74 protein-coding genes, 2 rRNA genes, 1 pseudogene and 1 riboswitch (1 of these 78 only partly in view) are annotated in these 95933 nt (G+C 51.2%); of the genes and pseudogenes, 65 read left to right on the top strand and 12 right to left on the bottom strand.

The window, feature by feature from the left end; translation table 11 throughout:
• From J2X61_RS30445 to chrA, 4 genes are all read left to right on the top strand, one after another.
• Nucleotides 1–94: ribosomal RNA gene (locus J2X61_RS30445) — 23S ribosomal RNA — on the top strand; the annotation flags it as partial.
• A gap of 135 nt (nt 95–229) precedes the next feature.
• Nucleotides 230–346: ribosomal RNA gene (gene rrf / locus J2X61_RS30440) — 5S ribosomal RNA — on the top strand.
• Between the two features lie 258 nt (nt 347–604).
• Nucleotides 605–1174 (top strand): chromate efflux transporter ChrB, encoded by a 570-nt coding sequence (chrB, locus tag J2X61_RS30435; protein WP_274472678.1) that lies wholly within the window; start codon nt 605–607, stop codon nt 1172–1174.
• Nucleotides 1171–1704, top strand: coding sequence for a chromate efflux transporter ChrA (gene chrA / locus J2X61_RS30430; protein WP_274472535.1), 534 nt, complete (start codon nt 1171–1173; stop codon nt 1702–1704). The genes chrB and chrA overlap by 4 nt, the downstream gene beginning before the upstream one ends.
• 508 nt (nt 1705–2212) lie before the next feature.
• On the opposite strand, the gene J2X61_RS30425 is transcribed toward chrA, so the two are convergent.
• Nucleotides 2213–2626, bottom strand: coding sequence for a hypothetical protein (locus J2X61_RS30425; protein WP_310193526.1), 414 nt, complete (start codon nt 2624–2626; stop codon nt 2213–2215).
• A 538-nt stretch (nt 2627–3164) separates the two neighbouring features.
• On the opposite strand from J2X61_RS30425, the gene pucL reads away from it, so the two are divergent.
• The 12 genes from pucL to J2X61_RS30365 all read left to right on the top strand — a co-directional run bounded on the left by pucL (nt 3165) and on the right by J2X61_RS30365 (nt 16330).
• Complete coding sequence (gene pucL / locus J2X61_RS30420; protein ID WP_310193550.1) at nt 3165–4619, top strand: factor-independent urate hydroxylase; 1455 nt, start codon at nt 3165–3167, stop codon at nt 4617–4619.
• Nucleotides 4616–4972, top strand: coding sequence for a hydroxyisourate hydrolase (gene uraH / locus J2X61_RS30415; RefSeq protein WP_274472537.1), 357 nt, complete (start codon nt 4616–4618; stop codon nt 4970–4972). The genes pucL and uraH overlap by 4 nt, the downstream gene beginning before the upstream one ends.
• A 49-nt stretch (nt 4973–5021) precedes the next feature.
• On the top strand, nt 5022–6407 hold the full coding sequence (locus tag J2X61_RS30410) for an allantoinase (protein WP_310193523.1): 1386 nt from the start codon (nt 5022–5024) through the stop codon (nt 6405–6407).
• Nucleotides 6408–6413: 6 nt separating this feature from the next.
• Nucleotides 6414–7697 (top strand): M20 family metallo-hydrolase, encoded by a 1284-nt coding sequence (locus J2X61_RS30405; RefSeq protein WP_310193521.1) that lies wholly within the window; start codon nt 6414–6416, stop codon nt 7695–7697.
• On the top strand, nt 7684–8931 hold the full coding sequence (locus J2X61_RS30400; protein WP_310193519.1) for a pyridoxal-phosphate-dependent aminotransferase family protein: 1248 nt from the start codon (nt 7684–7686) through the stop codon (nt 8929–8931). The genes J2X61_RS30405 and J2X61_RS30400 overlap by 14 nt, the downstream gene beginning before the upstream one ends.
• Entirely contained in the window at nt 8925–10520 is a 1596-nt protein-coding gene (ggt, locus tag J2X61_RS30395; RefSeq protein WP_310193518.1) for a gamma-glutamyltransferase, read from the top strand. The genes J2X61_RS30400 and ggt overlap by 7 nt, the downstream gene beginning before the upstream one ends.
• Nucleotides 10521–10563: 43 nt before the next feature.
• Complete coding sequence (locus J2X61_RS30390) at nt 10564–11568, top strand: XdhC family protein (protein ID WP_310193517.1); 1005 nt, start codon at nt 10564–10566, stop codon at nt 11566–11568.
• On the top strand, nt 11562–12212 hold the full coding sequence (locus J2X61_RS30385) for a nucleotidyltransferase family protein (protein WP_310193515.1): 651 nt from the start codon (nt 11562–11564) through the stop codon (nt 12210–12212). The genes J2X61_RS30390 and J2X61_RS30385 overlap by 7 nt, the downstream gene beginning before the upstream one ends.
• A 192-nt stretch (nt 12213–12404) precedes the next feature.
• Nucleotides 12405–13325 carry an FAD binding domain-containing protein gene (locus J2X61_RS30380; RefSeq protein ID WP_274472544.1) on the top strand — a complete coding sequence of 307 codons (921 nt, stop codon included), beginning with the start codon at nt 12405–12407 and terminating at the stop codon, nt 13323–13325.
• Nucleotides 13309–15645: a xanthine dehydrogenase subunit D gene (gene pucD / locus J2X61_RS30375; RefSeq protein ID WP_310193513.1), complete on the top strand. Its 2337-nt coding sequence runs from the start codon at nt 13309–13311 to the stop codon at nt 15643–15645. Before J2X61_RS30380 ends, pucD begins: the two co-directional genes overlap by 17 nt.
• Complete coding sequence (locus J2X61_RS30370) at nt 15638–16123, top strand: (2Fe-2S)-binding protein (RefSeq protein WP_274472546.1); 486 nt, start codon at nt 15638–15640, stop codon at nt 16121–16123. Before pucD ends, J2X61_RS30370 begins: the two co-directional genes overlap by 8 nt.
• Nucleotides 16124–16330 (top strand): hypothetical protein, encoded by a 207-nt coding sequence (locus J2X61_RS30365; protein WP_310193510.1) that lies wholly within the window; start codon nt 16124–16126, stop codon nt 16328–16330.
• 309 nt (nt 16331–16639) lie between these two features.
• Here the strand turns inward: J2X61_RS30365 and sda are convergent, their stop codons facing one another.
• From sda to J2X61_RS30350, 3 genes are all read right to left on the bottom strand, one after another.
• Nucleotides 16640–16792, bottom strand: a complete 153-nt coding sequence (sda, locus tag J2X61_RS30360; RefSeq protein ID WP_274472547.1) for a sporulation histidine kinase inhibitor Sda — start codon at nt 16790–16792, stop codon at nt 16640–16642.
• 21 nt (nt 16793–16813) lie between these two features.
• The gene (locus J2X61_RS30355) at nt 16814–17251 is read right to left on the bottom strand and encodes a hypothetical protein (RefSeq protein WP_310193505.1); all 438 of its coding nucleotides are present in this window, start codon (nt 17249–17251) and stop codon (nt 16814–16816) included.
• Between the two features lie 252 nt (nt 17252–17503).
• Nucleotides 17504–17695: a hypothetical protein gene (locus tag J2X61_RS30350; protein ID WP_274472549.1), complete on the bottom strand. Its 192-nt coding sequence runs from the start codon at nt 17693–17695 to the stop codon at nt 17504–17506.
• A gap of 67 nt (nt 17696–17762) precedes the next feature.
• Here J2X61_RS30350 and J2X61_RS30345 point away from each other — a divergent pair, with 67 nt between their 5' ends.
• The 11 genes from J2X61_RS30345 to J2X61_RS30295 all read left to right on the top strand — a co-directional run bounded on the left by J2X61_RS30345 (nt 17763) and on the right by J2X61_RS30295 (nt 34383).
• The gene (locus J2X61_RS30345; protein ID WP_310193492.1) at nt 17763–20087 is read left to right on the top strand and encodes a sensor histidine kinase; all 2325 of its coding nucleotides are present in this window, start codon (nt 17763–17765) and stop codon (nt 20085–20087) included.
• Between the two features lie 106 nt (nt 20088–20193).
• On the top strand, nt 20194–21099 hold the full coding sequence (locus J2X61_RS30340; protein WP_310193491.1) for a polyprenyl synthetase family protein: 906 nt from the start codon (nt 20194–20196) through the stop codon (nt 21097–21099).
• Nucleotides 21100–21189: 90 nt separating this feature from the next.
• Nucleotides 21190–22689, top strand: a complete 1500-nt coding sequence (locus J2X61_RS30335; RefSeq protein ID WP_274472552.1) for a response regulator transcription factor — start codon at nt 21190–21192, stop codon at nt 22687–22689.
• A gap of 1 nt (nt 22690) precedes the next feature.
• Entirely contained in the window at nt 22691–24421 is a 1731-nt protein-coding gene (locus J2X61_RS30330; protein WP_310193484.1) for a sensor histidine kinase, read from the top strand.
• A gap of 173 nt (nt 24422–24594) precedes the next feature.
• Entirely contained in the window at nt 24595–25512 is a 918-nt protein-coding gene (locus J2X61_RS30325) for an ABC transporter permease (protein WP_274472554.1), read from the top strand.
• 33 nt (nt 25513–25545) lie between these two features.
• Complete coding sequence (locus J2X61_RS30320; RefSeq protein ID WP_274472555.1) at nt 25546–26427, top strand: carbohydrate ABC transporter permease; 882 nt, start codon at nt 25546–25548, stop codon at nt 26425–26427.
• A 35-nt stretch (nt 26428–26462) separates the two neighbouring features.
• Nucleotides 26463–28091: an extracellular solute-binding protein gene (locus J2X61_RS30315; RefSeq protein ID WP_310193480.1), complete on the top strand. Its 1629-nt coding sequence runs from the start codon at nt 26463–26465 to the stop codon at nt 28089–28091.
• Nucleotides 28092–28233: 142 nt separating this feature from the next.
• Complete coding sequence (locus J2X61_RS30310; protein WP_310193478.1) at nt 28234–29769, top strand: ABC transporter substrate-binding protein; 1536 nt, start codon at nt 28234–28236, stop codon at nt 29767–29769.
• Nucleotides 29766–31646: a pectinesterase family protein gene (locus J2X61_RS30305; RefSeq protein WP_310193475.1), complete on the top strand. Its 1881-nt coding sequence runs from the start codon at nt 29766–29768 to the stop codon at nt 31644–31646. The genes J2X61_RS30310 and J2X61_RS30305 overlap by 4 nt, the downstream gene beginning before the upstream one ends.
• Before the next feature lie 939 nt (nt 31647–32585).
• Nucleotides 32586–34064: a catalase gene (locus J2X61_RS30300; RefSeq protein ID WP_310193472.1), complete on the top strand. Its 1479-nt coding sequence runs from the start codon at nt 32586–32588 to the stop codon at nt 34062–34064.
• A gap of 46 nt (nt 34065–34110) precedes the next feature.
• Nucleotides 34111–34383, top strand: coding sequence for a Fur family transcriptional regulator (locus J2X61_RS30295; protein WP_274472560.1), 273 nt, complete (start codon nt 34111–34113; stop codon nt 34381–34383).
• 73 nt (nt 34384–34456) lie between these two features.
• On the opposite strand, the gene J2X61_RS30290 is transcribed toward J2X61_RS30295, so the two are convergent.
• A complete protein-coding gene (locus tag J2X61_RS30290) occupies nt 34457–35542 on the bottom strand; it encodes a stalk domain-containing protein (RefSeq protein ID WP_274472561.1) in 1086 nt (361 codons plus the stop codon).
• 308 nt (nt 35543–35850) lie between these two features.
• Nucleotides 35851–35952, top strand: a riboswitch (purine riboswitch).
• Between the two features lie 138 nt (nt 35953–36090).
• On the opposite strand from J2X61_RS30290, the gene purE reads away from it, so the two are divergent.
• From purE to purD, 12 genes are all read left to right on the top strand, one after another.
• Complete coding sequence (gene purE / locus J2X61_RS30285; protein WP_274472680.1) at nt 36091–36576, top strand: 5-(carboxyamino)imidazole ribonucleotide mutase; 486 nt, start codon at nt 36091–36093, stop codon at nt 36574–36576.
• On the top strand, nt 36573–37748 hold the full coding sequence (gene purK, locus J2X61_RS30280) for a 5-(carboxyamino)imidazole ribonucleotide synthase (RefSeq protein ID WP_274472562.1): 1176 nt from the start codon (nt 36573–36575) through the stop codon (nt 37746–37748). Before purE ends, purK begins: the two co-directional genes overlap by 4 nt.
• 26 nt (nt 37749–37774) lie before the next feature.
• On the top strand, nt 37775–39070 hold the full coding sequence (purB, locus tag J2X61_RS30275; protein ID WP_274472563.1) for an adenylosuccinate lyase: 1296 nt from the start codon (nt 37775–37777) through the stop codon (nt 39068–39070).
• Between the two features lie 26 nt (nt 39071–39096).
• A complete protein-coding gene (locus J2X61_RS30270; protein WP_310193468.1) occupies nt 39097–39993 on the top strand; it encodes a phosphoribosylaminoimidazolesuccinocarboxamide synthase in 897 nt (298 codons plus the stop codon).
• A gap of 43 nt (nt 39994–40036) precedes the next feature.
• Nucleotides 40037–40276, top strand: coding sequence for a phosphoribosylformylglycinamidine synthase subunit PurS (purS, locus tag J2X61_RS30265; protein ID WP_079414612.1), 240 nt, complete (start codon nt 40037–40039; stop codon nt 40274–40276).
• A gap of 69 nt (nt 40277–40345) precedes the next feature.
• A complete protein-coding gene (gene purQ, locus J2X61_RS30260) occupies nt 40346–41041 on the top strand; it encodes a phosphoribosylformylglycinamidine synthase subunit PurQ (protein ID WP_310193463.1) in 696 nt (231 codons plus the stop codon).
• The gene (gene purL, locus J2X61_RS30255; protein ID WP_310193462.1) at nt 41019–43262 is read left to right on the top strand and encodes a phosphoribosylformylglycinamidine synthase subunit PurL; all 2244 of its coding nucleotides are present in this window, start codon (nt 41019–41021) and stop codon (nt 43260–43262) included. Before purQ ends, purL begins: the two co-directional genes overlap by 23 nt.
• 14 nt (nt 43263–43276) lie before the next feature.
• On the top strand, nt 43277–44779 hold the full coding sequence (gene purF, locus J2X61_RS30250) for an amidophosphoribosyltransferase (protein ID WP_310193546.1): 1503 nt from the start codon (nt 43277–43279) through the stop codon (nt 44777–44779).
• Between the two features lie 61 nt (nt 44780–44840).
• On the top strand, nt 44841–45881 hold the full coding sequence (gene purM / locus J2X61_RS30245) for a phosphoribosylformylglycinamidine cyclo-ligase (RefSeq protein ID WP_274472568.1): 1041 nt from the start codon (nt 44841–44843) through the stop codon (nt 45879–45881).
• The gene (gene purN, locus J2X61_RS30240; RefSeq protein ID WP_310193460.1) at nt 45881–46492 is read left to right on the top strand and encodes a phosphoribosylglycinamide formyltransferase; all 612 of its coding nucleotides are present in this window, start codon (nt 45881–45883) and stop codon (nt 46490–46492) included. Before purM ends, purN begins: the two co-directional genes overlap by 1 nt.
• Nucleotides 46493–46555: 63 nt before the next feature.
• A complete protein-coding gene (purH, locus tag J2X61_RS30235) occupies nt 46556–48103 on the top strand; it encodes a bifunctional phosphoribosylaminoimidazolecarboxamide formyltransferase/IMP cyclohydrolase (RefSeq protein WP_274472570.1) in 1548 nt (515 codons plus the stop codon).
• A gap of 69 nt (nt 48104–48172) precedes the next feature.
• Nucleotides 48173–49432 (top strand): phosphoribosylamine--glycine ligase, encoded by a 1260-nt coding sequence (purD, locus tag J2X61_RS30230; protein WP_310193457.1) that lies wholly within the window; start codon nt 48173–48175, stop codon nt 49430–49432.
• Nucleotides 49433–49523: 91 nt separating this feature from the next.
• On the opposite strand, the gene J2X61_RS30225 is transcribed toward purD, so the two are convergent.
• The gene (locus tag J2X61_RS30225; protein ID WP_274472572.1) at nt 49524–49652 is read right to left on the bottom strand and encodes a hypothetical protein; all 129 of its coding nucleotides are present in this window, start codon (nt 49650–49652) and stop codon (nt 49524–49526) included.
• A 56-nt stretch (nt 49653–49708) separates the two neighbouring features.
• On the opposite strand from J2X61_RS30225, the gene J2X61_RS30220 reads away from it, so the two are divergent.
• Complete coding sequence (locus tag J2X61_RS30220) at nt 49709–49837, top strand: hypothetical protein (protein WP_310193454.1); 129 nt, start codon at nt 49709–49711, stop codon at nt 49835–49837.
• 45 nt (nt 49838–49882) lie between these two features.
• Nucleotides 49883–50677: a DODA-type extradiol aromatic ring-opening family dioxygenase gene (locus tag J2X61_RS30215; RefSeq protein ID WP_310193451.1), complete on the top strand. Its 795-nt coding sequence runs from the start codon at nt 49883–49885 to the stop codon at nt 50675–50677.
• Between the two features lie 50 nt (nt 50678–50727).
• On the opposite strand, the gene J2X61_RS30210 is transcribed toward J2X61_RS30215, so the two are convergent.
• Entirely contained in the window at nt 50728–51144 is a 417-nt protein-coding gene (locus J2X61_RS30210) for a thiol-disulfide oxidoreductase DCC family protein (protein WP_310193447.1), read from the bottom strand.
• Between the two features lie 486 nt (nt 51145–51630).
• Between J2X61_RS30210 and J2X61_RS30205 the strand changes: the two genes are divergently transcribed.
• From J2X61_RS30205 to J2X61_RS36595, 5 genes and pseudogenes are all read left to right on the top strand, one after another.
• Nucleotides 51631–52713 (top strand): DUF3048 domain-containing protein, encoded by a 1083-nt coding sequence (locus J2X61_RS30205; RefSeq protein ID WP_274472575.1) that lies wholly within the window; start codon nt 51631–51633, stop codon nt 52711–52713.
• Nucleotides 52714–53066: 353 nt separating this feature from the next.
• A complete protein-coding gene (locus tag J2X61_RS30200; RefSeq protein WP_310193444.1) occupies nt 53067–56156 on the top strand; it encodes an S-layer homology domain-containing protein in 3090 nt (1029 codons plus the stop codon).
• Nucleotides 56157–56486: 330 nt separating this feature from the next.
• On the top strand, nt 56487–57215 hold the full coding sequence (locus J2X61_RS30195) for an AraC family transcriptional regulator (RefSeq protein WP_310193543.1): 729 nt from the start codon (nt 56487–56489) through the stop codon (nt 57213–57215).
• A gap of 91 nt (nt 57216–57306) precedes the next feature.
• Nucleotides 57307–58692 carry an ABC transporter substrate-binding protein gene (locus J2X61_RS30190; RefSeq protein WP_310193440.1) on the top strand — a complete coding sequence of 462 codons (1386 nt, stop codon included), beginning with the start codon at nt 57307–57309 and terminating at the stop codon, nt 58690–58692.
• A 55-nt stretch (nt 58693–58747) separates the two neighbouring features.
• Nucleotides 58748–59015: pseudogene (locus tag J2X61_RS36595) on the top strand (hypothetical protein); the annotation flags it as partial.
• Nucleotides 59016–59543: 528 nt separating this feature from the next.
• Here J2X61_RS36595 and J2X61_RS30185 read toward each other — a convergent pair.
• A complete protein-coding gene (locus J2X61_RS30185; protein WP_310193437.1) occupies nt 59544–61724 on the bottom strand; it encodes a helix-turn-helix domain-containing protein in 2181 nt (726 codons plus the stop codon).
• A 320-nt stretch (nt 61725–62044) separates the two neighbouring features.
• Here J2X61_RS30185 and J2X61_RS30180 point away from each other — a divergent pair, with 320 nt between their 5' ends.
• On the top strand, nt 62045–63241 hold the full coding sequence (locus J2X61_RS30180) for a HupE/UreJ family protein (RefSeq protein WP_310193540.1): 1197 nt from the start codon (nt 62045–62047) through the stop codon (nt 63239–63241).
• A gap of 39 nt (nt 63242–63280) precedes the next feature.
• Entirely contained in the window at nt 63281–68716 is a 5436-nt protein-coding gene (locus J2X61_RS30175; RefSeq protein ID WP_310193538.1) for an S-layer homology domain-containing protein, read from the top strand.
• 54 nt (nt 68717–68770) lie between these two features.
• On the opposite strand, the gene J2X61_RS30170 is transcribed toward J2X61_RS30175, so the two are convergent.
• Nucleotides 68771–69418: an aminotransferase gene (locus J2X61_RS30170; protein WP_310193434.1), complete on the bottom strand. Its 648-nt coding sequence runs from the start codon at nt 69416–69418 to the stop codon at nt 68771–68773.
• Nucleotides 69419–69655: 237 nt separating this feature from the next.
• Here J2X61_RS30170 and J2X61_RS30165 point away from each other — a divergent pair, with 237 nt between their 5' ends.
• The 9 genes from J2X61_RS30165 (at nt 69656) to J2X61_RS30125 (ending at nt 83714) form a co-directional block, all read left to right on the top strand.
• Entirely contained in the window at nt 69656–69946 is a 291-nt protein-coding gene (locus tag J2X61_RS30165) for a YerC/YecD family TrpR-related protein (protein WP_079414635.1), read from the top strand.
• Nucleotides 69947–70097: 151 nt separating this feature from the next.
• Nucleotides 70098–70883 (top strand): sirohydrochlorin chelatase, encoded by a 786-nt coding sequence (locus tag J2X61_RS30160; RefSeq protein ID WP_310193430.1) that lies wholly within the window; start codon nt 70098–70100, stop codon nt 70881–70883.
• A 2-nt stretch (nt 70884–70885) separates the two neighbouring features.
• Nucleotides 70886–71881, top strand: coding sequence for a diacylglycerol kinase (locus J2X61_RS30155; RefSeq protein ID WP_274472683.1), 996 nt, complete (start codon nt 70886–70888; stop codon nt 71879–71881).
• A gap of 76 nt (nt 71882–71957) precedes the next feature.
• Complete coding sequence (gene rlmD, locus J2X61_RS30150) at nt 71958–73547, top strand: 23S rRNA (uracil(1939)-C(5))-methyltransferase RlmD (RefSeq protein ID WP_396135525.1); 1590 nt, start codon at nt 71958–71960, stop codon at nt 73545–73547.
• A 1504-nt stretch (nt 73548–75051) separates the two neighbouring features.
• Nucleotides 75052–79959: an S-layer homology domain-containing protein gene (locus J2X61_RS30145; RefSeq protein WP_310193427.1), complete on the top strand. Its 4908-nt coding sequence runs from the start codon at nt 75052–75054 to the stop codon at nt 79957–79959.
• A gap of 76 nt (nt 79960–80035) precedes the next feature.
• A complete protein-coding gene (locus tag J2X61_RS30140; protein WP_310193424.1) occupies nt 80036–80482 on the top strand; it encodes a hypothetical protein in 447 nt (148 codons plus the stop codon).
• A 207-nt stretch (nt 80483–80689) separates the two neighbouring features.
• On the top strand, nt 80690–81004 hold the full coding sequence (locus J2X61_RS30135; RefSeq protein ID WP_310193421.1) for a hypothetical protein: 315 nt from the start codon (nt 80690–80692) through the stop codon (nt 81002–81004).
• A 562-nt stretch (nt 81005–81566) separates the two neighbouring features.
• Nucleotides 81567–81758 (top strand): hypothetical protein, encoded by a 192-nt coding sequence (locus tag J2X61_RS30130; RefSeq protein ID WP_310193418.1) that lies wholly within the window; start codon nt 81567–81569, stop codon nt 81756–81758.
• A 1014-nt stretch (nt 81759–82772) separates the two neighbouring features.
• Complete coding sequence (locus J2X61_RS30125; protein ID WP_310193416.1) at nt 82773–83714, top strand: tyrosine-type recombinase/integrase; 942 nt, start codon at nt 82773–82775, stop codon at nt 83712–83714.
• A 517-nt stretch (nt 83715–84231) separates the two neighbouring features.
• Here the strand turns inward: J2X61_RS30125 and J2X61_RS30120 are convergent.
• The 3 genes from J2X61_RS30120 to J2X61_RS30110 form a co-directional block, all read right to left on the bottom strand.
• A complete protein-coding gene (locus J2X61_RS30120; RefSeq protein ID WP_310193413.1) occupies nt 84232–84471 on the bottom strand; it encodes a hypothetical protein in 240 nt (79 codons plus the stop codon).
• Between the two features lie 734 nt (nt 84472–85205).
• A complete protein-coding gene (locus J2X61_RS30115) occupies nt 85206–86426 on the bottom strand; it encodes a site-specific integrase (protein WP_310193410.1) in 1221 nt (406 codons plus the stop codon).
• A 134-nt stretch (nt 86427–86560) separates the two neighbouring features.
• Complete coding sequence (locus J2X61_RS30110; RefSeq protein WP_310193407.1) at nt 86561–86767, bottom strand: helix-turn-helix domain-containing protein; 207 nt, start codon at nt 86765–86767, stop codon at nt 86561–86563.
• A gap of 776 nt (nt 86768–87543) precedes the next feature.
• Here J2X61_RS30110 and J2X61_RS30105 point away from each other — a divergent pair.
• From J2X61_RS30105 to J2X61_RS30070, 8 genes are all read left to right on the top strand, one after another.
• On the top strand, nt 87544–88098 hold the full coding sequence (locus J2X61_RS30105; protein WP_310193405.1) for a hypothetical protein: 555 nt from the start codon (nt 87544–87546) through the stop codon (nt 88096–88098).
• Nucleotides 88099–88348: 250 nt separating this feature from the next.
• Complete coding sequence (locus J2X61_RS30100; RefSeq protein WP_310193402.1) at nt 88349–88600, top strand: hypothetical protein; 252 nt, start codon at nt 88349–88351, stop codon at nt 88598–88600.
• Nucleotides 88587–88841: a hypothetical protein gene (locus J2X61_RS30095; RefSeq protein WP_310193400.1), complete on the top strand. Its 255-nt coding sequence runs from the start codon at nt 88587–88589 to the stop codon at nt 88839–88841. Before J2X61_RS30100 ends, J2X61_RS30095 begins: the two co-directional genes overlap by 14 nt.
• 484 nt (nt 88842–89325) lie before the next feature.
• A complete protein-coding gene (locus J2X61_RS30090; RefSeq protein WP_310193397.1) occupies nt 89326–89724 on the top strand; it encodes a hypothetical protein in 399 nt (132 codons plus the stop codon).
• 497 nt (nt 89725–90221) lie between these two features.
• Nucleotides 90222–91355 (top strand): DNA cytosine methyltransferase, encoded by a 1134-nt coding sequence (locus tag J2X61_RS30085; RefSeq protein WP_310193394.1) that lies wholly within the window; start codon nt 90222–90224, stop codon nt 91353–91355.
• A gap of 179 nt (nt 91356–91534) precedes the next feature.
• Nucleotides 91535–92476, top strand: coding sequence for a Cfr10I/Bse634I family restriction endonuclease (locus tag J2X61_RS30080; protein WP_310193391.1), 942 nt, complete (start codon nt 91535–91537; stop codon nt 92474–92476).
• Between the two features lie 259 nt (nt 92477–92735).
• Nucleotides 92736–93875 (top strand): DNA cytosine methyltransferase, encoded by a 1140-nt coding sequence (locus J2X61_RS30075; protein ID WP_310193387.1) that lies wholly within the window; start codon nt 92736–92738, stop codon nt 93873–93875.
• Nucleotides 93872–95933: the 5' portion of an ATP-binding protein gene (locus J2X61_RS30070; RefSeq protein WP_310193385.1), read on the top strand. 473 nt of this gene lie beyond the right edge of the window; 2062 of the gene's 2535 nt are visible here — the first part of the coding sequence; the start codon lies at nt 93872–93874; its stop codon lies off the right edge, out of view. Before J2X61_RS30075 ends, J2X61_RS30070 begins: the two co-directional genes overlap by 4 nt.

Genomic DNA, 95933 nt, shown 5'->3' with positions numbered 1-95933 from the left:
AGACCCCTTGTAGACGACGAGGTTGATAGGTTCGAGGTGGAAGTGCAGCAATGCATGCAGCTGACGAATACTAATCGGTCGAGGGCTTATCCTAAGCTAACCCAAGAAAGTGAAGAAAAGCTTCGTAGCTTATTCCGATTACTTTCTCGGGGCCCAAAGAACATACCTAAGTGTTCAACTTTACATAAGTTTCGTATCTAGTTTTCAGGGCGCAAACACGCTTTGACTGTTTGGTGATGATGGCGGAGGGGACCCACGCGTTCCCATCTCGAACACGACCGTTAAGCCCTCCAGCGTCGATGGTACTTGAACCGCAGGGTTCTGGGAGAGTAGAACGTTGCCAAGCACGAGAGAAAGCCTTTCTGAGAGAAATCTCAGGAAGGTTTTTTTGTTTTAACACGCAGGGGAAGGGATATTAAGAACCGGACGTCTGCTACCCCTGTGTGACGGTGTCAGCGGTTCAGACAATACCGGCGAAGTCGTTCCAAAGTGGCATAAGCAGTATTGTCATTTTTCACAAAGATAGGGATAGAATCAATAAAAACATTTAAACTTATATTACAATAAGTGCGGGATAGGAGTGATACGCGTGGGGAATACCTATATGCAGATTGGCATGGCTATGCTGAGGACGGGGATTTTGGGGTATGGCGGCGGTCCGTCGATCGTGCCGTTGATTCGTTACGAAGCGGTGACACGCTTTCAGTGGATGAAGGATGAAGAATTCATGGAGGTGCTGGCAATCGCCAATACACTGCCGGGACCGATCGCCACGAAGCTGGCTGGGTACTTAGGTTATCGGCTCAAAGGCGTTGGAGGCGCGGCGGTAGGCGTACTGGCACATATTGTGCCAACTTGTGTGGCGATGGTCGGCTTGTACGCGTTCATTCAATTTTTCAGCACGTCTCCGGTAATCAAAGGGATGATCGCGGCTGTTGTGCCCATTGTGGCCGTCATGCTGGGCGTAATGGCTTACGAGTTCGGAGAGAAGGCGATCAAAGGGTTAGGTTGGGCGGCCGGGATTACCTTTTTCGTGATTTCCTTCTTACTGCTGCAAACCTTCTCCGTGCATCCGGCGATTGTTATTTTTCTTTTCCTCCTATACGGCGCATTTCATCATAAGCTCAAGGAGAAGTGGAAGAAGAAGCAGTTGGGGACAGGTGAGGGCGCATGATGGACTGGTGGCATTTACTTGTTAGCTTTTTTCTCTCCAACGTGTTCGGATATGGGGGAGGGCCTTCCTCTATCCCGCTGATGTATCAAGAAATCGTGTCGAATCACGGCTGGATGAACAGCTCGGAATTCTCCAATATGCTGGCTCTGGGGAATGCGCTGCCTGGACCGATCGCGACGAAAATCGCTGCCTACGTCGGATTCCAAATCGGCGGATGGATCGGCGTGTTGGCCGCAGTGGCGGCAACGGCAGTACCATCGATTATTGCTCTCATCATTTTATTGAATATTCTGCAGAAATATAAGCAATCCCCGGTGATTAAAGGAATGACGCTGCTCGTTCAGCCGGTTATCGCGATCATGATGGTGCTGGTAACCTGGAGCAGTTTGGTAGAGTCTACGAAGGCGATCGGGTACTGGCAGTTTTTTGGTATAGCGGCAGTCGCTTTCTATCTGATTCAAAGGGTAAAAATTCATCCTGCGCTTGTCATCGTAGTCGGGTTTGTGTATGGAGCTATCTTCTTATCCTGATAAAGCTGTTCCGGATCGTCTGTTATGACGTTTCTGGGACAGCTTTTTTGATATCAGAGTGGAGCGGCGAGGGTACCAGTCTGGCGGCATCGGGAGAAGACGTTATGAGGGGCTTATGCCGGGGAGGATGTAAGGGTGCGGAAGGTCATGCCGGCACCTAATCTAACGGACACCACGGCCGTTATCGCCGCGAAAACAGCCTCGTATCGCATCTAACGGAAACGGGGGACGCTATTTGCGGATTTCCAGGCGGAAATCATACTAAAATGGGCAAATAACGTCATGTGTGTCCGTTAGATTTATCTAGCGCCCACAGCGATCCAATAAGCGCAGCTGTGTCCATTAGCCGGGCTGGCTGCACTTTTCTATCTGTTAGGCGTTTCGTACGTGCAACTCATCATGGCCGATCATGGGGCCGTACATAAGAGAGCGCACCTTAAGGCGAAGGAGCTGGACAATGTCATAGACGACAAACAAGGTACCACCGTCACGGCGATACCTTGTCGTTTTATTTTTTCTTATGTGCACGACGCACGACGCTTTTTTTCATAGATCTTATTTTTTTGATGATCATGCCGTTCAGTTTTCTCATCATGCTCAGATTGTTTTTGATTATTTTCCCCCGCGCGTTGGACGCGTTTTGGAGGACGATTTTGCTATTTCGGGCGGTAGTGCACTGCGAAGCGAAGATGAACGGATCCCTGTTTGGGATGGTTGGGAACATCAGGTTCTGAGGATTATAGCTGTGGTCGTTGCCTGGATTGGATGGATCGTTAATCGAAAAGCTGTTCGGGTTGCTGTTGTTTAAGAACCGGCCGAACAAACAGTGACCGGCCTCATGCGCAAGCGCGTACGTATCTAGCGCCTGGTCGCTCATAACGATATGCCCGTACAGCCCATAGTCGGTGGTGCTGTTGATCATAGTTGGTGTGTTAAAACGGCCTGCCGCAGTAAACGTCATACCGCACCTTACACCGCCGGGGGAGAAACCGCTGCCCCACGCTTCGTTCGAGCGCGCAATATCTCATCCGGGCTTGCCGCTGCTGGGAGTTACCACCGGAAGCCGCCCCGCCCGTGAAGATTGCAACTACAGGAACTGTAAAGGCCATCTTTCATATGAATCTTCTATATGAAATGAGATACGGGTGAGTTTGGTATGGACGAATCAAGCGGGACAAGATCACTAATTATACCCGAGGAGAATGCAGAATGAGTGTACATGGAGAAGCAGTTGCCTTTAGAGGATCGGAATGTTTCAGGGATGACCGAGTGGTCAGCTTTTTTGTGACTGTTTGATGCGATTTTGCTTATTTCACAAAAAAAGTTACGTGTGTTATGAAAGTTTACAAACTTCTTTCATATAAATTGACCCATAGGGATGCCGCATTTACAATGAAACAAATCTTGAACGAGAATGGATAACATTTACATCGACAATGAGGTGATGGGTCGTGCCGCTAATGCTGCAGCAAGTGAATGAATTGAATGAGGAGAAGTTTGTCGAAGCTTTCGGTCCATTGTTTGAGCACTCGCCATGGGTGGCTGAACGCGCCTATCGTTCACGGCCTTTCGCCGCACGGCAGGACCTCATCAGCGCATTGGAAGGGGCCGTATGGCAGGCGGACCCGGCTGAACAGCTGGCGCTCCTTAGGGCACATCCGGACTTGGGAACGAGAGTTCGTATGACGGACCAATCCGTACAAGAGCAGGCTGGGGCCGGTCTTAATCAGCTAACGCCGGATGAATATGAGCAGTTTCTTCAACTGAACAAGCAATATACAGAGGCCTTCCGCTTTCCGTTCATTATGGCCGTTAAGGGGCAGACGAAAGAGACGATTCGCGAAGCGCTGAAGCTTCGAATCCGTCGGGAAGCGAAGGAGGAGAGAAGCAAGGCGCTGCAGGAGGTTTGCAAAATCGGGCGTCTGCGTCTGGATGACATACTGGCGAAGGAAGGGGAGGGAAATGCAATGACGAATAGGACCGAGAGAATGATGTACTACGGAAAAGGCGACGTATGGGTGTATCGCTCTTATGCCAAGCCGCTGACGAATCTGACGCTAATTCCAGAATCGGGTTTTACGGGGCGGGACAATGTGCTCTTCGGGATGAATATCAAGGTTGCAGTTAGCGGCGAGTCGTTTATCACCTCATTCGCCGCGGGAGACAACACGTTGGTCGTCGCAACCGACTCTATGAAAAATTTCATTCTGCGCAAAGCCGGAGAATATGACGGAGCTACGGCGGAGGGGTTCCTCGCATTCGCGTGCCGCAAGCTGCTGGAGACGTACCCGCAGATGACGGGCGTGAAGATGACCGCCGATCAAGTCTCGTTCGATGTGCTTCCGGTGCCGGGGGAGGGCGGCTTCGAAAGCGGCAATCTCGTCTACCGCTATGGCCAGAACGAGCATCCGAAGGCCATGGTCGAGCTGACGCGAGCCGATGATGGAATCGCCGTAACGGACCATGAAGGCGGCGTTGCCGATCTGAAGCTGATTAAGGTCAAAGGAAGCTCCTTCGCGGGATTCGTCCGAGATGAGTATACGACGCTCCCGGAGTCCTATGATCGTCCTCTGTTTATTTTCCTCGATATCGCCTGGAGCTACGAAGAGATAGAGAATGCGCTGGACTCCGATCTGGGACGCTACGTTGCCGCCGAGCAAATCCGGGACATTGCGCATACCGTATTCCATGAACAGCATTCGCCGTCGATTCAAAATCTCATCTACCGCATCGGACAACGCGCTCTGCTCAGGTTCCCCCAATTGAAAGAAGTCCGTTTCGAGTCCAACAACCGGACGTGGGAGACGGTTCTGGAGCAAGCGTCGGCAGGGGAAGGCAAAGTGTTCACGGAGCCTAGACCGCCTTACGGTTTCCAAGGCTTCTCCATGACCAGACAGGATCTGGAGAGCCTATGAGCGCAGGACTGACAACGCATGTACTGGACATCAGCCAAGGCCGCCCCGCTCAGAATGTGCGCATAGACTTATACCGGCTGCATGATGGAGCGGCCGAACTGCTTCGCACGGAGCATACCAACGCTGACGGACGGCTGCCGGGACCGATGCTGGGCGGGGAAGCTTTCCAGCCGGGGACGTATGAGCTGCTCTTCCATGTCGGCGACTATTATCGGCAAGCCGGTGTTGAAATGGCGGATCCGCCTTTCCTGGATCGGGTGCCGATCAGGTTCGGTGTAGCTTCTGCGGATACGCACTATCATGTGCCGATTCTGATTGCGCCGTGGGGATACAACACATACCGGGGCAGCTAGCAGACCTCGTATATAGGTCAACACCATTCCGTATCGAGGAGGAGCTCGCATGGATCTACATTACGACCTCGTTATTCGCAAGGGGACTCTCGTCCTTGCAGACGAAGTGCGGCAGGCGGATATCGGTATTCGCGGAGGCCTTATTGCCGCTCTGGGCGACAACCTGGTGTGCTCGGAGCATACGCCGGTGTTTGATGCGGAGAACCTGCACATCCTGCCCGGCATGATCGATGTCCATGTCCACCTCAATGAACCTGCTCTCGGCCATTGGGAAGGGTTCGTCACCGGCTCGGCTGCGCTGGCTGCAGGCGGGTGCACCACTTATTTCGACATGCCGCTCAACGGGGTCCCTCCCACGGTTCGGCTCAGCGCGCTGAAGCTCAAGCGGGAAGCGGCGGAAGGGCAGTCTCTGATCGATTATGCGCTGTGGGGCGGACTTGTTCCCGGGAATATCGGTCACCTGCAGGAGCTGGCGGAGGCGGGCGTCATCGGGTTCAAAGCGTTCATGTCCTGCCCGGGGGGAGAGGGAGAAGATATTTTCGCTGAGGTTGACGACCCAACGCTGTATCAGGGGATGCAGGAAATCAGCCGCCTGGGACTCGTGCTCGCCCTCCATGCGGAGAGCGAGGAGATCACCTCTCAGCGAGCAGCCATAGCGCTGGAGGAAGGCAGGCGCGGTGCGCTCGATTACGTGGCGACGCGCCCGATTGCAGCCGAGCTTGAAGCGGTGAACCGGGCGCTCGGTTATGCAGAGAAGACCGGCTGCAAGCTGCACTTCGTGCACATCAGCAGCGCGGAGGCGGTGGAGGCCATCACGCAGGCGAAGGCCAGAGGCATGGACGTCACGGTGGAGACATGCCCGCATTATTTGACCCTGACGTCCGCGGATCTGGAGCGGCTGGGCCCTGTGGCGAAGTGCGCGCCTCCGCTGCGCACGGCGGAGGATCAAGCCCGGCTGTGGGCGGAGCTGACCGCCGGCAAGCTGGACATTCTCGCTTCGGATCACTCCCCGTGCCCATCGCCCATGAAGGAAGGGGATTTCTTCGAAGCGTGGGGCGGCATCTCCGGGGCGCAAAGCTCCCTGGAATTGATGCTGGATGAAGGACATCTTCGCCGGGGGATGACGCTGCCCGCGCTTTCGCGGATGCTGTCGTTGGAGCCGGCCAAGCGGTTCGGCCTCTATCCGCGCAAAGGAGCGATCGCAATCGGTGCGGATGCGGACTTCGCGGTCGTCGATTTGAACCTGAGCTATACGCTGCAGGAGAAGGATCTGTTGTACCGCCACCGGCATAGTCCCTATGCAGGGCGGACGTTCGGCTGCCGGGTGACAGCGACGTTCTGTCGCGGCATCCGGGTGTATGGGCTTGGCGAAGGGACGATAGGGCAGCCGCAAGGAGCATGGCTGCGTCCGGCGCCCTTCGCCGGCGGGAGGTGAAGCAGGATGCCGGATTCACAGGAACAGGAGCTGCTGGATCGCTTCGGAGAGCGCATGCTCGCTATGCTGATAGAGCTCTCCGCCTACGGAGCTGACGCCGAAGGCGGGGTGACCCGGCTGCTCTACACGGAGCCGTGGTTGGAAGCACAGCGCGCGGTTGCCGCCGGGATGGAGCAGTTAGGGCTGGAAGCAAGTCTAGATGCTGTGGGCAACTTGTTCGGGAAACTGCCGGGCACGAAGGCCGGCTTGAAGCCCGTTCTGACCGGGTCGCATATCGATACGGTCAAAAACGGCGGGAAGTATGACGGCGCTTACGGCGTGGTCGCCTCGATGATGGCGCTCGGGTACCTGCACGCGGCATACGGGCCGCCGAAGCGGACACTGCTCGCCGTTTCGTTCTGCGAAGAAGAGGGGAGCCGCTTCCCGCTGGCCTATTGGGGCTCGGGTCACGTGACCGGGGCAAGGTCGATGCGGCTGGCCGGCGAGCTGACCGACACCGGCGGCGTCACGCTGCTGGAGGCTATGCAGCAAGCGGGCTTCCCAGCAGCGGATGCCGGGGCTTATCCGGCCAAGCGCGATGATTTGGGCGCTTATCTCGAAGTTCATATTGAGCAGGGCGCCGTACTGACCTATAAAAAGAAACAAATCGGCGTCGTCACCGCCATCGTGGGACAAATTCGCATGACCGCCGTCGTTGCAGGCAGCGCGAATCACGCAGGCACGACGCCGATGACGATGCGCAGGGATGCATTGGCCGGAGCAGCCGAAATGGTGGCGCTAACAGAGCGGCTGGCGCTGGAGGCCGGCGAACCGCTTGTGGCTACCGTAGGACGCTTGGAAGTGAAGCGGGGGTCCTCGAATGTGGTTCCGGGCGAAGTGGAATTCACGCTCGATATTCGTCATACCGACGAGCCTTCGATGCGCAGGTTCTGCCTGACATTGCTAACCAAGCTGGAGGAGGTTGCCAAGCGGCGTGGGCTTACCATCGATACGGTTCAGCATGTTTTTGCACCGCCTGTCGCTATGCATGCCGGTATGATGGCCGAGATCGAATCCGCCTGCGAAGCCGAAGGATTTCCGCATATGCGGCTGCCGAGCGGGGCGGGTCACGATGCTCAGATGTTCGGGCCGGTATGTCCGTCGGCGATGATTTTCGTGCCGAGTGCGGACGGCATCAGTCACAATCCTGCGGAGTATACGGCAGCCGAGGATTTGATCGCGGGTTTCCGGACGCTGGTACTTGTGTTATACCAATACGGCTATGGGGGTAAAGCAGATGAAAACATATAAAGACTTATCTCCCTCGCTTCGCACGATCATGACTCCCGGACCCGTCGAGGTTGACCCCAGGGTACTTCGTGCCATGTCCTATCCGATTCTGGGACAATTCGATCCGGAGTTTACGGCCTTAATGAATGAAACGATGGAAATGCTGCGCGATGTTTTCCGAACGAGCAATCAGTGGGCCTATCCGGTCGACGGTACCTCCCGTTCAGGTATCGAGGCTATACTGGTGAGTGTCATTGAACCGGGGGACAAGGTGCTTGTCCCGATCTACGGACGGTTCGGCAACCTGCTAGTCGAAATCTCCGAACGGTGCGGCGCCGATGTTGTCATCATGGAGCGGGAGTGGGGAACGGTATTCGATCCGCAGGAGATCACCGCCGCTATTCGCCGGGAACGGCCGAACATCGTGGCGATGGTTCACGGCGAAACATCGACGGGCTGTATGCAGCCGTTCGACGGCATCGGAGCGGCCTGCCGTGAAGTGGACGCGCTGCTCGTTGTGGATGCAGTCGCCACGATCGGCGGCGTCCCGGTAGAAACCGATGCCTGGCAGCTTGACGCCGTCATCGGCGGGACGCAGAAATGCTTGTCCATTCCTTCGGGCATGTCGCCGATCACCTATAACAGCCGGGTCGAGGCGAAGGTGCTGCACCGCAAGACGATCGAACGCGGCCTGCGGGAGCAAGATTCGGTTGCATCCGGCACGAAGCCCGTTGCGAGCAACTACTTCGATCTCGGCATGCTGCAGGATTACTGGAGCCCGAAGCGGCTCAATCATCATACGGAAGCAACTTCGATGCTGTACGCCTTGCGGGAAGGGCTGCGCTTGGTCCTTGAGGAAGGATTGGAGGTGCGCTTCAAACGACACCGCCTTCATGAAGCTGCGCTAGTCGCCGGCCTGCAGGCCATGGGGCTGACGCTATACGGGAACCCGGACTGCAAGCTGCCGGTCGTTACCTGTATTCGTATTCCGGATGGGATCGACGGAGAATCCGTGCGCGCGATGCTGCTGAACACCTTCGGTATCGAAATCGCTTCCTCCTTCGGACCGCTGAAAGGCCGCATATGGCGGATAGGAACGATGGGGTTCAGCTGCAATCAGAAAAATGTCCTCCACGTGCTAGGCGCTCTGGAAGCGGTTCTGCTCTGGCACCGCGCCCCCGATGTGAACGTCGGGAAAGCGCTGCAGGCAGCGCTGCGCAGCTATGCTTCCGCAGAGGAGGGAACGACATGCTAAACATCATGCCGCGAGCGGAACGTGCCATGATCGCCACGCCTCACTATTTGGCCAGCAGTGTGGGAAGCGCAATCTTGCAGCAGGGAGGCAATGCATTCGATAGCGCAATCGCGATTAGCGCAGCGCTCGGTGTCGTTTACCCGCATATGACGGGAGTCGGTGGAGATGCCTTTTTCCTGATGTACGATGGATCCACGGGCATATATTCGGGCTTCAATGGCAGTGGCAAATCCGCACAGCTGGCGACGCCGGATGCTTATAAAGCCCAAGGCTTGCAGGAGATTCCGCAAAGAGGCGTTCTCAGCGCGATTACGGTGCCGGGCATGGTTGACGCCTGGTGGCAGGTATGGGAGAAATACGGCAAGCTGCCCTGGGAGCAGCTGCTGGAGCCGGCCATTGCCTATGCGGAGAACGGATTTCCGGTTTCGCGCAATCTGCTGCACTGGATGAAGAAGGACGAAGCCCTCATTCGGGCGTCGGAGCAGCTTAGCGCGCTGTATATCGCCGATGGCCAGCTGCTGAAGGAAGGGGACCGCCTCGTTCAGAGAGAGCTTGCAGAGACGCTTCGCCTTATTCAGCAGGATGGCCGGCGCGCTTTCTACGAAGGGGAGATCATGCGCTCCGTTACGGAGGCTGTTCAACGGGACGGCGGGCTGCTGCGTGAGGAAGACTTCCTGCAATATGCCGGAGAATGGGTGGAACCGCTCACTGCGATATACCGGGGGTACGAAATTTATCAGATGCCTCCGAACTCGCAAGGGTTCACTGCGCTAATGATGATGAATATGCTGGAAAACATAGAGGTCAGTGCGATTCCCAGAGCTTCGGCGAATTTTTATCATATCATGACGGAAGTGATTAAGAAGGCGTTCAAAGATCGCGATCAGTTTCTGACAGACCCCCGGTTCCGAGAAATACCTCTGGATAGGCTGCTGTCCAAGGAGTACGCCAGAGAGCTGTGGGAGGCGATACAGGCGGAGCCGCCCGTGGCTAGCGCACATTCGTCGCCGGCGATGGGGCAGGATACGGCATATGCGGCCGTGGTCGATGGAGAGGGGAACGCGGTCTCTTTCATTCAAAGCTTGTATTTCGACTTCGGCGCTGCCTACGTGCCCGGCTGCACGGGGATTATCCTGCAGAACCGTGGCACTTTCTTCTCGCTCGACCCGTCCTGCGCCAACGTGCTGGAGCCGATAAAAAGGTCGTTTCATACGCTGATGCCGGCGATCGTGAGCAGAGCGGGTAAGCCGCATATGCTGTTCGGCACGCAGGGCGGGGAAGGCCAGCCGCAGACGCAGCTGTCCATTCTGACAGGGGTGCTCGATTACGGCTTATCGATTCAGGAGGCGATATCGCTCCCCCGGTGGGTATACGGACGGACGTGGGGCGAAGACGGAGATGCGTTGAAGGTGGAGCAGCGCTTGGACGGCGAAGTCTATGCCCGCCTTAAGCAGTGGGGGCACCGGGTGGAGCTCGTGAGCCCTTGGGATGGCATGATGGGGCAGGCGCAGGGCATTGTCATCGATGAGAGCGGTTTGATGAGCGGCGCTGCTGATCCTCGGGGCGACGGGTCGGCGATAGGCTGGTAACGGGAAGGCGGAACGCGAGACGAGAAGTGAGGTGCGGTGCAGGATGGAAGCCTATGACATTTTACGAGAAATGGAGCGTCACAAGCAGGCGGTCGTGCTGGCGACCGTCATTCATGTAGAAGGCCACGCTTACCGCAAACAAGGAGCCATGATGCTGCTGATGACGGATGGAAGCATGTTCGGCAGCATATCGCCCGGCTGCTTGGAAGCCGATCTATCCGGGTACGCGCCTCTCGTGTGGGAGTCGAGCAAGCCGCAAATGGTGGAGTACGATATGCGGCCTGCGGACGATTTCGGCTGGGGAGAGACGATCGGTTGCGGCGGGCTCATTCGCATTCTGCTGGAGCCTGTGACCGGTGAGCTCCTGGTGCAGCTGCTTGCGATCAGAGCCGGTTTGGAGCGCGGGGAGGCTGTGCGCTTGAAGCGGGTATTCCGGAAGGGGTACTCCGATATTGTTTATAAGCTGTCCGGCGCCTATGAAGCAGCGGAAGAGGAGAGCGGACGGAAAATGCCGATTCCGGCGTACAGCCATCTCTTCTTGCCGAAGCCGAGACTGATCATCTTCGGTGCGAACCCGGACGCCGTGCCGCTTGCGGAGTTGGCTGCCGGCAGCGGATTTCGCGTGGTCGTGACGGATTGGCGGGATGCCTACTGTACGCCCGAACGATTCCCCGGGGCCGAGACGATCGCGGCTTTCCCGCAGGCATTGGTGCAGCAGCTGGCGCTGCGTCCCGACGATTATGTCGTTGTCATGAGTCATCAGTTCGATAAGGATGCGGATTTCGTCCGTGGAGTTCTGAATGGGCAGTTGCAGTATCTCGGCATTATGGGCTCGAGAGTACGTACCGAGAAGCTGCTGGATGGAGCGGAGCGCCCCCCTTGGCTCCATTATCCGGTCGGACTGAACATTGGCTCCGAGGGACCGGAGGAGAATGCTGTCAGCATCGTGGCGGAATTGATCCGCACGAAGCGCGGCATACGCACGGACGGAGCTTGGAACTCGCCGGTCGACCCTATGCGTGACGGTCCCAGCTGCCGGCCATGGTAGTAACGCTCACGAAGAGGAAGATCGTCGGCGTCTACTTGGCGGCCGGCTGCTCCCGCCGGATGGGGACGGCGAAGCAGTCGCTGGAGCTGGCCCCGGGCGTGCGGCTTGGCGGCGCCGCCCTCCTGCAGGCGCTCCATTCCGAGCTGTACGCCGTGATTGTGGTCGTGCGCGGGGACGACCCGCTAGATTGGCTGCCCGGGGCTGCCGAGACGCACGGGATGCTGGGGCGCTGCCGGCTCGTCGTTTGCCCGGATGCGGAGCAGGGGATGGCCCATTCGCTGCGCACAGGGATTAGGGAGGCTGCCGCGATGGGCGCTGAGGGCATCATGGTGCTGCTGGCCGATCAGCCGTTCATCGACGGTCCCATGCTGCTTGGGCTTACGCAAGCCTTCAGCCGATACGCGGAGCTTGACTATGTAGCCAGCGGGGACCGGGGTTTGCCGAAGCCACCGCTCATTATGGGACCCCGGATGTGGCCTGCTGCCGCAGCCTTGGAGGGTGATGTCGGAGCGCGAGCGCTCTTGCGTTCCTCGGAGTACTGCGGGCAGATCATTGAGGAGAAACAGCAACTGAAATTCATGGACGTAGACACCGTAGAACGGTATGAAGAGGCGAAGCGCATATATACGCACCTTTCCATGTAAATTTCAATAACATAAAGGAAACGAAAAGTGCATTATTACTAATGGTGCGCTATTTTTTTATACAAAAACACAAAGTAGTGTCAACTTAGTTGACTTAAAATTTGGAGATTGTTTATAGTTGATCTAATTTAATGGCGGATCATAATAGCAGCGCGCGTGAACATATTGTCTAAAGCTAAGGGGGTTCGGTTCATGTCAATTCCTTTGCACCAGCTGCCGGAGCAGCAGCCAGCCGTGTGGCAGCCGGTAAGCGTAGAGGAGGCCATGCAGTTGAAGCGCCAATGGGGGGATGCCTCCGTTCTGATCTCAGGCGGAACCTGGCTCCGCACGCGATGGGAGAGCGGTCTTGCCATGCTGCCGAAGCACTTGATCAGCTTGAGCCGTATTCCTGCGCTATCCGGATTAACGATTGACGCTTCAGGTCAACTTCATATAGGGCCGGCCCTTTGCTTGGCGGACTTGATGGAACATCCGCTGATAAGTCAGCGATGCGGAGTGCTTGTGCAAGCTTGTGCCGAGATCGCAGCTCCTTCGGTTCGCAATTTAGCCACCATTGGGGGCAATGTGATGACCCGGACAGGAGATCTGATTCCTGTTCTGCTCATTATGAATGCAGGGCTGGTCTGGTCGGATGGGTACAATGAACGCATGCTGCCGCTGAGGGAGTGGCTCGAAGTTCAGCAAGCTGCGAACAACGAGGTGCTAACGAAGATTGTTGTGCCGTCAGAGGAGGCGGATGATGTTCTTGACTCGGGGAGCTATGCGTTTTATTCCAAAGTGGGGCGTCGGGAGGCGTTCACTCCTTCTGTTGTCACGGTTGCCGGGAAGCTGCAGCTGGAGGGGGACGGTACGGTTACCGCTATAGCTCTAAGCGCAGGCGGAGGCAATGCGGTGCCGGCGAGATTCTTCGAGCTGGAGGAGGATATCGTCGGGAAGAGGCTAAGCAAAGCGGTTCTGAAGACGCTGCACAAAGGCGTGTCGGAGAGCTTCCAGGCGGTTGCCGACGACTATGCCGGCGCAGCCTACCGCAAGTTGACGGCGGCGAATCTCATCGTATCCGAATGCTATAAAGCTTGGCGAAAAGGGGGCGGAGCCGATGCTCCTCAATCGTGAGACGCATGCCGGCAAGTGGATCATCCGGCCTGACGGTGAAGATAAGGTAACCGGCAAGCTGCAATATTTGACGGATATGACGGCGCCGGGCATGCTGTACGGCAAAGTGCTGCGAAGCCGGCACGCCCATGCTTGGATTCTATCCATCGATGCGAGCAAGGCGAGACAGACTCCCGGCGTACGTGCTGTCATCACGGCGGAGGATGTGCCCGGCCTGAATCTGTTCGGGATTGCCTTCCCGCATCAGCCCGTGTTGTGTCAAGACCGGGTGCGGTATGTCGGGGATGCCGTGGCGGCTGTCGCCGCCGATACGAAAGACATTGCGGAATATGCGCTGAGCCTGATCGAGGTCGTCTATGAGCCGCTTCCCGTCGTCGATAATCCGGAGACGGCATTGGACGAAGGGACGGTGCTTCTTCACCCGGAGGGCAATCTGCTGCATCGAACTTCGCTGCAGCATGGCGAGGCTGAGCTCGCCTTCGCTGCATGTGCGCACATCGTGGAGGAGACGTACTATACGCCTAGACAAATGCACACGTACATGGAAACGGAAGGCGGCTTATTCATTCCGGAGAAGGACGGCAGACTGACGGTCTATTCGCCGACACAGCACGGCTATAAGGACCGGATGCAGCTTGCTCGCATTCTCGCTATGGAGGAGGAGCGGATTCGGGTGGTGTCCAGTCCGATCGGAGGATCTTTCGGCGGGAAGGATGAGCTGAATCTGCAGCCCTTCGGGGCTATCCTGGCGCTTCGGACCGGACTTCCGGTCCACATGCACAATTCCCGCGCCGAATCCGTCATCGCCGGCATCAAACGGCATCCGATGCGGATACGCATGAAGACAGGGACGGATGCGGATGGCCGGCTTGTCGCTCACCAGGTCAGCATCCTGGCGGATACGGGCGCTTATGCGACATTGGGCTGCGAGGTGTTGAATTTTGCTACGGAACATGCCATCGGTCCTTACCGAATTCCCCATGTGGATGTGCAGGGGACCAGTGTTTATACGAATAACGGCGTATCCGGGGAGTTCCGGGGCTTTGGCGGCAATCAGGTGATATTCGCTGTGGAGAGCCAAATCGAACGGCTGGCCGAGAAGCTCGGCATGGACGCTTGGGAGCTGCGCAGGCTGAACTTAAGGGCTCCTGACGATCCGGGACCGATGGGCCAGCAGATCGTCCAGACCGAAGGCGCCGCCCAAGTCTGGAGCAAGGTGCAGGAGTCGCCGTTATGGGCGAAGCGTGGCGCAGCGGGAGCGGGAGCAAGAGCAGGAGCAGGGGCGGCAGCGGATGCAGCGGATGCAGCAGCGGGCCCATGGATTCGGCGGGGCGTCGGCGCTTCGATGGTGATGCACGGCGCCGGGCTCGGGCTCGGCATCCCGGATCATTCGGGCGGGCGTCTCGAGCTGACGCCGGAGGGCAAGCTGCAGGCCTCCTTCGGCTTCGAGGAGTTCGGGCAAGGGCTATATGCAGCGCTGACGCTTATGCTGCAGGATTGCTTTGGCTGCGCCAAGGACGATATCTCCATCGTCATCGGCGATACCGACCGCGTGCCGAGCAGCGGTTCGAGCACGGCGTCGCGCGCCACCACCATGATGTGGCGCGCGCTGCAGCGGCTGAAGCCGCCGCTTATGCAGGCGCTGCTGACGCAGGCGGCTGCGCTTGCGGGCGTCGCCGCCGACGAGCTGACAACCGGCGCAGGCGGCATTCATCGCAAGGGCGATGAAGCGGGCGGACCGGTTGTGACGTACGCGCAGGTGGCGGCGGCAGCCGAAGCGGCAGCCACGCCGATCGCCGTGCAGACGGCGTTCGATTACCCGACGACGCCGGAGGGGCAGGTCGGGGCACATTATTTGTACACCTACGCCGCAGCGGTCGTGGAGGTGGAAGTCAATATGCTGACAGGGCGGGTGAAGGTGATCGCCACCGATCACGTGATTGCCGCCGGGCCTGTCATTAATCCGATGGGCTTCCTCGGCCAGATCGAGGGAGGCAGCGTGATGGCGCTCGGATTCACGCTGACCGAGGATGCCGTGATGCAGGAGAGTGCTTATGTGCGGCACAATCTGGATACGTATTTGATCCCTACGTTTCGGGACAGCCCGCATACGATTCGGGTGGATGCCATCGAAGAGCTGCCCGAAGGGGATACCTTCGGTCCGCGTGGAGTCGGCGAGATCGGCAGCGTCGGGCTGGCGCCGGCCATTACGGCAGCGGTCCGGCAGGCGGCCGGCATCTGGGTGAACCGGCTCCCGATCTCACCGGAACAGATCGTGCAATCCATCGATTGGCTGGAAGGGGTGGAGGCCATTGACTAATACAACGTATGTGCTGGCATGTTCCATTAACGGACAGGAGATCGCCATTCCGGTTCCTGCCTCCAAGCGGATGTCGGATATTTTGCGGGACGACCTGCGGCTGACCGGCACCAAAGTATCCTGCGAAATCGGACGATGCGGCTCCTGCATGGTGCTGCTAGACGGCAAGCCCGTTAACGCTTGCTTGCTGATGGCCTATCAGGCGGCCGGCAAGCAGGTGACGACTATTGAGGGGATATCAGGCGGAGATGAGCTGCATCCCGTTCAACGAGCGATGCTGGAGGAGGGCGGGCTGCAGTGCGGATATTGCACTGCCGGTATGGTCGTTACGTTAACGGCCTTATGGGAGAGCAATCCCGCCCCGACGAGGGCGGAGGCTGAACAGGCACTGTGCGGCAATTTGTGCAGGTGCACAGGGTATGAGGGGATTTTCCGGGCGGTGGAAAGATGCGGGTTATCGATGAAAAGAGAGCTATAGATGAGGCTGATGAGACTGATGAAGCTGCGTCTTCTGTGCTGGCGACCGGAGCGTTGCTTGGCAGCAGCGGGATCTGCGGGGGGGATCCCGGACCACGGTAAGGCTGCCTCTGCTTGGTTCGGGCATGCCAGGGTCATCTTGAGACTTGCTCCAAGCTCTATTGATGCGAGCGAAGGCACGTCCAAGACTCGTTTGGTTAAATGCTAACGGACACAGGAGCGCTTATTCGCGGAATAATCGCTGTTTGAAGATTCTAACGGACACCAGTAACGCTATTTGCCTATTTCAGATCCAATTTCACTCTGAAATCGCCAAATAAGGTCTCTGGTGTCCGTTAGGTTTGAAACAATGCGGTCATCAGGAGGATAACGGCCGTTGTGTCCGTTAGAATTACTTGGTAACCGAGTGGACGTACGAGCACAATAGGTTGTTTGATGAGGAAGAAGAAAAGCACCCGCTAAGGCGGGTGCTTTTCCATTCGCCGTGCTTTATTTCGCAAGGCACCGCTGCTGCAAGCTACGCAGAGCCGGAGGCCGTTAGTCCCTCGAGGGCAATATTCCGCCTATGAAGCTCTTGCCGGAGCAGGTCCACGAAGGCTTGTTCCAGCTGTAGATCCATAGCCGATAAGTAAGCATCGATAAGACCCTGACGGCTCAATGTTTGTAGCAACTTCCTCCTACCTCTTTCGCGTTATTTTCGTTTGCGGCTATTTTTGACCAAGGTCATTCGGCGTGAATGGCGCAGCCAGGAGTAGTACGTTCTAAGATCGCGCAGCTCCATCGTTTGCGACATGAGGCCGAGGAAGGTGACGACGATCATTTTATGTAAGGGGTTGCCTAGCAGGTCCGTCTCCGACTCGTCGAGCGGGAACTGGGCGACAAACAGCATATCGTCATCGACCACATAGACATCCTCTTCGTTTCTATAGTAAGAAGCGATTTGGCCGTTCTTAAGCTTCTCCCACAGAAGGGCGCAGATCTCCTCCAGCGTGGAGGTCTCGCTGCCTATACGGGCGCAGTACCGGGCGTGCGCATGGCGAGTGATAACGATGTCGACGATCTTCTTATCGGCAAGTTGAATATAGTAGGGATCGTAGGTATTCCATCGGTTCATTGTTTTGTCTTTCATACCCCGAACGCCTCCGATTCCTGGGGAGTAGATACGAAATGAATTACCATATATATACGAATTATCATATTATTTGAGCAGCTTGATCACACCGTAAAAATAAAGCGATTGAACGCAAACTTTTTGCATGGAGATGCAAGGGATTTGCATAAACGTGCAAAAGAAAGTACGCTGAAACGAAAAAAAGATTGCATAACAGCCAAAAGCTGGTTATACAATCTTCTTTCCATTTGGTAAAATAAGACAAAGACATTAAAACCAGTTGCAAATGGGCTCTGTTTGTTTCTTCTCTCTGTTTGTAAAGGTTTTCAAGACCGCGTTGGATTCTTCTTTGGAAAGTGCGCCAGCCGCAGTTGCCAGAGAATTCCCGGCTTGAACCAATTCCAAATTTTTGAGCGTGTGAACAACATTTTGCAGCTTGGAACCTAGTTGGATTGTCAGCATGATAAGACTCCCTTCAACAAATTTTTACTACTAGACTATTATACCAAATGTTTGGAGGACAGAATGCATGTATGCTAGAAAAATATTTTTATTTGGTTTTTTTGTCGTTATTTTTTTAATTGTGCAAATTTGGTGTTCTTACCTGACCTTTCATACGCCGTATATTGGAATCAACGTAAATTTAAATAAAGACGGGCAATGGGAAATCATAGGCGCTCATTCGCAGAGTGTAAGCGAGAAATTGGGTTTGGCTGTAGGTGACATTGTCAAGCTGGTTGATGGCAAGCCTCCGGAGGAGTCCGAGTATGTGATCAAATGGGGTGCTGTCGAACAGGCAAATCAGATCCTGATCTCCCGGGACGGCGTAGATCTGGAATATGCCATTTTCAAAAATAGCACAACGCTGTATGACATGATTCCGTTAGCAGAGGAATTCGTTTGTCTCTTATTGGCTTGTTTGCTTCTGTTGAGGCTCAGGCACTCCCCGTCGGCCAAATTACTTTCTGTCGTTTTTTTTACGATGGCCGCTATTTATATGAGCCTGGGGGCATCCATAAGGGGCGATGTTCTAGGTAAGATTGTCATATCCACTTTTATGATGATATTGCCTTTTGTGTTCTTGCATTTCATCATCACCTTTTTTCAAGAAAAAGGAGAAATACAAATCGGTACAACGTATTTCAAATATATTTATGCCGGCTTACTTGCTGTAGCGTTGTGCAGGGGGCTATACTTATTGCCCTCCATGATCAATCTATATCATCTTGACGGGATTGTTACGTTAAGCGCTTTTATCATCGGCTTCTTGATAAGTCTATGTGTGATTGCCTTTATGTATTTGAAGGTTCGCAATCAACAAACTTATTTGTCCAGCATAGTGAAAAGCGTTTGTTTTTCATTATTTATATCGATATTTCCGATTATCTGTCTTTCTTTTCTACCGAAATTGCTGCTTGATATCTGGGTCATCGATGCAATCTATACAAGTTGGACGATCATTTTGTTTCCTATCTCGTTTATCTACTTAATTGCTTCGAATCAGCTATATGACATCGGATTGGTTATACGGCGATTTATTTTCGCCGGGTTGGTGTCGTTTATTCCGGTCAGTCTTTTTACAGGGATGTATGCTTTTTTGTTTAGCCATGAAGTTAATCAGAAGCAAATCCTATTTGTTTTCGTTGGATCTATTATTCTTGTGTCTCTATTGCTCTACGCAGCCGAATACTGGACCACACGGCTCGAGCCGTTCCTGTTCCCGAGGAAGCACGTCCTGCAATCCGCTTTGAAGAAGATTTCGAAGAATCTGGGCGCTATCTCCACGCTGAGAGAGTTGAAGGATATTATTCTTGTGGACATTGTGAATACGCTGCAAGTCTTAGGAGGCGTCATCGTTTTCCAACATAAGGATGAAATCGAAATTATCGCGCATGGTGAAGTGGATACGCTTGAAATCGAGCGGCTAGTCCGGGAGTCCGCGCTGCTTCATCATCCCGACTATACAAGTATAGAGATGACGGGGCATGAGGCATATACCGGCTATCTCATCATGTCGAGGAAAAAAACGAATATGCGAATTTCCAAGGAGGAGAAACAGTGGCTCCAGCTCATCACTTCTTATTTGGAAATCAGCCTGGAAAATGTGCATTTGATTCGCAAACTAACCTCCAATTTGCAGCATGTTGCCGCGCAGCTCCCTAACGAATCGACCGCGCAGGACATTCAGTGGTTTCGGAAGGTGATGTTCGAGCTGCAGGAAGAGGAGCGGGTTCGAATTGCCAATGATTTGCACGATACGACGATGCAGGACCTCTTTTTCCTGAAAAGAAGAATTTCTTCGATTTCTGAGAAGGGCACCTTGGACAAATCAGACCTCGATCAGCTCCATAATATGAACAATTTCGTAGATATGATCAATGCCAGTCTGCGCCAAAGCTGTTTTGAGCTTAATCCGCATTTGCTGAAGGAGCTTGGGCTCATACAGACGCTGCGAATGTATATAGAGAAGGAAGCGTATACGGCACCGTTCGATCTTGTGTTTGAAACGCAGGATGCAGCTAGGATTGAACATGTAGATTTACCGACGAAGCGGCATATTTTCCGAATCGTACAGGAGCTTTTGAATAATGCCAAGAAGCATTCGCAATCGGAGAAAGTTCAGTTTTCAATCGACGAAGCCGGTCAACATTTCTTCCTGAACTATGAGGATGACGGTGTCGGTTTTACCTACAAGGAAGGTTCCCAGAAGGAGATCGGCGCATCAGGAATGGGGATTGAACAAATGAGGAGCAGAATTATCCATATCGGCGGGCACATCGATATTCAATCAACGATAGGGCAAGGGACGCGCATCAAGATGTGGATTCCGATCGAGGAGGTTATCACTGCATGAGCAATGTCGTCCAACGTCATCAGCCCGGATTCAATACTACAAGAGATGAGTGAGAACTCAGACAGAAGCGGAGCGAACCACCTTGAAGCAGAGTATAAATGAACATATGATTCGCTTGGTTGATGAGTACATAGATGTCATGTCTTTGAATGAGCTATTGAAATCTTTCATTGCCGACAAGGCGGAAGAGAACGGCGCATGGGCCAAGGTTACGCTCTGCACCCATTACATGCTGGGCGGGAATTCGCCGCAGATTGACCGGTACGCGGCTTTGGCGGAGCTGGCCAATTTGATACTGGACATCGTCGACGACCTGCAGGATCAGGATCAAGAGGACAAGCCATGGATGCGAGTCTCGCAAGCCGAGGCGCTGAATGCCGTGCTGGCGCTGCTGATGGGCTTTTTCGGCGAAATGGGACATCTGCAGGTCAAGCCGGAACGGCTTGTTGAGGTGACGAGGGCGATAGGCCGATCGATCAACGGGCAGCACAAGGATGTCGTCAATGCCGCTGATTCGGCTGACGACTATATGAAGATGACGCAGGAGAAGTCCGGCTCGCTGTTCCGCTTGGCGTGCCTCATGGGGCACATGACGCTCGAATGCCCGCAGGATACGGTTAGCCAGCTGAACGATTTGGCGGATTGCATCGGACTGATCCATCAGATTCAGAACGATATGCGCGATCTCCTGCGCTACGATAAGAAGAACGATCTATATGCGAAGAAGCGCACGCTCCCCATCCTGTATCTGCTGCAGGTGGAGGACGAGACGTTCCGCTCCTTCCAGGATTACTACGACGGCCGCATCACGGTCCATGAGCTGCTGCACGATGAAGAGGCGTTCGTCCGGCTGATCCAAAACTCCGGCTGTCTGGAGTACGGACAAGTGGTGCAGTCGGTCTGCGTGCAGAAGGCCCAGGAACTATATGAGGGGCTCGCAGCGGTCTCTCCCTGGAAGGAAAGGTTCAGGGAAGTGACGTTTGGCGCTTATCTCGAAGAAGCAACTCCATAAAATAGTCACATGGAACGAAAAAATGTTGAATGTTCAGGGCGGCGGTTGTTTGATAAGATGAAGGGAAAACACGCAGGAGGCCTGATGCCCTTGTTTCGAATTCTCATCGTAGATGACGAGCACATCGAGCGGGAAGGGATCAAGCGGCTCATTCACAAATACAAGCTGCCCTTGAACGTGCTGGAAGCGGAGAACGGCGAGGAAGCGCTGGATATTCTAGCATCCCGGCCTATTGATATTTTGTTCACGGATATTAAAATGCCTTTCATGGACGGGCTGGAGCTGTGCAGAAGGGCACGGGAGCTGTATCCTGATCTGCACATGATGATTTTCAGCGCATACGGCGAGTTCGAGTACGCCCAGAAGGCGATTCATTACCATATCTTCTCGTATCTGCTCAAGCCGGTCGATGTGAGTGATTTCATCCGCGAATTCAACCGGGTTATCGAGCTTTGCGAGAAAGACCAGGAGCAGGAGAAGGAGCAGCTCTTGTTGGAGCTGATTCAGAGCTCATATCGCCAGGAGAGCTGGCTGACCGAGAAGCTCGCGCTGTCCGGGATCGATATGCGTCATACAGCCGTGCAGATGCTGCTGGTGGATTTCACGCAGCCCGTCTTCGATGCCGAGCATGATGAACTGCCGGCACAGGTGAAAGCGGCGATAGCGACGCCTTTTCACTATGTGAATTTGAATGAGCATCAAAGCTTGTTCTTTTTCCTGCATGACCGTGGACTTTGCAAGGAGCAGTTGGAGCCTGTCGGGCTCAAGCTTAAGGAGTGCCTTCATACTCATCGCGGAGGGATGTTCACCTTGGTCGCGGGACGCCTGACAGAGGCGGAGGGTGATCTTGCACAGGAGTTCAAGGTGATGGAGAACGTGCTCGAATACAAGTTCTTCTACCAAGAAAGCACGGTGCTGTATACCGACGAGAGTCAAGGGAAAGAAGATTTGACGGACGTGATTCCGAAGCTGATGGAGACCGTGTATTGGCATCTGGAGATGAAGGATCTCTTCGGCTTCCGGAAGGGCGTGGAGCTGTTCTTTAAGACGATTGACGGGAGCGGGCAGCACTCCGCCATCTATATTAAATATATGTGCATCGAGCTAGCCAAGAAAATATGGGAAAAGGCTGAGAAGCATGATCATCCGGCGTTCAAATCGGTTGTAGAAACTATTTTCGGCAGTAAATCGTTAACGGCATTAAAGGAGCAGGTCCACGCCGTCATGGCATTGCTCGGCAGCGATCAGGAGGGGCACGGTCCGGAACACGGCAAGAAGGTGATCAAGGATATTGTGAAGCTCATTGAGGACAACTATATGTCGGATATCAGCTTGAAATGGATCGCAGACCGGGTATTCCTCACCCAGACCTACTTGAGCTATTTGTTCCATAAGGAAGTGGGCCAGACGATTGTGAAATACATTACGCTGGTTCGCATGCAAAAGGCGGAGGAGCTGCTGCGGAGCACGAATCTGACCGTTGCCGATATCAGCCAGCAGGTGGGCTTCATGAACACTTCCTACTTCTGCAAAACGTTCAAGCATTATCGCGGCTGCAGCCCCGCTAAATTCCGAGAGATGACCGGCTGATATGAAACGATTCCTAGCCTACTTCCAGAACCTGAGGTTCAAGCAGAAGCTGTTCATCTCCTATATGATCGTTTCCATTATTCCCGTGCTTGTCTTGGGGCTGTTCTCTTATCATCAAGCGAGCAGCTTGCTGCAGCAGCAGGCCAGGCAAAACCTCGACGGCGCGATCAGCCAGATTGCCGAGACGATCAACTACCGGGCGAAACAGCATGAGGCCATCATCAATTCGATCACGCAAAACGTGGTGTTCAAACGGATCTTCATCGCGGGCGAGGGCAATTTCCCGGACTTGTACCGGGATTACGTGGATCCGTTCTTCAGCAATATTTTGGATTTCAATTCGGATATTTTGCAAATTTCCGTGTTCACGGACAACCAGTCGCTTCTGCGCGGCGAGTATATACTGCCGATTGGCTTGACGGCCGATTTGGAGTGGGCGGGCCGGGACGCGAAGACGAAGGGGACGCAGTGGCATATCAAAAACGGCAAGGTATTCGCCATCCGGCCCTTCGTCGGCGATGATGAAGCGGGCGACGTGAGGCCGTCTTCCGTGTTGTTTCTGAGCATCGATGGGGACAGCATCTTTCAGGATTTGGATGATATTCATGCGGGAGCTTACGGCATATTCATTTTGGACCGGGAAGGAACACCGATCCTATCCAGACATATCGGTATGGCGGCAAATATTCCGCAGACAGCGCTGCGCTCGCTGGAGGGCGGGGAGAAGATCGGCACGCTAACCAGCAATCGGACTGAGTATATGTATATTGCAGAGGCAATGCCGGAGACCGGCTGGAAGCTCGTCTACGTGACGCCGAAGAACGGGATTGCGGTCAATGCCAAGAGCATCGTCAGCGCTACGCTGCTGATCATGGCGGTCTGTCTGGCCGTGCTGCTGCTCATTATTTGGATGTTCTCCAATACGTTCGTGAAACGGATTATCAGGCTGAATAAGAAGATGATGATTGTCGAGAACGGGAATTTGAAGATCGATGTGTCGAGCGGCTCCAAGGATGAGATCGGGCAGCTGACGAACCGCTTCGGTCAGATGCTGACGAATATCAACACGCTGATCGAAGAAGTGTACCAAAGCAAAATCACACAGAAGGAAGCGGAGTTGAAGGCGCTGCAGACGCAGATTAACCCGCATTTTCTGTACAACACGCTATCCATCATTAACTGGAAGGCGCTCGAAATCGATGCCATGGAGATCAGCCAGATCACGAATACGGTATCCCGGTTTTACCGGACGGTGTTGAATAAAGGCAGAAATTTCATTCCCGTTAAGAACGAGCTGGATAACGCCAAGGATTACATGCACATCCAAAGCATTATGCATAACTTCAATTTCGACTTTCACTACGAGGTCGATGAGGAGCTGCTGCGCTACGATATGATTAATCTGGTCTTCCAGCCCATTCTCGAGAATGCGCTGGAGCACGGCATCGATAAGCTGCGCAAAGGCGAGGGCAGAGGCCGCATCGTGCTGCGGGGGTACCGGGACGGCGAGGACCTTACCTTCACCATTGAGGACAACGGTCCCGGAATGAGTCCGGAGCTGGCCGAAGAGGTGCTGCGCATGGAGACCGCCGGCTATGGGCTGCGGAATGTGCATGACCGCATCCAGATCCGTTTCGGCCAGGGGTACGGGGTGCGCATTCATAGCGAACCGGGCCGAGGGACGAAGGTTAGCTTGACGTTTCCTATCTATAGAGCGGAGACACCGCAATAAAATGATTGTTGCCGGCGCTTGGGCGCCGGTTTTTTTGTTGTCCCCGTGTTGGCATCAACATCCATAAGAAAGTGTCACATATCGAAAAAATGTTGGATTTAGGGGGCGAACGGCGTTTGCTAGAATTGGATTTAGAAGCAGAAGGAGATGTCCAACGAAAGGAGGGGAACGATGTGGGAGATTCCAAAACGCCGCTGATCAAGCTGATTCGCAGGGACAGATGGCTGCTGCTCATGTTTCTGCCGGTGTTTCTGTACTATTTGATATTCTGCTACCTGCCCATGCCGGGCATTCTGATTGCTTTCAAAAACTTTACGCCCGGACATGGCATATTCGGAGGGGAATGGGTAGGCCTGAAGTGGCTGAACCAGTTCGTGCATTCCCGATATTTCTGGCGGCTGCTGCGTAACACATTCCTGCTGGCCTTCTACCCGCTGGTGATCGGCTTCTCGATCCCGATTGTGTTCGCGATATGCGTCGTAGAACTCAGGAACCGTGTGTTCAAAAGCTTCGCCCAGACGGTCACCTACTTGCCGCACTTCATATCCACTGTCGTCATCGCCGGGATGATCATTAATTTCTTGTCTCCGACGGACGGCATCGTGAACACGCTGCTGAGTTCGATGGGGATGGAGAAAATCAACTTCATGATGGCGCCCGAATGGTTTCGCACGATTTTCACGGCGTCGGGAATTTGGCAAAGCTTCGGCTTCTCCTCGATCATTTATATCGCAGCGATTATGGGGATCGATCAGGAGATGTACGATTCCGGCAAAATCGACGGGGTCAACAAGTTCCAAGAAGTGTGGCATCTGACGCTGCCGAGCTTGAAGCCGACGATCGTCATCCTGCTGCTGCTCTCCATTGGCGGTATCATGAGCGTAAATTTCGAGAAGGTGTATCTGCTGTACAACGGAGCCACGTACGAAACCGCCGACGTCATCTCTACTTACGTGTACCGGCAAGGGATCGAGTCGCAGAACTTCGGATTCGCCACGGCGGTGGGGCTGTTCAATTCGGTTATCAGTTTCATCTTAGTGTATGCCGCTAATCGGGCGAGCCGCCGGGTAAACGATATGTCGCTGTGGTAGCGGGATCGAGAGAAGAGAGAGGAGGGGGGCCTTATGGTGAAACCGTGGACGGATCGAAGCTTCTACGTGCTTGTGTACAGCGTGGTCATCATCGCGGTTGTGGTGACGCTGTATCCTTTCGTGTACGTGGTCAGCATCTCTATGAGCTCGGTGGAGGCGATCGACAACAAGCTGGTCACGCTGTTTCCGGTTGATTTGAATTTCGACGGTTACAAAATGGTGATGGGGTATTCGGAGCTCTGGCGTTCCTACTATAATACGGTCTGGTATACGGTGGTAGGTACCGTGTTCAATCTGGTGGCTACTTGCTTGGCGGCGTATCCGCTGTCAAGAAAGCATTTCTTCTTGCGCAGAAAGCTTAATTTCTACATTGCCTTTACGATGTATTTCTCCGGGGGGCTGATTCCCCTCTACATGATCATCACGGAGCTGGGTTTATACAACACGAGATGGGCGATGATTCTGCCGGTGCTGGTGAGCACGTTCAACGTGATGATCCTGCGATCGGCGTTCGAGAATATCCCGAATGAGATTTTTGAAAGCGCTACGATGGACGGGGCCAGAGATTTTACGCTCCTGTTCCGGATCGCCGTGCCGCTCACCAAACCGACGTTGGCCGTTCTGACCTTGTATTATGCGGTCGCTCATTGGAATGACTTCTTTAATGCCCTGCTGTATTTGGGAAAAGCGGAGCTGCAGCCGCTGCAAATTTTCCTGCGCAGGGTGCTCATTATGGCATCGCCGGAAATTATGCAGAAAATGGGCGGAGAGACAGCCGCTAAGGCGCTGGCCGTGTCAACGCTGCAGGTCCGGTATGTCTCGATTGTCGTCAGTATTTTACCGATTATTACGATTTATCCGTTCATTCAGAAATATTTCGTACGCGGCATTACATTGGGGGCCGTCAAAGGTTGAGAAGATTCGTTCACCATCAGGGGGAGGGTATGAATATGAAAAAAACGCTAAAAACAACGGCAAGCGTATCACTGATTGCGGCACTGTTCACGCTGGTGGCGGCGGCCTGCACGAGTGGAGGAGGTACGGGCACTCAAGGGGCCGTCTCTACCGGAACGGGAGGTTCGAGTACGGCTGCACCCGCTGCGCCATCAGGCTTCAATTATACGGGGAAGGGGCCGATCACCGATAAAACGGCTGCACTCAGCATACTGGCCACCAATGCCTGGACGAACAATGTGGACTTGAACCAGGCGCCTATCGTGCAAGAGATCAGTAAGCGTGCCGGAATAACCGTCAACTGGGAGCTGCTGCCACCGTCCACATATCAGGACGCGATCTCTCCGCGTTTGGCAGCGGGAGCCGATCTGCCGGATATCATCTACCAGCTGGATCAGGATCAAACGATGAAAAACATTCAAGGCGGCCTGTTCAAACCGCTGAACGATTACATCGAGAAGTACGGCGTCAATATTAAAAAATTGTTCGAGAAGTACCCTGCCCTGAAGGCGAGTTTGACGACGCCGGACGGGAAGATCTATTATCTGCCGCAGCTGGCCGTCACCAAAAACTATATGCCCACCTTCATGGTGAATGTGAGATGGCTGGAGAAGCTGGGCTTGCAGGAGCCGGCTACACTCGATGAGTTTACCGACATGCTGCGCAAATTTAAGTCCGGCGACCCGAACGGCAATGGCAAGGCGGACGAGATACCTTTCTCCGTGGCGGGAGGCCAGCTGGCGAATGCGTTCGGCCCGGTCTTCGGGCTGGATCTGGCCAACAATTTCTATGCGGATAAAGACGGGAAAGTTCATTATTCCTATTACGAACCGAATTATAAGGAGTATCTCACTTATTTGAACGGACTGTACAAGGAGGGGCTTCTGGAGTCGGATTTCGCGAGTGTGACCGCCGATCAAATTACGTCGAAGTTCTCCCAGAATATAACGGGAGCAACCTTCAACTTCAGCTGGTACACATCGATGGTGTACAGCAAGCTGTTCAAGGATTACGATCCGGCCAAACCGCTGATTAAAGGCATTGCGCCTTTCAAAGGGCCGCATGGGGATCCCTATTATGTAGGCCGTAACCCGATTACCGGTATTTTTGGCGTCTCCAAGAATGCCAAGGATCCGGAGCTGGCGTTCAAATTCTTGGATTACGCGAGCAGTGAGGAAGCGAAGGAAGTCTACGTATGGGGACTTCAGGGGCAGACGTATGAGGTCGTTGACGGTAAGAAGCAGTTCACCGAGAAAGGCAAGGACAACGACTTCATTCAGAAGTTCGGCATCAATCCGGTCAACCTGCCGATCGAGCAGTCGGTCGAAGCAACCGATGTGCTGGTAGCTCCGTGGCATGCCAAGATCGATAAGGAGATGGAGAAATATATCAAGGCTCCGTTCCCATTCGTCTATGCCCTGCCGGCGGAAGCCAGCACCGAGAACACCGTCATGCCTGATATCACAACGTATGTCAATGAGATGAATATCAAGTTCATCACGGGCAAGGAGAGTCTGGATAAGTTCGACAGCTACATCAAGACATTGAAAAGCATGGGTGTCGAAGATGTGGTCAAAGGCAGACAGGCGCAGTACGACCGTTATCTGGCCGCCGGCAAGAAATAAAGAAAGAATAAACACAGCGGCCATTATGCGCCTGCTGTGTTTATCCGTATATGAAGGTGCGGGGAAAAATGGAGCGGCGGCGGAGCGCTTTTTATCGTAAAATAAGGGGAAAGCGATTTCAGACACAGGGGAGCGGCAGCGGATGAGAAGGAGTTTGTATGTAGGGTTGGTCGTACTGTTTGCCGTCGGGCTCGCATTCGCTGTCCGCTACGGCATGCAAGAGGATGAGGGGACAGGCGGCGCAAGTCAGCAGCCGGTGACAACGGCCCTGCAGCCGGCGACGCTCAAGCTGTTATTCCCCTTGGAAGAGCCCGCCGCTCAGAAGGAAGTTCTTCAAGCTGTGGAGGCTAAGCTGGCTAAGGACGGACTGCCGATTAAGCTGGATATTACCTACATCCCTTATGACCAGTATTGGAATAAAGTCTGGTTAATTGCCGCCAGCGGCGAATCGTATGACATCGCTTTATCGGCTTATTCGAATATAGCGGACTATGTGTCCAAAAAGGTGCTTGCCCCGTTGGATACGGCACTCCGCGACCATGGCCAGGCCATTGTTGAGAGTACGCCGGACTATGCTTTCCAAGGGGTCACGATTGGCGGCCAGATCTACGGGATTCCCCGCGTCATGCCGATATCGGAGTTTCAGAGCTTCGTGCAAATCCGGGGGGATTTGCGGAAGAAATACGGTCTGCCCGAAATTAAAACCGTCGCGGATATGGACTTATATTTGGAGACGATGCATAAGTACGAGCCGGCGATAACGCCTTATTTCTATGATACAGGACGGTTCCTGCTCCGGGAGTATGGCGATGTGGCGTTCTTGGCCGGCGGCTATCTGAACGCACCGGTATACATCGATCCGGCCGATCCCCAGTTGAGGGTGAGGAACACGTACGAATCGGACTTTTTCCGCAGTATCATGCAGAAGATGCACGAGTGGCAGGACAAAGGGTACGTGCCGTACGGCCCCTCCGACACCTCGCGGTACCCGGATCCGGAGCTTGCCTTCAACTCGGGGAAGGTCGCCGCCACTTGGAGCGTGGTGCTGAAGCAGACGGAACGGATCGATGCTTTCAAGGCGATGAACCCCGACGGGGAGCTGGAGAACGTGTATCTGCACCCGGAGAAACCGAAATATTTGTTCACGGGGGCGGATAATATTTTGTCCGTGTTTTCAACGAGCCAGCATGTGAACGAATCCGTCGCATTCCTCAATTGGCTGAGGAGCAGTCAGGAGAATTACGATCTTTTTACATATGGGATCAAGGATGTGAACTATACATTGACGCCGGACGGCGCGATCGATTATGACGGTATCCCGCCTGAGAAGCAGTACATGCCGATCAGCTGGACCTGGAACGATATTCGCTATGTCCGCTTCAGCAAATATATTTCTCCTGCTTACAGGGGAGAGCTGCGCAATTGGGATAAGGAGGCGACGGCTTCGCCGACCTTGGGCTTCGTGCCGGATCTGTCTCCGATCAAATCGGAAATTGCCCAGCTCAATGTGATTATTACCGAGTATTTGCCGCTGCTCTATGACGCGAAGGGAGATTGGGCGGCTACGATGGGGAGTTTCAGGGTGAAGCTGAAGGATGCAGGCATTAATCATGTGATAGCGGAGATTCAGAAACAATTCGATAGTTTTAGAGCCGCGAGAAAGGATGTTAGATCATGATCATTATAGTAGCTGCGGACGGGAGCGGGGATTATACCCGTATTCAGGATGCGATCGATCGTGCTGAGGCGGTTGGGAGCGCGAGCGGGGAGATAGGTGCGAGGGTAGGGGCGAATGTGACGACCGGGATGGGAACCGTTGGAAGGATAGATGCAAGGGTTGCGCAAGAGGTGATGGCAGGGACGGATGAAAAAACCGAGATGGGGACAATTGGAAACACTGATGTGAGAATGGAGATGGAGGCGAAGGAAGGGGCAAGGAAGGGGCATACCGTTATCTATGTCCGGAGCGGCGTATATAAAGAGAAGCTGCGGATTACGAAGCCGGGCATTTCGGTAATCGGGGAGTCAGCGGAGACAACGATCGTCACGTATGACGACTATGCCAAGAAGCTTTTCCCCAATGGAGAGCCGTATCATACCTTCAATTCTTACACGGCCTTCGTCGGTGCGGATGATGTGACCATTGAGCATTTGACTATCGAGAATACAGCAGGCCGAGGGGAAGATGTCGGACAAGCGCTGGCCGCTTATGCGGACGGGGATCGCGTCGTCTTCCGGGATTGCCGGTTCCTTGGGCATCAGGATACGCTGTTTACCGGTCCTTTGCCGCCGAAGCCGAGAGACCGCTCTACTTTCGGGGGGCCGCGGGAAGGCGTACCGCCGCGCCCTGTTCGGCAATACTATGAGCGATGCTATATTCGGGGCGATGTAGATTTTATTTTCGGCTCCGCGACGGCCGTGTTTCAAGATTGCGAGATCGAATCTGCCGGCAAAGGCTGGGTGACGGCCGCATCCACGCCGGAGGAGGTGGCGTACGGTTATGTGTTCGTCCGCTGCAAGCTGACAGGGGAAGCTCCGGCGGAATCCGTCGGGCTTGGGCGGCCGTGGCGGAATTATGCGAAGACCGCTTTCTTGCGCTGCTGGCTTGGACCGCATATTAAGAGGGAAGGCTGGGACCCGTGGAACGAGCGGGAGTGCGTAGCGACTATCGTATACGCCGAGTACGGAAATAGCGGGCCCGGAGCGGATACCGACTGCCGGGTGGAGTGGTCGAAGCAGCTCTCGGAAGAGGAAGCTGCCGCATATGACGTTAATCGCATTCTGGCGGGGCAGGATGGATGGAGTCCGATTGAAGCTGGAATTGGGAATATAGGAGTAGGTGAGAGAATAGATACGAAGGAGAAGGGACCGGAGGACCAGCCGGTCAAGCTATACCTGGCGGGAGACTCTACAATGTCTAACTACAAGTCATCCTTTTATCCACGTATGGGGTGGGGGCAGGTGTTGGATCGATGGTTTGGAAGCGGGGCTGTGGTTTGCAATGCGGCTGCTTCCGGCCGAAGTTCCAAAAGCTATATCACAGAAGGGCGCTTAAACGTCATTTGGAGCAAGATTCGTCCAGGTGACTATCTCTTCATCCAGTTTGGACATAACGATCAGAAAGAGGATGAAAAAAGATATACGGAACCGTATACGACCTATTTGGATCACCTGCGTCGGTATGTGGAAGGTGCACGGTCAAGAGGCGCCTTACCGGTACTCATCACTCCCGTGCAGCGGCGCAGCTTCGATGAGCAGGGCAGTCTCGCCGATACGCACGGGGAGTATCCCTCTGCAGTCAGGCGGTTAGCCGCGGAGCTGGAAGTTCCGCTCATCGACCTCGCTGAGAAGAGCAAAAGGCTCTTCGAGTCGCTGGGCGCAGAGCGGACCAAAGCACTACTCCTCTGGCTGCAGCCCGGGGAGCACCCGAATTATCCGGACGGTGTGACGGATGATACGCACTTCTCGGAAGCAGGCGCGACAGAGATCGCCCGCTTGGTGGTTGAAGGGATCAAGGAGCTGGGCCTGCCGCTGGCGAGGCTGCTCCGGGAGTAAAAGGAAGCCGATTGATTTCATCGCGTGAGCGGTGGGGTTGATCGGCTTTTTGGGGTGGTGCAGCGGGGAGAAGCTGCATGAGTTGGGATGCATTGACGGGTGGGCGTCAATGGTGGGGCGCGGAAGCAAGCGTGGATAGAGGAGCCCAGAAGCGAGCGTCGGCAGAGGAACCCGGAAGCAATTAGCGATGGCGTAGTCTGAAAGCCGCCGCCGGTGGCAGGGGGACAACAGGAATTCCTCCCGTTATTCCGGGGGGAATGAGGCACAAATGGGTGTATAACTGGAAAAGCTCCAGTTATTTTGCGTTTGATTTGCTCTTCTCCCAAGGAAATTCAAAATTTAACGGGAGAAATTCCATGTAAATATGCAGGAAGCCGGGGGGCGAGTCGAAATAACGGGAAGAATTCCTGTTATAGGGGACGAGTACTAGGCGTAGGTGCATGGATATTGGGAGAATGCGAGTAAAGATGCGTGGGTGCAGTGGATATTGGGAGAATGCGAGTGTAGATGCGTGGGTGCAGTGGATATTGGGGAATGCGAGTATAGATGCGTGTGTGCAGTGGGTATTGGGGGATGCAAGTGTAGATACGTAGGTGCAGTGGATATTGAGGCGATGTAGATGCACGACGGTACAGTGGATACCGATCAGATACTGGGTGATGCGAGTATAGATACGGGACGGTGCAATGGATTCAGGTGGCGATGCGAGTGGAAATGTGATAGGGGCAGAGTGACGTGCGGCGAGGTAGTTGGAGTAGATTAGATTTGATTAGATTTGATTTGCTTTGAGTAGATTTGGGGTAAAGGCATAGGTCTGGCAAGCAGTGCTTAGACGTTAACGAGCTATTGACAATCATTCTCGATATGATTAAAATAAAACCTATATTATAATAATTATAAATAAGGAATTATTATTTCTCATAGCGGAGGAGAATGTAAATGGCATCAGATAACCATCGTACACACAACTACATCACAACCAACCAAGGCGCCCCCGTCGGCGACAACCAGAACTCACGGACGGCAGGTCAGCACGGTCCTACATTATTAGAAGACTACCATCTGCTAGAGAAGATGGCTCATTTCGACCGGGAGCGAATTCCGGAACGCGTCGTCCATGCGCGCGGTGCTGGAGCTTTCGGCACATTTAAAGTAGAGAAAGCGATGAACCGCTACACGAAAGCCGCCTTCCTCGGCGAAGAAGGTAAAGAAACGCCGGTGTTCGTCCGCTTCTCGACCGTCATCCACGGTCAGGGCTCGCCGGAGACGGCGCGCGACCCTCGCGGCTTCGCGGTTAAGTTTTATACGGAAGAAGGCAATTATGATCTGGTCGGCAACCATCTTCCGGTATTTTTCATCCGTGATGCTATGAAGTTCCCGGACATGGTGCACTCCTTGAAGCCGGCGCCGGATACGAATGTGCAGACACCGGATCGCTACTGGGATTTCATGTCGCTTACGCCGGAATCCACGCATATGTTGACTTGGGTCTTTTCCGATTATGGAACACCAGCCAACTACCGCGAGATGAACGGCTTCGGCGTCCATGCCTTCAAATGGATTAACTCCGTAGGCAACTACGTTTATGTCAAATATCACTGGAAGCCGCATCAAGGCGTACGCAACTTGAGCAAAGCAGAAGCCGCGGCTGTGCAGGCGGAAGATTTCAGCCATGCCACGAGAGATTTGTACGACGCCATCGCGCGCGGCGATTTCCCGAGATGGGATCTGCACGTGCAGCTGCTGCAACCGGAAGATTTGGATGCGTACGATTTCGACCCGCTGGACCCGACGAAAGTATGGCCGGAGGATCTCATCCCCCTGCACAAAGTAGGTACCATGACGCTGGACCGCAATCCGCAAAATTTCTTCGCGGAGGTCGAGCAGGCGGCGTTCTCGCCAAGCGTGCTGGTGGCGGGCATCGAGCCGTCCGAAGATAAACTGCTGCAAGGCAGGCTGTTCTCCTACCCGGATACGCAGAGATACCGGCTGGGCGCTAACTACCTGCAGATTCCGGTGAACTGCCCATACGCCACCGTACAGAACAATCAGCGTGACGGCGCCATGCAAATGAAGTCGCAAGCCGGCAGCGTCAACTACGAGCCGACTCGCCATGCCGAACCGAAAGAGGCGCCGGCGTATCGCGACAGCTCTATGCCGCTGACCGGTACGGCTGGCCGGCAGAAGATCGCGAAAACGAACGATTTCGCCCAAGCCGGAGACACCTTCCGCAGCTTCAGCGAGCAGGAACAGGCGAACTTCATCGCCAATCTGGTCGGTGATCTGGCTTCCGTTCACGAGAAGTCGAAGCTGCTCGCGATCTGCAACTTTTATCGAGCCGACGCCAAGCTGGGAGAAGCGCTCGCAGCAGGGCTGAACGTCGATATTTCGGGCTACTTGCAGCATTTGAAACACTAAGAGCAGAGATGCCTTTTCATATAACACCGTAGAGGAGGGTTCCACCATGGCAAGGCACGATTTGAATCAAGCGCTGCAGCGCATGCGCGCCAAAAATATTCCTTTAACACCGCAGCGCCAAGCGTTATTAACTTATTTGTATGACCAGAACGGCTATACGACGGTTAAGGAAATCTGCGAAGCGTTAGTCGCTAAGTATCCGACGATTAATGCGATGACGATCAACAGCTCGCTGCATGTGTTTAAGCAGCTGGGCTTGGTGAAGGAACTGGCCATGAGCGGAAGCTCCATGCAGTATGAAGCGGCTTTAAGCTCATAATGAAACGCCAAAGCGCCCCAACGCTACCTGAAGGCTCTCTCACAGCCTCGCGTAGTCGTTGGGGCGCTTTCGCTTATTTAAATGCCGATAGCGGAACCGGAAACTCCAGAATACCCAGCGCATAAGGCGCGTATTCATACAGCCCGAAGTAGACGACAACCGTGTCATCTTTCAAATAAAAGCCCTGATCGTTCCGAATGGACTCGAACGGCTCGATGAGCTCATAATCATGCTCTTTCAGCTGCTTTTTAATCTCCTCATTGATAATAGACTTGTATTGCGGATTATTGGAAGCAACCTGCTGCAGCGTCAGCTCATTCCCCGTATCCAGATCGAAGGTGTGGGAATCCCATGCATAGAACCCGTGAGCGCCGCCGGAAAACGTATAAACAATGAAGTATAGACTTAGCTTATGATCCTGATTGTAAGTGATTTTGTAATTCACATCGAACGTATTGGGGAAATCAGGCTCCGTACTGCCGATGACCTCGCTAAGATCATTCAGCTGCTGGATCGCCGCCGCTTTATATTTATCCGCTTCCGCCTGGAGGAAGGCATTGATCTTGTCGCTGGCCGCGGTATTGGCCCAACCCTCGATTTGCGGATACTGCAAAGTAATGCGGCGGTTATCGCTTTTCGTAAGGGAATCGGATTTGTTCGTCAATTTCAGCTCGTTCTCCTGAATAGGCGCGATCGTGACGATGTGGCTTTGATCGATATAGCCGATCTTGTAGCCCATCTGCTCCAGAAGCAAACGCAGCGGCAAATACGTCGTGCCTTCAATAATCACAGGTGGCAGCGGAGCGTAAAATTTGTGGTCATTCAAGGCATATTCGGTGCTTTGGTTATGCATGCTCATCGTTTTATGGGGACTGCTGACGGTAACCGTCTTGGTCGCACTGTCCCAGGAAGTGGTTAGACCGAGCTGTTTGCTTAGAAAAGCGAGGCCGACATAGGTGTCGCCTTCTTTGGTTTTGCCGCCGGGCACATCCAGCAGTTGATCGCCGATCTGAATGCGCAGAGGAGCCAATTGGACCTCTTGATCGGCACTATACGTTTCAGCGCGAACGCTCGTTTGCGGCAGGAGGGCGGAACCGGAGAATCCGGCCAGCAGCGCAGCAGCTAAGGCAACTTTGATTGTGAACATCTTCTTATTCATGGAACTCGCTCCTTCGTGTTTTTCATCTAGTATCTTAGACGATAAGCAACAAGAAAAGTTTGCAGCATCTTTCGTTTTTGTCGAAAAAAATAATCGGTTTTTCTCTATGAATTACCCGAATACCGAACGAATATAACGGTGCGGGAAGGAGTGAAAGCGGATGAAAGTCCACAACTGTCGTTTGTTGGGAAAAAACCTTCAAAAAACGAACTATACAAAAGATAAAGTTGCAAATCGTTCGTTTTTTGAAATTGACACGACACGTTAGTTGGTAGTAAACTAGGGAAGCGGGTTAGAGAGCCGCACTAATTGAAAATGTCGAAACAACTCGTATAAAATCAGGAATAGGGCCTGAAAGTTTCTACCCAAAAACCATAAATTTTTGGACTACGAGGAAGCGAATGAGGGGAACCATAGGAAGATGATGGTCTTTTTGCATTCGGTTCTTTTGCTGTCCAGCGGATAGAATCGCGTATTCTAGCTCTGGGCATTTTTTGGTTTAAAGGGTTTAATCATAGTAACCATTATTTGAAGAGAGTGGGTTAATGATGACGGTACGTGTTGGTGTCATAATGGGAAGCCAGTCGGATTGGGAAACGATGAAGCACGCATGCGACATGCTGGAAGAGCTGGGAGTGCCTTATGAGAAGAAGGTTGTCTCCGCACACAGAACGCCGGATTTGATGTTTGAATATGCAGCCGCAGCAGCAGGCCGCGGCATCCAAGTGATTATCGCCGGAGCGGGCGGAGCGGCGCATCTGCCAGGGATGGTAGCAGCTAAGACCGAGCTGCCGGTTATTGGCGTTCCGGTCAAGACCTCCACGCTGAACGGACTCGATTCCCTGCTGTCCATCGTGCAGATGCCTGGCGGCATTCCGGTTGCGACCGTGGCCATCGGTCACGCAGGAGCGACGAACGCCGGCCTGCTGGCGGCGCAAATTCTCGGCGCTTTCGATCCGGAGCTGCAAGCGAAGGTCAGAGCGCGCCGCGAGCGCATCGCGCAGACGGTCATTGAAAGCAGTGACTTGTTATGACGGAGGCACCAAGCGGTAAAGTCATCAAGCCGGGCGGCACGATCGGCATCTTGGGCGGCGGGCAGTTAGGCCGCATGCTGGCCCTGGCGGGACGCAACATGGGGTACCGGTTCGTGACGCTTGACCCGACGGAAGATGCGCCATGCGGACAAGTCGCCGACGAACAGATTCAGGCGAGCTTCGACGACGTCGAAGCGGCGCGGAAGCTCGCGGCACGGTCCGACGTGATCACGTATGAATTCGAGAACGTGGACGCCCACGTGACGAGCATTCTGATGAATGAATCCTATGTTCCCCAAGGAAGCGAGCTTTTATATACGACCCAGCATCGTCTTCGGGAGAAGAGAGCCATTGAAGCGGCGGGCGTACCGGTCGCTCCTTATGCGGAAGTGAAGAGCGCGGCTGAGCTGAAGGACGCTGTCGTCAAGTTCGGCACACCGTGTGTGCTCAAGACGGCCACCGGCGGCTACGACGGCAAAGGTCAGTGGGTCATCCGCTCTCTAGATGAAGTGGAAGAAGCTTATGAGACGCTGAGTAAGGCCAAGACCGAGCTCGTTCTCGAACAATTCATTCATTTCGACAAGGAATTATCCGTCATTGCAGCAAGAAGCCCGCGCGGCGAAGTGAAAGCCTTCCCGGCAGCGGAGAACATACATGTACATAACATCCTGCATCAATCCATCGTGCCTGCCCGCATTCCGGCGGACGTACAGCAGGAAGCCGAGGAACTGGCGATTCGCATCGCCGAAGGACTCGGCGTGATCGGATTGATCGCCGTAGAGCTGTTCCTGACGAAGGACGGCCGGCTCTACGTCAACGAGCTTGCGCCGCGCCCGCACAATTCCGGTCATTACACGATGGAAGCGTGCCGCACCTCGCAGTTCGAGCAGCATGTTCGCGCCATATGCAACCTGCCTCTAGGCTCTACCGAGCTGCTGACGCCGGTTGTGATGGTGAATTTACTGGGTGAACATATCGAGCCGCTCAGCGGTCTCATCGATCAACCAGGCTTCCTGGAGGACACCGAGCTGGGTGTAAGCGCCAAGGTTCATCTCTACGGCAAGAAAGAAGCGAAAGAGAAACGCAAAATGGGACATATCAATCTGTTGGCTGACGATGTCCAGCATGCACTGAATTGGATAGAACGCACCCGGATTTGGGAAAGTAAGTAAATGAACATTATTGGAGGAACGGTACAATGATCGAACGTTACACACGCCCGGAGATGGCGAGCATTTGGACGGAGCAGAACAAGTTTCAAGCATGGCTGGAGGTTGAAATTCTTTCCTGCGAGGCTTGGGCCGAGCTGGGCGTCATTCCGAAGGAAGATGTGAAAGTGCTGCGTGAGAACGCCAGCTTCAACATTGACCGCATCTACGAAATCGAGCAAGAAACGCGTCATGACGTCATAGCTTTCACAAGAGCGGTATCCGAGACGCTGGGACCTGAGCGCAAATGGGTGCACTACGGTTTGACATCCACAGACGTGGTTGACACGGCGCTGGGCTACTTGCTGAGACAAGCCAATGAGATCTTGGACAAGGACATTCAGAACTTCATCGAGATTCTTCGCAATAAAGCGATTGAGCATAAAAACACAGCCATGATGGGCAGAACGCACGGCGTTCATGCCGAGCCGACGACATTCGGACTGAAGATGGCGCTGTGGTACGAAGAAATGAAACGCAACCTGGAGCGCTTCCGCTTTGCCGCTGACGGCGTGCAATTCGGCAAAATCTCCGGTGCGGTCGGCACCTACGCGAACATCGATCCGTTCGTTGAGCAATATGTGTGCGAGAAGCTGGGCACGAAACCGGCTCCGATCTCCACACAGACGCTGCAGCGCGACCGTCATGCCGAGTACATGGCGACATTGGCGCTAGTCGCTACATCGTTAGACAAATTCGCGACGGAAATCCGCGCCCTGCAGAAGAGTGAGTTCCGCGAGGTGGAAGAGCCGTTCGCCAAAGGTCAAAAAGGTTCCTCCGCGATGCCGCACAAACGCAATCCGATCGGCTGCGAAAGCATCTCCGGCCTGTCCCGTGTCATTCGCGGTCATATGATTTCCGCTTACGAGAACGTGACGCTGTGGCATGAGCGCGATATTTCGCACTCCTCCGTTGAGCGTGTGATCCTGCCGGATGCGACGCAGCTCTTGAACTACATGCTGAACCGTCTAGGCAACATCATTAAGAACTTGACGGTATTCCCTGAGAACATGAAGCGCAACATGCGCAGCACGTACGATGTGCCGTTCTCCGGCCGCGTGATGACGAAGCTGATCGACAAAGGCTTCTCCCGTGAGCAAGCTTACGATACGGTGCAGCCGAGAGCGATGCAAGCGTGGGAAGAACAGCGTTCCTTCCGCGAAATCGTAGAGAATGAGCGTACGATTACAGAAGCGCTAAGCCCGGCCGAAATCGCGGATTGCTTCGATCCGAGCTGGCATTTGAAACATGTTGACACGATCTTCGACCGCTTAGGTTTGAAATAGAAGTATTCTGGGAGAGAAGGGAAGGGTTGTCCGTGGCAAGTAACATTCTTGATTCAGCGGTTGATTTCGTTAAGGCGCCTCTGGTTCACAAAGGGAAAGTGCGCGAGCTGTACGATTTGGGCGAAAATTATCTGATCGTCGTCACGGATCGGATCTCGGCGTTCGACTATATTCTGAAGCCGGGCGTTCCTGACAAAGGCTACGTGCTCAACGCGCTGAGCAAGTATTGGTTCGGCGTGACGAGCGGTTATATGAAAAATCATATCGTTCATACAGACGTGGAACAGCTCCAAGATGTGATTCCGGATGCGGCAGCGAGAGAGCTTCTCAGAGAGCGCATTATTGTTGCGAAGAAAGCGGAGCGCATCTCCATCGAGTGCGTCGTTCGCGGATACATCACAGGCAACGGCTGGAGACAGTATGAGAAAACGGGCGAAATCAACGGGCGCAAGCTGCCGGAAGGGTTGCGGAAGAATCAGCGTCTGAACGATCCGATCTTCACGCCGGCAGCCAAGAATGATGTAGGCCACGACGAAGACATCTCCATCGAGCAGATGATCGGCTTGGTCGGCGAACAGCTGACCTACGAGCTGCAAGAGCGCAGTATTATGCTGTACACGCTGGCTCATTCCATTTGTGAGCAGAAGGGCATCATTTTAGCGGATACGAAGTTCGAATTCGGCTTCTATGCCGGTGAACTTATTATTATTGATGAGATTTTCACACCGGATTCCTCGCGTTACTGGGCGGAAGACAAGTACGCCTTGGATATCGAGATCGATTCCATGGACAAAGAGCCTGTCCGTACCTACCTGGCGAATTCCGGCTGGGACAAGAACAGCGAACCGGATGAGCTTCCGGCTTCGGTTGTTGAAGAGACGGCGAACCGGTACAAAGAGATTTTGCGGCGTTTGGTCGATTAAAAATATTAAGCAAAGCAAGCACATACGAGGAGGAGATTGGGAAATGAAAGCAACGGTCTACGTAACAATCAAGCAGAACGTATTGGATGTGCAAGGAACAGCGGTACAAGGCGCGCTTCATTCGATGGGGTTCGAGGAAGTCGGCAAAGTGCGTATCGGCAAATATTTGGAGCTTGAGCTGGGAACGACGGATAAAGCGGAAGCGGAAGCGCGTGTAAAAGCAATGTGCGAGAAGCTGCTCGCGAACACGGTGATCGAGGACTACCGCTACGAGTTGGCGTAACAGAAACCAGAGGATAGGCATACGAAGCAAGTTTTGCCAAAGGCAAAACTCTTAGAGGGAGGAAACGTCATGAATTTTGCGGTTCTTGTTTTTCCGGGTTCAAACTGTGATATTGACTGTTATAAGGCGGTAGAAGATACGATCGGTCAACCGGTTGATTATGTGTGGCATACGGCGGACGATTTGTCCAAATACGACTGCATCCTTGTGCCGGGCGGATTCTCTTATGGGGATTACCTGCGCTGCGGAGCGATCGCGCAATTCACGAACGTGATGAAGGCCGTAGCGAAGGCTGCTGAAGAAGGCAAATACATTCTAGGCATTTGCAACGGATTCCAAGTGTTGACGGAAGCCAAATTGCTGCCGGGCGCTTTGCTGCGCAACAAAGGCATGAAGTTCCGCTGCCACCAGGCGCTGCTGAAAGTGGAGAATAACAACACAGCCTTCACGCGCGATTACGCAGAAGGCGAACTGATCAACATTCCGATCGCCCACGGTGAAGGCAACTACTACTGCGACGACGCGACGCTGAAAGAACTGCAAGAAAACAATCAAATCGTGTTCCGTTATGAAGCGGGGGCTAACCCGAACGGATCCGTTGACGATATCGCGGGAATCTCCAATAAAGCTGGTAATGTAGTTGGTATGATGCCCCATCCTGAGCGTGCCATTCACGAAATTCTGGGCTCCGCCGACGGCAAGAAAATGTTCACATCAATTCTAAGCGCTTGGAGGGAAAAACATGACGCAGCAGCTATCCGCTAAGGAACCGACAGCCGAACAAATCGCGGAACAGAAAATTTACAAGCAAATGGGCGTAACGGACGAAGAGTATGCCAAAATTTGCGGCTTCCTTGGACGCAACCCGAACTATGTGGAGATCGGCGTATTCAGCGTTATGTGGTCCGAGCATTGCTCTTACAAAAATTCCAAACCCGTGCTTCGCAAATTCCCGGTCACAGGACCTCGCGTTCTGATGGGACCCGGTGAAGGCGCAGGGATTGTAGATATCGGGGACAACCAAGCGGTTGTTTTCAAAATTGAAAGTCATAACCACCCTTCGGCAATCGAGCCTTACCAAGGTGCAGCGACAGGTGTGGGCGGAATTATTCGTGATATTTTCTCCATGGGCGCGCGCCCTGTAGCACTACTTAACTCACTCCGTTTCGGTAAATTGCAGAATGACCGCGTGAAATACTTGTTCGAGCACGTTGTATCCGGTATCGCCGGTTACGGTAACTGTATCGGGATTCCGACAGTGGGCGGCGAAGTGATGTTCGACGAGAGCTATGAAGGCAATCCGCTCGTTAACGCAATGTGCGTAGGTCTGATCGACCACGACAAAATCCAACGCGGTGTGGCCAAAGGTGTAGGCAACCCGGTCTTCTACGTCGGCCCGGCAACAGGCCGCGACGGGATCCACGGGGCGACATTCGCATCCGAGGAGTTGACGGCTGAATCCGAAGCGAAGCGTCCGGCGGTGCAAGTCGGCGATCCGTTCATGGAGAAGCTGGTGCTTGAAGCTTGCTTGGAGCTCATCAATTCCGGCATCGTGCTCGGTATTCAAGATATGGGCGCTGCAGGTCTAACCTGCTCCAGCGCCGAGATGGCAAGTAAAGCCGGCAACGGCATGGAGCTTTACCTGGATGAAGTTCCACAGCGTGAAGAAGGCATGACAGCTTACGAAATGATGTTGTCCGAGTCGCAAGAGCGTATGCTTTTCGTAGTTGAGCCTAAGCATGAGGCGCAAGCGAAGGGTATTTTCGAGCGTTGGGGTCTGCACTGCGCGAAAGTCGGCAAGGTCACCGACGACGGTTACCTGAAATTGATCCACCACGGGGAAGTCGTGGGGAACATGCCGGTCGGCGCGCTCGTGGACGAGTGCCCGGTCTACAATAAGCCGAGCAAGATTCCGGCTTATTATGAAGCAGGCGCAGCGATCGACACGACTCGTTACCCGGAGGTAACGAAGCTGACGGATGCGCTGAAATCGGTGCTTGCGTCCCCGACGGTAGCAAGCAAAGAGTGGGTTTACAACCAGTATGATTATATGGTTCGTACGGATACGGCGGTGCGTCCGGGTTCGGATGCAGCGGTTGTGACGATTCGCGGCACGCGCAAAGGGCTCGCGATGACAACCGACTGCAACGGACGCTATGTGTATCTCGATCCGGAAGTCGGCGGTCGGATCGCCGTTTCCGAAGCAGCGCGCAACATCGTTTGTTCCGGTGCCGAGCCGCTTGCGGTTACGGACAACCTGAACTTCGGCAGCCCGGATAAGCCGGAAATCTTCTGGCAGCTGGAGAAGTCCACAGACGGGATGGCGGAAGCTTGCCGCTTCCTGGATACGCCGGTTATCGGCGGTAACGTGTCTCTCTACAACGAGAACGCGAAGGGTGCCATTTACCCGACTCCGGTTATAGGGATGGTCGGTCTGGTGCATGACATCGACCACATCACAACTCAAAGCTTCAAACAAGAAGGCGACATCATCATCCTGCTTGGCGAGACGAAAGCGGAGCTCGGCGGCAGCGAATTCCAATATGTGATTCACGGTGTAACCGAAGGACGTCCTCCGGTGCTTGATCTGGAAGTGGAGAAACGTCTGCAAAATACGGTACTCAAAGCGATTCAAGAAGGCCTTGTCGCTTCTGCGCACGACTTGTCCGAAGGCGGCTTGGCGGTTGCTCTGGCCGAGAGCTGCATCAGCGGCAACGTAGGTGCTGAGATCAACGTCGCTTCCGAGCTTCGTCCTGATTTCGCGCTGTTCAGCGAGACGCAATCCCGTATTCTGCTAAGCGCATCGCCGGATAAAGCCGATGCCCTGAAGCATTGGGTGGCTTCCCAAGGCGTGCCGTACCAAGAAATTGGAACAGTCACCGGTTCTGAATTGACCGTTAAAATCAACAACGAACAGCGTCTCCAGTCTCCTGTAAGCGAGCTGGCGAAAGTCTGGAAGGATGCGATCCCATGTCTAATGGCGTAAAACAATCCGAGGCCATGAAGCTTCCGGCTGCTCCCAAGGTACAACTTGGGGACAAACAGCATGAGCTTTGGACAGGCGAGTATTTCAACGAAGGTGTAGGCGGCCATGGCGGATTGTTTGACAAGCTGAATGAAGAGTGCGGCGTTTTCGGGGTGTACGGACATCCCGAAGCTTCCTCTCTGTGCTACTACGGGCTTCACGCCCTGCAGCACCGCGGGCAGGAAAGCGCAGGCATTTGTACGGTAGATGAAGGGAAGTTTAATTATTACCGCGGCATGGGACTGGCCAAAGAGGTATTTAGCAATGACAATTTGTCGCCTCTTTGCGGCTCCACGGCCATTGCGCATGTGCGTTACTCCACAGCAGGCGAGAGCAAGCTGGCGAACGCGCAGCCGCTCGTTTTCAAATACCGGGAAGGCGATCTTGCGATTGCGACGAACGGTAACCTAGATAATGCCAACATCATCAAGCGTGAGCTTGAGCGCAAGGGTTCGATCTTCCAAACGACGAGCGACACAGAGGTAATGGCGCATCTTATCGCCCGTTCGGAGCACGATGATATCGTGGACGCGGTCAAAGATGCGATGAATCAAGTCATCGGCGGCTTTGCGTTCCTGATTGTTACGAAGGACAAGCTGATTGCGGCGCTCGATCCGAACGGACTTCGTCCCTTCATGATCGGCCGTCTGGGAGAAGCGTACTTGTTCGCTTCCGAGTCCTGCGCTTTCGATGCGGTGGGAGCCACGTATTTCCGTGATGTGCAGCCGGGGGAAATCATCGTGATTGACCGCGACGGCTTCCGTTCGGAGCGGTTCACGGACAGCGGCCGTCGTGCGATCTGCGCGATGGAGTACATCTACTTCGCTCGTCCGGACAGCGACATCGATACGGTCAACATTCACTCCGCGCGCAAGCGGATGGGCAAGAGACTGGCGATGGAAGCGTTCGTCGACGCCGATGTTGTAACAGGTGTGCCGGATTCCAGTATTTCGGCGGCGATCGGTTTCGCCGAGCAGACGGGTATCCCGTATGAGCTGGGCTTGATCAAGAACCGTTACACGGGCCGGACGTTCATTATTCCAAGTCAAGAGCTTCGCGAGCAAGGTGTCAAAATGAAGCTGAGCGCCGTTCGCAAAGTGGTTGAGGGCAAGCGCGTCGTCATGATCGATGATTCCATCGTTCGCGGCACAACGTCCTTGCGGATCGTCAACCTGCTGCGCGAAGCCGGCGCGACGGAAGTGCATGTGCGGATTTCTTCGCCGCCGTTCATGAATCCGTGCTACTACGGTATCGATACGCCGGACCGCAAAGAGCTGATCGCCGCGATGAACTCCATCGAGGAGATTCGCAAAGCGATTAATGCGGATTCGTTGCATTTTTTAACCAAAGAAGGCTTGTTAGATTCTATCGGTCAAGGTTCGGCAGGGTCGGAAAGCGGCTACTGTACGGCTTGCTTCGATAACAGCTATCCGACGGAAATCGTGGATGTCACGAAGGTTGGCTGTGCTTGCGATTAAATAGAGCGGGATGGCCTGCGGGCCTCCCTCTACATAGACAAAAATAAGGAGTGGTTGCGAAGTGTCGGATGCTTACAAAAAGGCTGGAGTCGATATCGCGGCGGGAAACGAAGCAGTAGAACGGATGAAAAAACACGTCAAACGGACCTTCCGTCCTGAAGTGTTGACTGACCTCGGCGGCTTCGGCGGGCTGTTCAGCTTGAACAAAGACAAGTATGAGGAGCCTGTGCTCGTATCAGGTACGGACGGAGTGGGCACGAAGCTGAAGATTGCTTTTGCAATGGATAAGCACGATACGATCGGCATCGACGCGGTCGCCATGTGCGTGAACGATATTATCGTTCAGGGCGCGGAGCCGCTGTTCTTCCTGGATTATCTGGCTTGCGACAAAGTCGTGCCGGAGAAAATCGAATCGATCATCAAAGGGATCGCTGACGGCTGTTCGCAGTCGGGCTGCTCGCTCATCGGCGGGGAAACGGCGGAAATGCCGGGCATGTATGCAGAAGGGGAGTATGACATTGCCGGCTTTACGGTTGGAATCGTCGACAAGAAAAAGATCATCGACGGTACAACGATCCGTCCCGGAGACGTGGTGTTAGGACTGGCATCGAGCGGTGTGCACAGCAACGGGTTCTCACTTGTGCGCAGGCTGCTGCTGGAAGAGAAAGGGTACACGCTTCAGGGGCATGTAGAAGAGCTGGGTGATAAGCTGGGCAACGTGCTGCTGGAGCCGACGAAGCTGTATGTGAAGCCGATTCTGGCGATGCTCGAAGATGTAGCGATCAAAGGAATGGCGCATATTACAGGCGGCGGTTTCATCGAAAATATTCCGCGCGTTCTGCCGGATGGCGTGAACGTAGAGATCCAATACGGCTCATGGCCGATACTGCCGATTTTCTCGCTGATGCAGCGTGAGGGCGCCATTTCCAATAACGATATGTTCCGTACCTTCAACATGGGGATCGGGATGGTCATCATCGTTGGGGCTGACGATGCGGCGAAGGCGATTGCCGCTGCGGAAGCGCAAGGCGAGAAAGTTTACCGCTTGGGCGTCGTTACAGAAGGCGAGCGTGTGGTGACGTTCCAAGGAGCTGTTGTGTAATGCAGCCGTACCGGATAGCGATCTTCGCTTCGGGCAGCGGTTCGAATTTCCAAGCCATCGTAGATCAGGTACAGAAGGGGAAGCTTGATGTCAGCATCGAGCTTCTTGTCTGTGACCGTCCGCAGGCTTACGTGGTGGAGCGTGCGAAGGAAGCGAAGGTGCCGGTATTCGCGTTCCGCCCGAAGGAGTATGAGAACCGTGAGGCTTATGAAGCGGTTATTCTCAAGGAATTGCAGGACCGGAAGGTGGATCTGGTCGTGATGGCGGGCTATATGCGCATTATTACGAATGTGCTGGTGGAGCCGTTCTACGGCCGGATGATCAACGTGCATCCGTCGCTTCTGCCGTCGTTCCCCGGCGTGCGGGCGATCGAGCAAGCCGTCGAGTACGGCGTGAAGCAGACCGGCGTCACCGTGCATTTCGTCGACGGCGGGCTGGACTCCGGGCCGATCATTGCGCAGCGGGCCGTGGAGATTCACGAGCACGAGACGGCGGAATCGCTCGCGGAGCGGATTCATGCGGCCGAGCACGTGCTGCTGCCGCAGGTCATCCGCTGGCTGCGCGAGAATCGCGTCAGCCTGGATGGCCGCAGGGTGAGCGTGCGGCTGTAGCGGAGAAGAGCATTTATTTCACATCGTTAACTACTATAAATTCATTTTCTGGGAGGAAGAATCGTGGCAATCAAAAGAGCACTGATCAGCGTATCCGACAAAACGGGGATCGTTGAGTTTGCGAGCGAGTTGGCAAAGCTGGGCGTTGAGATTATTTCTACAGGCGGTACGCAAAGTTTGTTGAAGGACAAAGGAGTGCCGGTTATCGGGATCTCCGAAGTGACAGGCTTCCCCGAAATCATGGATGGCCGCGTCAAAACGCTGCACCCGGCTGTTCACAGCGGTCTGCTGGCCGTTCGTGACAACGAAGAGCACCAAGCGAGCATGAAAGAGCTCGGCCTGGACTACATCGATCTGGTTGTCGTGAACTTGTATCCTTTCGCTGAGACTATTGCGAAGCCGAACGTATCTTACGAGGACGCGATCGAGAATATCGATATCGGCGGTCCGACCATGCTTCGTTCCGCAGCGAAGAACCACGCATTCGTATCCGTCGTCGTGGATGCGGCTGACTATGCGAAGGTGTTGGAAGAAGTGCAGGAAACAGGCGATACGACGCTCGAAACACGCAAACGCCTTGCGGCCAAAGTGTTCCGCCACACCGGTTCTTACGATGCTTTGATTGCCGACTACTTGTCCAAGCAAGTGGGCGAGCCTTACCCAGAGCGTTATACGGTTACGTATGAGAAAATGCAGGAGCTTCGCTACGGAGAGAATCCGCACCAAAGCGCGGCCTTCTACCGCAAGCCGAACGCGGCTGCCGGCAACATCACAACGGCGGAGCAGCTTCACGGCAAAGAGCTTTCCTACAACAACATCAACGATGCGAACACAGCGCTCCAAATCGTCAAAGAGTTCAGCGAGCCTGCTGTCGTTGCGGTTAAGCATATGAATCCTTGCGGCGTAGGCATCGGGACGAACGTACTGGAAGCTTATAAGAAAGCATACGCAGCGGATCCTACGTCCATCTTCGGCGGCATCGTTGCTGCGAACCGTGCGATCGATGAAGCGACCGCGCAATTGCTGCATGAGATTTTCCTGGAAATCGTCATTGCGCCTGATTTTACACCGGAAGCGCTTGAGATCCTGTCCAAAAAGAAAAATATCCGCCTGCTGAAAGTAGTCGGCTTAGATACAGTGGCTGGCCGCAAGGCAGAGCCAGTCGTGACAACGGTTGAGGGCGGCATGCTCGTGCAAGATAGCGATGCTTACCAACTGACGGAAGCCGATCTGAAGGTCGTTTCCGAGCGTCAGCCGACGGAAGAAGAGATGAAGCAGCTGCTTTTTGCATGGAAAGTCGTTAAGCATGTGAAATCCAATGCGATCGTACTTGTCGCTGACGATATGACGGTTGGCGTAGGCGCAGGGCAAATGAACCGTGTCGGCGCGGCCAAAATCGCGATTGAGCAAGCCGGCGAGAAGTCCAAAGGCGCGGTGCTCTCCTCCGACGCGTTCTTCCCGATGGGGGACACGCTGGAAATGGCGGCAAAAGCAGGCATCACGGCGGTCATTCAACCGGGCGGATCGATCAAAGACGAAGAGTCTATCCGCGTGGCGAACGAGAACGGAATTGCGATGGTTATGACGGGCGTACGTCATTTCAAACACTAAAACAACAGCGAATGCTCACGATTCAATAGGGACCGTGGGCATTCCCTATGAAAGGGACGGGTGGCATAGATGCGTGTACTAGTAATTGGACGAGGCGGGCGCGAGCATGCGATTATATGGGCGTTGAGCAAGAGCCCGAAGATCAGCAAGCTTTACTGCGCGCCGGGGAACGGCGGCATCGCCGGGTTGGCGGAATGCGTGCCGATTACGGAACTGCAATTTGAGGAGATCAGCACGTTCGCGAAGGAGCAGGCGATTGATCTGGTTATGGTCGCTCCTGACGATCCATTAGCGGCGGGTCTGGTGGACCACCTGGAGTCCAAAGGGATCGAAGCGTTCGGACCGCGCGCGAATGCCGCGATTATCGAGGGCAGCAAAGTATTTATGAAGGAGCTCCTGAAGAAATACAACATCCCTACGGCCGCTTATGAAACTTTCGACGCGTATGAGCCTGCGCTGGCTTACCTGCGTTCACAAAAGGCTCCGATCGTCATCAAAGCCGACGGCCTTGCTGCCGGCAAAGGCGTGACGGTCGCGCAAACGATGGAAGAAGCGGAAGCGGCGCTGCGCGACATCATGGTGGATCAAGTGTTCGGCAAGTCCGGCGCGAGCGTCGTGATTGAAGAGTTTTTGACTGGCCAAGAGATGTCGCTACTTGCTTTCGTTGACGGATCGACGGTTCGCTTAATGGTTCCTTCGCAGGATCATAAGCCTGTTTTCGATAACGACAAAGGGCCGAACACGGGCGGAATGGGCACTTACTCGCCGCTGCCGCACGTTCCTGAGTCCATTGTGCAGGAAGCCCTTGTGAACATCGTGCAGCCGACGGCGGATGCGATGGTGAAGGAAGGCCGTCCGTTCAAGGGCGTGCTGTACGCGGGCCTGATTCTGACGCCGGACGGCGTCAAGACGATCGAGTTCAACGCGCGCTTCGGGGATCCGGAGACGCAGGTGATTTTGCCTCGGTTGAGGACGGATCTGCTGGATATCTTCCTGGCGATCAACAACGGAACGCTGGCTGAGCAGCCGATCGAGTGGAGCGAAGATGCAGCGGTCTGCGTGATCGTCGCTTCCGGCGGCTACCCGGGCCCTTATCCGAAAGGCTTGCCGATTACAGGCTTGGAGAACGTGCAGGATGCCTTGGTGTTCCATGCCGGAACGGCGCTGGAGAACGGGCAGATCGTGACGAATGGCGGACGCGTTCTGGGTATCACCGGAATCGGCAAAGATATTATCGAAGCCCGCCAGAAAGCTTATGCGGATGCGGACCGGATTCATTTCGAAGGGAAGCATTACCGGACGGATATTGCGATGAAAGCTTTGAAATAGGAATGAAAAAACACAGTGCCTTTCTTGCCGGCTTGCTTTGCGGGAAAGGGGCTGTGTTTTTGCTTGATGCGGGCTTCGGCGTGCTGAATTGTTACTTGCCGCTTGAGCCGCGGATGTATTTGTCTTTGTTCTTGTACACATACCAGACGGCGAGAATGGCGCCGAGGATGAGCGCAAGGGAAATCCAGTGATGCTGAATGAACGTCCAGAGGTTACTCATGCGATTGCCTCCCAGGGTTAATCTTAAGGATAGTTTTGGCAGGAGCCGCGCGTTTCATGCATGGGCAGACGGCACTCACCTGCCGAGCCGTTCCGCGCGACTTTCGGTTCCCGTCTTGGTGCAGGGCAACCTCTGTCGCCGCCTATGCGCGGGAAGAGGTTTTATTTCTGGCGGATGGCGTATAATGTAGAATACTGGCAATGAATTTCCAGACGGGAGGAGGTGCGGTGATGCTGCCGGCTTTTTATATAGCGCATGGAACGCCGGGATTGGCGATTGAGCAGCATGCTTACACCGAGTTTCTGCAGAAGCTGGGGAAGAGCCTTCCTCTGCCGAGAGCTATCGCTGTCTTCAGCGCACATTGGGAGAGCCCTGTACAGCGAATAAGCTCGGCGGTTCATCCGCGGACTCTCCACGCTTTCGCTGGGTATCCGCCGAAGCTTCATGACATGAAATACCCGTCACGGGGCGATTTGACGCTCAGTTTGCAGATTCGGCAGTTATTCGAAGCGGAAGGCATCGGCTGTGAGCTCGATGATGACCGGGGATTGGATCATGGCGTATGGGGACCCTTGTCGCACATGTACCCGGCTGCGCAGATTCCGGTCGTGGCTCTTTCGGTGAATCCGCGGCTGACGGCGGAAGAGCATTACCGCATCGGTGCGGCGCTCGGTTCTTTGCGGGAGGCGGACGTGCTCGTTCTGGGCAGCGGGGGCACGGTGCACAATCTGCGGAGGCTGGACCGGAACGATCCGGTGCCGCAGCTGTGGGCGGTGGCGTTCGATGAGTGGCTGGCGGAGCAGCTCGACACGTGGAATCTCGAGGCGCTGCTGAGATACGACGAACGAGCGCCGCATGCCGCGGAGGCGGTGCCGTCGCCGGGGCATTTCGCGCCCTTGCTGCTGGCGCTTGGGGCGGCCGACGAGGCGCGCCGGGCGAAGCTGCTGCATCACAGCTTCCAGATGAGTACGCTCAGCCTCAGCTGCTGGATGTTCGGCGGGCGGCAGGCGTTAAGCTCCAGCTAGCCGCGAACGACCGCCGCGTCCGCGGGAGGCAGCTGTTGCAGCAGCGGCCGTTACTCCAGGAAGCGCTGCCTGTAGGCCGGATTGGGCAGCATGCACTGTTCGGCCCGGCCGAACCAGCGGTAGCGGCTCCGCGAGACGAAGTCGTAGCCGAGATTCCGCAGCGGCGCCGGAATGACGATGGCTGCGTACGCCAGCGGGTAAGCGCCGCGGAGCCGACGGGCGATGCGCAGCACGGCCGTGGAGCGCGTGTAGGCGCGCCCGTTCTCGATCAGCACGATGGTGCTGATCGTGGACACGGGCAGCCCGTGCCGCTCCAGCAGCCTCTGCCCGGCAGCGGACTGCAGCGACGCGAAGCGGAAGTAGCCCTTCGGGTCGTTCCGCAGAATGAATTGCACGGCTCCGCTGCATAGATTGCAGACGCCGTCGAAGAGAATGACGGCTTCGGCTTTGTTGTCAGGCTCAGTCATGGAGCATCGCCTCCTTCATTTCGCTATGCCGGATTGTTGCGGTCGCGGCGGCGAGCTGTTAGCCGCATCTGCACATATCCACATTTCTTACTATACCTAATTATCGAGGCTGGCGCACTCATCCACATGTTCATAACTCCATCCGCCGTCAGTTCCAATCGTCCACATAATCACAAGACCCCGATAGACCTTCGAGTTATCCAGACTACCTGCTTCATCCGCCTCAAGTCGTCCACACACTTATCCCAACCGTACACAGCGGAGCAGCGTCTATATAATGAGTTAGCAGGTCTTTAGTGGATTCTACCGGCAGCCGTACGCGTCCATCCACAGGTTCATCACTCACGCCAGTTTCATAACGAGGCTCATCAACATGTTATCCACCGCATCCCCAGCTCGAGCACTTATCCGAAAATACTTCTACATATCTATTGCCTAGCATATATATCTCGTAGAACAATAGAAGAAGAGAAGAGGTGCCTATCGATGAAATCATTGTCCCTATCCCGCCGTACCAAATTCCTCAGCGCCTGGCTCGTTCTCGGCTGTTCGGTGATTACGCTCATCGGCTGCAGCGACACGCCTGCGTCGATGCCTTCCGTCAGCCCGGATACGGCTGCAGCGACTCCGACAGCTTCAGCGCCCGCCTCCAAGCCCGCCGCTTCGGCGGCGGATCCGGAGCTGCCGTACAAATTCCCGCTGACCGGACTTCCGTCCGCCCAAGAGGTGAAGAGCAGGCCCTTCATGGTCATGGTCGAGAATGCGCCGCAAGCCCGCCCGCAAACCGGTCTGGATCAAGCGGACATCGTCTACGAAATTCTCGCCGAGGGCGAGATTACTAGATTCGTGTCCGTGTTCCAGAGCCATGAGGCGGAAGTGATCGGTCCCGTACGCAGCATCCGGCCGTATTTCGTGGAGATCGGCGACGCGCTCGATGCGGTCATCGTCCACGCCGGCTGGAGCCAGGAAGCAATGGACATAATGGCCGGCCGCAAGCTGGCTCACCTCGACGAGGTGTACGGCGACGGCGCCTTCTACTGGCGCTCGACCGAACGTAAAGCACCGCACAATCTCTACACCTCCGTGGCCAAAATGAAACAGGGCGCCGAAGCCCGCAAGTTCCGCTCGGAGTGGAACGGGCCGCTGTTGACGTTCGCCAAGGACGGCCAAAGCAAGCTGACCGGGCCGGCCGTTCATTATATTTTTATCCCGTATATCCAAGGATACTTCGCTTCGTATGAGTACAATGCGCAAGAGAAAGTGTATATGCGTTCCATGGAAGGCAAGCCTCATCTGGATAAAGAAAGCGGCAAGCAGCTGCAGGCCAAGAACCTGCTCGTTCTGGAGAGCAAGCATAAGATCGTGGACAAAGAGGGGCGCCGTGAAGTCGACGTTTTCGGCCCGAACAAAGGCGTCATCCTGCAAGAGGGCAAGTCCCAGCAGATCACATGGGAACGCAAGAACGGACTCCTGCGCGCCTTCGATGATAGCGGCAAGGAAGTGCCTCTGCTGCCGGGCAACACCTGGGTGCAGATCGTGCCGGAAGGAACGAAGCTCAAAATGGAATAGTTTTCTACCAAACCTCCTACTTCGTAGGAGGTTTTTTTGGGGGCTCGGTCCGACAGCATAATAAAAAAACCCCCTGTAAGGGGAGTTTGGGAAAGCGCATTCAAAGGAGGAGAAGGCGCTGTAATACCGATAGGTATGTCCATATTATAGATATCTTTTCAGTTAAATAACATGTCAGAAAGAGAGGTATTCTATGAATAAAATGAAGATTTCATCTTCATAATCACCACTTTTATGCTCACTCTATACATAACATAAACCCCCATATTTCGATAAACTTGTTGTATTCAGTCGAAATATCGCTTATTTGATATCGACGTTGTAACCATTATGGGGGAGGAACGAACACGTTTATGAAGAGGAGATTAACAGCTATTACTTCAGTCGTGCTAGCATGGTCCCTGTTTTCAACTGCCGCGATAGCCGCAGATCCACAGAATGCTACACCGACAGCGGTGGTGAAAACGACTGCCGATTACAAAGATCTGGCGAATATAGATGCCGATCTGAGAGTGAGAATCGACGTCTTGCTCAAGCAGGGCTACATGGAGGGGAAAGGCGAAAACTTTGACATTACGGGAAGTATGACTCGGGCGGAAGCCGCCAAACTCGTAGCCAAGATTTTTGGTTTACCGATTGATGAAAAGGCTTTCTCGAGCTTCGCCGATGTCGATAAGAGCGATGAGTCGATTAGCTGGGCGATTCCTTTCATCGAAGCGGCTAAATCCAAAGGGATTATCGACGGTATAGACGATACGACCTATAGCCCGAAGGATGAAGTGACAATAGGCCAATTGGCCGCTTTGTTCGTGAAAGGTCTGGGCAAAGCTTCCGAGGTAAAGTCGACAAGTCCTTGGTATAACGGCTATCTGGACGTTGCGAAGGCAAACGGGGTGGATCTTGGCACGGACGGTGCTAGGAACGCGACTCGAACCGATCTTGTTAACGGCTCCTATCTCGCAGATCAGGTATTCGCCAATGCGAATAAACCTGCCAAAGCTTCTGTGAAAGAAGTTAAACAAGCCGGTGCCAAAACGGTATCCGTCGTTTTCGACCGTGACATAGATACCGCGAAAGCAACTTTAGCTTTAATGAGAGGGACCACGAGCATTGCCACAACGGTAAAATGGTCGGAGGATAAGCGCTCTGCAACTTTGACGCTCACGGATGTGAAGATTATCGATGGCGACTATTCCGTTACCTTAGGCGGATTGGACGCCGAAGCCGTAGATCAAGCCAAAGGATCTTTTAAAGGACAAGTTGAGAAATTAACCAAGATTGAGTTCGTGAGCGCGAGCGACACGATTGCGAAGTCTCCGAAAGTTCGCGTCGAAGTGAAACCAACGAATCAATTTGGCGAGACAGCCACTTTCCAAGCAGGGAACTATACGGTTATCGCATCTACAACCCAAGCACCGACGCTGTTGAAAACAGAGGATGGGAAATTATTCGTTCAATTAAATACGAGTGATTCGGCATTAATCTCGAATAACAGTCAGGTGACTGTAAGCATCTATGATAATGAACAGCACATGACGGTGAACAAGAGCTTTAAGATAGGCGACCGTCCGATCCTGACCAAGGTTGAGCTAGGCGCTTTCACATACAAGAGCGGGAAAACAGCATTATCCGCGAGCGGCGAAACGGCGGTTGCTTCCCTAACGCAATACGATCAGTACGGCACTGTCATTACCAAAGACTCCGATGCGCTAATTCCCCCAACGGTTTCGCTCACGCCTTATGAACAGAAGTTGAATGCGCAAATCACGGACGAGAATGGCGACGGTATGGATGATGTAGTTGTTAAAGTAACTTCAAAAATTGAAACAAACGGGGAATATACCCTATCCGTATATGGTGGAGGGTCGACAGCTACGGCCAAAATAGCTCTCAAATCAACGGCAGTAGCACATAAGGTGGAATTAGCTTCACCGAGCGATACATGGGCTTATGGAGACAGCAATAAATACATCCAAATTACGGCGTATGATGCAGAGGGCGCCGTTCTAACGGCGGATGATATTGCACAGAATGCGAAGGACGGCAGGTTCACCATCTCGCTCTCCAATAACTTGATAACCGGCCCTTCTACGGACGTGCCGGCAACAATGCTGGATACCAAAGGGCTCATTGTAACGGAAGGACCGAATAAAGGGAAATTGTATGTGAAGAAAGTGGAAGGGAAAGGCAACGCTAATGTGTTTATTGCGATGTTCGGAGTCGGTGTCAACAGCCAATCGCAAATCAATATCCCGCTCGTTGCGGCCCGCTATCCCGTTAGCTTCAAATCTGCAACCAATGTTGCTGAGAAAGTGGTAGACACAGCCACCGTTAACGGGAAATTTCAATTGATCGACCAATACGGAGATACAATCACCGGGCTTGCTACGAATCAATCGGGAAGTATGATCGAGCTCGTGGACAATGGCCGAACGGTTACCTACGATGTGTATGCGACGGTTACGCCTTCATCGGATTATGCCGGTACCTACTCGGGCGATTTGACGCTTGCTTCCGGATCTCAGGTGCTGACGATCGGGCAATTCAGCGACAAGGAGTTTAAATTTACGCCGACGGCTTCAGCGAGGAATTCTTCCTTATCCGTGAAGTTCAACCTCCGCAAAAGAGAGTTCACGGGAGGCGCTGCCGGAAATGTGATCAATGACGCTGTCGTTTCGGTGACGAAGAAATTCACTGTCATCGATCCTGCTCAAGTCCAATTAACCTATAGCTTAAACAGCCCGAGGGAGTTGTTCGGCGCGTTGGACGATAGCACCGTCAAAAATATTGCTGCAGCTCAAGTGATCGGCTCATCGAATAAATTCGCCGCGGAGCTGGCGCTTTCAGCTAAGGATGAATCGGCGGCCGAGGTGAAGGTTCTCAATACGATTACTTCCGCGGTGTCCGACAGCAACAGCGTAGCTCGCACGAGTGTGGCGGCAGGCAAAGCCTATGTGCTGGGCAATAAAGCCGGCAAAGCGAATATTACAGTGGTATATACGAATGCCTTAGGAGAGTCGAAGATCTTGGCAACCTCCGTAACGGTGAAGAACGATCCTATCGCCATTCAATCGATTACAAGCAGTGCGAGCAAGACGTTCCCAAGATCAACGGTCATCGACACCGACGGTATTACAGTTAAAACGCAAGGTGCCGACGGCGCACTCGCTTGGAAACTTATGGGCGATGTGGCTGTGAAAGATCAGTACGGCGATGAATTCAAAAACGAGAATATCGCGATATATAAGGAAATAGTTCCTGTGATCTATACAATTAACGATGTTTCACAAGGATTGACAGTGAGTCTCTCAGCGAGCTCGGAAGGTGTAGACAATCTGGTCAATGTTGCGTACAATTCGGGCATCACTGGCGGAAGCTTTACGCTGACGGCAGTTGCGCCTAACGGCAAAACAACAAGCACCAGGGTAGTCGTAAGTAATTAATGTTATGGTATTGAATTAGAAATAGCGTACAGCATGTCTCGGAGAAGACATGCTGTATCTATTTGGTCAAAAAGTTCAGAAAATCGAAAAAAATTGAAATAATTGCATAAAAATGAATCCATATCAGTTCGTTTAAAATGCTATGCTTTCGTTAAACGAAAGGTAGACACATCTTCGATTGGGTGCAAGCTTCAAAGCGGTATTTACATAAGGGGGGTCATTCCATTCTTCTCACAAGATTTTTATTCAGAGTTAGGCTATCCGCATCTGTCTCTTCCATTCCGCCTGAGCTCGGCAGGCTATGTTCTCAACCCGACATGGCGATATCACGTGGGAGGGGATCATTGCGAAATCATTGTTTGTATACGAGGGAGAGGAAAGATTCGCATTAACAATGAACCGGAATGTATGATTCAGGCTAATCAGATGCTTATTGTCACGCCTCAAACCAATTATGAGTATCGACCTCTGGATGAAATGTGGGAAATTGCTGCGGTACGATTCGGATGCAACCTGACGCTCCTTATGCAATTTCGCTTAAAATTGAACAAACTGACGATGATTAACTCGCCTAATCGACTATTAACGTTGATTGATGTGCTATGCAGATCTGAAGGCGACCCCAGAAGCAGGACATTACAAACATCGGAAATCATCTATTCGGTATTGGCGGAGGCTAAATTTCAAACGGCAGGTATACACAGAAGCGTAAGCAATCCCCAAATAACCATTGAGAAGCTTGTAAATTATATTTTTATTCATTACGCCAGCAAGCCTACTTTGAAAGAGTTGTCACGCATATTCGGCTACACATCGCAGCATTTGAATCGATTATTCAAGAATGAATTAGGGTTTTCCATTTATCAATATATTTTAAAAGTACAATTGGAACAGGCGGCTTATTTACTTGAAGCTGGAGAAATGACGGTTGAACAGGTTGCTGAGAACGTTGGTATGGAGTCAAGATCCTTTTACCGATTGTTCCACAAATTGTACGGGGTTTCACCCGGCGAGTTCCGCAGGAGTGTCACGAGGAGGCTAGACCGCTCTTCCTCCTGAGGTTTTAGTTGATAATTTACAATCCATTTACACGGCATTAATAGTGCAATAACATATGACTCCTATGATGATTAGGCATAGGAGGGATATCATGAAACCGTTCCAACGTACAATTTCGATACCGGTGTATCTTTTATTTATTATTGTGCTCTTCAGTCTGGTAGGCATCTCCTATTCGATATGGGGCAAACAATCCGTCGTTCGGGGCTCGGAGCCCGGAGATGGACAGGAACCGCCCGTGCAGGAGGTTCAGAAGGTTCTGTGGTGGCACTCGATGAGCGGCGATAACGGCAAAGTGGTGGACAAGCTGGTGAACGGCTTTAATGCCACTCATAAGGATATTCAGGTGGAGGCTGTCTATCAGGGCTCCTATTATGATACCTTGACGAAGCTGAAGGCCTCCATCGGTTCGACCATCGGACCTACGATGGTTCAAGTCTACGATATCGGCACAAGATTCATGATCGACTCGCAGGCGATAACGCCGATTCAGCATTTCATGGATCTGGAGAAGTATGCGATTGGGCAGCTGGATGATGCGATCCTGGACTATTACACGGTCGGCGATACGCTGTATTCCATGCCGTTCAATGCGTCCAATCCGCTTCTATACTATAACAAAGAGATGTTCGCTGCAGCAGGGCTCAATCCCGAGAAGCCGCCCGTGCTGTATGAGGATGTTGCGCAGGCTGCCCAGAAGCTGACGAAGAACGGCGTATGGGGCGCCTATTTTGGCAATCACAGCTGGTATATGGAGCAGTTCCTCGCCAATCAAGGTGCCGAGCTGGTGAATCAAGGCAATGGCCGGGACGGGCTGGCCACGCAGTGGCAGATGAACGGAGAAGCAGGTGTTAAGGCGCTTGCTTGGTGGAAGGGGCTCGTAGATAAGAAGGTCGCCTTCTATGCTGCAGGGAAGAGCGATGATTCGAAGAAAGCTTTTGCTGAGGGCAGAGTCGCTATGATCTTCGATACGACGGCAGCGCTGCGCGATATTCTGGAGACGGTGGACGGTAAATTCGAGGTCGGGACCGGCTTCTTCCCGCAAGCGGAAGTCAAAGACGGCGTAGGCGTCGGTGTCGGCGGGGCGAGCAACTGGATCATGAACAACAAGCCCGAAGCCCAACAGCAGGCGGCCTGGACGTTCATGAAATATTTGACTGAGCCGGAGCAGCAGGCGGTTTTCCATATCAATACGGGCTATTTCCCTATTGCGGAAGCGGCCTATGAGCTGCCGTCCGTGAAGGAGAACATGGCCAAGTATCCTCAGTTCAAGACGGCCATAGAGCAGCATAACGCCGCCAAGTCCAACCAGGCCGCACAGGGCGGCGTGCTTGGCGTCTATCCGGATGCGCGCAAGCTCACGGAGCATGCCATCGATCAGGCGCTCAGCGGCTTGCAATCGCCGCAGGCGGCTCTTGACGGAGCGGCGGCTGCCGTCAACGCCAAAATAGCGGAGTACAATAAGACGCTTCATTAAGAGACGAAAGCCGGCAGTGTGCCGGCTTTCGTTTTTTTGAGATATAAGAATTTATATGGTTGGTTTTGGGTTTGGGGGGAGCGAAACTTACCCCGACTCGAACTTACTGAAGCCAATATTTTTCGATGAGCATCGATACTGGGATGCCTTTGTAGAAAAGCATATAGTGAAAGAAGTACAGACATTTCGTGGCTGCGGAGATCCCCGAAACGGAAGAATGGAGCCGATTACTTACAGAGGATGTATTCCAGGTGAATCATCGACATGTGGTATTTACGATCGACGAAGGGCTGTGGAATGTTTTTTTGCTGCATAGAAAAATTCCCTGACGTTTTTTCTTAAACTGCGGCGGGGCGGGCTCTTTCGTTGAAGGAGCCGAGCTTGCTTATTCTGCCCGCAGGGCGTAACTGGAATTTCTCCCGTTATTCGCGAGAAAATTAGCCCAGTTGTACGAATAAAGGGAATTTCTCCCGTTAATTCATCCCCATTTCGCGTAAAGGCTGCAAATACGGGCTGAATAACGGGAGGAATTCCTGTTATTCAGCATTCGAGGATCAGCCAGGCTGCATGTAACAGGAGAAATTCCCGCAATGGGCGAGACTCTCGGTAGAGGCTTGGCTCTCTAGGAGGAGCCGAGCTTTCTTGTATGTGGCTTGCTGATGCCAGACGATCTCCGAGGTGTTATTGGCTTGTCGGGTATCCGAATAAGGTCCCGTGAGTCCTTAATTTGAGCCCTAATGGTGTACATGTATTCGAAAAATCACATGCATACTCTGCATGTGTCCGTTCACGTTGACAGCCTCGCTGTGTCCGTTAAAATGACTCAGCTGATAGTGAGGGCCATAGGGCCATCAAGACGACTTGTTCGTTAACCTGGCTCTCCGATATTCCCCCGGCGACGTGCCGGTCCGGTTCTTGAACATCCGGTTGAAGGAGGAGATGTTGCGGTAGCCGACCTGCAGGCCGATCTCTTGTATGTTGAGGTCGGTGGCGCGCAGCAGCTCTTGGGCATTGCTCACGCGCCGGTCGTGCAGATGTTCCATGAAATTGGCGCCTGTTTTCTCCTTAATGTACGTAGAGAGGTAGGAGGCGCTCAAATTCAACCGGTCCGCCAGTACATCGAGGGACAGGTCCTCGGCATATTGCTCCTGGATGATGCTGAGCACACGGTCGATGATCGGGTCACTGGCCTCTTTCTTCTCCCGGATAATCTGCGAGACGGCATGGAAGTAGGCATGGAACGTCAGGCGGTACTCCTCCAAGGTACAGCATGCCTCAAGTTGAAGCTGGAGGGGCTTCAGCTGCCAGGCGGAGTCGCTGTGAACTTGGTAATGTTCGAGCACCATTCTGGCCTTGTCGGTGACGGCTAGCGCCAAATGCTTGAACGTATCGACAGAAGCCTCCTCGTCATACAGCTCGCGCAGCCAAGAATCCACTAAGAGCAGCGTTTCTTGCTCTTTCCCGGCTTTCAGCGCTGCGGTCAGCTCCTGCTCCTGGGTTAGCGTCAGGATGTACGACGCGCGATCGGAGCGAATCTCGGCGATCGTTTGCGTTTCATCCAACAGCCTGGCCTGCATCGCCATCTCCCGGACCTGCCGGTATGCGTAGCCGAACTGGATGGAATGCTCGAAGTTCGAGCTGACGGCGGCCGTGACCAACGCGTAGCGCCGGTCGCGGTCCAGCAGCGGCTTCAGTTCGTCCAGCAGGGCGAGAATGCGGTCGCGATTATGGCCGGGGAAGACGGACAGGAATTGATGATGCTCCATCTGGAACGAATGGGAGTCAGGGAAGCGCTCGTCCGTTAGCTGCTTGATCTGCGTCCCGATCGACTGCGAGATGAGTTCCTTGCTCATAGGCACGTCGACGAAAGCGGCCGGGCGGAAGCGAAGCTCGTAGAGAACGATGGTGTAAGCTTCCTCCGTGCCTTCGATATGCGGCCATTCGCTCGCCTCATGGTTAATATTTTTGAGCTTATTCATGAAATGGTACGTCGTCAGCTCGGACTGCTGCTCCTTCAGCTCCTGCTGGATCTCCACCTGTTCTTCAAGCAGCCGGCGCACGGGTCTGTGGATTCGCTTGCTGAGAACAATCGAAACCGCCAAAGCGATGACGATCGAGATGCCGAGCAGGATGATCATGAGATTGTCCAAGCGAAGGACCTTGGCGGCGAAATCAGGGCTCGTTACCCGCATGATGTAATGCATGCCGCCCTCATTGCGATAATCGACATAATACACGCCATTCTCCATGACGTATTCGCGTTCTTCATCCCTATCCGCCGGCGGAGCCAAGAAAGGGGCGGGAATCGCTGATGCGCGGGGATTGCTCTGATAAATGAGCGCTTGTCCCGGCCCAAGGATCGATAAGTCCAGATTCGGCGTATCCTTGAGAATCGCGTCCCGCAGACGGTCGGCGTCGATCATCGCGATCAGCCAATCGTCTGCCAGCGGCGGTTTGATCGAGTAGGGAATCAACGTTCGGGCTGCAGGGGAGTTTTGGGATGGCGTCCCGAAGGCTGCCGCCGGGTGAAGCACGTAATTGTCCGCACGTTGAAATTGCTGCTGCCAGTAGGAGAGCGGGTATGTTGAACTCGCATATTGGCCGGCGAGCAGCTCTTCATTCGTGCCAAGCCCGAACTTATTGACGGCCAGATTCGTGGAACGAAACAGCAGGATCATATTATCCACATACAGGTCCGAATCCCCGACAAGGCTCTGGATGTCCAGTACGACAGGACGGGTGGGCAGGGAATTCGGATCCTTCTGCACGTTGACTTGATTGTTCAGCGTGATGACATCTTTGTCGGTAAATTGTTTGAAGAGCGCTTCTCTGACTTTATCCAGTTGAAATTGATAACGTTCAGCCACCTTCTGCAGAGTGAGACGATTCTGTTCGATCATCTCGCTGCGGAGGTGGCTCTTCAGCATCCAGAAGATCAACAGGCTGAAGGAAGCGAAGATAAGAATCAACAGGATGAAGCTGGCCAGTACATTTCTTCGAAATAACGGCCCTTTCATGGCAAAAAAGTTCATTAGTCGCAGGCTCCCTCTGATAGTTCCGCTTTGTGTTTCCGGCGATCTATATACGTTTTATTGTAGTCCATTCTCTATGTTAAAGGTATGGGCTTTTTTTTGGAAGCTTTGCTATTTTCCCGATTGAGGGGTTCATAAAAGCTTTAAAAACCAATCGAAACAATCGAGAAGGATCCAAAATCGTGTGTATAGGCAAGGCGGCCGGCACCGCATATGATGGGCATGTGTCGAACGCAGCTCATGGGAAGGAGAGAAGTAACAGGATGGCCAATGGGCAGCACGCAGCTGAATCAAGAGGGGATTAGGACGAAGTGAAACACATGCAGAAGAGTACGTTGTTAATCGTGAGAAGAAGCTTCGCTGCGTTGGTGATGGCCGTGATCGCATGCATCAGTCTAGCGGGTGCGGCATCGGCGCATTTCTCCTCGACCGGGTATTCCGATATTCAGGTAGGCTCGGATACGATTGAGTACCACTTGTCGATCTTGGAGAGCGACTTCGTTCATATATTCCCGGACAAGCCGGACGGGGGCGACAAGCTCAGCGATAAACAATTGGCTTCCTCTATGAAAGCCATCGCCGCTCTGGTCAGCGACGGTTTGGTTGTGACGGGGGACGGCAAAATCGGCAACGGCGAGATTATCGGCGTAAAGCACGAGAAACGCGCCACGATGGAGATGGTCGGCATCGATATTCGCTACAAGTTCGCAGCTCCTGTGAAACAGTACCTGATGCAGTACAACTTCTTCTGGTACAGCGGCATTGACCCGAATCACAGCAATTATGCGACGATTCAGGTCGGCGGCCAGACGATCCAGCAGGTGCTTGGCAGCCAGAATTACATCGTACAGGTGCAGGGCCCGGGACCGGGGGCAGCCTCGAAGCCGGCCGGGAAACCAGCCGAGCCTTCCGGCTTCAAGACGGCAGGAATCGCAGCTGTGTCAACGGCGCAAGGGACCGCCGGCGCTTCATGGCTGGCCACACTTAAGACCTACGTCGTCATGGGGATGGAGCACATCTGGTCGGGACTCGATCACCTGCTGTTCCTGTTCGGACTGCTGCTAGCCGCTGAACAGCGGCCATGGAAAATCGTCCGGCTGATCACAGCCTTCACCATCGGCCACTGCATCACGCTCGTTCTATCATCGCTGGAGATTGCTTATTTGTCGCCGCGAATCGTCGAGCCGTTAATTGCGCTGAGCATTGTCTACATTGCTGTAGAGAACATCTGGAAGAAGCGGGAGAGCGCACGGGAAGTTGTAACCCTGCTGTTCGGCCTCGTGCATGGCTTCGGCTTCGCCGAAGTGCTGCGGGGAACGCTCTCAGGTGAGATGGCATTGCCATTATTCTCCTTCAACCTAGGCGTAGAGATCGGTCAGCTGGTCGTCGTGGCGATTGTGATTCCAGTCCTTCTGTGGATTCGGCGCCTGCCATGGCAGATCAAATGGAACCAATATGCTTCCGGTCTAATCGGTGTATTCGGACTTTATTGGTTGATTGAACGCATGATTAGTTAATACAAACTTTTATGATGAGGGGACGTTATCAAGTTGGTTATGAAGAGTTTCAAACGATGGGTATCCGGCGTGACGGTGGCCGGGATGATGTTCAGCATGTTAGCGCCGATGGCTTCCGCTGATGGGGTCGTCGTACAAGCCGTAGATAATGCCCAAGTGCCTAAGCTGCTCATTACGGAGCTCGTGCCGGATACGGCGAATTTCGACAGTGCCGATGCCTACGAATTTATTGAAGTTTATAATAATTCGAATCAAACGCTGGATTTTAACCAGTACAATCTAGTCTATCGGTTCTCCGGTGCGGATACCGTCTGGGCGCCGTATCAAAACACGAATCCAGGCGGCAGTATGCCGATTCCCGCGCAATCATCCATCGTGCTGTGGGTCATGAATGCGAAGAACAAAGGCTTGACGGCTGCCGATTTTAATACCAATTTCCAAACGAACCTGCAGATGAACGTCAACCTGTACCGCGTGGAAGGCGGCGGCGGGATGCACAACAGCTCTCCAAGGGACTTGGTTATTCAGGAAAAGACGGGCAGCGACATTTCCATTGCCAGCTACCAGAACGATAATCAAACGCTGCCGGACAAAGGGATATTCTACCGCTATCCGACCAACGGTTCGAAAAATATGGTGATGTACGGCTCCGGAGAAGATACCAACCCGGCGAAGGCGACCCCGGGGGTTATTGATCCTACGCAGGTTCCGTCCGTTCCACGGGTGTTCTCGCAAGCTCCGGCCATCGCGCATACACCGGTTACGCAAGCGGATCAGAAGAACGATCTGGTGCTTCAAGCGCAGGTGGCCAATGCCGAGCAGGGCGAAACCGTAGCAGCTGCAGTTTATTATCAAATGGCTTCGCAGACCGGCTATGACTCCGTTCCAATGACCGTTACAGGAAGCAACCAGTACCAAGCGGTCATTCCGAGAGCGAAACTGACGGAAAGCCAGATGAAATATTACATTCAAGCGGATGACGGCTTCAGCACGGTCAGATCGAGCGTATACGGCGTTGCGGTCGCGATGGACCAGTCCGACTATTCCAAAGTTCCGCCGCTTATGGTGACGGAGATTGTGCCGGATTCCACGAACGTGGGCTCGGCGGACGGCTACGAGTTCGTTGAAGTGTACAACAACACGGATCAAACGATTAATTTCAAAGACTACAAAGTCGTCTACCGCTATACGGACTCCGGGCCGGATGCAGACGTTCCATGGCCTGCGGACAAAGAGGACATGCTCATTCCATCGAAGGGGACGCTCGTCTTTTGGATCATCAACAATCAGAACGGGAACTCGACGGTAGCCGATTTCAACGCCAACTACGGAACGAATCTCGTAGAAGGCACCGACATCGTGCGCATTCACAGCGACGGGATGGCGAACGGCTCCAACCGCGGTCTCCTTATCGCTACGAATACAGGCATTGAGTTGTCCGCCTCTTACTATGTGAACGGCGATTCCAAAGCCAACAAAGGGATTGTGTACAAATTCCCGGCGACCGGCACCACGATGATCAAAGCCAGCTCAGGTACCGCAGCAGCAACACCGGGCTCCGTGACGCAGGATCAAGTTCCGCCTCAGACCGTCAAGGTGACTCCGGATACCGTGAAGCCTACGCTGACGGACTTGACCAAAGAGAGCGTAATCGATCAAGCGAGCGATCTCGAAATCATCGGGGAAGCTCACGACGAAACATCGCTCAAAACCGTAGCGCTCTACTATAAAACGGAGAAGCAATCCCAATATAACAAGAGATACCTGAAAGAGAGCTTCGCAGATACGCTGTACCATTATACGGTTTATTCCCCTGAACTTATCGGGAGCGCTTATCTGGACTATTATTTCACAGCTTCCGACGGCACGAATGAGACGACCTCCCAGACGAAGCGGGTTCAAATCCAGGGCGGTTCGGATCACTCCAGCCTGCGCCTGAATGTGAAAGACGGTGACGTTGTCGCCCAAACGAAGGTGTTGAAAGGCACAGGCGAGGGCGTCAGTCCGGATAGCCTGAAGCTGTCCATCGACGGCAGCGAGCTGACGCAGTCGACTTATCATGCGGTGGAGCATGACGCGTTCTTCGCTTTTGAAGTGATGGGCGTGAACTACTATTTCAAAAACGGCATTACGCAGGGGCAGGAGATTCTCTCGATTTTCCAAGACCCGATTAACAGCTACAAAACGCTGTCCGTACCGATCAAAGCGGACCGTCTGAAGGAAGGCGGCAACGAATTCCAGATTCGGGCGGGTTCCAAATCTTCGCCGTTCGACGACCGGACCGAAGAGAATAAAGATAATTTCGAAGTGAAGAACGTGCGCCTCGTGTTCGCCGACGGTACAGTCGTATACGACGCCAAATATAGCGATCCGAACAAAGTGATCAAAATCGGGGATTCCTCCGGTCTGTCGCCGGTGATCGATTTCAACTTCGTCGTTCCGTCCGCTCAGCTGGCATCCAAGGCTTACGATTGGAACACAACGTCGGTAAGTGACGGTAACCATCAAATTACGATCAGCGATACCGTAGGCGGCGCAGTTACTTCCAACGTACAGGTGGATAACACAGCTCCGGTTGTGCAGCCATCCATCGAAGAAGGCACCATGTACCGCGGCAGCTTCACGCTCGATGCGAACGTATCCGATGCATTGGCGGGCGTAGACATCGTGGAAGCCAAGCTGGATGAGCAGCCGATTACGCTGCCGATGGCGACTTCTTCCGCACAACTGCCGGCTGGAGCGCACGTTTTCAACGTGAAAGCAACGGACAAAGTAGGCAATGTGGAGGAAGTCACCGTTCATTTCGAAGTACCGAACGAGACGCCGGATCTGCCGGTGCTGGTCGCTCCGGGTCAAGGCGCGAACGGTGTGGATACGAACGCTGCTCTAAGCGTGAAAGTAAGCGATCCGATGAACGACGATATGAAAGTGACATTCAATCAAGGCTTCAAATACGATGCAAGCACACAAGGGACGTTCAGCGGCTATCGCGGCGCGGCGGACACGGAACCTCCGAAGCAGGAAAAGCCTGCGGGTGAAACCGCTCTGACGCCAGAAGATTATGGCCAAATCAGCAGCGTCGACGGCAGCTACCTCGTTGATGATGCAGTCGAGCAGTTCCCTTACCAGCGCTTCGAGATTGCGTTAGACCCTGCGGTTCAAAGCACGGACCAAGTGGAAATTGACTGGAAAGGGAAGTCCCTCGAAGGACGCAAAGTGTCCTTGTACGCTTGGAGCCCGAGCAAGCTGGAGTGGAGCGTTCTCAAGACCGTTATCGCAGGCATCGAAGATTTCGAACTGAAAGCGAGCGTACCGGCAGGCGATTATGCCAACAACGGCAAGATTCAAGTGATGGTGCAGGACGAAATTGCGGTCACGCAGGAGCAAGCTCCTAGCAGCGACTATGACTTCTCCTTCGTGTGGATGTCTGATACCCAGTACTACGCCAAGAGCTATCCTTACATCTATCAGAAAATAGTGAAATGGGTCGCCGATCACAAAGAAGATAACAAAATTAAATATGTCATTCATACCGGCGACATTGTCGATAATGCTGACCAAGAGTATCAGTGGATCGAAGCCGACAAGGATATGAAAGTGCTGGAAGCGGCTGGAATCCCTTACGGGGTGCTCGCAGGTAACCATGACGTTGGCCATCAAAACAATGATTACAGCTACTACAACAAATGGTTTGGCGAGGATCGCTTCAAAAATCAGCCGACATACGGCGAATCCTACGATAACAACCGCGGTCACTATGATTTGGTTTCCTCGAACGGTAATGACTTCATCGTCATTTACATGGGTTGGGGTTACGGGGATAAAGAGATCGACTGGATCGACAGTGTGCTGAAAAAGTATCCGAACCGCAAAGCGATTCTGAACTTCCACGAGTTCATGCTCGTCTCCAACAACCGCGCTCCGATGGCGGAGAAAGTGTTCGAGCGCGTCATTAAGCCGAATAAGAACGTCATTGCCGCACTATCCGGCCACTATCACGATGCGGAGCTGAAAGTCGATCCGATCGACGACAACGGTGACGGCGTGGCGGACCGCAATGTGTATCAAATGCTGGCGGACTACCAGGGCGCGCCGGAAGGCGGACTTGGGTATATCCGTTTGATGCAGTTCGATATGAAGAATGGCAAAATCAACATGAAGACTTATTCGCCGCATTTGGACGATTACACCTTCTATGATGATGAGCCTATCAAAGATGAGTTCACTTTGGACCTGAACCTGGATGCCGTGATGAAACGTGTAGCTACCGATTATATCGGGGTGAACGTGTACACGAACAAAACGATTGGCAGCGTGGCAAGCGTGAAGAGCGGGGAGAATGCTGCGGTAACGTGGCCAAACCTTGCTGCGAATGCGACTTACCAATGGTACGCTGTTGCGGAGGATGCGTATGGCGGTACGAGACAGTCGGATATTTGGAAGTTTACGACGGGGATAGCAGGCGGTTCTGATGATTCCGATGATTCGGAGGATTCAGGCGCAGGAGGCTCTGTAGGCGGAGGCGTACCGGCAAGTCCGTCGGAGACAACGATTCCTGCCGGTGGCGGTACCGCTGCCCTGGAGGGAGCGACCATCGTCATTCCGAGCGGGGCTCTTCCAAGCGATGTGAAAATTAAGGTCGTTAAATTATCGGGTAGCGCTTCGCTTCCGGTAGACGCATCGGCACAGCTCCTTGGCGATGTATATGAGTTTACCAAGGATCGAGACGGCGCATTCACCAAAGCGATTCAAATCACCTTGCCATTCGATAAAGACAAAGTGGACTTGAACAAGCTGCAGCTCGGCCTGTACTGGTTCAATGAGACAACCAAAGCGTGGGTACTGCTGGATGACATCAAGGTGGATCCAGTGAAGGGCACTGTCACAGGCTCGGTTACACATTTCACGAAATTCGCCGTCATCGCGAATCCGAAAGAAGATGTGAAGCCTCCTGTTACAGCGAACCTTGCCGATATCACAGGGCATTGGGCGGAAAGCAGCATTCGGGAATTGATCGGTAAGGGCGCTATCAATGGCTATGAGGACGGCACCTTCAAGCCGGACAACCGCATCACTCGTGCGGAGTTCGTCTCGATCGTCGTGAAAGTGCTCGGGCTCGGCGTGCAGGGCGGCCAGTCGTTCTCCGACACGTCCAGCCACTGGGCGAAGGATGTCATCGCTACGGCTGCAGCGCAGGGCATCGTGACCGGCTATACCGATACGACGTTCGGACCGGATGACCAGATTACCCGCGAGCAAATGGCGGAGATCATCGTTCGTGCCGCACATCTGGCCAAAGGAACAGCCGGCACTTCGTTTGCCGATCAGGCGCAGATTTCGGAGTGGGCGCAAGGCGCGGTTGCCGCTTTGACGGCGAAAGGCTACCTGAACGGTTACGAGGACGGCACGTTCAGACCGCAAGGATTGACGACTCGTGCGGAAGCGTCCGCTATGATTTTGCGGGCTTTGAAGTAACATAATGAAGGGCTCCTGCGTCTGAATAGACGGGGAGCCCTTTCGTCATTCCTTTTATCTGCGTCTGCGCTTGGCAGTTCCGGATTTATAACCGCCTTTGCGTCTGCGCGCCGTACCGGATTTCTTCCGGCGTTTACGCTTCGGCCGGAACACTTCAATGGAATCGTCGGAAGCGACCTTGCCTTTGCCGATGGAGCCGAATATCGTTTTCACCATGGGGGCCATTTGCTGGAAGGTAGACATGAACTTCTGCACCTTGCCCATCGTGCCGAGGATGCCGTCAATGCCGCCCATCCGCTCCACGAAGCCGGAGATCTGCTTCAGGTTAATACCGCTGAGCGGGTTCGAGCTGCCGCCGGCTGCCGCTCCGCCGCCTCCGAGGAGGTTGCTGAGGAAATTGCCGCCGCCTCCAGCACCGGCACCGCCGCCGCCGAAGAGTCCGCCGCCTGGGTTACCGCCACCGCCGAAGAAACCGCCACCCCCGCCGGCCGGAGGGCCGCCGAAGAAACCGCCGCCGCCTCCTTCGAAAGGCGTAGGGAGACCCCCGCCTTGCGCGAAATCCGAGAACGGAGCGCCGCCGCCCAGGCCAGGATAGGAACCAAATGCGCGATTGTCACCAACTTGCGGTGGTAGTGCGATACTTCTGGTTTGAGCCTCAGGATGACTGCCGCCATTGCCAATGATGATTCTAGAGTTAGTCACTGGAATTCACGATCCTTTTTATCAGATTTGTCTCCTACAGGATATGTCACTTGCCTATCGTTGGTATGGACGAATGTCACGGGTCCTAGATATTTGTCACAATGCAGCTCTTTAACGCATAGAAATTTTAACGTTTCGCAATCCTAAAGGCAGGATTTATTCCGGACATGTCGAATGATACTCTTGAGCTTACTAAATTAGGAGCTAACATGCATTTCTACCAGGAGTTGATACCCTATGCAATTAAAGAAATTAAACGATAAAGCGATAGACCAGCTTTTCGAAGCCATTCTGACCCTTAAAGATATAGAGGAGTGCTACGTCTTCTTCGACGACCTGTGCACCGTGAACGAAATTCAGTCGCTGTCCCAGCGCCTGGAGGTTGCCCGCATGCTGCGCAAGGGGTGCACCTACAACCAGATCGAAGCGGAAACCGGTGCGTCTACCGCAACCATCTCCCGCGTTAAGCGCTGCTTGAACTATGGCAATGACGGGTATGTGCTGACGTTAGATCGTTTAGGCCGTTAATTTTTAAGCGTATAAAATAGTCGTTCAAGATCCTGCGTTACCAAGTGTAATGCGGGATTTTTCCTGTTTATCAATGGCTCAATTGACATGTGGGAACACATTCGTTAGCATAGGGTTGTAAGTATGGTGAGAACGGGTGGGGAATAATGGCATGAACAAATACGGAGTCCTGGTCATCAGCCACGGATCCCGGGATGCAGGCTGGGTGCAGCTGGTCGACGAGGCCGTGAGCGCCGTGGCGATGCCGGAAGGCGTGCCGATCTATGCCTCTTACCTGGAGCTGGTGGATGGCCGTTTGATTCAAGACGGCATATACAATCTGGAAGCGCAAGACGTGACCGACATCATTGTCGTTCCGCTCTTCGTGTCCTCCGGGAGTACACATATCGATGAAATCTCATATGCCCTGGGCGTCATCCCCGAGCCGCAATTGGAAACGGATATGGAGCCTTTCGATATTAAGGCGCGTATTCATTTCACATCGCCGATTGATGACGATCCCGTGATTGCGGAGATTATATATAGTAAAATCAAGGATTTATCCGTATCGCCCGGCGACGAAATTGTGATGCTGATCGGCCACGGCAGTGTGGAGCCAGGGTTCCATGAGAAATGGCTGCACGGACTGGAACAGCTCACCGGACGGTTGAAAGCGCTTGGCGGTTATGCCGAGGCGGATGTTGCGATGCTTTTGCCGGATCAGGTGTCCAGCAAGATGACGGCGTGGGCGGAGAAGAAGCCGGAGCATGCCGTGATCGTAGCGCCGCTGTTTTTAAGTGAAGGCTATTTTACCAATCACGTGGTCCCTTCCCGTTTGGAGGGATTCTCGTACCGATACCATGGACGGGCGCTGCTGCCAAGTCCGCTAATTTCCAAATGGATCGGGAAGCAGATCGCTTCCGCGATGCCAGACGGCCAAACAGGTGATGAGACATAATGATCAAAAGAGCAAGACTGATCTATAATCCGACCTCCGGGCGGGAAGAAATGAAGAAGCGTCTGCCGGAGGTGCTTCAGCGCTTGGAACGCGGCGGCTTCGAAACATCGGCGCATGCGACCATCGGCGAAGGCGATGCGACACTGGCCGCAGCCGAGGCGGTGAGCCGGGGCTTCGATCTCATTATCGCCGCAGGCGGAGACGGCACCCTGTGCGAAGTCGTCAATGGCATGGCGGAGCGGGAGGGGCGGCCGCCGCTGGGCATTTTGCCGCTGGGGACGACCAACGATTTCGCCCGCGCGCTCGGCATTCCGAAGAACCTGGAGCAGGCGTGCGACCTGATCATCCAGCAGTTCACCACCGACATCGACGTCGGCAAAATCAACAACCGCTACTTCATCAACATCGCCGGCGGCGGCTCGCTTACCGAGCTGACGTACGAAGTCCCGAGCAAGCTCAAAACGATGATCGGCCAATTGGCCTATTATATGAAGGGACTCGAGAAGCTGCCTAGGCTGAAGCCTATCGAGCTGTACGTCAAAGCGGGCGAGCTGGAATTCCATGACGAGGTCATGATGTTCCTGGTCGGCAACACCAACTCCGTCGGCGGCTTCGAGAAGCTTGTTCCGGAAGCGCGGATGAATGATGGGTTGTTTGACGTTTTGATCTTGCGCAAGTGTAACCTTGCAGAGTTTATTAGGGTGGTAACCCTCGCGCTGCGCGGGGAGCATTTGAATGATCCGAATCTGATTTATTTTCAGACGAATTATATTGAGATCAATTCTCCGGACTACGTCCAGCTTAATCTGGATGGGGAGTTCGGCGGTACGCTGCCATGCGTGATGACGAACCTGAAGAGCCATCTGCAGATCATCGTCGATGAGTCGGGCCAATCGATTTATAAGAAGAAGCTGATTGAGACTTTGACGACGCCGTTTCATTTGAAGGAGCGGATGGATGAGGAGCCTGAGGTGGAGCCGCAGGTGCCACGGGAATAGGGGGGGCCGCCCCTTTTGGAATAGGATTAAGGCGGTAATACTGATAAAAAGCGTGATTTGAACAAGTGAGGGTACTATGAGAACAAAAGGTAAAGCTGGCTCTGCGCCAGGTCAAGATAGAAGGTCAGGGAAGTCCTCAGGGAGAGGGAATGCGGAAGGTCAAGGAGCGGGGAATGGTGCGGGGAACAAGGCAGGGAGGTTCCAAGGCGGAAGGAATGCTGCGCCTAAGGCGGCGCCGGCCTGGATGGCGGATCTGCCGGTACAGATCGGACGGGAATACGAAGCTGAGATCATCGGAATCAGCCACGACGGGGAAGGGGTAGGCCGTGTGAACGGCTTTACCCTTTTTGTTGCTGGTGCTCTGCCGGGTGAGCGCGCGCTTGTGCGGGTGGACCACTTGAAGAAGCAATATGGGTATGCGCGGCTGCTGCGTCTGGTCGAAGAGAGTGCCGAGCGTGTGATGCCGGATTGCGGCATCTATGAGGAGTGCGGCGGCTGTCAGCTTCAGCATCTCAGCTATGAGGCGCAGCTTCGTGTGAAGCGGCAGCAGGTTGTCGATAATTTGCAGCGGATTGGGAAGCTGGAGGTGGCGGGTGCACGCGCCAGTGAGGGCGAGGGCGATGAAGGGCAAGGGATTATTGTCCATCCTACGCTTGGGATGTCCGAGCCATGGCGGTACCGGAACAAGGCACAGGTTCCTTTTGGGGAAGAGCGCGGAGGCCTCATTGGCGGATTTTATGCTCAGGGAAGCCATCGCATCATCGATATGGAGGAGTGCCTGATTCAGCATGAGGCGAACGACGAGGTCGTTGCCCGGGTGAAGGAGATTGGCTCGCGACTGGGTATCACAGCGTATAGGGAGGAGTCGCACTCGGGATTGCTGCGCCATGTGGTCGTTAAAGTCGGCTTCCGCACGGGTGAGATCATGGTCGTCTTGGTGACCAATGGCAGCGTGATTCCGCGCGTTGATGAATGGGTTGATGGCATTAGGGCTGCGCTGCCTGCGGTGAAAAGCATTTGCCATAACATTAATGTGAGACAGACCAATGTTATCTTCGGTGATGAGACTCGCGTCCTGTGGGGCAGCGAAGTCATCTATGACTATATCGGCGATGTGAAATTTGCAATTTCCGCGCGATCCTTCTTTCAAGTGAATCCCGTCCAGACGGAAGTCTTGTACGGGAAAGCGTTGGAGTACGCCGGGTTGACCGGCGATGAAGTGGTTGTCGATGCCTATTGCGGCATCGGGACGATCTCCCTGTTCCTGGCGCAGCGCGCGGGACAGGTCTATGGTGTGGAGATCGTCGAGGAGGCGATCGCGGATGCACGGAAGAATGCCGAGTTAAACGGCATGACGAACGTGCATTTCGAAGCAGGCCCTGCGGAAGTAGTCCTCCCCGAGTGGGCACGTCAGGGCATTCGCCCGGACGTGATCGTGGTGGACCCGCCCCGCAAGGGCTGCGATGCCGCGCTGCTCGCGACGATCCTGGAGCTGCAGCCGCGGCGCGTCGTCTATGTGTCGTGCAGCGCATCGACATTGGCGCGCGATTTGCGCGTGCTGGTGGATGGGGGGTACGGCGTCGCGGAGGTGACGCCGGTGGATATGTTTCCGCATACGACACATATTGAATCTGTATGTCTATTGATTTATAAAGGGATTAAGTAAGAGATTATTAGGGTTGGGGACGAATTGGGGACGTTAAGTGCTACGTCCCCAATTTATATTTGATAGATACCGAGTAGGTCTTTTTTTTATTATGATATGGTGGACAGGGTTTACTCCCCTCACCTCCATAAGACAAATCCACAAGAAGTTTACTGTTTGTGAGAGTTAAAGCTAAAAGATTGCCGCCACGGCAATCTTTTGCTTTGAAGGACTCTCGGCAAACTTATGCTTTAACAAATTGACTGCTCAAAAACATAGAAAGAAGTCCCATATTTTTGGGCTTCTTTCTATGTTTATTATCCTTGAAAAGAGGCTAAGAACTTGAACGTTATAGGAGAAAGAATCAAGCATATCAGGTAATTAAATAAAATTATCTAGATCCAATTTTCCAATATAGTTGTGTTAGCTATTTGATCTATCGATTCGATAGCACTGTGAGCATGTTTGAGATAGACGCCTCAATTTTCAAACCTGTTAATCACCGATTATCGTGGACGAGTATGAAATAGATAGATTATACGTACATTTATAGGCTGTTTATTATGGTATCGCTGAAAAAGGCAAGATCGCTTGATGATGTAAAAGATAGGACGTATACCAATTATCTATTCGGTCATCACGGCCAACCAGGTATGCACGTATATGTACGGGCTATGTCGATTCGTTCAAGCAAGGAAGCAGTCCGTTTTTCCGTTCATAGGGTTATAGAGGTGACCTTATTTAACATTTTTATTGTAGATAAAGGAGGAGGATTTTTAATGGAAACGACCGGTACACAATCGTTCGCCAAGAGATAAAGAGTACGGAGTTAGAAGTGGTTTTTTATACTTTAATGATAAAGCGGCAGAGATATTAAAGCTCCCGATTGCTATTTCAAGAGATTGGTAGACACGCATTTAAATAAGATTCAAAGTAATTTAAAAGTTGCATGGGATAATGGAAGGGCCCGGAAACTAAATAAAAAAGTACAATTTACGGAAATTTTAATCTAATTGGTTTCTGAACAACCTTATATTATTCATCTTTATTTTTATGTACCTGGACACAGTCCACTGGCGTATGTGATAGGAAGCCTTCGCAAACAGCGAAGGTTTTCTATTTTTCTATCTGCGCGTCATAGAGAAGAGAGCCCAGGGAGTACTACAGAAATCGTATATTAGAAAAGGTTTCAGATCAAAGAACTAGAAAATACAAATGATTATGCGAATGTTCTAAGATAAATTCAATACAATTCTATCGACGACTTCTTCTCTATATTTAGATAGATTTTATGTAGTATATATCGTACAATATTTGTGGGTAATTTTTACCATTTAGTAGCTACTTAAGTCCTGTTCTGTGGAAATTATCCATTTGGGGGAGTTGAGCTAGTACTGAGATTAACAAGGAAGAGGGGTAGAACCGTACATCTCTTATAAGAGAAAGCAGGGCTTGTGGAGATGACTGACAAAAAGCGATGGAAATGGATCAATTTATGTGATTATGGTGGAGGAGCAACTCGAAGATGGGAAAACGATGGTTCAAAATCGCATTATCTATGGTAGTTAGCCTTCAGCTTCTATCGCCAGTCAGCGTCCTCGCGGAAAATCCGCAGGATGTGATTGGGCACTGGGCAGAGGAGAAAATTAGCCAATGGACTAAAAATGGCAGCATTCAAGGTTATGATGATGGTTCCTTTAAGCCGGACCAGCCGGTAACAAGAGCTGAGTTCGTTACATTTTTGAACCGCAGCCTGAAAATTGATGAGCTAGAGCGCAACCCTGGCTTTGCAGATGTCAACCAGGACCAATGGTTTTATGGCGAAGTAGCAGCGGCCAAGGGGGCAGGCTACATCTTGGGGTATCCTGACGGAACGTTCGGACCTAATCGCCTGGTCACGAGACAGGAAGTTGCGGTGATCATAAATCACCTGCTGGAGATGCGGGGGGCGGCCCCTACTAAGAGCAAAACTTACGCCTTCACCGATGAGGGCGACATTGCAGGCTGGTCCCGCGGTGCAGTCATAGAGGTGAGCGGCCATGCGGTCATGGAAGGGTACTCGGATGGAACCTTCCGGTCAGAAAATCCGATTACGCGGGCGGAAGCGGTAGTCACGATCGACCGCTTGTCCGGCATTGCTTCTGCAGAAGTGAACGGGATCAGCGGACAGGTGGTTCTAGACGGCCAGCCCGTTCCGAATGCCATGGTGCGGCTCATGAAGGACAAGGGGAAGGAAGCAATAGCTGATACTTTAAGTGACGCGCAGGGCTTTTATCGGTTTCCTTTATCGGAGGAAGGCGCATATGATCTGACAGCGCAGAACGATCAATCCATCGGTTTCTTCAGCGGATTGGAATTCAAGAACCAGTCCGTTCAGCAACCGATTTCCCTTGTTAAAGGGGTGAAAGTGGACGGCACTATTGTTGACAGCCAGGATAAAGCTTTTGGCGGACGTCCGATTTATTTCACGACCAATCCGACCTTCCAAACGCAGACGGATGAATCGGGGAGATTCAGCCTGCTGCTGCTGCCTAACCGCACGTATTCCATCTCTTCGCTCGTTCCGGGAAAAGAGAATAACGGACTTACCGAAATCGCAAGCGGTCAGAAGGTAGGAGACAAAGACGGCTCGCTGGGCAGAATTCGTACGACATTTTCGACGATTACGCCGCCGGTCCAAAGCTCTGGCAGCTCCTCTGGGAGCAGCCAGACGAAGGATACGATTGCACCCGTGATTCGTATTACCTCTCCTTCGGAGGAAGCGACCTATGTCACGAATGAGCAGACGGTCACTCTTGCGGGTACGGCATCGGATAACGTATCGGTGGTCAGCGTAACCTATTCGACGAACGACGGCCCTTCGTCCGCGGTCAACGGGACGCCAAATTGGGAAATTCCGAATTTGATATTGATCGAGGGTGAGAACCGAATTTCAGTGTCAGCAGTGGATGCTGAAGGCAATAAGGCAAGCGATCAAATCATTATTCAATACCAACCAGAACGTCCGTTTGTTGTCATTCAGCAGCCGACAACGGAAGTGAATTACACGACGGAAGCTAAGACGGTTACCCTCTCGGGTACGGTAAGAACTTCTGTAACGAGTGTAACGTATAGCGTCTACCAGGGAGGAGTCACCTGGGAGGGAATAACGACGGAACTACTTGAAGAGTCGGGAAGCTTCTACTGGCATATTACAGGTCTTCCGATGCTGGCAGGAGAAAATAAAGTCATTGTGTTTGCTTCGGACGGACATGGCCTTAAAGGTACAGCGAATATTACGATTGTACGCACTGTGTCGGACAAAGATTCCGACGGGCTCCCTGATGTGGAAGAAAGGACAATTGAAACCGACCCGCTTAATCCGGACACGGATGGTGATGGTTTAATCGATGGTGCGGAAGTTCTATTGTACCGCACGAACCCGCTGCTGCAGGATACGGACGGAGATGGGCTAAGGGATGCAGTTGAGGTAGACGCCCTCTTGAACCCGCTAGCGAAAGATACTGATATGAACGGCACGGACGACGGTCATGAGGATGCGGATCTTGATCAGTTGACGAACCTCGAGGAGCAGACCCAAGGGACAGACCTTCGAAACAGTGATACCGACGGTGATGGTGTTTCGGACGGCGATGAGGTGAAGGTACATCATACGAACCCGCTCAAAGCCGACACGGATGAAGATGGTCTGGTGGATAGCAGTGAAGTGTTGCTTGGGTTTGATCCGTTGAAGGTGGATACCGACGGCGATGGCCTCATCGATTCTAAGGAAACGATAGACCAGACCATCAACGCAAGCAAGTTCTCGAATGTCGTATCTTCTGATAGCGGCATCGTGCCTTCCCTTGTCATCAAGGGTGCAGGTGATATTAATCGGGTGATCTCGATATCGGATGCTTCGAGCAATCCGCTTCTCAGTGGTAATAATGCGGTGATCGGGAATGTCATGGACGTACATATGAACCAGCCGTTCGAGTCCGCCCAGATTTCATTCGAAGTTAAGGGTGAAGTGCTGACGAATAACGCTCTGGAGGATTTGAACATCGCTTGGTTTAAAGAAGACGGAACGGTCGTTCCTCTTCCGACCACGATTGATCCTGTTACGAAAAAGCTCACGACGGAGGTCAGCCACTTCAGTATGTACGGCGTCATCAATCTGGCGACGCTTGCGATGAACTGGGAGTTGATGACCGAATCCAGCACCGTAGAGAAAGGGCAGGCAGACATCGTATTTGTTCTTGATTCGACTGGCTCAATGGGATCGTCGATTAACAATGTCAAAACGAACATCGTGAATTTTGTAAATACGCTCGAAGAGGATAAAGTCGATGCCCGTCTTGGACTTGTCGACTACAAGGATATTGATGCTGACGGACCGGAATCGACCAAGAAGATCGGTTGGTTTACGAATCCGGAAGAATTCAAGAACAAAGTGAATGAGATTCGTGTTGTTGGCGGGGGAGATGGCCCGGAATCTGCTGTGGATGCGCTGGAAGAATCAAGGATCATGGGATACCGCAACAGTGTAAGTAAATTCGTCGTTCTTCTGACCGATGCCGATTACCACATGAATACTAGATTCGAATCCGTGCAAAACATGGATGAGGAGATCGCTTTGTTGAAGAAAGACGGCATCAATGTTTCGGTAATTGGGAATCGAACTTATAAAATTTCTTATGAAAAGCTGTTTACCGAAACCAATGGCTTATGGGCAAACATTTATGACAGTTTCTCGGAAAACCTTAATCTGTTGAAAGAGAAGATTACGACGAGGACCAATGACGGCGTGTGGATTCGTTTGAACAACGGTAAGGTAACGAAGCTGCTCAAGGCACCGGATCTGACTGACACGGAAACCGACTCGGACCAAGACGGCGTAGTGGACAGCCGTGAGCTGTTGAAGGAAGAGGAGCTGGTGCTCGACCCAGAGGTTAAAGCTAAGCTGTCCTCGAGATTCCCAGGTGAGGTGTTCCCTGATGTGGTGAAGCTGTGGGCTACCCGCAGTGACCCTGGCCAGAAAGACACGGATGGTGACGGTGATAATGACAATGTGGATGATCTTCCGAAAATTGCGTACAAGCCGGCCACCATTCTGATCCACGGGATTAACTCGGACACAGGTAGTGCCTTCGGTCTGGATACCCTTATCGATAATCATTATCCGGGGGTAACTAAAGCATCGGAGGAAGTGTTCAAGGAGATCTACAATTATACAGGTACTGGCAAGCATGACTATTCAGTATACGATCCGAAGGAAGAAGGGATTCTGAAAGGATACAGTAGTCTGACTAAAGGCGAGTCCTATAAATATTCCGACCTGAACACGCAGTTCATCCGTAATGTGAAGCAAGGTGAGATGGGTCAATACCTTGTCGACAAGGGAATGCTTCCGAACTCGAACCTGTTCGTCTTCAACTGGGAGGCCAATGGCCATGTTGACCGGGCTGCGTTTGATCTGTACGGCTACTTGAAGAATTTGGCTGCCGAGCTGAAGAAAGCGGAAGACTTTGCGGACACGACCAAACGTGACGAATCCGGCGAGCAGATCGTACATTTTAACCTGGTAGGGCACAGTGCGGGCGGTTTAATTTCGAGATATGTTATTGAGAACTTGAACAAATCGTCGGAAACCTCCAAGTTATTTCAGATCGGAAAACTGACGACGATTGATACCCCTCACTTTGGATCAGATTACATGTCCAACTCGGGAGATGGCGGTAACCCAATAGTTCCGTGCAATGTATTGACGGATTTGGATGCTGACGACAGCTATTTGCTATTCAGTAACAACAAATACTGCCCGTCAAGCGAGAAAGAGGAGAAGGTTCATCAGCCTTTCAATTTGGAAAAGCCTGAATCCACCGATTATTATTACATTGCTGGCTTCCGGATTCACGGTCCGGAAAAGCCGCACATTGTCGAAATGAAGCTGGATCAGATCTACAATACTGAAAAGCATGTCAAGATGCCACTGACCGATCTGGTAATGCAGGTCAAAGCGGATCTCAAAGCGAATGATATCAAGTACGACTGGAATTCCCCGAACGATACGCTTGGAGATGGTGACTATGATGTCAGTGAAGAGCTTGATAGCTGGGGCGGTGCAGGTATCGGAGAAGTTGCCCTTGGTTATTACCGTTATGGTGACTCTGTTGTATCGCTCAGCAGCCAATTGGGGCTCCCGGGATATACCCAGGTAGTAGAAGGTGATGCTGTTGCGGTATTGAGCAAAGAGGCGGCTGGCTACAAATTCAGATATGTCGAGCTTGATCCGATCTTCGATAATGAGTATGAAGTGACGCTTAAAGTCATTAAACCGAAGAGAGCGTTCGTATTCGTTGCTGAAAAGGACGGTAAGGATGTGGCGGAGCATACGCATATCGAGCACCAGCCGGAAATTTTCGACCTAGTTTATGATATAATTACAGAATAAGAAATCACACAAAAGCACCGATGACCGGTTAGAAACTCACTCTCTAACCGGTTCTTTTACTTCGAAAGGAGCTTGTATGATACAACGATGGCATTGGTCGATTCAAATCGTATGCTGGATAGGGTACTGGGCACTTGTTGTTCAGGGGATCGTCTCCTGCGGCTGGGGAGCGGAGGGCATCGGAGTGTGCGGGCGGTTATCGGGGCTGCAATCCGCCGCGGCAGCTTACAGCTTTCTGTTCAACCTGATCAACCCGATTCTGCTTGCGGTGTTGGTGTTTGTGTCCAGAAAGACGGGAGCAGGAGGAAGTTGGGGGCTGTTCCGTCTGACCACGTACAAATGGATCCTAGTTGTGGGGTTCGGTTGGGTCGGTTTTTTAGTTGCCAACACGTCCTATCTGTCGGGCGCACTCGGTACTACATTCATGACGCTTGACGCCATGCTGACGATTCTGTTGTCGGGCTATTTCGTGTTGGAAGCCAGCCGCCTTGTCGGCCAGATAATTAAACGGCGAAGCCTTTGAAGGCATTATATGGGGATCGTATGGAGTAAATAGTATCAAAAAATACCGCCTATTTGGCGGATTTTTTATTATGCGGCTAGATTTGCGAAGCTGCGATGGCGGAACCCTGTTCGATTTCAGTGGGCCAGAGCCTAGCAAGGTGAGCGCATCGCCTTGCCCGAATCGATCAAACAACTTGAGGGAAATTGCTTTCGATAGGACCCGGTGTTGAACGGTATACCGCTGTGTGCGATGACAATTCCGCGAATATCGCCCAATAAAGTAACCTACACAATTACGATTGCCACCTACGACAGGATCAGGCATCTAGCCATCGACCGGCTGAAAACGATTATTCTCATCTCCAATATCGGCATCACCGCCGTTTCGATCGTGACAGGCTGGCTTGTCTCCAAAAAGACGCTGAAGCCGATAAAAAATCATTTACACTACGAAAAGAAAAAGAATCTGAAAGTCTATTTAAATGCGAGTTTTGGTTTTGGCCCACATATTGCCAAATACATGCATTTTCTGATACGATAAGTATATTACATGATTATTATTAATTTTCTTTGCTGTTAATGATTCAGCGAAGAGTGGAGATGGCGTTAGACGTCTAATAGAAGCAGGTTAATTCTCGTATTATCGGGGTGAAATTTAGCCTAACGAATGCCAAAGGTGATATTCTCTAGTAGGGCTGTAATACATTCCCAAGTGGGTTTTGGTAATAAACAACGCATGCAACTGTTCTGATTGGTTGCAAGGAGTGGCATATTTTTTTGATGCCGAACGAAGTTTTAGGTTACCTATGGTGAGCAAGCAAACTAAGCACAATGCTTATTTTATGCTGCTTTTAAAGCCATAAAAATCCGAAACTCATACAGAGAAGGACTTGGACGACTCAGATTAATATCTGATCGTCCTTTTTTGCGTCCATTAAAGGAGTAATAAGAAAACATAATGCATGCAACTGATTCACAAAAAGTCGCATGCGAGCAGGGCTTTGAAAATAGATGCCTTGATCGAGAAACGGAATTTAACCGGTATACATCGGGGCTAGAAAGATTCATATCGCGTGACTGATACGGTTGCCGTCCATCACATCATGTTTCAACAAGGATTCCAATTGCATTATCAGCTCATTATGGGCGCCAGACAGCTAGGCACGGGCAGAAGCGTGCATTTGAACGGGATCGCCCGCCGCTCATATTTCTATCTATTGGGCAAGAAGACGACCAGGCTTTGGGCCGAGCACTTGCTAACGAGATATTCGTGGGTCGTTGCGAGCAGAGCATAAGCTCAACCTTTATGGATCGCTCATTTATTACTCAAAAAGCCGTACTTTGATAACAAAATTGGTAGCTGTTCTCTCTTTTTTGAGGTTATTAGCATCAGAGAGAAATGGCAGATTAAACCGAAGGAACCCATTAGTGACGAGCCCTCGTAGGTTCTTACATTTGAGGAAATGATGAAGATGCATCGTTACCCTTGCTTAAAGTTTGCCAAAAATCAATAACGAGGTGAGTTATCATGATTTGAATCAGCGATACTGTCCTATTCGTCCCGCTCCAGGATCTACGAAAGCATCCTTTGAATGACGTATATCATTCCGGCATTAATCTGGCCGCACGGGCAATCCTTCATCAAGATATCAAGCAAAACGATATTCGAAACCCGCTCCTTGTGCTAGATTCCGATTCAGCGGGTTAACTACACGGACAATGCAGCTGTTTTCCTCTCAGTGGTCGAGAATAAGGCACGACGTGGTACCGAGCGTGATCCGATTAAGGTGGCCAAACATCTCAAGCTGCTATGTGATTATTGGGATTTCGAGCCTGATCGGAAAAGTGTGCATGATGAACAGGATAAGACACGATACGACGTTTCCGAAAATCTAGGGATGAGCGATTCGAACGCTCGTCGATATATGCAACTGCTCAATCTTACGGAAGAGCTCCAACAGATGATCTCAGAAGAGAAGATAAATTTGATTGGTGGTATCAGACTATCTGTTCAACCAGTAAAGTGCAGGAGGGGTTTGAGAATGAGTCTCCGTTAATCTCGAATAGGGAGGATTCTCAAATGATTGTGAGGATCACTGTTGGGGATAGGCAGATTCGCTGAATCAAAATGATAAAGAGGCCGAAGGCTCAGCCGGCCCAGATGAGAAGGGACTGCAGAGGTTGAGAACAAATGTCGGTGCTATTACTTCTGGTTAATCGTAGTCGGTTAATGCATCCAGTGGGTCCTCCAGATCCTAAAGTCCGGTGCACGTGCCATTGAAAATAAATTGATTAAAGGTGGGAAAAAAATGAAGAAAAACTCGAGGTTCGATCGTAAATCATCAATTAGAAGACAAGCGGAGGTATGCTTTGGGCATACAAGAAGAAATAGTCACAGTACGCGGAATCGATACGAGGCAAGCTCCTATCAATTTATAGATTATCTCGATGCTGTTTTTAAGCTGCAGAATCTTCGTAACCTCCACGACAAGCATGTTGTTGCTTATATAAAAATGAGACAAGAATGTGGAATTGCCGCAAAGACAATCAAGAATGATCTCGCTGCGATTCGATACTTGCACGGGCTAGTTCAGAATCCACGATACGAAATCTCCGATAACAATGGGTTGGCTAATGTGTATGGAATGGTGCTTGAAAGAACACCGGCAGCTAATGGAGATCGGGCATGGACCAACGAAGAATTCGACGCTATGCTGCAATTGGCCGCCAATTTAGGAAGAACGGATATTACAGATGCTATGAGCCTAACAAAAGAATGTGGGTTTCGGGTTACAGAAGCGGTAGCAATGTCTAGGGCTCAATGTGAAAAGGCGCTGCGTACAGGTATCTATCCAATCAAGGGTGAAGCCAAGAACGGTAAGCATCGGGATGTTCCGCTCTCGGATAAAGCAAGAGCGATTCTACAACGGCGATTAAAAGATACTCCACGAGGAGGGAAGGTCTTTGTCGGGCCAGATGAGAAGGTACATCACGTTGTCAACCGGATGCAACAGTTCATTATCCGGCATCGGGACAAGGTCATTACTGAGCAAGGTAACCAGGGTAGGGTTGATTTTCGTGACGGAGAATCCCGTTCGTTAACTTTCCACGGGATGCGTTACAATTATGTCCAGGCTCGGATGGAGGAGGAAATGTCCAGAGGACTAGATGAAGAGGTAGCTGCCAGAAACGTGACAAAAGAAGTTGGGCATAACCGCACACAGGTCATTAAGGTTTATCAAGGAGGATAAGCTCGTACACTATAGTCCGAAAAATGAGTTCGTGTAAAGGGGCCTTAAGCTCGTTTTAACGGAATCAGGTGAAAATATCGAATAGCTCCGTTGTATTAACCCATGTACGTGTTCCCACAAGGCGTACTAATTATTTCCTTTACACTTTGCAGATGTCGGTGAAAATACCACTCAACTTATCGTCTCAATTTATTTAGCCAAAAATTAAATTATGGGCAATACTCTTCTTGAATCTAGAATCGCCGGTAAAAGCAAAGTCCCTTGGGTCTTTTGCTTTTACCGAATGGAACAAGGCAAATAAGTTAGATGAAGGTGGTCCAGTACGGAAGAAGAGAACGGGGGTTATAAAAATGGGCATTTCGTTTCTACTTAATTTGGAGCAAAAAAATCATTAGCATACGTATCCTCATAGATAGAATCTGCTTGCTTGCTAGCTACATCAGCAGATTTTGCTGCTAATTTTTACTCCCTTATCCTCAACGGTAATCTCAGCCAGCATGTGCCTCGCGTCCAGGTTTTATCGAGCGAAAGATGGCTTCTGATGGGGGGATACCTTACCGCTGGCAATAAGGATATATTCCGCGTCTCCCCCTTCAACGCATGGACCGACAAAAACTTTGGTACCTTGTGGTAACGCCTCAAGTAACTTGTCGCTTTGGGCATTGGGTGAAACTGATGTACCTGATTGGCCTATTCGCCCTTTGTCTTTGTAAAAACCGGGTGTACTTGTTTTATGAATTTTGGGGCGTTTCTCCATTGGGAATCCCTCCAAAGTACAAATGTTTTAAAGAAAGAACTACTGTCTATCTGAAGGATAACACAGGATGTTCCACAACGGCAATTTCCTTTTATGAGAAAGGGACGACTGGAACTGCCTCAATGATTCGATAATAGCCGTTGTTTTTTCTACCAATAAGATATTGGAATTACCAATGAAGGGGAAATATAATGGAATTAGAAGGATTTATTAAAAGAGACAAAGTGGTTTTTTGTAAATAAATGTAATATGATGAACGTCGAGATTGCAAGCTGACATCTTCAACTGAAGTTATTTATCGATTCTAGCTCACCTAAAAGGTGGTGATAAAAATGAATAGTTTGTTCGGTTTCATCAGTAAAAGGAAACGGGAAAAACTGTTTATGGGACTCCTCTTAGATTTAAAGAATATAAATGAAGATACTAACATGGATAGTGAACAACGTTCGAAACGGATTCTTGCCAATATGTAGAGTCGGCTAAAAAGTATTTTTCAGCCCCTCGCAAATAAGGAGACCTCTTAAGCCTTTGCTTAGAGGTCTCTAAATGTTCGCAACAGGTTGTTTCAAGTACCTGCTTTCATTGCTATAGTTAGTCGATGATTCTAAGATCCTAGATGTACATCAAATAAGATTAGTCCCGCTTCAGATCCCCGTCACCCATATAAGACTTAATTTTAAGTGTTTTTCGTTCTTCCTTATAGGAGAGATGATTTCCAAGTCTCATAATATTTATTAGCACTTTGAGCCTAATTCATTGCGCTGCTTATTGATTAAAAATTTATCGAACTTGTCTGCGGCTGATTGGTCGGCTGTGCGGAGTGCATGTCCGTATATGTTCATCGTGGTACCGATATTGCCATGCCCGAGTCTTTCGGAAATTATCTTAGCATGGACACCTTGGTTTATGAGCAGTGTAGCTGAGGTATGTCGTAAATCATGGAATCGAATGTATCTTAGGTTATTTTTCTTAATGAAATCTCGAAACCAAAGGTACGGCCGTTCTTGATGAAATGCTTTACCATCTGGATGACAGAATACAAATGAGTAATCACCTCCTTGCCATCTGTCACCGATCTTATTACGTTCTTCCACTTTATGTGTGTAGTATTCTTTTAATTCTTCCAACATTGAACGGGGAAGCGCAACTTTGCGTATAGAGTTCTTTGTTTTAGGCTGCTTTACATGGGGTATGCCTGCCGGAGACATCGAAACACTTTGTAATACACTTATAACACCGGTGTCCCAGTTAATATGATGCCATTCAAGCCCTAGTAGTTCGCCGCGTCTTAATCCAGTTGTCAGAGCTAACGTTACCACAATCCGCCAATGAATTGGCTCCTTTCTTAATGCTATAAGTAATTCCTCAACTTCGTTCTCATCGTATGGAACGTTCTCTTTATGTTGAACGACAGGTTTTTTAATAGACGCTACAGGATTTTGTTTTATTAGCTTCCACTCAACGGCCCTCGAAAATATATTTTTAAGTACTCTGTGATTAATCTCAATAGTACCGGAGGCTAAATTACCTTTTCTATATCCTAAACGAGCTCCTTCCTTCGATAAAGCGTCCAAGAAACTCACAATGTGCAGAGGCTTTATTTGGTCTAACCTCAAGTGTCCGAAGGTTGGCAAAATTCTATTTTTCAAATTTGACTGGTAAGTGTAGAAGGTTTTTTCAGCCAAATGTTTTACTGCATATTTATTTTCCCATTCCCTTACAAAGGCTTCGAATGTCATTTTCTCAGGTGCAATGTACTCTCCAGCCTCAACTTCAATTTTAAACCTGGTTAATTCATCCTGTAGGTATTCCTTTAAACGCTTTGCTGATTTTAACAAACCCGGATCTTCAACTTTAATAGCTTTATATTTCTTAAGTCTCTTACCTTTTGCATCATATCCCGCTTCGACAACCAGTCTCCACGAGTTTGCTCCCCGCTTTTCAATACTTGCCATCCTGCCACTCCTTTACTGCATAATAATCACGGTATTCAATTACTATAAATAATTATAGAACATACATTCCTGTTTTCAAAATTAAAAGAAAAGAAATTTGAATTGAATTTCTGACCAAATATTCTTATAGGGGATTATAAAGTTGCCTGTATTGAATAGATTTTGAATTCCTGTTCTTTGAACCAGGCCTCAAGTGTATCCCTTCGAAATAAGATTTTTGTACCTATTCGAGTATGAGGAATGCGGAGAGCCCTGACTTCTGCGTACAGCTTATCCTTGGAGATAGCCTTCTCAAATATTTCTTCCCACGCTTCGTTAAAAGTAAGAGTATTCTTTTTCATTAGAGTCTCCTCCTAATGGTAACTGTTGTTTTGTATTGTGCTTTTTCTAAGTTGATAGACAGAGGTCAATATTCATACGTCCATATCTAGATATTACGGTGTATGCTTATTTTGTTAAAAGTCTAAGAATCCCGAGTGAATACCCCCTTGTAAAAGAATTGGAAATAAAAAAAGTCCCTTTTGAATGTAAAAAAGACACAGTTATCCTGTGTCTTAAAATACATCACAAAAGAGACTTCTTATTACCCCTACTCTGCCGAATGTGTAGCGGCAAAGAAAATGAAAACATGAATCGTAATGGAAAACGATTTTTGATCTACGAGAAAGAAATTGTTTAATGATACGCTTTTATTTTATCCAGTTAAACATTAATGGTCAAGAATATTTTGTGAATTCCGAAAGCTGTGCTACCATTAATTTAGAACTGGTGTTCCCAAGGGAGGTGGTTATTTTGAAGAAGATGTTTGTACCAACTTGCCGTGTATGTGAGAAGTTAAACGACATAATGACACATTGTGCCATTTATGGACCCGTTGCTCCAGAAAATGTAGACAGTCCAGTTTATGCTCGAGGGTGTTTACTGTCAGGGGAGTATGTAAGACTCATTCATGCTGTACCGAATGAACATAATTATATCGATCCGAAACAAGCATCCGATGATTTCGCATGCAGAATCTATTCGCACTCTTCTGAGAATGAATCATTTTCACTTAAGCACGGCATAACATTGGAGGAATGGGCTAAACAAACCTTTAGTAGCGTGAGGGGAGATTCCAATGATACTAATCGATGACCCCTCAATATATCCAATAGTAACAACTGATACAATGGGAAATCTATTATGTGTTCGGACATATGGGTTACACCATTACGGTTTTTATGATTTTATCTTAGAAGATGGCTTCGAAAATTATGAGATGATCTTTTGTTCACTGATTAATATGGTGTTAGGCTTATCATTTGATTATGGTAAGGAGTGGTTTATAGATGGAAAACTTTTTCGTATAGAGACTCAAGAAGATAACCTAGCGCATATTAGAGTGATAGACATTACAAATATTAAAACCCTCACAATTTATCATCCTATTACAAATGAACCAATAAAATACCAAAGCTTGGGTTTACGTAAGTTATATCAACACCCAGAGGTTTACATTGATGCTAACGTAGCCGATGCTACTGACCTATTAGGCTATGTCATTTCTGAAGTGGAGGGCGGATTTATATATGATGAGGAGTGGATAATTACATATGAAATGAAAGAGTTTGAAGTATTCCGTAATATCGACCGTTACGGTAAAGATTGCTTAGAAATAATTGAAAGGGCGTGACTTGGATGCAAATCTGTTCAGTTTGTAAGCAGCCTTATAATGACTTCCTTGGACTACAAGAGCTTCGCATAACGGAGGGAAACTTACGGTTACTGATATTCCAACATCCAAATGTGACTGTGATGCATTAATAAGTCTCGGTGATGCCGCAATAGTCAAGCTATACAGAGAGAAGCTAAATACACTCGGTATTATTGGAAATGTCTCGATTTCGTTAAATCTATTATTAAAACAGTTTAAAGAAGACGATATGACTGATTATATTAAGAAGCAGCATGAACTTACGAAGAAAATCAATTGGTTAAAAGAGAAACTTAGGATTAGCTCAAACGAAGAGCTATTTCTTAAGGCATTGGCTTTATTGTTTAAGGTGGCTGATTTGGAGCAATGGGGATATAACCTGTATGCGATAAAGGAAACAGAATTGTCTGAGGGAGTCCTAGAGGCACCAAAGTACGATCAAATTGATTTTAGGGAGTTGAACATACATGGGCAGCTGTAGTCGATGTGGACAAGAACACGACCATGATGATGAAATAGAAGGACATGCAAAGCTCTTTGAACAAATGAACTGGATGGTGGAGAAGTTGGGACTTGAAACCGTAGAGGAGCTAATCTCAAAAGCTCTAAGCTTCCTACATATGGCTATAGAATTAGAAGACAGAGGGTATACAATAAAGGCTTATAAAAAGCTAGGTCTATTTGAGGGAGCGGAACATATAGAATTTAAAATAAGGCCATAATTGTGCTAGGTTATGGGACTTCATTAAGCAAGTTTAATAGGATCCATAGAGGAGAATATCATTTGTTGATCGCTTGAAAAAAAGTTGGCAAATGAACAAACATATGCTATATTCACTACATTACGAAATACATTATTTTCTCCAACTTTATAAAATTAGATGGAGAGTGGGGACCAGTTGGTCAATAAATAGTAGTCTGGAGCACAAGCCTTCGGACAAACCATAGGGTAATAAATAATGATCGAGGAGCTTGATTAGTCTTTTTAGACTTTTTTGCGCCTCAGGGCCTTGAGTCGGTGTGGGAGTTTTTTACTTCTACAGCGGCTTTTTTTTGTTTAATTTATTCAGTCTAAGGTGAAAGGGGGGAGCAACGGTCTATGCGGTTGAACCAAACGTCATCAGGTTTGTTATAAATCAAATGAAATCTTTTTAATGCACATCAAGCGAAATAATAATATGAGTGAATCTAAGGAGGAGTAAAATTATGTGTATGTCATTTTCGCGTACTGTATTTGAATATGAGTTAGACTGCATTATTAAGCCGCCTAGGCGTGCAAGAAATGTTACGGTCGAATCAAAAATACCGACTACCCTAACAATGGAGCTTATATATGAAGTGCGTACTGATAATCCTAGTGTAGTCATCCTGGTATTCAGTTCTGTTGATATTTGGACAAATAGAACTAGGGAGAAAGGGGGGGATTTTGTTCGTCTAATTATGAGATGGAAAACCGAAAAGGGTTTTAAATATCGTCATTTGGATAGCATTTATAGAGATGAAAAGTTATTTTACCATATGGCAGAAACCATTGATCAAGCAAAATCAGAAGTTTTCTACTGTGAGGATTATAAATGGACTTCTCTGCTTGAAATAGTACTTTGATTTTAGATGTAGTGAAATTTCAGGGACTGCCGGTAGATAAATCGGCAGTCTCGGGATTGTCGAGGAAGTTTCTTCAAACAAAAATTTATAAGTAATTATACCCAGTGAAGGGGGAAAGACGACTGCTACTACAAGAATGGTTTTAAGACGCTATGGGTATATCATTTTCTAATTTTATGAGGAGAATGGAAAAACCTAAACTAGGAGTGATTAAAATGATTGAACGAAACCGCAATCAAAACTAACTTGTATTTTTCAACATGGATGTCAATTCCTGATTCTCTCTTATCCAAATGTTCCATCTTGCCATCTTTGAAAATGACTATAGAATATATTATTATAAAGAATCCGCCCGACAATAAATTTACAGGAAATTGTCGTACATTATCATAACTTGTATGGTATTATATAAGGGCATAGGATCATGCGTTCCTGTTTTGTTTGATTCTTAAAGTCAGATATACATGAACGCAATCCCTGGAGAGGTGAGAACAAGCATGAAATGTCCAGATATTTTTTCTTTTTTTTCGGGTGCCGGTTTTCTGGACCTGGGGTTTGAGATGAGTGGATATAATGTAGTTATGATAAATGAGTTTAATGATTCGTTTCGCGCCACATATGAGTATTCACGCAAAAAAATGGGGTTGAATTTACCGGAATTCGGTTGTCCGCATAAGGATGTTACAGAATTTCTAACCAGAAACGGAACAGATGAGTTACGCAGACTAATAAGTATTTGCAGAGATAGAGGAAATCCAGTTGGATTCATCGGTGGACCTCCTTGCCCAGATTTTTCAGTAGGCGGCAAGAACCGTGGGTTTGAAGGTGACAATGGTAAGTTAACTGCAACTTATGTGGATATTATATGTGAACAAGGTCCAGATTTCTTCCTGCTGGAGAATGTTAAAGGGTTATGGAGAACTAAAAAACATCGTGTTTTCTATGATCATATGAAGAAAAAGTTACAAGATGCGGGTTATGTGACAACTGAGCGTCTGATTAATGCGATAGAATATGGTGTGCCGCAACAACGGGAGCGCATCATTTTGTTTGGTATAAAAGGGTCTTATTTAAACGACCTGGGAATAACAATGAGTGAGAATGCAACTTTGGGAGATATTTTTCCTTGGGAAGCAAAGGTTAGATATCCTTTAGCAGAAATCATGGAATTTCCGTTTCCTGTAGAGGATCCGTTCGGTGAAGATTTAGCCAGGGAAATACCTGAAGGTGTGCCGCCTGAACTTACAGCTGAACATTGGTTCCGTCTTAACGATGTATATAATCATCCAAACTCCCATATGTCATTTACCCCAAAGGCCGGGCTGGCGAAGTTTTTGGTGATACCTGAAGGGGATGATTCAAAAAAATCTTATAAGCGCCTCCATCGCTGGAGATATTCTCCTACTGCGGCTTATGGTAATAATGAAGTTCATTTACATCCCTATAAGGCAAGAAGACTCTCTGTGGCTGAAGCCTTAGCAATACAGTCACTCCCTAAACAGTTTGAATTGCCGCCGGAAATTACTCTTTCCAATGCCTTTAAAACTGTAGGTAACGGTGTCCCTTATCTAGCGGCTAAGGGAATTGCAGAAACCGTACTAGAATTCATCAATGTAAGGGTCGGTGTTTAGCAGGCATTTTGCCTGCTTTTTTTTATGCAATTTTAGTAATCAAACTCCTAAAGCCAGACGTTTTTGAAAATGTCACTTTTACATTATTTAAGAGGATATCTGTAACAATTGTCGAAAATAAACTATGTACTTTGAGCGAGTTTTCAAAAACATTAGATAGAATGAAATGGGAGAACTAAATGCAAAGGCAAAGTGAGCAAAATGCTGATTTCATTGAAGAATCGGTTGAACTATTAGATGGGTCGGAAGAGGACTTTCTGCTGTTACTGGGTGAGGAAGAAGAGGCGGAGCCCGTTGAACAATACACGAACAAAAAGGGCGAACTTAAGACAAGGGTAAAGCCATTTGTCGTTGCTTCGCAGCTTTATAATAAAGAAGTGCCAACAGGAAGTGTTGAAGAAATTATGAAGAACATGCAAAAATACGCCGAAGAGTCAGCGGCAAAAAAAGGATATCAGGAACCTGACAAAACTGCATTTAATAATAGCCGCGGGACTTGGTTCGAGGTACTATTAGCAGTTTGGGCCTGGAATTATTGCTATCATAAATCTGACAATTACGCAGTTATTAGGTTACCAAATGTAAGAGTATTAGATTTCCATGACGTTTTCGAATCAGATACACGCGGTAAGCTGCAAGAACTATTGAATTCATTGCAAAAAAACAACGTGAAAATGATAACATCCAATCCTGATTTTATTATTATTAAAAAAGATTTGCTTATCGATGAGGAAATCAAAAACTTATCTATCGATAACATGAAGAAGGTATTTAGTCTATATAAAGAAGTGCAACATTCATTAAAGTGGAATGAGGTATTGATTGGTATAGGGGTTAAAACTTCTTTACGCCCAGATAGACGTCTACAATTAGTTCATGAAGGCAATATACTAAAATCTTTATTTACCCATTTGAAGATGAGATTTTGGGTGAGGGACTACTTTTTTAAATATCTTGTAGTATCAAATAAAAAACTCAATCGAGCCGATATTGCAGCTCTTGAAACAGCAGCAACCCATACAATCGTGAATGTTGACTCTATACCAGAGAGTGCTGTTGACGGGCATTATCATATCAAATCCAAACAAGAGTTTGACGCCATGCTGGATGGACTGTGGTAAGCTGTCGTCGTAATACAATTAAATGAAATATAGTGAAGTTCACGCTTTTTTGAAAAAGCTGTGCAAGTACTTTGTTTGACATCTGTGTCGAAGATTTCCCGGCTCATTTATCAAAGCAAGAAGGGTAGTTCGCTCAGCCGTAGTCCCTTTAGGGACTTTTTTGATTTTTAGGCCCATTTATGGTACTTTTGGCCTCATTACAGCAGGAATTAAGCGCACTTGGACGAAATAACACTTATTGACTGTTGAGGAGCTGCGAATGCAATACTTGCATAATTATTCCAAATTGGAAAGTCAGCAAAAGGGAATACCTGTTTTGTCCTTCTTTACCGGAGCGGGTTTTCTTGATATTGCTTTCATTCAAGCCGGCTTTAACCCTTTATGGACAAATGAATGTAATCCGTACTTTGTCCGCGGCTATGCCCATGGTATGACATTATTAACAGGTGTAGAGACACGGATTTCAAATATTACTCCGATTGAGCACGTTGGCCCAAATCAAATTATGTTAGAAGCATTCGGTAAAGGAGTTAGACCAGAACTGTTTGGTATCATAGGAGGTCCGCCATGCCCTGATTTTTCTGTAGGCGGAAAAAATAAGGGGAGAGAAGGCGAAAAAGGGAAACTTTCTCAGGTCTTCATAAATCGTATAATCGAGATACAACCCACCTTTTTCTTAATGGAGAATGTGCCGGGTTTTATGCGTACAGCCAAACACAAAGAGTTTTTCTTAGAACTCATTTCACAACTAAGTAAAGATTATCTAATTGACTATAGTATCATTAATGCTTTGGAGGCAGGGGTTCCGCAAGACCGTGAAAGATTGTTTGTCGCAGGATTCCATCGAAAATGGATAAAAAGCAAGACCAGAAAGAAAAATGTACCTATTATTGACAACTGGTTTCCTTGGAAGGATAATTTACCGTTTCCTAATGCTAAATCAATGTACTCATGGCCAAGTGTATCACCGTTTAGAGCAGAACCACCCCGACCTGATGGCATCCCTGCTGAACTTATGGTGGGATCTTATATTAATGATACACATGTAACAGAAAACTTGCCTAATGGTCGGGATGTATTAATTCCTAAAAGTTCTAAACTTTTTGATATTGCTGAAGGGGATGTATCTCGTAAAAGTTTTAAGAGGCTTCACCGATGGAGGTATAGTCCAACTGCTGCTTACGGTAATAATGAGGTGCATTTACATCCTTTTGAACCGAGAAGATTAACAGTTAGAGAAGCCTTGCGGATTCAAACTGTTCCTGACATCTACGCTTTGCCAAGATCCATGCCATTGACGATGAAGTTTAAAACGATTAGTAACGGTGTACCGGTTAAGCTGGGATTTGTTATAGCGCAATCTATAAAAAAAGTAATTGTAGGGGGACTATTAATATGAATGAACATAAATTGATATTCGATTTTACCCCAGACCCTAATGTACTAATTGCATTGACTCATACCGCTATTCTGCCATTGGATGCGTTATGTGAGCTAATAGATAACTGTATTGACTCGTTTCAATACGCTACATTGTCTGGTCTAAAGATTGAGAACCCTATTATACTGATAGACCTACCCAAACCCTCTGAGCTATCCCGGAGAGAAGGTTTAATTCGTATACGGGATAACGGACCTGGTTTAACACCCGAAATGGCTGAGAAAATTATCAGGGCCGGATATTCATCTAAAAATAAATTTGACAGCTTAGGGTTATTCGGTATGGGGTTTAATATTTCTACCGGCAAATTAGGCAGGGTAACCAAGTTATATACCGCTAGGAAAGAGGAATCCCAGGCAACTGAAGTAACCATAGATCTCGCGGAGATTACACGGACTGGTAAGTATGAACTAGAAGGTTACCGTACTTCGAAAAGAGATGGTGTTGAGCAGGGAACAGTAATTGAAGTATCAGGCTGGTGGCCTGAAGGAAATAGTAACAGTCAATTCGTAAAACGACTTGTCCAGTATGGATTGCCGACAATAAGAACTGAAATCGGAAGACGATATGCCACTTTGTTAAGAGACAAAAAGATCAGAATTGTAGTTAACAATGAGCCGTGCGAGGCCTTTCATCACTGTGTATGGAACGAGGCACGTACTGTGGAAAGAAGAGGCTGGGGGCAGATACCTGCGGTTATAAGGTTCGATAAAGTCATTTATAACCAGAAAAAATGCAGCAATTGCGGCTCAGAAATAATATCCGAGATGGATGAGTGTCCTTCCTGTGAGTCTTCCTCTATCCGTACAGTAGAAGAGCGGATAAGCGGTTGGATCGGTATACAGAGATTTGATGATAGTACTAATTATGGAATTGATATAATCCGCAATGGACGGTCCATCCGGATTGCTGAAAAGTCTGCGTTTTTTGAATTCGTTGATGAGTTCAAAAAGACGATTTACGATTATCCGGCTGATCAGAACTACGGCCGAATAGTCGGAGAGGTGCATCTAAACCATGTGCCTGTTGATTTTTTAAAGCAAGACTTTATGCGAACGAGTCCGGAATGGTTGAGGGCGATGGTATTTTTACGAGGGGAAAGTTCCTTACAGCCGAAACAGCCCAACGCAGACAGAAACGAAAGTCCAATGTTCCGGCTGTACCAGGGATACAGGCGGGTAAGAAATTTCGGCAAAGCAGATATGTATATGGGTTATTATGATGCCGAAACAAACGAACCGAAACGGATTTCAAGAGATATTGAGAGAGAATTTTATGCTAAATTCTTGAAAAAAATACCGGGGTACTTTGATGATACGGAATGGTGGAAACTGGTCGAACAGGCGACGACCCCGCCAATTCAGGAACTGCCTGAGTGCCCTTCATGCGGTGCTCAAAATCTAAAGGAGCGGGATACTTGCGAAGTATGTGGAGACATACTTATCCCGAAGAATTGTATAAACCCTGATTGTAACAGTGAGATCCCTAAGTCCGCTTTATCCTGTCCTATTTGTGGTGTTTCACAAGTTCCCAAGATTGAAGATCCTTGGACATGCTTTGTATGTTCAACGAAAAATATAGCCGGTAATACAACATGTTCGCATTGCGGTAACGACCGGAATTCTGAAAACGTACTTTCTCGTGACTATTTATTGAAAAACGCGAATAAGTCTGATGAATTATCCATGCCTGGATGCAGTATTTTATTAGCAGATGGATCTTATAGTTCTCCTATAGCTGTTAACACGTATATCACTGTCAACCCGATTATCCCCTTCAACCAGACTGAAGGCATTCCGCTCGTTGTGTTTAAAGGGGAAGAAATCGACATTTTTATTGATAAGGCTCATAAGGCTTTTCGCGCATTCCGTCTACGTCCGGAGCAAATGATTGCAGCTGAAGTTGCTTTGTATATTTATGACATGAACCGCCAATTGACAGTAAAGCAGTATCAGGGACAGCATACGTTAACGAATCTCGAATGGCAGATTCTAAAGAGTAAATGGTCTGAAGTTC

It is taken from the genome of Bacillus sp. 3255 (genome assembly GCF_031456485.1).
Lineage (GTDB): Bacteria > Bacillota > Bacilli > Paenibacillales > NBRC-103111 > Paenibacillus_E.
The sequence above is the reverse complement of the archived record's forward strand: the minus strand, read 5'-3'. Positions and strand labels throughout refer to the sequence as shown.

Bases quoted from the DNA above. Each gene is read 5' to 3' on its own strand.
- chrB (WP_274472678.1), top strand. From the start codon at position 605: ATGCAGATTGGCATGGCTATGCTGAGGACGGGGATTTTGGGGTATGGC.
- chrA (WP_274472535.1), top strand. From the start codon at position 1,171: ATGATGGACTGGTGGCATTTACTTGTTAGCTTTTTTCTCTCCAACGTG.
- J2X61_RS30425 (WP_310193526.1), bottom strand. From the start codon at position 2,626: ATGATCAACAGCACCACCGACTATGGGCTGTACGGGCATATCGTTATG.
- pucL (WP_310193550.1), top strand. From the start codon at position 3,165: ATGCTGCAGCAAGTGAATGAATTGAATGAGGAGAAGTTTGTCGAAGCT.
- uraH (WP_274472537.1), top strand. From the start codon at position 4,616: ATGAGCGCAGGACTGACAACGCATGTACTGGACATCAGCCAAGGCCGC.
- J2X61_RS30410 (WP_310193523.1), top strand. From the start codon at position 5,022: ATGGATCTACATTACGACCTCGTTATTCGCAAGGGGACTCTCGTCCTT.
- J2X61_RS30405 (WP_310193521.1), top strand. From the start codon at position 6,414: ATGCCGGATTCACAGGAACAGGAGCTGCTGGATCGCTTCGGAGAGCGC.
- J2X61_RS30400 (WP_310193519.1), top strand. From the start codon at position 7,684: ATGAAAACATATAAAGACTTATCTCCCTCGCTTCGCACGATCATGACT.
- ggt (WP_310193518.1), top strand. From the start codon at position 8,925: ATGCTAAACATCATGCCGCGAGCGGAACGTGCCATGATCGCCACGCCT.
- J2X61_RS30390 (WP_310193517.1), top strand. From the start codon at position 10,564: ATGGAAGCCTATGACATTTTACGAGAAATGGAGCGTCACAAGCAGGCG.
- J2X61_RS30385 (WP_310193515.1), top strand. From the start codon at position 11,562: ATGGTAGTAACGCTCACGAAGAGGAAGATCGTCGGCGTCTACTTGGCG.
- J2X61_RS30380 (WP_274472544.1), top strand. From the start codon at position 12,405: ATGTCAATTCCTTTGCACCAGCTGCCGGAGCAGCAGCCAGCCGTGTGG.
- pucD (WP_310193513.1), top strand. From the start codon at position 13,309: ATGCTCCTCAATCGTGAGACGCATGCCGGCAAGTGGATCATCCGGCCT.
- J2X61_RS30365 (WP_310193510.1), top strand. From the start codon at position 16,124: ATGAGGCTGATGAGACTGATGAAGCTGCGTCTTCTGTGCTGGCGACCG.
- J2X61_RS30355 (WP_310193505.1), bottom strand. From the start codon at position 17,251: ATGAAAGACAAAACAATGAACCGATGGAATACCTACGATCCCTACTAT.
- J2X61_RS30350 (WP_274472549.1), bottom strand. From the start codon at position 17,695: ATGCTGACAATCCAACTAGGTTCCAAGCTGCAAAATGTTGTTCACACG.
- J2X61_RS30345 (WP_310193492.1), top strand. From the start codon at position 17,763: ATGTATGCTAGAAAAATATTTTTATTTGGTTTTTTTGTCGTTATTTTT.
- J2X61_RS30340 (WP_310193491.1), top strand. From the start codon at position 20,194: ATGATTCGCTTGGTTGATGAGTACATAGATGTCATGTCTTTGAATGAG.
- J2X61_RS30330 (WP_310193484.1), top strand. From the start codon at position 22,691: ATGAAACGATTCCTAGCCTACTTCCAGAACCTGAGGTTCAAGCAGAAG.
- J2X61_RS30320 (WP_274472555.1), top strand. From the start codon at position 25,546: ATGGTGAAACCGTGGACGGATCGAAGCTTCTACGTGCTTGTGTACAGC.
- J2X61_RS30315 (WP_310193480.1), top strand. From the start codon at position 26,463: ATGAAAAAAACGCTAAAAACAACGGCAAGCGTATCACTGATTGCGGCA.
- J2X61_RS30310 (WP_310193478.1), top strand. From the start codon at position 28,234: ATGAGAAGGAGTTTGTATGTAGGGTTGGTCGTACTGTTTGCCGTCGGG.
- J2X61_RS30305 (WP_310193475.1), top strand. From the start codon at position 29,766: ATGATCATTATAGTAGCTGCGGACGGGAGCGGGGATTATACCCGTATT.
- J2X61_RS30300 (WP_310193472.1), top strand. From the start codon at position 32,586: ATGGCATCAGATAACCATCGTACACACAACTACATCACAACCAACCAA.
- J2X61_RS30295 (WP_274472560.1), top strand. From the start codon at position 34,111: ATGGCAAGGCACGATTTGAATCAAGCGCTGCAGCGCATGCGCGCCAAA.
- J2X61_RS30290 (WP_274472561.1), bottom strand. From the start codon at position 35,542: ATGAATAAGAAGATGTTCACAATCAAAGTTGCCTTAGCTGCTGCGCTG.
- purE (WP_274472680.1), top strand. From the start codon at position 36,091: ATGACGGTACGTGTTGGTGTCATAATGGGAAGCCAGTCGGATTGGGAA.
- purK (WP_274472562.1), top strand. From the start codon at position 36,573: ATGACGGAGGCACCAAGCGGTAAAGTCATCAAGCCGGGCGGCACGATC.
- purB (WP_274472563.1), top strand. From the start codon at position 37,775: ATGATCGAACGTTACACACGCCCGGAGATGGCGAGCATTTGGACGGAG.
- purS (WP_079414612.1), top strand. From the start codon at position 40,037: ATGAAAGCAACGGTCTACGTAACAATCAAGCAGAACGTATTGGATGTG.
- purQ (WP_310193463.1), top strand. From the start codon at position 40,346: ATGAATTTTGCGGTTCTTGTTTTTCCGGGTTCAAACTGTGATATTGAC.
- purL (WP_310193462.1), top strand. From the start codon at position 41,019: ATGACGCAGCAGCTATCCGCTAAGGAACCGACAGCCGAACAAATCGCG.
- purF (WP_310193546.1), top strand. From the start codon at position 43,277: ATGAAGCTTCCGGCTGCTCCCAAGGTACAACTTGGGGACAAACAGCAT.
- purN (WP_310193460.1), top strand. From the start codon at position 45,881: ATGCAGCCGTACCGGATAGCGATCTTCGCTTCGGGCAGCGGTTCGAAT.
- purD (WP_310193457.1), top strand. From the start codon at position 48,173: ATGCGTGTACTAGTAATTGGACGAGGCGGGCGCGAGCATGCGATTATA.
- J2X61_RS30225 (WP_274472572.1), bottom strand. From the start codon at position 49,652: ATGAGTAACCTCTGGACGTTCATTCAGCATCACTGGATTTCCCTTGCG.
- J2X61_RS30220 (WP_310193454.1), top strand. From the start codon at position 49,709: ATGCATGGGCAGACGGCACTCACCTGCCGAGCCGTTCCGCGCGACTTT.
- J2X61_RS30215 (WP_310193451.1), top strand. From the start codon at position 49,883: ATGCTGCCGGCTTTTTATATAGCGCATGGAACGCCGGGATTGGCGATT.
- J2X61_RS30210 (WP_310193447.1), bottom strand. From the start codon at position 51,144: ATGACTGAGCCTGACAACAAAGCCGAAGCCGTCATTCTCTTCGACGGC.
- J2X61_RS30205 (WP_274472575.1), top strand. From the start codon at position 51,631: ATGAAATCATTGTCCCTATCCCGCCGTACCAAATTCCTCAGCGCCTGG.
- J2X61_RS30200 (WP_310193444.1), top strand. From the start codon at position 53,067: ATGAAGAGGAGATTAACAGCTATTACTTCAGTCGTGCTAGCATGGTCC.
- J2X61_RS30190 (WP_310193440.1), top strand. From the start codon at position 57,307: ATGAAACCGTTCCAACGTACAATTTCGATACCGGTGTATCTTTTATTT.
- J2X61_RS30185 (WP_310193437.1), bottom strand. From the start codon at position 61,724: ATGAACTTTTTTGCCATGAAAGGGCCGTTATTTCGAAGAAATGTACTG.
- J2X61_RS30180 (WP_310193540.1), top strand. From the start codon at position 62,045: ATGCAGAAGAGTACGTTGTTAATCGTGAGAAGAAGCTTCGCTGCGTTG.
- J2X61_RS30175 (WP_310193538.1), top strand. From the start codon at position 63,281: ATGAAGAGTTTCAAACGATGGGTATCCGGCGTGACGGTGGCCGGGATG.
- J2X61_RS30165 (WP_079414635.1), top strand. From the start codon at position 69,656: ATGCAATTAAAGAAATTAAACGATAAAGCGATAGACCAGCTTTTCGAA.
- J2X61_RS30160 (WP_310193430.1), top strand. From the start codon at position 70,098: ATGAACAAATACGGAGTCCTGGTCATCAGCCACGGATCCCGGGATGCA.
- rlmD (WP_396135525.1), top strand. From the start codon at position 71,958: ATGAGAACAAAAGGTAAAGCTGGCTCTGCGCCAGGTCAAGATAGAAGG.
- J2X61_RS30145 (WP_310193427.1), top strand. From the start codon at position 75,052: ATGGGAAAACGATGGTTCAAAATCGCATTATCTATGGTAGTTAGCCTT.
- J2X61_RS30140 (WP_310193424.1), top strand. From the start codon at position 80,036: ATGATACAACGATGGCATTGGTCGATTCAAATCGTATGCTGGATAGGG.
- J2X61_RS30130 (WP_310193418.1), top strand. From the start codon at position 81,567: ATGTTTCAACAAGGATTCCAATTGCATTATCAGCTCATTATGGGCGCC.
- J2X61_RS30125 (WP_310193416.1), top strand. From the start codon at position 82,773: ATGAAGAAAAACTCGAGGTTCGATCGTAAATCATCAATTAGAAGACAA.
- J2X61_RS30120 (WP_310193413.1), bottom strand. From the start codon at position 84,471: ATGGAGAAACGCCCCAAAATTCATAAAACAAGTACACCCGGTTTTTAC.
- J2X61_RS30115 (WP_310193410.1), bottom strand. From the start codon at position 86,426: ATGGCAAGTATTGAAAAGCGGGGAGCAAACTCGTGGAGACTGGTTGTC.
- J2X61_RS30110 (WP_310193407.1), bottom strand. From the start codon at position 86,767: ATGAAAAAGAATACTCTTACTTTTAACGAAGCGTGGGAAGAAATATTT.
- J2X61_RS30105 (WP_310193405.1), top strand. From the start codon at position 87,544: ATGATACTAATCGATGACCCCTCAATATATCCAATAGTAACAACTGAT.
- J2X61_RS30100 (WP_310193402.1), top strand. From the start codon at position 88,349: ATGACTGATTATATTAAGAAGCAGCATGAACTTACGAAGAAAATCAAT.
- J2X61_RS30095 (WP_310193400.1), top strand. From the start codon at position 88,587: ATGGGCAGCTGTAGTCGATGTGGACAAGAACACGACCATGATGATGAA.
- J2X61_RS30090 (WP_310193397.1), top strand. From the start codon at position 89,326: ATGTGTATGTCATTTTCGCGTACTGTATTTGAATATGAGTTAGACTGC.
- J2X61_RS30085 (WP_310193394.1), top strand. From the start codon at position 90,222: ATGAAATGTCCAGATATTTTTTCTTTTTTTTCGGGTGCCGGTTTTCTG.
- J2X61_RS30080 (WP_310193391.1), top strand. From the start codon at position 91,535: ATGCAAAGGCAAAGTGAGCAAAATGCTGATTTCATTGAAGAATCGGTT.
- J2X61_RS30075 (WP_310193387.1), top strand. From the start codon at position 92,736: ATGCAATACTTGCATAATTATTCCAAATTGGAAAGTCAGCAAAAGGGA.